This is a genomic window from Sphingopyxis sp. (genome assembly GCF_016793825.1).
Taxonomy (GTDB): domain Bacteria; phylum Pseudomonadota; class Alphaproteobacteria; order Sphingomonadales; family Sphingomonadaceae; genus Sphingopyxis.
Genome location: NZ_JAEULM010000048.1, coordinates 1 through 115,343 on the forward strand (window position 1 = coordinate 1; position 115,343 = coordinate 115,343).

Consider the following 115,343-nt stretch of genomic DNA (forward strand, 5'->3'; position numbering starts at 1 on the left):
CGGCACGACTTCGATCGACGCGACGAGCGCGCCGCGCGTGACGACGCCCTGGACCAAGCCATCGAGGTCGACTTCCTCGATATGCACCTTGCCGTTGTTGACGGTATCGACGACGTGCTGGCTGACGTCGACGCCGGTCACTTTGCTGCCCGAGCGCGCGATCAGCGCGGCGGTCGGCAGGCCGATATAGCCGAGGCCGAGAACGGTAACCGTCTGGTCGCTATCGATGGGCACGCGCTACAATCTCCGCAATTCTTGTTGCCGCGCGGCCGTCCCCGAAAGGATTATGCGCGCGAGCCATGGCACTATAGGCGCCTTCATCGTCCAAAAGGCTGAAAATTTCCGAAACGATGCGATTTTTGTCGGTGCCGACGAGCCGGGCGGTGCCGGCCTCGATGCCCTCAGGTCGCTCGGTCGTTTCGCGCATGACCAGTACCGGCTTGCCGAGCGATGGCGCTTCCTCCTGCACCCCGCCGCTGTCGGTAAGGACGAGCGTCGAGGCGCCGAGCAGGCGAACGAAGTGCGGATAGTCGAGCGGGTCGATCAGCGCGACATTGGCAAGGCTGCCCAGAATGGGCTCCATGGCGTTTCGCACATGCGGGTTCGGGTGGACAGGGAAGATCACCGCGACATCGGGGCGGGCGGCAATGCCGGCGATGGCATCGGCGATCGCCTTCATTCCGTCGCCGAAATTCTCCCGCCGGTGCGAGGTGACGGCGATAATCCGCTTGCCGACAAAACGGCCCAGTAGCGGATCGAGTGCGGCGGCCAGCGCCGGCTCTTCATCGATCCGCGCCTTGGTCGCGAGCAGCGCGTCGATGACGGTGTTGCCGGTGATGTGGATCCGGTCTGATGAGACATTCTCGGCGCGCAGTGCCGCGCCGGCGGTTTCGGTGGGGGCGAAATGCAGGTCGGCGACCGCGCCGGCCACCTTGCGATTCACCTCTTCCGGGGAACCTGAGGTCACGAGGCGGGCCGCTAGCAGAGCTTTTTGCGCGCTGCAATCGGATACAGTGTCGCCGGAGCCCATGCAAAGTCGGGCTCGGCACAAAATCGTCCGTGCGAAGGTCCGCGCGGATCGTTCGCACATGGAGGGCCGAAACGCCGACGATCGGCGGGCCGCGTCGGCGAGAACCCAGGATAACCGTCTGGTAACGGGATATCGCGTGGTGCCGACTGTCAGACTCGAACTGACGACCTACCGCTTACAAGGCGGTTGCTCTACCAACTGAGCTAAGCCGGCGCCCGGCCCCCCTAAGCATTTTTCGGCCGAATGGAAACATCTGACATCGCAAAATGCCGACGCCGCGAAATCCTATATGATGCCGAAGGTCCAGCTTTCGGTGACGGCCAGCGGGTCGGTAAGCGGCGCGGGCGCCCAGTGGGCATCGTCATCCGCGATCGCGCGCAGCCAGGCGGCGGTCAGCAGCGCGTCGCTGGCATGGTCGCTTACCGGCCCCTCGATGCCCGCGCGCGGCGACCCGAGTACGGCCAGCGCGGCGTCGAGCGCCTTGCCGTGGTGAATCTTGCTGCGGCCCGGCGCCATGCCCGCGGCGCGCGCGGCGAGGCTGGTGTAGATTTCGACGAGCAGCGGACCGTTTGCGGGGACGGGATCGAGCGGCCAAAGCGGGATGCAACCGCGCAGGCGGTGGAGCAGCCGCATGCCGGCGAGGCTGGCCTTGCCCACCTGCGCCGCGCCGACGAGGTTGAAGTTGCTGACGCTCGCCGCCTGTTTCGTCGCGCGCTGATGACGCTCGACGACGCGCAGCCGGCCCGAGCCGGGCTCGTACAGGTCGCCGGCCTCGCCCGGCCCCTCGCGCGAACGCCCGTGACGAAAATGGCGGCGCGCCTCGGGGTGGGCAAGGAACCCGCCGATTTCATAGTGCGGATCGTGCGCCGCCAGCCGTTCGACCAGCGCCCATAGCGCGACCATATCGGCCGGACTCTCCGTCCATTCGGGAAAATAGGCGCCGCGGTCGGCGAAGGCGAACGCGGAGGAAAAATCAAAGCCGATCAGCATGTCGGCGCCGGACGCCGCAACCGCTTCCAGCCACGCCAGGATTTCGGCGCGCGACCAGACATGGCCGGGGCGCACCAAGGCCGGCGCGGCGGCTCCGCTCGCCACCGCGAGCGTGATACCGCGCTGGCGAAGCCCGCGCGCGCCCGACCAGTCGAGGGCGGCGAAATGGGTGAAGCGGCGCATAGCGTCGCCCTAGCGCATGGCAATCATCTTGCACAAAGGCGCATTGCGTCCCACATGCGCCCCATGCTGATCGAAACCGAATCGACGCCCAATCCCGCGACGCTGAAATTCCTGCCCGGGCGGGCGGTGATGGAGGCCGGAACCCGCGATTTTGCAAGCCCTGAAGAGGCCGAGGCTTCGCCGCTCGCAACCGCGCTTTTTGCGCTGGGCGACGTGACCGGCGTTTTCTTCGGGCGCGACTTCGTGTCGGTGACGATCGCGCCGGGCGCCGAATGGGCGGACGCGAAGCCCGACGTACTCGGCATCGTGATGGATCATTTCCTGGCCGATATGCCGTTGTTCCATCCCGCCAGCGCTGCCGGCATTTCGGTGCCGGGCGACGATGAGGGCGGCTTCGCCGACGACCCCGCCGACGCGGACATTGTCGAACAGATCAAGGAACTGATCGAAACGCGCGTTCGCCCGGCGGTGGCGAACGACGGCGGCGACATTGTCTATCGCGGTTTCGACAAGGGGAATGTCTATCTCAAGATGCAGGGCGCCTGTTCCGGCTGCCCCTCCTCGACCGCGACGCTGAAGAATGGCATCGAGTCGCTGCTTAAACATTATGTTCCCGAAGTGACGGCCGTCCACGCCGTCTGACCTCTATTTTCAGGAGATATGCCGATGAGCGAGCCGCTTTCCGACAGCGCCCTCGACCAGCTCTTTCGCACAGCGCGCACGTACAACGGCTATCTCGATCAGCCGGTATCCGAGGCGCAGCTTCACGCGATCTGGGATCTGGTCAAATTTGGGCCGACCAGCGCCAACGCGCTGCCCGCGCGCATCATCTGGTGCGTTTCGGACGAATCGAAGCAAAAGCTCGCGGCGCTCGCGCTGCCCGCAAACGGGCAAAAGATCCTGAGTGCGCCGGTCACCGCGATCATCGGCATGGACACCGAATTTTTCGAACATCTGCCGGAATTTTTCCCGCACACCGATGCGCGGAGCTGGTTCAAGGGCAATGAGGCGCTGGCGCATGCGACGGCGTTCCGCAATTCCAGCCTGCAGGGCGCCTATTTCATCATGGCCGCGCGCGCTCTCGGTCTCGATACCGGACCGATGTCGGGTTTCAACAACGACGCGGTGGACGCTGCCTTTTTTGCCGATACCCCAGCCGTGAAGAGCAATTTCATTTCGACGCTCGGCTATGGCGATCCCGCGACCATTTTCGAACGCAGTCCGCGTCCGGGTTTCGAGCGTTTCAACCGCATTGTCTGAACGAACGCTCGTCATCGATAGCGCCAGCGAGGCCTGTTCGGTGGCGCTGGTCGACGACGGGGGCGTCGTCGATTTCCGGCACGAGGTGATTGGCCGTGGCCATGCCGAGCGGCTTGTTCCCCTGATCGCGGAGCTTGTCGGCGGCGGCCGTGCCGCGTCGATCGCGGTTGGTTGCGGGCCGGGAAGCTTTGCCGGCGTGCGCATCGGCGTCGCCGCAGCGCGGGCGCTGGCGCTCGGCTGGGGCATTCGCGCTTCGGGCTTTTCGACGCCGGCGCTCGTCGCGGCGGGCGCCGCGGAGGAGATCGTCGCCGCCGGCGGAGCGCTCGTGGTGATGGAAGGCGGGCACGGTCAGTGGTTCGTTCAACCCTTCGCGGCCGATCTCGCCCCCAGGGGCGACGTGCAATCGGCGTTTCCGGACGACGCGATCCGCGCCGATGATATCCTGATCATCGGCAACCGTGCGGACGATTTCGTCGCGCGGCGCGGTGGGGGCAGGGCGCTCTCCCGGCTTCCCGACGCGCGCGCCTTCGCGCGTCTGCCCGCCGCCGCGCTGTTCGGCGCGCCCCGCCCGATCTACGGGCGGGCGCCCGACGCCAAACCGATGGCGCCCGCATGACGGTCGGCGACGTTCGCCTTGCCACCGCGCGGATCGGTGACCTTTCGGCCATCATGCGCGTGATGGAGGCGGCTTTCGACCCCGCGTATGGCGAGGCGTGGAGTACCGCGCAGCTTTTGACCCTTTTTGCGCTGCCCTCGGCGCGCGTGTGCCTTGCGTGGGATGGCGACCGTCCTTGCGGCTTTTCCGCGGCCCGGATCGCGGGCCCGGAAAGCGAGCTGTTGTTGCTAGCGGTCGATCCCGTTCGTCGGGGATCGGGCGTCGGCGCCGCGCTGATGGACGATTGGCAGGCGTGGGCAAAGGCTGCGGGCGCCGAGGACTTTTTCCTTGAAATGCGGGCGGACAATGACGCGATTCACCTATATCGCAGCGTCGGATTTTCCGAATGCGGTCGCCGCCCGGCCTATTATCGCGGCGGCGATGGCGTGATTCGCGATGCGATTACGATGCGACGCTCAAACGCGGCCGTGAAAGAATAGGCATCAATTCAAGGAATGATCGCAAAATTGTTGCAAGAATACATCCGAAATGGCATTAATGGGTCCGGATCGCAGCAATCTCTTATATTTACCTCCGATGTTTCAATGCCAATCCCGTAAGGATCAATAGTATCATGGCCGAACAATCCGATACAAACGAGATGCTGGTTACGTTGACCGCCGATATTGTCGCGGCGCATGTCAGCAACAACAGCGTGGCGATTTCCGACCTCGCGATCCTGATCAACAACGTCCATGCGGCGCTGTCGAACCTCGGCGAAAAGCCGGTGGTGGAGGAAAAGCTGGTTCCCGCCGTGTCCATCCGCTCTTCGGTGAAGCCCGACTTCATCATCTGTCTGGAGGATGGCAAGAAGCTGAAGATGCTGCGCCGCCATCTGATGACGCATTACGGGATGACCCCTGACGACTATCGCGCGAAATGGGGTCTGCCGGCGGATTATCCGATGGTCGCGCCGAACTATGCCGAACGACGTCGCGCGTTGGCCAAGGAAATCGGCCTTGGCACGAAGGGGCGCGGCGGCGGCCGTAAGCGCCGCAAGCCTTAAATCCTCGGTTGGCATGCAGACCCGGGGCAACGCGAGGGCGGCGCCAGGCGGAGCCGCCCTTGTCCTCGGCGCGGGGCATGCCTATACAGTTTCAAGAACAAAGATATGACTGCGCTCAGCAGGAAAGGCCCGCATGTCCGGTTCCATCGACCTTGAAGCTTTGTGTCACGAAAAAGGGCTGCGCATTACCGAGCAGCGCCGCATCATCGCTCGTGTGATCTCGGATTCCGAGGATCATCCCGACGTCGAAACGCTCTATGAGCGGGCGTCGAAGGTTGACAGCGGCATCTCGATCGCGACCGTCTATCGCACCGTCCGCCTGTTCGAAGAGGCGGGGATTCTCGATCGCCACGACTTCGGCGACGGTCGCTCGCGATACGAGGCGGCGCCCGAGGCGCATCACGACCATCTGATCGACGTCGAAACCGGCAAGGTCATCGAGTTCGTCGATCCCGAACTCGAAGCGTTGCAGCGCGTGATTGCCGAACGGCTTGGCTTCCGCCTCGTCGATCATCGCATGGAGCTTTATGGCGTCCGGCTCGACCGCAAGGATTGACCCGGCCGCGCAGCGCGCGGCGATCGCCGCGGGGCATCCGGCACCGATTTCTCTGCGGGGGAAAGCGCGCATCCTGTGGCGGGTGCTGCTGCTGCTCCTGTTGCTCGTGGCTCTGGTGCCGCTCCACTATCTCTACCGTATCGTAAGCTATGGTTCGCCGTTTCCAAAACTGTTCCTGTTTCTGGCCGCGCGCATCGCGGGCGCGCGCGTCGTCCGCCACGGGACGCCGCTGCGCCGCGACGTCTTCTTCATCTCGAACCATATAAGCTGGGTCGATATCCTGTCGCTTGCGGGGGCCAGCGGCACGGCCTTCGTCGCCAAGGCCGAACTGGGGCGGGTGCCGGTGATCGGCTGGCTCTGCCGCCTCAACCGCACCGTCTTTGTCAGTCGCGAGGATCGCGGGGGCGTCGCCGACCAGATCAACCGGTTGCGCGAAGCGCTTGCCGACAATTGGTCGGTGACGGTCTTTCCGGAAGGCACGACGACCGACGGCCAGTCGCTACTGCCGTTCAAGACGTCGATGATGCAGGTGCTGGAGCCGCCGCCGCCCGCGGTCCTCGTCCAGCCGGTGATGCTCGATTATGGCGCGCTTGCCGAATGGATCGGCTGGGTCGGCGGGGAAGCGGGGATCGACAATGCCAAGCGAATTCTGGCGCGACCGGGCACGTTCAGGCTCGATATCCACTTCCTCGAACCTTTCCACCCGCGCGATTTTCCGGGGCGCAAGGCGATTACCGCCGAAGCGCGGCGACGGATCGAGGAGGCGCTGGTGGCGAGGCTCGGCAAGCCGCTCCGACCGTTCCCGCACACCGTGGCGCCGGTGCGGTACGAAGCGCAAGGCGATCAGACCGCCGCATGACCGGCCGAATCCCCTTCAAATCCGCCGCCACTTCGCCTAACGCGGCCGCATGTCCGTGACCCCTCCCGCCAAGACCTTCCACGTCAAATCCTTCGGCTGCCAGATGAACGTCTATGACGGCGAGCGCATGGCTGAAATGTTGGGCGCCGAGGGCTATGTCGCCGCCGCCGAGGGCGCCGATGCCGACCTCGTCGTGCTCAACACCTGCCATATCCGCGAAAAGGCGGCCGAGAAGGTCTATTCGGACATCGGTCGGTTGAAGCGCGACGATGGCAGCCGCCCGACGATCGCCGTCGCCGGCTGCGTGGCGCAGGCCGAGGGCGCGGAAATCGCGCGCCGGGCGCCGAGCGTCGATATCGTCGTCGGGCCGCAGGCCTATCACCGCTTGCCCGAACTGCTCGCCAGGGCCGCAACGGGCGAAAAGGCGGTCGATCTCGACATGCCGGTCGAAAGCAAGTTCGGGGCGCTGCCAAAACGGGCCGGCGGCCAGCGTCCGACCGCCTTCCTGACCGTGCAGGAAGGGTGCGACAAATTCTGCACCTATTGCGTCGTGCCCTATACGCGCGGGGCGGAGACAAGCCGGCCCTTCGCCGACCTGATCGCGGAGGCCCGTGCGCTGGTCGCGGGCGGGGTGCGCGAGATCACGCTGCTCGGCCAGAACGTCAACGCATGGGATGGCGAGGACGAACGCGGCCGCGCGGTCGGCCTCGACGGCCTGATCCGCGAACTGGCGAAAGAGGATGGGCTCGAACGCATCCGCTATACCACCAGCCATCCAAACGACATGACCGACGGGCTGATCGCGGCGCATGGCGAGATCGACAAGCTGATGCCGTTCCTCCACCTGCCGGTGCAGGCGGGCAGCGACCGCATCCTCGCCGCGATGAACCGCAGCCACAGCGTCGACAGCTATCTTCGGGTGATCGAACGGGTCCGCGCGGTGCGCCCCGATATCGCGATCTCGGGCGACTTCATCGTCGGTTTTCCGGGGGAGAGCGAGGCGGATTTCGAAGCGACCCTCGATATCGTGCGCCGCACCAACTATGCGATGGCGTACAGCTTCAAATATTCGCGTCGTCCGGGCACGCCCGCGGCATCGATGGCCGATCAGGTCGACGAAGCGGTGATGAACGCGCGCCTCCAGCGGCTGCAGGCCTTGCTCAACGAACAGCAGCAGGCGTTCAACGCGGCGACCGTCGGCCGGACGACCCGCCTGCTCCTCGAACGCAAGGGCAAGCTCGATGGTCAGTTGATCGGCAAGTCGCCCTGGCTTCAGTCGGTTCATGTCATTGCGCCGGGGCTCGCAATCGGCGACATGGTGGATGTCGACATCCTGTCGGCAGGTCCGAACAGTCTGGGCGCGACGGTGCGCCAATTGCAGGAGGCTTGATGTCCAAACGCCCGCTCGCAGCATCCCCCGCCGAACCCGGCGACCGCGTCCGACTGACCGCGGAATTTGAGCGAACGCAGCTTCTGGGCATCCTTTTCGGCGAGTTTGACCGCAACCTCGTGGCGATCGAGAATCGCCTCGGCGTCTATATTTCGGCGCGCGGCAACCGCGTGCAGATCGAGGGGGAAGCGGAATCCGCGGCGCGCGCGCGCGACGTTCTCACCGAACTCTACAACCGGATCGAACAGGGGCAGGAGGTCGATGCGGGGCTTGTCGATGGCGTGATCGCGATGTCGGCGCAGCCGACGCTCGCCGGCATCATCCGCCATGACAAGGACGAGGCGCCGCCGATCATGATCCGGACGCGCAAGAAGACGATCGTTCCCCGCGCGCCGTCGCAGATTCCCTATATGCAGGCGCTCGCGCGCGACGACGTCATTTTCGCGCTTGGCCCGGCGGGCACCGGCAAGACCTATCTTGCCGTGGCGCAGGCGGTCGCGCAGCTCATCACCGGCAGCGTCCAGCGCCTGATCCTGTCGCGCCCCGCGGTCGAGGCTGGGGAGAAGCTCGGCTTCCTTCCCGGCGACATGAAGGAAAAGGTCGATCCCTATCTGCGCCCGCTTTACGATGCCTTGCACGACTGCCTGCCCGCCGAGCAGGTCGAACGCCGCATCGCGTCGGGCGAGATCGAGATCGCCCCGCTCGCCTTCATGCGCGGACGGACCCTTGCCGATGCCTTCATTATCCTCGACGAGGCGCAGAATACGACGATCCCGCAAATGAAGATGTTCCTGACCCGTTTCGGCATGAACAGCCGCATGGTGATCTGTGGTGACCCCAAGCAGGTCGACCTGCCGATTCCCGCCACGTCGGGTCTCGCGGACGCGGTGGGCCGGCTCGAGGGGCTGGAGGGCATCAACGTCAGCTACTTCACGAGCGCCGACGTCGTCCGCCACCCGATCGTCGGACGCATCGTCGATGCCTATGAGGGGCCGGGCGCCTAGCACCCCGGGGGGAAGGTCGGCTGTAACATTGGCGCAACGTCGCGACATCTGCGCGCAAGAGTGAAGGGGCAGGCAAAGGCTGAAAAAATCAGCCGGAGACTGCCCCCATGTCCGACCAAGCTCTCACCCGCGACGATCACCGAGATGGCGGCTTTGCCGAAGATATGGAGGCGCTGGAGCGGCTGCGCCTTGGCCGACGCCGCGCGCTCGGACTGCTGTTCACCGCCGGCGGCGCCGCCCTGGTCGCGGGCTGCGGCGGCGGGAGCGAAGGCGACGCCGCCACGACGACGCCTGTGACCGTCACGCCGACGCCGTCGCCCACACCGACGCCGACACCCACGCCGACTCCGACGCCGACATCCACCTGCACCGCCTATGCCAGCGAGACCAACGGGCCCTATCCCGCCGATGGCACCAACACCTCATCGGGCGCGACCTCGAACGTCCTGACGGTTTCGGGCGTTACGCGCAGCGACATCCGGTCGAGCTTCATCGGTTCGACCACGACCGCACCAGGGGTGCCGGTGACATTTACCATCACCCTCGTCGATGCGAACAACGGCTGTGCCGCGCTTGCGGGCTATGCCATCTATCTCTGGCATTGCGATCGGGACGGTCGGTATTCGCTCTATGATCTTCCCGCCGAAAGCTATCTGCGCGGATTGCAAGTGACCGACGCCAACGGGCAGGTCACCTTCACGACGATTTTCCCGGGCTGCTATTCCGGTCGCTATCCGCACATCCATTTCGAGGTGTTCACCAACACCGCCAACGCGACGAGCGGGCGCTATGCGCGGCTCATCTCGCAGTTCGCGCTGCCGTCCGCCGCCTGCACGACGGTCTATGCCTCGACGGGCTATGCGACCAGCCAGAGCAATTTTCGCTCGACGTCGATCGCGAGCGACAATGTCTTCGGCGACAATAGTGCGGCGCAGATCTCGGTCATGACGATGGCGATGAGCGGCGATGTCACCAATGGCTACACCGCGACCGCTACGGTCGGCCTTGCGACCTGAAACGCTTCGGTTCGCCGTCCGCGAACGCTTCATTCCTGCCCGGCCTTCTGATAGGCGGGGTGGGAATGAAGCGAAAGGCGGCGGCAGCGTGGATCAGAAAACGCGCGTCCTTATTATCGACGACGACGCCGCGATCCGCTCGCTCATGGCCGATTTTCTGGCCGGCCATGGCATCGACGTCGCCACCGGATCTGGCGCGGCGCATCTTTACGCCGAGCTGAAACAGGGGCGGTTCGATGCGATCGTCCTCGACGTGATGATGGCGGGCGAAGACGGATTGACGGCCTTGTCAAAGCTCCCGATCGGCGACCGGCCGCCCGTGATCCTTGTTTCCGTTCTCGGCAACGACGTCGATCGCATCGTCGGCATCGAACTCGGTGCCGACGATTATCTTGCCAAGCCGTTCAATCCGCGCGAATTGCTCGCGCGCATCCGCGCCCTCGTCCGCCGCAGCAGGCTGCGCGAAGCGGGCACGGGCGATGGCCCCATCTGGCAGTTCGGCGATTGGCGGCTCGATGCCGCGCATTGGCAGCTCACGGCGCCCGACGGCGGCGACGTCGCGCTGACGCCCGGCGAGTTCCGCCTGCTTCTCGCCCTCGTCGAACAGCGCGGCCGGCTGGTCGATCGCGATCGCCTGCTCGCCGCGACGGGCGGCGAAGAGGCTGACGTGTTCGACCGTTCGATCGACGTGCTGCTCAGCCGCCTGCGCCGCAAACTGGCCGATCATGGCGGGCGCGATCTCATTCGCACAGTGCGCGGCGAAGGGTATCAGCTTGCGCTCGTGGCCCGGCCTGCCGACTGATGGCGCGCGCCGGACGGTCGATCCTGTTCCGCCTGTCGGGTCTCGTCCTCGCGGCGATCCTGATCATGGCGATCCTTTCGGTGATGGTCACTTTCTTCAGCCCGCCGCCGTTCCGCCCGCCGGTGCGCACGCCCGACCTGTTGGCCGCGTTCGACAATCCGGCCGCGCGGCAAGGGATGGGGATGCGCGACGTGCGTTTTGCAGATACCGCCAGCCTGCCGCCGCCAAATGCGGGGGAGCGTTGCGATGCCGCGCTTTCGGCCGCATTGGCGCAATCGCTTGGGCGCGACAAGGACGACGTCCGGCTTTGCGTTTCGGCGACGGCCTATGGGCCGGGCCGGGCCGCGGGCATTCCCCGCGACCTGCGCGACCGGTTTTCGCTTGCCGTCCGGCAGGGACAGGGATGGCGGGTGGCCACGCTGCCCCCGCCGCCGCTCATCACGCGCTGGCATATGACGACACTTGGCTGGCTGGTGCTGGCGGGGACGCTGTTGTTCGGGCTTTGCCTGCTCGTCGTCCGGTCGATCACGCAGCCGCTCCAGCAACTGGCCATCGATGCGCGCGAGGCCGGGATCGACGGGCTTGCTTTCCGGCCCGATGCCACCGCGCCCGCCGAGGTGCGCCAGCTCGCTGCGGCGATCGGCGGTATGCGCCGGCGCCACGCGGCGCTCGTCGTCAACCGTGCCGAACTCCTGGTCGGTATCGCGCATGATCTTGGCACCCCGCTCACCCGGCTTGCCTTTCGCATCGAGGGATTGCCCGACGCAGCGCGGGATCTCGCGCGCGCCGACATGGCGGAGATGCAAAAGCTCATCGCCGCCGCGCTGGAGTTCGCGCGGGGACGGGACCGCGAGGTGGAGCCGGTTGCGCTCGACATGCTGCTCGCCGACCGAGTCGCCGTGCTGGCGACCGATGCCGCGCCGGTTCATCTGGTTTCCGCACCGCCGCTGGTAGTCGTTGCCAACCTTGTCGACCTGATGCGGGTGATCGACAATTTGATCGTCAATGCGCAGCGCCATGGCGGGGGAGCCGAACTGTCACTCCGCCGGGCTGGCAACGTCGCGGAACTGACGGTGCACGACCGGGGGCCGGGGATCGATCCCGCGGCCGCGTCCCGGCTGTTCGATCCGCTCTATCGAGGGCAAGTGGAAGATGCCGACGGCCGTCCGGGAATCGGCTTTGGCCTGGGGCTGGCGATCGTTCAATCCAATGTCGAGGGCATCGGCGGCTCGGTCGACGTCGCAAACCATCCCGATGGCGGCGCGGTTTTCACGGTCCTCCTTCCGCTGTCCGCCTGAAACCGGTCGCTTGTCTCGCCATTGCACGCTACTCATTAAGGAGAATAATTCTCAATAGCAAAATTCTTGACCCTGCCACGGATGGCGCTTAATGCGCCGCTATTGCGAGTCAGTCGCAAATCTGCAGGGGAAGAATTTTGCCTATCCGATATTCGTCGTCGACCGTTCGCCTTGTCGCGGGCAGCGCGCTGGGCCTCGCCCTTGCCGCTGTGGCCCAGCCGGCCTTTGCGCAGGACAATGACGGCGACTATTGGCTGGCCCGCAAGAACCAGATCGTCGTCACCGCGACGCGCATCGCGACCAACGCGGCGGACGTGCCCGTGACCGTCACCGTCAAGACCGACGAACAGATCGCCGACGAACTGGTCACCGATATCCGCGATCTCGTCCGCTTCGAACCCGGTGTCAGCGTCCAGCGCCAGCCGGCGCGGTTTGGTGCGGCGCTCGGCGCGACCGGTCGCGCCGGCAACGACAGCTTCAACATTCGCGGCATCGGCGGCAATCGCGTCCTGATCCAGGTCGATGGCGTGCGCGTTCCCGACGGCTTCAGCTTTGGCGCGCAGGCGGCGGGTCGCGGCGACTATGTCGACCTCGGCCTCATCAAGTCGGTCGAAATCCTGCGCGGGCCGTCGTCGGCGCTCTACGGCAGCGACGGCCTCGCAGGGGCGGTCAGCTTCATCACCTCCGACCCGTCGGATTTCCTCGAACCGGGCAAGGCGATCGGCGGGCTCGTCCGTGCAAGCTACAGCAGTGCCGACGATGAGTTCAGCGAGACTGCGATTCTTGCGGGACGCAGCGGCGACTGGTCGGTGATGGCGGCCTATACCCGCCGCGACTGGAAGGAACTGGACAACAAGGGTGCCAATGCCGGGGTTGTCCTTCCGCTTCCGCTCACCGGCACGCTGACCTCCGGCCTTGTCCCCGGCACCGGTCCGCAGCGCACGCTTCCCAACCCGCAGGATGGCCGCTCGAACGCTGCGCTCGCGCGCATCGTCTATGATCCAGCGAACGGCCACAAACTGCGTCTGACCGGCGAATATCTCGATACCCACCTCTATACCAACGGCCTTACCGGCGTGACCGCGACGCGCAATGCGCTGGGCGTGGTCACGGCCAGCATCGACCGTCTCGAAGGCTTCGACAGCGGTGAACGCAAGCGGGTGTCGCTCGACTGGAGCTGGGAAGGCGAGGGGGCGATCGATTTCGCGCGCGTCGCGCTCTACTGGCAGGATGGCGATGACAATCAGTATACCGAGGAAGATCGCACCCCCGCCGCTGACCGCACGCGCCTCAACACCTTCGAAAACCGCGTGATCGGCGCGGCCGCTGATGCGCGCGCCGACTTTGCGACGGGTGCGATCAATCATCGCCTCGTCTTCGGCGGCGACATCAGCAAGACGCGCCAGCGCGGTCTTCGCGACGGGACGGTGCCGCCGTTCGGCGAAACCTTCCCGACGCGCGCCTTCCCGACCACCGACTTCACCCGCGCCGGTCTGTTCGTCGGCGATGAAATCTCGGTCGCCGACGGGCGGTTGCTGCTCTACCCGGCCCTGCGCTTCGATTGGTACGACCTGTCGCCCGATGACGATCCGTTGCTTCCGACCTTTGCCGGCGCAAAGCAGGATGGCTCGCGGCTCTCGCCGAAATTCGGCGCGGTGTTCAAGATCACCGACGACGTCCGGCTGTTCGCCAACTATGCGACCGGTTTCAAGGCGCCGGAGCCCGGTCAGGTCAACCAGTTCTTCTCCAACCTCGCGTCGGGCTATACGTCGATTCCCAATCCCGACCTCGGGCCGGAACGCAGCGAAAGCTTCGAGGGCGGGCTGCGCTTCACGAGCGACGCCATCAGCCTCGACCTCACCGCCTTCTCGGCGCGCTACAAGGATTTCATCAGCCAGGAACGGGTCAGCGGGAACTTCCTGCCGAATGATCCGGCCATCTTTCAATTCGTGAATCTCGATCGTGTCCGGGTCAAGGGGGCCGAGGCGCGTTTCGAGGGGCGAGCGTCGTCCGGCCTATATACGACGCTCGCCCTATCTTATGCGACGGGTACCCAGACGGGGCTCGGGCTCGAGCGGCTGCCGCTCCAGTCGATCGATCCGCTCAAGCTGGTGGCGGGGCTGGGCTATCGCGCGCCGGATGGGCGGTTCGGTGGCCAGGTCATCATGACGCACAGCGCGCGCAAGGAAGTTTCGCGTACGGTCGGCGTCGATGAGCTTGGGGCACCGACCACGGTGTGCAGCGGTTCGACCTGCTTCCGTCCCGAAGCCTTCACCATCCTCGACGCCACCGCCTATCTTCGGATCATCGACGGCCTGACACTGCGCGGCGGCGTCTTCAACATCCTCGACAAGAAATACAGCTGGTGGAGCGATGTTCGCGGCCTTGCGTCGAACTCTACCGTCACCGACGCCTACACCCAGCCCGGTCGCAACGCGAGTGTGTCGCTGAGCTATCGCTTTTAAAAAAACAGAGAAGGACTGCATCGATGAAGAAAACCTATCGCTCGCTCGCCGCCGGCCTGCTGCTTCTGTCGGCCGCGCTTCCCGTCGCGGCGTTCGCACATCCGCCGATCGCGGCCGAACAGGCTGCGGCCACGTTCGAACAGGATCGCGCCGACATCCTCGCGATGGCGGGCAACTACCGCGTCAGCTTCAACATGCAGGAATCGACGCGCTGGGACCCGGACTATGAGGTGCTCGAACCCAAGCGCTCGGGCGGCAACGAGGTCGTCCGCGTGATCGAGGACACCGGCCGCAAGATCGTGCTCCAGCACATGCTCGTCATCACCGGCGACGACGACAAGAGCATGATCATCAAGCATTGGCGTCAGGACTGGGAATATGAGCCCGCGAAGGTGCTCGTCTATTCGGACCGGGGCCAGTGGACCTGGGAAGACGTCCCGGAAAAGATGCGTACCGGCCGCTGGTCGCAGACCGTGTATCAGGTCGACGACAGCCCGCGCTACGGCGGCTGGGGCCAGTTCGAAACGCAGGCCGGGGTGCGCCGCTGGCGTTCGAACTGGACGTGGCGGCCGCTCGCGCGCCGCGATGCGGTGCGGAAACCCGTCTACGACCGCTATTATTCGATCAACCGCCACCAGCCCTCGCCCGACGGCTGGGTCCATTGGCAGGACAATACGAAGATGGGGATCAAGGACGGCAAGCTCGTCCCGATCGTCCAGGAATATGTCCTCAACACCTATATCAAATACGACCAGTATGACGTGAAGGCCGCCGACGACTATTGGGCCGCCACCAAGGATTATTGGGCGGCCGTCCGCGCCGAATGGGATCGCGTCGCAACCACCAAGGGCGGCATCGCGATTCAGGAAGAGGCGGAGACGGGAACCGTGATCAGCGGCCGCCTGCTCGAAATGGCCGACGAGGTGCAGGACAGGAAACTGACGACCGACAAGGCGATCGCCGAAGCGAAAAAGCTGATCGAAGCGAATACGCGCAAGCTCTGATCATCTTTGCCATGTGAAGCCCATGACTGGGGCGGTTCGGCACCGAGCCGCCCCATTTTTATGGATTCACTCGATCTTTGCCGAATACCGGATTAGGTTTTCCGTCCGGGCAGAAGCCATAGTCTGCAGCGTCAAAACGTCGAAAGCGCGATGGCCAACCGGGCAGGCATTCGAAATTTTCTCTATTCTCTCCATCGACGATGGCCAGCGAAAGCCCATGAATACGTGCTTCGCCGATAAGGCAGTTGAGCTTTGATCTCGGCGTCCCTTCAAGTTTGACGAATGCGGAGCCGCCATGATCTGGAATTGCCAGATCGAGCGTGAATTCGCCGATTCCGCAACGCCGAATCAAGCGCGCGCTGGTCGGGCCTTCTTCCGCCTTGAAGTCCGCGGCGAGCATTTCGTCGAAATTGTCGTCGGCGATCCGCAAATAGACGGGCTGGGCGCGATCCCTGACCCAGAGCGTGGCAAGCGCGGCGCTGCCCAGCGCTAATGCGGCGCCGAGAGCGGCGCCCCACAAAAATGATCGACGCACTGGTGCTACTTCCCCCGCGCTCCGTTGACGCTCCAGATGCCCGCACCGCGCGTAGCGATGAACAGGAAGATGAAGCAATAGAGCGCGATCGCTTCGCCGCCGTTGACGATCGGGAAGAAGCTCTTGCTCCCGTGGACTATCCAGTAACCGACCGCCGACATGCCGCTGGCGATGAAAGCCGCTGGGCGTGTGAACAGGCCGATCACGATCAGGCTGCCCGCGACCAGTTCGATCACCCCCGCCGCCTGCAGCATCGGATTGAGCGGCATCGGAAACGCGACTGGGAAATTGAAGAATTTCTGCACGCCATGTGCAAGGAACAACAGCCCCGCGACGATCCGCAGCAACGCATAGGCCTGTTCGGTGAAACCATCTAGAAACTTCATGACCGGACCCCCTCAACTGTTTGTCGATAACGCAGGCTAAAGGATTTTTCCGTCTGTGCGAATTTTTTCGCGCGCCATGTCACATCCGCGGCCCCTGTCTCGTCATGCTCGTACGACCCCATGAAGGAGCTATGACATGACCCGCGTGACCGACCCCTACACCGCCGCCCCGACGCTGATGAAACAGTGGACCGCGACCGGCTTCGCCGTCGAGAAGGGCCTCGACAAGACGCTCGTCGAACTGGTGAAGATCCGTTCGTCGATCCTCAATGGCTGCGCCAACTGCATCAATATGCACAGCGTCGATGCGCGCGCGCATGGCGAGACCGAACAGCGCATCTACCTTCTTGGCGCCTGGCACGAAGCGCCGGTGTATACCGATCGCGAACGGGCCGCGCTGGCCTGGACCGACGCCTTGACCCGCATCTCGGCAGGGCACACACAGCGGGCAGCAAAGGAAGCGCTCGAGGCGCATTTCACGCCGGAGGAACAGGTGAACCTCACGCTGCTGATCAACATCATCAATGGCTGGAACCGCATCGCGGTCGCTTTCGACCTCTGGTACGAAATCCCGCCGGCGAAAGCGGCCTGATGACGCCGGAAGGCTTTTCCGGCGAAGCGGATGCGGCGGCGGACGCGGCGGTGAGTTTCGACCCGCTGCGCCCGCTCCTCACCCGCGTCGCGTACCGCATGCTCGGGTCGGTCGCCGATGCTGAGGATGTGGTGCAGGACGCCTTCCTCCGCTGGCTCGGCACCGATCGCGTCGCGGTGCGGGAGCCCACCGCCTTCCTCCGCCGCACCGTTACGCGGCTCTGCCTCGACCAGATCAAGTCGGCGCGCCGCAACCGCGAGGTCTATGTCGGCCCCTGGCTTCCCGACCCGCTGGTCGAGGAGGAAGAGGCGGACGACGTGACGTTGCCGCTGATGCTGGCGCTCGAACGCCTCTCTCCGCTCGAACGCGCGGCCTTCCTGCTCCACGATGTCTTCGGGGTCGAGTTCGATGAGGTCGCGAGGACGATCGACCGCGACCCGGCCGCCACGCGCCAGCTCGCCGCGCGCGCTCGCACCCATGTCCGCGACGCCCGCCCGCGCTACAAGCTGGAAAAGGAGCGTGGCCTCGAAATCGCGGGCGCCTTCTTCGCGGCATCGCGCAGCGGCGACATGGGCGCGCTTGGCCAACTCCTCGCGGCCGATGTCGGCATGTGGTCCGACGGCGGCGGCAAGCGCCCCGCCGCGATGGTACCGGTGCTCGGCTTCAACACCGTGATGGCCCTGCACCGCAGCCTCGCGGTCCTTTATGGCAAGCACGGCTCGACGCTCGTCCACACCGGCACGATCAACGGCCTGCCGGGTTTCGTCACGCGCGAGGCCGACGGCGAGTTCCAGACCACGGCGCTGGAGGTCGAGGACGGCAGGATCGCCGGCATCTACGTGATGCGCAACCCCGACAAGCTGAAGCATATGCACTAGGGGCGGGGCCCCGGACGGTCAGGCGCGCTCCGCCAGCACATCGTAATGCCGTCCGATGCCGTATCGGGTGAAGCGTGCAAAGCCGGCGGCGCGCAGCCGCGCCTCGATCGCGTCGGCATCGGTCCAGCGCGCGTCGATTTCATAGAAGATCGCGCCGATCCGGTCGCGGTGCCCCGACGCCATCAGCGCCTCGACCACCGTTTCCTCATGGCCCTCGACATCGATCTTGACGATCAGCGGCAGCGCCCCCTCGATCAGCGTGTCGACGCCGGCGATGCCGAGGATGCGGATTTCTTCCCCCTCGGCGGGTGCCGCCTCGCGCAGGCTGGCGACACCGCTGTGCGCGGCGTCGGTCGCGATCCGCGCCATCCCCGAATGAAGCGACACGGCGGCATGGACCGGCCTGATCCGGGCGGTCGCCGCGTTGAGCGCGATATTGTCGCGCAGCAGCGCAAAGGTCGCGGCGACGGGCTCAAAGGCGACGACCGACGCGCAGTGGCGGTTGCGCGCCGCCAGCAGGCTGTAAAGCCCCTGGTTCGCCCCGATATCGACAAAGGCGAAAGGTCGCCTTTGCGCTGCGAGATAGCCTGACAAGGCTCGGCCATAGGTGGCATAGCGGCAATATTGGAACGTGCGGTCGGACCAGTTCGCGCGCATCCTGACGCCATAGCGCGAGGTCACGACCGGCTCCGACCGCGGCAGCGGCAGCGCGGCCAGACAATGCACCCACGCCTTGTGCAGCGTCTTCCTGACGCCATAGTCGAGGAAGCTTGCAAGCTGGGAGGGGGAAGCCGCGCTCATCGCCGCGCCATATAGTCTAGGATAGCCTCGGCGGCGCGCTCGGACGACGGTCGCGCCTCCAGGTCGAAGCTGTAATCGAACAGCGCCTCCTGCCGCTCGCGCATCGCGGGCGTCAGGCGCGGCACTTCGGCCAGCGCGGCATCGAGCTGGCTCAGGTCCTCGATCACATGACCGGCCCCCCAATGCGCGAAATCGGGATCGCCCCGCCAGGCCAGCCCGCGCGGGTTGAGGAAAAAGCACGGGCGCGGGCGGCGGATAAACTCATACACCTGACTGCTCGCATCGCCGAGATAGATGTCGGCGGTATCGGTGTAGGTCATGTCGAGCGAGGCGGGGCTGCCGGTGTCGATCAGCATATGGTCATGGTCGTAATGTTCGGCGCGCGGGCCGGCGTTCCAGCCGAGTGCAAAGGGGGACAGCGACGCGGTCAGGCGCTTCCTGAACAGCATCACATGCGGGGCAAAGATCAGATTGTATCGATCGCTCTTCGCGAACCAGTCGAGGATATGCGGCCCCATCCGGTACCAGGACGACAGGGCTGGCGAAGGGTGCGGATTGTACAGCACGGTCGGCCGATCCTTGGGGAACAGGCGCGGCGGTTTGGACGGCGGGATGTCGAACTTCGGGTATCCGACGATCGCGTGGCCGTCTTCCTTGAGCAGATCGGCCGCCGCCAGCCGGTCGCGGATCTTCTGTCCCGACAACAGGACCAGGTCGAATTTGCCGCTCGCCTTGTCGAATCCGATCGCACGGTCGCCCGCGCCATGGCGCGTGTGAACCAGCTTCAACGACCTGAGCCCGAACAGCGATTTCAGCATCAGCGAGGTTTTCTCCGGCACGACCAGTGCGTCGAGTCCGCGGAACCGGTCGAGGTTGCGATGGAGTGTCGAGACGATGTCGGCGGGGATCGACCGTCCGCTCGCGCGGTTGGCGGCGCGGGCGAATGCCGAGGGAGGGCGCAGCCGGACGATCTCGGGCGTGGGGCCGGGTCCGGCGGCCGCCATTCGCCGCACTTCGCCTTCGCACCCTTCGGAAACGAGCACGCTCACCCGCGCATTGGTGCCGCGGCGCAGCAGCGCCAGCGCGACGGGCAGCGCATGCGCGACCTGATGCCCGCCATGATGGTTGAAGAGAAAGCCGATGTGCATCGGATTCACCGGCGCCAGTCCAGCACCGGCCAGCCGCGCACACCGGCGATGGCCCGCAGCCTGGCCGACGGATTGACCGCGACCGCCTCGTCGGCGAGCTCGAACATCGGCAGGTCGGAGGCATGGTCCGAATAGAAGCGGATATGGGCGGCGTCGCGCGCGATCCCGGCGCGTTGCAGGAAGGCTTCGACCATGCGGCGCTTGTCGGCGCCATAGCAGTTCGTCGATGCGCTCGTCGGGATCAGATGGCCGTCCCGCCAGCTCGACGCCGTCGCGACCACATCGGCGATGCCCAGCCGCCGGGCCAGCGCGGCAGTATAGAAATGCGGGGCGGCGGTTGCGAGGACGACACGCCGTCCCTGCTGGCGCTCGGCTTCGATCAGCGCGATGCCCTCGGCATACAGCCCGCGTGCGATCAGGCGGCGGGCAAAGCGGTCGGCGAGCCGTGCGGCCTCGCGCTCGGGCAGCGCGCCGCCGATCGCGACACGGTGCATCGCCTGCTTCATCCGGCGGCGCGAAACCAGCTTGAGCGCATAGAGAATGGCGACCGGCAGCAGGAACGGGAGAAGGAGCAGGCGCCACGGCGCGCGGCTGCGCGCGGCGAAGAACAGGAAGGGGGTGTAGGTCGGCAGGATGGTGAGCGTGCGGTCGAGGTCGAAGACCGACAACATCGTCCGTTGCGGCGTGAGGGAGGGGGGCTGCGCAAACGCGCGTGCCGCATCGTTCGCCTGCCGCTGTACCTGTGCCATCGCCTGCTCCTTCGGGACAGGCAGTGGCAGCGCGATCTGACGCGGCGATGGGGCTTTCATTTGATTTTCGACATGTTCGCGCGGTGGCTGGCGATTTGGCGTGCCAGCCGGTAACGGGAATGCGATGCAAATCTTGGTGATCGAGGATGATGCGCGCGTTGCGGAGCATATCGGCAAAGGGCTGAAGGCCGCCGGGCATCTCGTGACGGTCGAGGATGACGGGCGGCGCGGGTTGTTGCGCGCCGCGTCCGAAACCTTCGACCTGATCGTCGTCGATCGCATGTTGCCGCATGTCGACGGGCTGACGATCGTCCAGACGATCCGCGCGACCGGCGATGCGACGCCGGTCCTCTTCCTCAGCGCGCTCGGCGAAGTCGATGAACGTGTCGCCGGCCTTCGCGCCGGCGGCGACGACTATCTGACCAAACCCTTTGCGATGTCCGAACTGCTCGCGCGGATCGACGTGCTTGCCCGGCGCGGTCCGGCGATCGTTGCCGAGACGAAGCTGGGCGTCGGCGATCTGGAGATCGACCTGCTCGGCCAGCAGGTGCGGCGGCGGGGACGCGCGATCGACCTGACGGCGCGCGAATTTCGCATTCTCGCCTATCTCGCGCGTAACGAGGGGCGCGTCGTCACCCGCTCGATGCTGCTCGAACATGTCTGGGACTATCATTTCGATCCACAGACCAACATCATCGACCAGCATGTCAGCCGCCTGCGTCAAAAGGTCGATCGCGGCCACGACATGTCGTTGATCCACACGGTTCGCGGAACCGGCTACGTCATGCGGGCGGGCGCTTGAGCGCGCCGCCGCGCCGCCGGCTGTGGCAGAGCCTGACCTTTCGGCTGGCGCTGATCTATGTCGCCCTGTTCCTGACGTCGACCGCCGCGATGTTCTGCGCGGCCTATTGGTTCGGCGTGTATCAGCCGATGCTGAAGGAAGCCGAGGTCGTCCAGCGCGAGGCGAAGGATCTTGCCGCGGTGGACCATGCCGATGGCCGCGCGGCGCTGCTTCGCGCGTTGCAGCTTCGGGAGCGGACGGGCCCCAGGCGGCCGTTTCATGCCGTGCTGGACCCGGGCGGCAAACCCCTGGCCGCCAACCTGCCAAGCTGGCCGGATGCGACAATCGTCGGCTGGAAGCTGCTCGATGCCGACGTGGCGTTTCTTGGCACCGAACAGGATTATACTGCGCTGTCGGTCGAGCGTCGGCTGGATGATGGCGCCCGGCTGATCGTCGGCCGCGATGTCGAGGATATTGATGACCGCGACGAGATATTCTCGGTCGCCGCGGCATGGCTGGTCGCGATCGCATCGGCGCTTGCCATCGGCGGCAGCATCGCGATGAGCCGGGCGATCGGGCGCCGCATCGATGCGGTTACCCAGACCGCCCGCCGCGTGATGGCGGGCCGCTTGACCGAACGGATTCCGCTGCGCGGCACTGGCGACGATTTCGACGAGCTGGGTCGCACGCTCAACGAAATGCTCGGGCGGATCGAGGAAGCGCTCGAATCGGTGCGCCGCGTGTCCGACAATGTCGCGCACGAATTGCGCACGCCGCTCGCCCGGCTGCACGCCGACCTCGACGACCTCCGGTCCGCCGGGGATGAGGGCGAACGCCAGCGGCTTGCCGAACAGGCGCTGGTCGAGGCCGTACGCCTCCAGTCGATCTTCGACGCGCTGCTGCGCATCGCGCGCATCGAAAGCGGGCGGCACGACGCGGGGTTTCGGAGTGTCGATCTCTCGACCCTGCTGGCCGACGCCGTGGAATTTCACCTGCCCGATGCGGAGGCACGGGGGCAGAAGGTGGAAAATCATATCACGGCGGGACTGACCCTCGACGCCGATCCCAATCTTTTGTTCCAGGCCGTATCGAACCTGCTCGACAATGCGATCAAATATGGCGGCGATGGCGGGGCGGTGACGGTCGGGGCGGAAAGGACGGACGCCGGCGTCACGATCGACATTTCCGATACGGGTCCGGGTATTCCGCCTGACTATCGTCAGAAGGTCACCGAACGTTTCTTCCGCTTGCCGGCGACTGCGGGCGAACCCGGAACGGGCCTTGGCTTGTCGCTCGTCAGTGCGATCGTTGCGCTGCACAAGGGCCAGCTTCACATCGGCGATGCTTCGCCGGGGACGCGGGTGCGGCTCGTCTTTCCCTGACCGCACGGCGATTTTTCGCTGTCCTATATTTGTGCGGCGTTCTAGGTCGGCGGCATGGCCTTCTCTCTCCCGACCGCGCGGCAAAGGCTGCGATTTGTGCGTAAAGTTGCGCAGTTTTCCGCGCATTTTCCTTTGCGCGACTTTCCATGCTGAGCGTCGAAACCCATGAAGCGGCGCCCTGGCCCGATGCGCTCGACTGGGAAGATCGGGCCGCCGCCGCCGCCGCCGCGGCACTGGCGTTGACGCCGTTCGCGTCGCTTGCCGATGCCGCGCCGCTTGTCGAGGTGGCGGTTCGCCTGACCGACGATGCCGAGGTTCACGCGCTCAACCGCAACTTTCGCGGCAAGGACAAGCCGACGAACGTCCTCTCTTTTCCGCAGGTGCAGGCGGATCTTCTCGAAACGATGGCGAACAGCGACGACGGCGAAATCCTGCTCGGCGACATCGTTCTGGCGCGCGAAACCTGCGTGCGCGAGGCGGGGGAGAAGGGCGTTTCGGTCGAGGATCATGCCACGCATCTGATCGTTCACGGCATGCTTCACCTCGTCGGATATGATCATATGGACGATGTCAGCGCCGCGGCAATGGAAGCGCTCGAGGTGAAAGCGCTTGCATCGCTGGGCATCGCCAATCCATATGATCATCAGGATTAACAGGGAAACAGCCAGCATCATGCCCGACGACCAGGGGTCTTCGAACCGATCGGAAGAGGACAGTAGATCCGGTCTCTGGACCGGCCTCAGAAACATGCTCTTTGGCGGCGAGAAAGAAGCATCGCTGCGGGAGCAGATCGAGGATGTCATTGACGAGGCCGAGGAAGAGGGCGAGGAACGGCGCGGCAGCAACATCGTCGGCGACCTTTCGCCGATCGAGCGCAAGATGCTCCGCAATCTCCTGCATTTCGGCGAACAGACCGTCGACGATGTTGCGGTGCCGCGCGGCGAGATCATCGCGATTTCGGAGAGCGCGAGTTTCGACGAACTGATCGCGCTGTTCGCCGATGCGGGGCACAGCCGGCTGCCGGTCTATCGCGAGACGCTCGATGAAGTCGTCGGCATGATCCACGTCAAGGATGTGTTCGCGGTGCTTGCCGCGAAAAAGCCGCCGCCGCCGCCGATCGACCTGATCCGCCAGCCGCTTTACGTCCCGCAGTCGATGGACGTCCTCGACCTGCTTGCCGACATGCGGGCGCAGCGGACGCATCTGGCGATCGTCATCGATGAATATTCGGGGACCGAGGGTCTCGTCACGATCGAGGATCTGGTCGAGGAAATCGTCGGGGAGATCGAGGACGAACATGACGACGAGCCGACCGCGCTTTTCGTCCCCGGCGAGGGTGGGTGCTGGGAAGCCGACGCACGCGCCGAACTCGATGATATCGGCGAAGCGATCGACCCGCGATTGGGCGAGATCGACGAAGATGTCGATACGCTGGGCGGCCTTGCCGCAGTCCTTGCGGGCCATGTGCCCGAGGTGGGCGAGATATTGCACCACCCCAGTGGCTGGCGGATCGAGGTGACGGAGGCCGACGAACGGCGCGTCCATCACCTGCGTCTGCATCCGCCGGTCGTCGTCGATCTGGAGGCGCCGGCCGAGCGTGAGGAGTTCTGACTCAATTGCCTTTGCGCGGCTAAGGGACTAGCGGAGGCCGGATGGAAGTTTCCGACCTTCGCATCGCTCTGTTCAGCGGCAATTACAATATGACGGTCGACGGCGCGAACAAGGCGCTCAACCGGCTTGTCGGCTATCTGCTCGCCCAGGGCGCCGCCGTCCGCGTCTATTCCCCGACCGTCGCCAATCCCGATTTCGCGCCGACGGGCGACCTTGTCAGCGTGCCCTCGATGGCGATCCCCAATCGTCCCGAATATCGCATTCCGCTGCATTTTTCGTCGCGCGTGCGCGAAGATATCGCCGCCTTTGCGCCCAACATCCTCCATATCTCCAGCCCCGACCGCGTTTCGCGGCAGGCGGCGGCGTGGGCGCGGCGGCGCAAGCTGCCCATCGCCTGTTCGGTCCACACGCGGTTCGAAACCTATTTCCGCTACTACAACCTCTCCTTTCTCGAACCGCTGGTCGTCGCCTGGCTGCGCAAGCTCTACCGTAAATGCGACGCGCTGATCGCACCGTCCGAAAGCTTCGCACAGGTCCTTCGCCAACAAAGGATGAACTACGACATAGGCATCTGGACTCGCGGGGTCGAACGCGATGTCTTCAATCCTGGCCGCCGCGATCTCGACTGGCGCAGGTCCTGGGGTATTGCGGACGACACGCCCGTCATCGCATTTCTTGGCCGGCTGGTGATGGAAAAGGGGCTCGACGTGTTTGCCGACACGGTCGATCAGCTTCAGCGACGCAAAGTCTCGCATCAGGTCGTCGTGATAGGCGAAGGGCCAGCGGGTGAATGGTTTGAGTCGCGACTGCCCGATGCGAAATTCGTCGGCTTTCAGGGGGGTGAGAATCTGGCCCGCGCCCTGGCGTCGTGCGACGTCTTCTTCAATCCGTCGATCACCGAGACGTTCGGCAATGTGACGCTTGAGGCGATGGCTTGCGGCCTTCCCGTGGTCGCAGCGCGGGCCACTGGCAGTGCCAGCATCGTCAAGCACGGCCAGACGGGCTATCTGGTCACCCCGGGAGCGATCGGTCTGTTCGCCGACGATCTCGAACGCTATTGCCGCGACCCTGAACTCCGTTCGGTGCATGGTACGGCGGCGCTCGCGGAAAGCGGCGCGTATCAATGGGACGCGATCAATCAGTCGGTCGCTGACACCTATATCCGGCTGATACGCCAGAAACAGCGGCGCGCGGGGTAGGACGATGGCCGGCGACCTGTTCGGTGGCGATGCGCCGTCCCCGCAGGACAACGGTGCCGACCGCCCGACGCCGCTCGCAGAAAGGATGCGGCCCGCGACGCTGGCCGACGTCGTCGGGCAGGAGCATCTGACTGGACCCGAAGGCGCGATCGGCCGGATGGTGGCGGCGGGGCAATTGTCGTCAATCATCCTTTGGGGACCTCCCGGGACTGGCAAGACGACGATCGCTCGCCTGCTCGCCGAGGCGGTAGGGCTGCGTTTTGCCCCGTTGTCGGCGGTATTCTCTGGCGTCGCCGACCTGAAGAAAGCGTTCGCCGATGCTGAAAAAATGGCGGCGGCGGGCAAGCGGACGCTTCTTTTCGTCGACGAAATTCACCGCTTCAACCGTGCCCAGCAGGACGGCTTTCTGCCTTTCGTCGAACGGGGAACGGTCGTGCTCGTCGGGGCAACGACCGAAAATCCCAGCTTCGCCCTGAATGCGGCTCTGCTGAGCCGCGCGCAGGTGCTTGTCCTCCACCGACTGGACGAGAGCGCTTTGGGGACGTTGATCGCGCGCGCCGAAGCCGAGGCGGGCCAGCGGCTTCCCGTGACCGATGAGGCGCGCATGGCGCTTGTTGCCAGCGCTGACGGCGACGGGCGTTTCCTGCTCAACCAGGTCGAAACGCTGTTTTCGGTGGCCATCAGCGAACCGCTCGCGCCTGCCGAACTGGCGCAATTTCTGCACCGTCGCATGCCCGTCTATGACAAGGATCGCGACGGTCACTACAATCTGATCTCGGCCCTGCACAAGGCGATGCGCGGATCCGACCCGCAGGCGTCGCTCTATTGGCTCGCGCGAATGCTCGTTGCGGGTGAGGAGCCGCTTTATACGCTGCGTCGTATCACCCGTTTTGCCAGCGAGGACATTGGCCTTGCCGACCCGCAGGCGCTGGTGCAATGCCTTGCTGCGAAGGACGCTTATCAATTTCTCGGGTCGCCCGAGGGCGAACTCGCGATCGTCCAGGCTTGTCTCTATTGCGCGACCGCTCCCAAATCGAACGCAGCCTATATGGCGCAAAAGGCCGCCTGGGCCGCTGCGCGCGAGACGGGCAGCCTCGCTCCTCCGGCCAATATTCTCAACGCTCCGACCAAGCTGATGAAAGACCTCGGCTACGGCGCGGGCTATGCCTATGATCACGACGCGCCCGAGGGGTTTTCGGGAGACAATTACTGGCCCGATGAAATGAGACCCATCGATTTCTATCGCCCCGTCGATCGCGGGTTTGAAAAGCGTATCGCCGAACGGCTCGCCTGGTGGGACGAGCGCCGGCGCGGCTCCGGGCGCGAATAGCGATGGGCCCGTTACGCTTCGAAAGCTGGGCCGATGTGGTCGCCTTTGCGTGCGCGTTGCCTGATGTCGAAATGCTGCCCTTCTATGGCACGCCCTGTCCCAAACTCAACGGCAAGGCGCTCGCGTCGCCGGGACGCGAGGCGGGCAGCTTCGCGGTGATGTGCAAGCCGGACGAAAAGGAGATTTTGCTTGAAACCGATCCCAGCACGTTCTGGCAAACTCCGCATTACGAAGGCTGGCATGCGATACTCGTCCGGTTCGGCTCAGCTGATCCTTGGCGCATCGCCGACCTTCTCCGCCGCGCCTGGTGGGATCGTGCCCGAAAGGCGCAGCGCGCTGCGTTCGGCGAGCGCCCATGACATGGTCGCAAGGCTGATTTTCGGCTTCGCGGCCGCCATGCTTGCGCTGCCCGCGCAGGCAGCCGACTCCAACCTGGGGATCGACCGCGCCTGGGCCGCGGGCTATCGAGCGGCCTTCACCTGCTCGGCGTTGTGGAACGGAGCCGGCAAGCCGCTCGACGCGATCGAACGCGACGAACTGACGGGCATCTATCCTGAGATCGAGGCCGATGTTCGCGCACTGACGGCCGACGTCGATCGTGCTGCCATGCGGGTTACCGTACGCTACAGCGAGGACATGCCGCCGCGCATCGCGCAGTGGGGCGGCCGCGAAGGCTGCGTGACCCTGCCCATCGGCGCCCAGCCGAAGCGAGTCGATTATCATTCGACCGCGAGGCGACCCGATCTCGATGCTCAGCCCTGGCCTCTGGGCGACAAGGGCGCGTCGTGGCCGCCGACGCGCGGTCTTGCCCGATTTGCCATGGCGACGTTGGACATCGAGCGCTTTGGCGGACGCACCAGTTCGCTGCTGGTCGTCAAGAACGGGAAAATCGCGCTGGAGCGCTATGAGGGCGGGCATGATATCCACACGGCGCAGCGCACCTTCTCGGTCGCCAAGTCGATGGCGGCAACCTTGATCGGTCAGGCTGCCTATCAGGGCTGGATCGACGTCACAAAGCCCGCGGGGATTGCCGAATGGCAGTCTGAGGGCGATCCGCGCGCCGCGATCACGACCGAGCAGTTGATGCGCATGGCAAGCGGATTGACCAGCGACAGTGCGGGCAACCGCAGCGATGCCATCTATATGGGTGGTGCTTCGGTGCGGCAGTGGACAACACAATGGCCGATCTTACACCCGCCCGGCACGCGGTATCGATACGCCAACAACGACACGATGCTCGCGGTGTTGTCGCTGAAGGCGGCGCAGCAGAGGGCGCAGGACGACATCAACCGGCGCGCGGCGGTCATCCGTTCCGATCGGCTGCTCGACCCCGACGCTTTCTTCGATCGCCTTGGCATGACGCGGACCTTTGCCGAACATGACAAGGATGGCGATTATATCCTGTCAAGCCAGGTGTGGACGACCGCCCGCGACCTCGCGCGGCTGGGCCTGCTTTATCAAAATGACGGGGTGTGGGAGGGCAAGCGCCTGCTGGGCGAAGACTGGCGGCGCTTTGTCACGACGCCAAGCGGGCCGCAGCCCGATGGCCCCTTCGGCTATGGCGCCGGATTCTGGCTGCTGAACAAGTCGGAAGGGGTCCCGTCCGATGCGTTCGGTGCCTTCGGCAATCGCGGCCAGTATCTGATCATGATCCCGTCGCGCCAGTTGATCATCGTACGACAAGGCTATGACGACGACAAACAGCGGCTCGACATCGCAAAACTCGTCGCTGCGATTGTCGAGGCTGACGCGGACTGATGCCGACCCCCCGGGCGGTCGCTAGGCCTCAATCCATTCCGGGGTAGCGATTGAACGCCGGCATCTCATTCAGCTTTTCCATCCAGCCTATCCGTTCGGCGATCTGGATCTGTGCGCCGGCCGGGATCAGGTCGGGGTCGTCCAGCGTCGCGGTCTGCACGTCGATCTGGCCGGGAAAGATCGCCTCGTTGGTATAGAAGAGCCCGGAACCGCAATCGGCACAGAAATGGCGGCGACCATGTTCGGACGAAGCATAGATTTTCGGCGTGCCGGTCATTTCGACATCGGACCGGTTCACCAACGCCCAGCCGACCATCGGCGCACCGGAATGGCGTCGGCAATCCTGACAATGGCAGAGCGCATGATGTTCGACCGCGGTGGGCATCGAATAGCGGATCGCACCGCAATGGCATTGGCCGCTGGCACGGGCGGGGGAATCGGTCATCGCTCTCTCCTTTTTCTTGAAAGGAGAACATATCATAAACATCGACGTGGACGCAACGACCCCGAAGATCGTCGATTCAATCGCCGATATCGCTGAGGTCGACTTGATGAGCCTTCGCCCAGTCGAGATACTGTCCCCGCGGATGGGGAGCGGGCTGCGCGAGGATCGCGCCCATGTCGGCCCGCAGTTGACCAAGGTCGAGCGACCGGATCATCGCCTTCACCGGTCCGACACCAGCGGGTGTGATCGAGAGCCGCTCGATCCCGACGCCGAGCAGTGCCATGGCTTCGAGGGGGCGTCCGCCCATTTCCCCGCAGACGCCCAGCGCCACCTTCGACCCGGCGACCGTCCTGACGACGCGCGCGAGATAGCGCATGACCGTTGGCGACAGCCAGTCGTAGCGCTCGGCAAGCCGGGGATGCGCGCGGTCGGCAGCAAAGAGGAACTGCGTCAGGTCATTGGTACCAACCGACAGGAAGTCGAGATGCGGCAACATCAGGTCGAGCGTCTCGAGCAACCCCGGCACTTCGAGCATCGCGCCATAGCGGATCGCGACGGGCAGCTTCTTGTTATGGCTGGCGAGCCAGGCGCGCTGTTTGATAAACAGGTCGCGCGCGGCCTCATACTCCCAAGGTTCGGACACCATCGGGAACATGACGTTCAGCGTCCGGCCGGCGGCAGCCTCCATCAGCGCGCGCGCCTGGACCTTCAGCAGACCTTCGCGTTCGAGCGCCAGGCGAAGCGCGCGCCACCCCATCGCCGGATTTTCCTCCAGCGCCGTGTCGGTGTTCATGTACGGCAACGCCTTGTCACCGCCGATATCGACGGTGCGAAAGATCACCGGCCGATCGCCTGCGGCATCAAGCACGTCGCGATAGAGACGCTGCTGCCGTTCCCGCGCCGGCAACGTCGCCGACACGAGGAACTGGAATTCGGTGCGGAACAGCCCGATTCCTCGCGCCCCGGTCAGGTCCAGCGCCGCGATATCTTCGCGAAGGCCCGCGTTGATCATCAACTCGATGGGTATGCCGTCCCTGGTGACCGCCGGCAGGTCACGAAGTGCCGCCAGATTGGCGCGGCGCTTTTGCGACAAGTCGAGCTTGGCGTCGAACGCATCCTGCACTGCCTGCGTCGGGCGAACCTGTACGGTTCCCGCGCCGGTATCGAGCAGCAGCAGGTCGCCTTCGCGGATCGAGGTGCGCACGTCGTTGACACGGCCGATCACCGGCACGCCCATCGCGCGCGCCACGATGATGACGTGTGCGGTCAGCGATCCTTCTTCGAGTACGACGCCTTTCAGACGGCGCCGATCATATTCCAGCAGTTCGGCTGGGCCGAGGTTGCGCGCGATCAGGATCGAATCGTGCCGGAGTCCGACCTGCGCGGCGGTGCCCATCTGCCCTGACACGATGCGAATCAGCCGGTTGGACAGATCCTCCAGGTCGTGCATGCGGTCGCGCAGCAATGGGTCGTCGATCTGGCGCATCCGCATGCGGGTCCGCTGTTGCACCCGCTCGATCGCCGCTTCGGCGGTCAGGCCGCTGTCGATCGCCTCGTTGATCCGTCGCGACCATCCCTCGTCATAGGCGAACATCTTGTAGGTCTCGATGACCTCTTCATGCTCGCCGCCGCCGCCGAATTCGGCCTGGCTTGCCATGCGGTCGATCTGCTCGCGCATCTTGTCGAACGCCGCGTAGACCCGGTGACGTTCGGCCTCGGTATCTTCGGCCACGGTATATTCGATAGTGATGCGGGGCTGATGAAAAACCGCAATCCCGGCACCCATGCCATCGACAAGCTTCTGACCCGACAGGCGCTGAGCCGACTGATCGGCGGCGGCCGCATCGGTGCGGGCGGCGGTGTCGACAAGGTCAGCGTTGGCGATCAGTTCGGAAAGGACCATCGCCACGGTCTGCAGCGTTTCGATCTCGATTTCTTCATAGCGGCGCGGGTCGGCGTGCTGGACGCAGAGGACGCCCACGGCCCGCTCGCGGCGAATGATTGGAACCCCGGCGAAGCTGTGGAACAGTTCCTCGCCGGTTTCGGGACGATAGGAGAAGTCGGGATGCGCCGCGGCCTCGTCGAGGTTCAGCGTCTCGATCTGATCGGCGATCGTGCCGACCAGGCCCTCGCCAAGACCAAGGCGCGTCACATGGACCGCCTCCTGCTTCAGACCGCGCGTCGCATAGAGTTCGAGCGCGCCGTCGCGCAGAAGATATATCGAGCAGACTTCGCTATCGAGGCATTCGCCGATGATTCCAACGACCTGGTTGAGCTTGCTCTGCGCGTTGGAGCGCGCCGCCATCACTTCGTGAAGACGGGTCAGGATTGTGCGTGCCGACTGCGCGGCGGTCGAGGGAGGGGGCGGGGCGTTCGTCATCGCCCGACCCTGCTAACAGATGCTTTGCGTCGTTGCTATGACCCCGGGCATTTTCATCGGTCGCCGCGGAACCTTGCGCCGCGCCCCAAAAATCCGAAGTCAGACGCCGCTCGGCGAAGCCGCGGGCTGGGCCGGCGTTGCGATGGGCGGCGGGGGCGCAGTCATGATCGCTGGCGGCGGCGCATATTTGGCGTCCCATGCCGCTGCGTCGAGCTGGTATCTGGCATAGGCTTCGTAGAAATCGATGAAAGGCTGGTCGAGCGTAGCGAGATGCGCGGGGGACTGCGCGACAACCTGAGCGGTGGGGGTCGACGAAACGAGCTGCGCGATTTCGTTGGCGCGCGTGCAGAAGGCTCGCTGCGCCGGCGGCTGCGCGAAATAGTTGAACAATTGCGTCGACAGGCGGTCGCGGGCCGCGATACCGTTGTTGCCATTTTCCTTGCCGAGCTGCGTGATCACGCTTTTCTCGGTCGACTTGATCACCTTGGCATGCGCCTTGATGATATTGTTGTACGCCGAAACGAGCGTTGCCTCCTCAAGCCCGCGACAACCGATGGCAGCAACATTGAGCCCGATCTTGAGCTGCCAGAAGGCGCGATCGCCCGATATGTTGCTGTTCGCGGTCACGAAGCGGCCATCGATACCGCGGCCGGGCAGGATTTGCGTCAGCGATGCATAGCCGGGAGGCAGCGGGCGCGGCGGAATGACGATGGCAACGGGCGCGGGTGGCGGCGGTGGCGGAGGAGCGACCGGTTTGGGGGCGCAGGCTGCAACGCTCGCGAGCAAACCGGCGACGATAATCTTACGCGACACATTCATGACCTTCTCCCCAACCGCGAAATCATGCGGTCTCAACCTCGTCCGCGCAACGCCGCTTCGGCCTGTTGCACCAAAGTTGCGATGATATCGGCGACACTCTCTTCCTGGGTTACCATACCGACAGATTGCCCTGCCATTAACGAACCGCCCTCGACGTCGCCGTCGATGACCGCGCGACGCAATGCACCCGCCCAGTAATGCTCGATCTGGAGCTGGGCTTCCATCATGTCGACCGTGCCCTCGTCGAGCAGGTTCGCAACTTCGCGCTGCTTCGCGGTGAAGGCTTCGGTGCTGAGGTTCTTGATCGCGCGTACGGGAATGACCGGCAAACGCGGATCGATCTGGACGCTTGCCACCGCATCGCGCGCCGAGGCGCGAATGAAGGCCTTCTTGAAATTGGGATGCGCGATGCTCTCGGTTGCGCACACGAAGCGCGTTCCAAGCTGGACGCCCGACGCCCCCATCTCCAGATAGCCTGCGATCGCTTCGCCGCGTCCGATGCCGCCGGCAACGAAGATCGGGACCTCCTCCGCGAGTGTCGGCAAGATTTCCTGCGCCAATACGCTCGTCGAGACGGGGCCGATATGCCCGCCCGCCTCCATGCCTTCGATGACCAGTGCGTCGACGCCGGAGCGGACGAGCTTTTTCGCCAGCGCCAGCGTCGGCGCAAAGCAGATCACTTTGGCGCCTGACGCCTTGATCGCCTCAAGGCTGCCCTTGGGCGGCAAACCGCCAGCCAGCACGACGTGGCCGACCCCATGTTTCGCGCATACGTCGATAAGGTCGAAAAGCTGCGGATGCATCGTGATCAGGTTGACGCCGAAGTTGCGCTTCGCGAGTTCACTGGTCGCCGCGATCTCGGCATCGAGAAGCTCGGGCGTCATCGCACCACATGCGATGACGCCGAAACCGCCGGCGTTACTGATCGCGCTTACCAGATTGCGCTCGGAGACCCAGCTCATCGCGCCGCAGAGGATGGCATGGTCACTGCCGAGAAGCTCGGTTCCGCGGGCCATCAGATCGTCAATTTTGCTCATCGGCTGGGCCTTTGCCAGCCTTGGCGGGCCGGCGCAATCACTTCGGCGACCAAACGCAACGACTTGTCCTGCGAGGGAATCCGTTCGGCGCGGCAACTTCACCTTTGGGCGCAGAAAGCAAAATAATCATTGTCTACTAAAAAGCTTGGGATAGTGTCCGCTTCGACTCATATCAAAGAAGGGCAGGACAATGAGCACTCCGAAAGAACAGCCAGGCGATGACGCCGGCATCACGTCGCGGGCCGTCCAGACTGTGCTCGACGCGCTGGAAAAGCTGAAGTTCGGCGCGATCCAGCTCACCGTTCACGAAGGCCGACTGGTGCAGGTCGATGTGACCGAGCGACACCGATATCCGAACTGAGTTCGACGACTCCCAAAGAGGATTCTCCTCTTCCTGCCGCAGACCGGACCGCCGGATGTGGCAATTTTCGTGCAACATCAAAGCAACAGGAAAATTGTCATGACCGCAAAATATCCATCCGTCCGCCGCCGCGTGGAGGCATCGTCGCTTACTCTCTCGCTTTTGCTTGCGCTCGGCGCAACGTCCGCCGGCGCAGCGGAAACGGTCGCCGCGGGTACGGCGAACGCAGTCGCCGGGAACAGCGCAACCATCACCGCAGTGGCTGCCGCAACGACTGCGGCCGCCGATCAAATCGACGACGACGTCAGTCGCGGCGACGTGATCATCGTTACCGCGCGTCGTCGCCAGGAGACGGCGCAGGAAGTGCCGGTGGCGATCTCGGTGATCCGCGGAGACTCGATCGAGGCCACCGGCAACTTCAACGTCGTGAAGCTTCAGCAGCTGGCACCGACGTTGCAGGTCTACACGTCGAACCCGCGCAATACCTCGGTCAACATCCGGGGACTTGGCGTGCCTTTCGGCCTGACGAGCGACGGTTTTGAACAGGGCGTCGGTATCTATGTCGACGACGTCTATAATTCGCGTGTCGCGGCCGCGACCTTTGATTTCCTCGATGTCGATCAGGTCGAAGTCCTGCGCGGACCGCAAGGGACGCTGTATGGCAAGAACACCACGGCCGGCGCGATCAATATCACGACCAACCAGCCCACCTTCGATTTCGAAGGCAGGGCGGAACTGAGCGTCGGCAACCTCAACTACCGGCAGGCCAAGGCTGCCGTTTCCGGCCCGCTGTCGGAAACTGTCGCCGCACGTATTGCAGTCGCCGCGACCAGTCGCCGCGGCACGCTGTTCAACGTCACGAGCAATCGCTGGATCAACGAACAGGACAATCTGGGTCTTCGGGGTCAGTTGCTGTTCAAGCCCAACGAGGATCTCAGCATCACGCTGTCGGGCGACTACAGCAAGCAGGATCCCGAAGGCTATGGCACGGCCTTTGTCCGTGTCGGAACCACGCAGCGCCCGATCAACCGCCAGTATGACGCGCTGATCGCGGCGCTCAACGCCGCCAATCCGGGACGGAACTACGCGGTGCCCAGCCGCAACGTTTATGACCGTCTGACCGACATCGACGCCAACCTCAACGCGGGCAACAAGATCGGCGGTGCGTCGGCGAAGGTGAAACGGGACGTTGGCCCCGGCACCTTCACCTCGATCACGGCGTGGCGCTTCTGGGACTGGCAGCCGGAGAACGACCGTGATTTCACCGGCGCGTCGATCGTTTCGAAGTCGCAGAACCCCTCGCAGCAAGACCAGTACAGTCAGGAATTCCGATACAATTATGAAGGCGATACTATCGACTTCGTCGCCGGCCTGTTCGGCTTCAAACAGAGGATCGACACGCAGGGGACGGAGCAGCAGGGCGTGAACGCCAGCCTTTGGAGCCTGACCGCCGCGCAGGGCGCAAACAATCCGGCTGTCCTGAACGGCTTAACCGCGACGAACACACAGTTCCTCAAGAGCACGAGCGGTGCGCTCTATGGTCAGCTCAGTTACAAGCTGACCCCCGAACTGACGATTCAGCCGGGTATCCGCGTCAATTATGACAAGAAATCCGGCTTCTATGAGCGCGTGGTGACCAACGGCGCGGGTCAGGTCATCAATTGCACCCCGCCGCTGGCGACGAATAGCGCTCTTGCGGCGCAGTGCGGCGTCTATCAGCCACAGAGCACGTCGCCGTCGGTCAGCGACTGGAACTTCAGCTACGACTTCAATGTGAATTACAAGGTCGCGCCTGATGTCCTTGCCTATGCGACCTATGCGAAAAGCTTCAAGACGGTCGGCATCAACCAGAACGGCCTGCCGCTCAACAGTGCGACCAACCTGCCCGATCTCTCCGCGAGCACGGTGAAACCGGAATCGGTCAATCACTTTGAGATCGGCCTTAAAACCCAGTTCCTGAACCGTCTGGCGACCTTCAACCTCACTGCCTATCGCACGGAGATCAAGAATTTCCAGGCGACGGTAAACGGCGGCCAGTTCGGCACCGTACGCGGCTACCTCGCCAACGCGGACAAGGTTGTGTCGCAGGGAATTGAGGCGGACTTCAAGATCCGCGCGAGCGACCGCTTTACCGCATATGCCAACGGCGCCTACACCGACGCGAAATACAAGAAGTTCCTCAACGCACCATGCCCGCCGGAACTGTCCGGTGGCACCTTCGTGACCGGCAACCAAGTGCCTGATGCCCCGGGCCAGGCCGGCAATACACCGACGCATCCTGCCGCCTCTCTGAGCCCCAGGCAGTGCGATATTTCGGGCCAGCGTCTGCCGGGCGTGTCGAAATATGCCTTCTCTTACGGCGCCGAGGCCAATGCGCCGCTTACCCTGCTGGCTAAGGACGGGCAGATCTATCTGGGCGTTGACGGCAATTACCGCTCGCACTGGAATTCGAACGCATCGCCTTCGATCTACACGGATGTGAAGGGCTATGCGCTGACCAACTTTCGTGTGGGTTTCCGTTCCGATGGCTTCGACATCTTCGGTTGGGTCCGCAACGCATTCGACGTGAACTATATCGAACTGCTGCAGGTCGCCCCCGGCAACACCGGCCTGATCGCCGGTACGCCCGGCGATGAGCGGACATGGGGCGGAACGGTGAAGTTCAACTTCTGAACTCCCTGTCTCGCGAGCCGGAAGGCAAAAGGAAAGGGTCGCCCCGCGGGGCGACCCTTTCTTTTTTCGGGAAAGCGCGTCAGCTCTGCCGACGGCGGACGGGGCTATCTTCCCGCTCCCGCTGTGATGGCATTCAATACCGTAGCGGTCGATCAACCCGCTTCCGAACAGCATATTGTATTCCCTTTGGCTGCCGTTCGGTGGGCCGTTTTCGTTTCGGGACCGGCTTGCCGGGGGCCGGCAACCGATTGGCGTGTGATCGGTTCATTCGATGACTATGTTCAGCTTATTCGGTTAGGTCGATTGAAGGATGCAGCTTATTCTTGTCCCGTCCGAACGAAAGGATGGCGCCATCGACTCGACGCCTGCCCGTGCCGACCATTTTCTGGCGACCGACAAGTCGGCCGCGGGTCATGCGCGCGTCACCGCATTCGATCATCATCAGCGGATACCAACCAAAAGAGGAGAGACTGCATGAACGCCCCAGAAAAAGGCTGCCCCTTCGGCAAAGATCGTTTTCGTTCGCTGCTCGGCCGGACGAACAAGGACTGGTGGCCCGACGCACTGCCGCTCGACATCCTGAACCAGGGCGGTGTCTCGCCCGATCCGATGGGGGAGGACTTCGACTATGCGAAGGCGTTCCGGTCGATCGACTATCAGGCTTTGAAGGATGATCTGACCGCGCTGATGACTGACAGCAAGGACTGGTGGCCGGCCGATTATGGCAATTACGGGCCCTTCTTCGTTCGCATGGCGTGGCACGCGGCGGGCACTTATCGCACCGCCGATGGCCGCGGTGGGGCCAACAGCGGACAACAGCGCTTCGCTCCGTTGAACAGCTGGCCGGACAATGGCAACCTCGACAAGGCGCGCCGCCTGCTGTGGCCCGTCAAACAGAAATATGGCAGTAAGATAAGCTGGGCCGACCTGTTCATCCTGGCGGGCAATGTCGCGATCGAGTCGATGGGCGGGCCGGTCTTCGGCTTCGGCGGCGGCCGCAAGGACGTCTATGAGGCCGAGCGTGACATTTATTGGGGCGCCGAGGATCTGTGGGTCAGCGAGGGCGTCCAGACGCGGATCGATCCCGACAAGGAACTCGACCTCGAAAACCCGCTCGCCGCGATCCAGATGGGCCTGATCTACGTCAATCCCGAAGGACCCGGCGGCAACCCCGACCCATTGCTGTCGGCGCGCGATATCAAGGTGACGTTCGAACGCATGGCGATGAGCCACGAGGAAACGGTGGCGCTGACCGCCGGCGGCCACACCTTTGGCAAGGCGCATGGGGCAGGGGACGCCAGCCTGGTCGGACAGGCTCCCGAGGCGGCGGATATCACGCTAATGGGCCTTGGCTGGTCGAGCAGTTTTGAAACCGGCGTCGGCGCGCACGCGATTACCAGCGGTATCGAGGGCGCGTGGGTCAACACGCCGACTGAGTGGTCGGAAAACTATTTCCGACTGCTGCTCGACTATGACTACGAACTGGTGCGCAGCCCGGCGGGCGCGCAGCAGTGGCAGCCGGTGGACCAGAAGGAAGAGGACATGGCGCCCGATGCCCATAATCCGGGGCGGCGGGTGCCGACGATGATGACCACCGCCGACATGGCGCTGAAAATCGATCCGGAATTCCGCGCGATCTCGGAAAAATTCCGGACTGACCATGAGGCGTTCAAGGACGCTTTTGCGCGCGCCTGGTTCAAGCTTTGCCACCGCGACATGGGGCCGAAGGCTCGATACCTTGGCCCCGAAGTCCCGGCGGAAGACCTGATCTGGCAGGATCCGGTCCCGGCAGGGAGCAAACCGTCCGATGGGGATGTATCGGCGTTCAAGACGGCGATCCTCGGATCGGGTCTCGGCGTCGGCGAACTCGTGAAGGCAGCATGGGCATCGGCCTCGACGTTCCGAAAGTCCGATTTCCGTGGCGGAGCAAATGGCGCGCGTGTCGCGCTGGCACCGCAAAAGGACTGGGCGGTGAACGATCCGGCTGAATTGTCGAAGATCCTGGCGAAGATCGATGCGCTGCGTGGCAATATGTCGCTGGCGGATGCGATCGTGCTGGCGGGTTCAGCGGCGGTTGAGAAGGCCGCGAAGGATGCCGGCTTCGACGTTGCCGTTCCCTTTATCGGCGGTCGCGGCGATGCGACGGCGGAATGGACCGATGCCGAGAGCTTCGAGGTGATGGAGCCGAAGGCCGATGCCTTCCGCAACTATCTTGCGGCCAAGCATAGGGTGAAGACCGAGGAGTTGATGCTCGAGCGCGCGTCGCTGCTGGGCCTGTCGGTTCCCGAAATGACCGTGCTGATCGGCGGCCTGCGAGTCCTTGGCGCCAATCAGGGCGGACGCAAGCACGGGGTGTTGACCAACCGCGTCGGTCAGCTCACCAACGACTTTTTCGTCAACCTGCTCGACATGGATACGCTTTGGGAAGTCGTCGATGCGAGCGGGGACGAGGAGTTCATCGGTTACGTCCGTGGTGGGCGCACCGAACGATGGCGCGCGACGCGCACGGACCTGATCTTCGGGTCCAACTCGCAGCTTCGCGCGACCGCGGAAGTCTATGCGGAGAGAGGGCATGAGGAGAAGTTCGTCCGCGACTTCGTCAGGGCCTGGACCAAGGTGATGAACGCCGATCGTTTCGACGTCGCGTAACGCGCCGCGGCCGGCACGGCAGATGTCTGCACGCCGGCCCCGGCCCCATCGCGACGGGTCGCAACCCGCCCCTGGCTCATAGCGCCGGGGGCGGGTCTTTTTTTGCCCCGCCGCCATGGGGTGCCGCTCTACGGCCTCCGCGCTGCCCAGGACTCAGTGCGCATCCGTCGGCACCGGGCCGCCGATTGGTGGCGGCTTGCAAAAGGGGACCATGATGAGGGCAGCCAGAAAGATGTATGACATCAGCCGGAAGACGTCGTCGAAAGCGAGCGTCTGCGCTTCGCGGCCAACGAGACGGCCGAGGGTGCCTTCGGCCATCTGCTGCGCGAGTGCCGGGTCGGAAACATAGCGGCCGATATGGCGGGCCAGTCCCGTCGCGGCTTCGTTTGCGGTGGTGGCTGAGCGGCCGAGCGCCTCGGAAAGGCGCAGCATGTGGATACGCAAATTGTCGCCGAGCCAGGTGTTGACGAGCGCAATTCCGATCGCCCCACCGAGGTTACGCATCAAGTTGAACAAGCCTGACGCATAGCGCAGTTCGGCGCCCTCGAAATTGCCGAGCGCGAGGCCGACCGACGGTACGATGCACAGCATGATCGCGAAACTGCGCACCACCTGCGGCCAGAAGAGCGCTGCGAAGCCCCATTCGGGGGTCATGAAACTGAACATCCACAGCCCCACCGCGAAGAGGCTGAGCCCGAAGGTGATGACGATGCGCTGATCGACGCGATGCGACAATGCAGCCGCGATCGGCACGCCAAGCAGTTGTGCCAGCCCGGAGACGAACACCGTGGTACCGATCTCGGCGGCATTATAACCCTGTACGCGGCCGAGGTAGATCGGGATCAGATAAGTGCTCGCATAGAGACCGAAGCCGATCACCAAATTAAAGACACAAGCGAAGACAAAGGTTGGCTTTCGGAAGGGCGACAGCTTCACGATCGGTCCGTCCGAGCGGAAGGATCGTTCGAGAAATAGTCCGAAGGCGACGAACGACAGCCAGGCGCCGATCGCGATCTCCGGTTCGCTGAACCAGTCGTGCTTCGGGCCTTCCTCGAGTACGAATTCCAGTCCCGCGAGGAACACCGCCATCGAGGCGAGGTGCACCCAGTCGATACGGCGGAGCATAGACAGGTCGGGCTTGTCGATGCGAACGAGTGCGAGGATCGCCAGCGTTACCGCCGCACCAGGTGCAACGTTGATGAAGAACACCCAGCGCCAGCCCAAGCTGTCGGTGATCCAGCCGCCGACCGTGGGGCCAAGCGTCGGCGCGAGCACCGACACCATGCCAAGGATCGCGGGGATCATCGCGCGCTGTTTCCCGCTGAACAGCATATAGCCCGTCGCGAACACCGTCGGGATCATCGCGCCGCCGACGAAGCCCTGGATGGCGCGGAACAGGATCATCGATTCGATGCTCCACGCGAGGCCGCACGCTATGCTTGCGAGTGTGAACAGCGCGGCCGAGGCCGCGAACAGCCAGCGCGTCGACAAAGCCTGCGCGAGAAAGGCCGAGAAGGGAATCATGACGAGTTCGGCCATCAGATAGGCAGTTTGTACCCAGCTTATTTCATCGGGTCCGGCACTGAGTCCTGCCTGTACCTCGTTCAGCGATGCCGCGACGATCTGGATATCGATCAGAGCCATGAACTGTCCGAAGGCCATCACCGCAAAGATCAGATATTTGCGCGCGTTGGACATCATTGCCGGATCGAAAGCCGCCTCGCGAGTACCGGCGGTAACGGGAATTTGCCTGGGGGAAAGCGGGATGGAGGCCATGGGTCTTGTATCCTGTCGTCATTATATTATATGCATCATATAAAAGGAGGCGACAAGTGCGCTATTCAAGTGGCCACAAGGCGGAGACGCGCGAGCGCGTCCTGAAGGAAGCGGCGAAGGAGATCCGCGCCAAGGGGCCGGACAATGTCGCGGTAGCGGGGGTCATGGCGCGCGCCGGACTGACGCACGGGGGCTTTTATGCGCATTTCCCGTCGAAGGATGCGTTGGTGAAAGAGGCGATCGGTACGATGTTCGCCGACGCGCGCGCGCGGTCGGAGGCGATCGACGCGAAGGGCGATCCGCGTGCGGTGCTCCGTGCCTATGTCGATTTCTATCTTTCGCCCGCCCACCGCGACCGGCGCGACCGGGGATGCCCGCTACCGACGTTGTCGGGCGATTTCGCCCGCTCAAAGACCGAGACCCGCGAGCGGTTCGGGGCGGGCGTGACCGGCATCGCAAGCCGTCTTGCAGCGCCGTTGGCGCGGCTTGGGCACGCCGACGCGGAGGCCGAGGCGCATGCGCTGCTGGCACAACTCGTTGGGGGCGTGGCGCTTGCCCGCGCGGTTGGTGACGCCCGGCTCTCCGACGCGCTGCTGGCTAACACCCACGCCAGTATCTTCGCCCGCTACGGATTGGAGGCGGCACAATGACGCTCGCGAAGGTGCAGGGACTGATCGCGTCGGGCGGTAAGCCGCCGATAGGACAGACGCTCGGCTTTCAGCTGGTTGAGGCGGGCGATGGCTGGGCGGCGTTCGAGGGCCTGCCGGGCCCCGAGCATTATAACCCCATGGGGACCGTCCATGGCGGCTATGCCGCGACATTGCTCGATTCCGCGTGCGGTATCGCGGTGGTGACGAAGCTTGCCGAAGATCAGGCAATGACGACGCTCGAACTCAAGACGTCGTATCTCAAGGCGATGACCGGGAAAACGGGTCGTGTGCGAGCCGAAGGGACCGTCCTTTCGATCGGCCGCCGCGTCGCCTACGTCGAGGCGAAGCTGACCGATGCCGAAGGGCGGCTCTATGCGACTGCGACCTCGACGCTGTTGGTACTCAGCCAGTGAATGCGCAGACCGTCATCGAAGCGGAAGCGCCGGCGCGGCGCCGCATAGCGATTCCGAAGCAAGCGTGGAAAGTCGGCCTGATCGCACTCGCCCTTGCCGCGATCGGCATGTGGTGGCTCACCGCACCGCGTACGGCAGAATCGACCGACAATGCATATCTGCAAGCCGATTCGAGCGAGGTTGCACCGCGTGTCGGCGGACTCGTCACGGCGGTGCTGGTCCGCGACAACCAGGTCGTCCGCGCGGGCGACCCGCTCGTGCGTATCGATGTGCGCGACTATGATTCGCGCGTGATGGCGGCCGAGGCGGCGGTCGCCGACGCCGACGCGCAGGTTGCGACGGCGCGCGCGACACTGGCCTCGCTTGGCGCCGAGCGGAAGCTTGCGGCGGCGCACATACGGTCGATGAACACGCAGATCGCGGCGGCCGACGCCGAATATGCGCGTGCAGCCTCCGATCGGAAACGCTATGATGCGCTTCTAGTTGATGGTTTCGTCCCCAAGCGCGACGCCGAGCAGGTTTCGGCCACGGCGATCAGCGCAGCCTCGGCAGCGCAGCGATCGCGTGCCGATCTGGGCGCGAGCCTTGAGGAGGCAGCGGTGACGCGCGCGAAGGGGCCGGTCCTTGCCGCGCAGGTGCAGGCAGCCGAGGCGGCAGCGGCGAAAGCGCGTGCGGCGCTCGCGCTGGCGAAACTCGATCGTGGCCATACGCTCGTGGTCGCACCGATCGACGGCGTCGTTGGCAACCGGCGCATCCAGGTCGGCGACTATGTGCAACCGGGATCGCGTTTGTTGACCGTCGTCCCGGTACGGTCGATTTACGTCACGGCCAATTTCAAGGAAACGCAGACGCGCGAAATGCGCCCCGGGCAGAAAGCCGAAGTCTATGTCGATGCGCTCGGCCAGACGCTGAACGGCACGGTCGAAAGCCTTGCGCCAGGATCGGGCAGTGAGTTCACTTTATTGCCGTTCGAGCCTGGGTCGGGCAATTTCACCAAGATCGTCCAGCGCGTCGGTGTGCGTATCCAGCTCGATCCGGGGCAAGCGGCGTTGGCGCGGCTTCGGCCCGGTCTGTCGGTAACGGCGAAGGTACGGCTCAGATAGATCCCCCATGATCTTCGGCGAGAGGGGAGGATGCCTTTCCTAGTCAGCGTCGAGGCCGTAGGCGGTGTGCAGCACACGCACCGCGAGCTCGGTTTCATCCTCGTCGATGAGGACGCTGACCTTGATCTCGCTGGTCGATATCGCCTGGATGTTGATCCCGCGATCAGCCAGCGCGCGGAACATCGTGCTGGCAACGCCCGCGTGGCTTTTCATGCCGACGCCGACCACGCTGATCTTGGCGACCTTGTCGTCGCTGATGATACGATTGAAGCCGATCTTGTCCCTTGCCGCTTCGAGCAGGTCGATCGAGCGGAGGAGGTCGGTGGCGGGGACGGTGAAGGTGACGTCGGTCTCGCCCTTCTCGCGGCCGACGTTCTGGATGATCATGTCGACGTTGATTCCATTCGCGGCCAGCGGGCCGAAGATGTTGGCGACCGCCCCCGGCTTGTCGGGCACGCGCGTGACGATGACCTTGGCTTCATTCTTGTCGTGGGCGATGCCGGTGATCAACTGGCGTTCCATCTGATGTTCCTCTATTTCCTCGTCGCTGACGATCATCGTGCCTCGGGCGGGAGCTTCGTCGCCCTCGACGAAGCTCGAGAGCACCTGAACGCGCACGCCCATCTTCATCGCCAGTCCGACCGAGCGGGTCTGCAGCACCTTGGCGCCGACGCTCGCGAGTTCGAGCATTTCCTCATAGGTGACATAATCGAGCTTGCGCGCGCGCGCGACGATGCGGGGGTCGGTGGTATAGACGCCATCGACATCGGTGTAGATGTCACAGCGGTCGGCCTTGACCGCGGCGGCGACGGCGACCGCGCTGGTGTCAGACCCGCCGCGACCGAGCGTTGCGATGCGGCCGTCGTCCATCATGCCCTGAAAGCCGGGGATCACCGCGACTTCGCCCTTGCTCATCGCGGCAAGGAGCGCGCCGGTGTCGATGTCGAGAATGCGGGCGCGGGCGTGCGCTTCCTCGGTTCGGATCGGAAGCTGCCAACCGAGCCAACTGCGCGCGGGCGTGCCCATCGCCTGCAAGGTCAGCGCAAGCAGGCCGGACGTGACCTGTTCGCCCGCGGCGACGACGACGTCATATTCGGCGGGGTCGTAGCGTGGGTTCGCCTCGCGGCAGAAATTGACGAGCCGGTCGGTTTCGCCTGCCATCGCGGACACGACGACCGCAACCTCGTTGCCGTTCGCGACTTCGCGCGCCACGAGTTTCGCGACGGTGCGAATCCGCTCGGTGCCCGCCATCGACGTGCCCCCGAATTTCATCACGATCCGCGCCATGTCGCCCCGCTTTCCTGATCTGGTTTCCGCTGCAGCTTTCCCTCGGGTTTCTGCGGCGTTCGCGCTGTTACGGAAGGGGGCGGGTGATGGCAAGGCCGGCTTCGTATGCGGCGGATAGATTTTCTTGCGCCGATGATGGCGCAGTGCCACATCGCACAGCATGAATGCCGCGACGATCAATCCGAACGAAGCCGCCCATTTCGGCGCGCTCGCAGCCGACTGGTGGGATCCGCACGGATCGTCGGCGATGTTGCACAAGCTGAACCCCGTGCGCCTGTCCTATATTCGCGATCGGATCGATGCGCATTGGTATGTCGATGCGCGCGAGCGCCGTCCGCTGACCGGCCGCACCGCGATCGACGTCGGCTGCGGGGCAGGACTGCTCGCCGAACCGCTTGCGCGGATGGGCGCGAAAGTGACAGGTGTGGATGCGGCGCCGGAAAATATCGCCGCTGCGAAAGGTCATGCGGCGGGGCAGGGGCTTTCGATCGACTATTTCGCTGGCGAGTTGGCTGCGCTTCCGGCGGCGATCTTCGACTTCGTCACCTCGATGGAGGTCGTCGAACACGTTGCCGACCCGGGGGCCTTTGTCGCTGAACTCGCAAGCCGGCTCGCGCCCGGCGGGTTGATGATCCTGTCGACCCCGAACCGCACGATGCTGTCGAAGCTGTTGCTGGTCGAGGCTGCCGAGCGCATTGGCGCGGTGCCGCGCGGGACGCACGACTGGGACCAGTTCCTGAAGCCCGAAGAACTGACGCAGTTGCTCGAAGGTGCGGGGCTCGAAGTGTTCGACCGCACCGGACTGTCGCCGTCGGCCGCCAAGGGCTTCAAGCTTGGCGGGAGCGAGGCGCTCAACTATCTGGTCGCGGCAAGGCGCGCGGGGTGAGCCGCGACCCGCGCGTCGACGATTATATCGCGAAGCGCCAGCCTTTCGCGCGGCCGATCCTGTCCCATCTGCGCGAATTGGTACACAAACATGCGCCTGGCGCCGAGGAAACGCTCAAATGGGGCGTGCCGCATTTCGTGCTGAACGACCAGAATCTGGCTGGCATGGCAGCGTTCAAAAGCCATGCGACCTTCGGTTTCTGGCGCGACGAGGAGGTCACCGGATCGCCGCGCGATACTGGCGCGATGGGAAGCATGGGACGGCTGGCGACGCTGGCGGACCTGCCGTCCGACGCGCAGATGGCGGGCTGGATCGCAAAGGCGGCGGCGCTTTGTGCCGGTGACAAGCCCAAACGGCCGCCACCCAAGCCCAAACCGGCGCTCGATCTGCCCGATGATCTGGGCATCGCACTTAGGGCCAATCCCGCGGCGCAGGGCCATTGGGGCGCCTTCTCGCCCGGCAAGCGGCGTGACTATATCGAATGGGTGCTTGAGGCTAAACGCGAGGAGACGCGGGCGAAGCGGATCGAAACGATCGTCGCGCAGGTCGCCGAAGGCAAGGACCGGAACTGGAAATATAAGGGCTGCTGAATTCAGTCGCGAGCAGGGGCTGGCGCTGGAGCTAGAGCGGCTCGTAGCTGTCCGTCCCGATAAGTTCCGTAGGCCATGCAAGCGAGGGCCGGTAACGACCAAAAGGCGCTGGTCGCGAATATGAGGAACGGGTTGAGTTCGCGGAACACAAGGATGCTTACTGACGATGCGACGCCAACGATCAGAAATCCAGCGAACCAGATCGGCCAGAATCGGTTCTGCGCTAACGCAAGGTAAAGTGCGTAGATCAAGATGGATGAGTCGATCGGAAGGATATATTGGAGATAAGCAGGAAAAGTATAATGGGTCTGGACCAAATGTGTCGCGATTGATGACGCAAGCAAATAGGCGCAAAATCTACGCTCGACATTTTCGCCGAATATCGATGTCATGGCGAGCGTAGATAGGAGGTAGAAATAGAACAGTATCTGTATCAATGTATCGCCATTATTGCTGAGCGGCTATCTTATCTGACGCTACCAGCGAAGCTTGACTGGGAAGGCCGCCAGGGCAACCAAAGCCGACCTCGCGCAGGTTGCTCTTGCGCTGAAGTTGCTGGAGTTCGGTAAGCGCCTTGATCAGTTCGGTTCGGCCGGCGACGACCTGCGACATGCTGTCGGTAACTGCTTGCAGAATACCTTGGGTCGCACCGGCGGGAAGGTCAGATGCAGTAGCCGCTTCGACGATGCTGGCTGCCATTCTCGCTTGGGCGAGATAGGTCGCGTCGACCGATCGCATCGTCATGCGAGTATCTGCTGCAACCACGCTTCCAACCCCTTGTTCGATCTTGTGCATCGCAAGCCTCCTTCATTGAACCGGCGCTGATGCTTCCAGAAAATTCTATCGGCTGAACAGTTCAACTACCCCCGCTATGGTTATTGTTATTGCGGAAAACGCCATTGTGGCTGCAATTGCGATCAGGCCGATATGCATGATCCGGCGAGCCGTCGTTTCGGCATTCGCGGCGCCGCCGAGCGGTGGCATCAGATATCCGCGCCCGAGCTTCCGTTCAGCCGATTGGTCGGCCTGATACTCCGTGCGGATTTTGTTATCCTGCCTGAAGATATCGGATTCTTTACAATCCTCAGAGTGTTCCGCGGCTTCGAGGATTCGAGCGGCGACGCCGCGTGAAGAGCAACCCAGCCTTTCGATCGCCGCGTTGAGATGATTGTCTATGGTCGACGGCGATAACGACAGAAAACGGGCAATTTCCTTGGAGGTTAGGCCCTCTTTTACCAGCAACAGGCATTCTCGCTGGCGCTCGCTCAGGCGTGCAACCAGGTCCGTGGCCTCGGATGGCGAAGGAAAATTCTGCTTCACATCGGATTCAATTACGGCCTCAAAACTGGGCCCCGATGTTTAGTGCCTATGATTAAAATCGCCTAGGTAGTTTGACCGGGCAATCGGTGCCAATAACGTTTGAAATTTTATTATGGCAGTTCGGTGCGCGCAACGGCGCGGCGGATTTGCCATAGCTCCGGAGGGTCATTGGATGCGGGGGCGTACCAATGGCTGCTTGCAGTCCAGTCGGGTGGCGCCGACTGCACCCGCCATAACCCGGTCGTTGAGGACATTAATGAACGAAAGGGAGAAGGAAACCGTATTAGAAATCGACATCCTCATAGTATTTCGGCGGCGTCACGATTTCCATCCGTTCCGCCAGCAGCGGGCGAAAGCTGGGGCGCGACTTCAGACCCGAGTACCAGCCTTTCGTCTGCTCGTGCCCCGTCCAGTCGATGCCGCCGAGATAGTCGGCGACCGAGATATGTGCCGCGGCGGCGAGATCGGCGAGGCTCATCGTGGCGCCGGCCAGCCAGGTCCGGTGATCGATCAGATAATCGATATAGTCGAGATGCTGGTTCGCGGCCTTCATCGCCTCGCGAAGCGCGCCACCGTCGGGCGGCTGGCGATGAACGATCCGCTTCTGCATCCGTTCGAACAGCAGCGGGCCGGTGACTTCGAAATAGAAATCATGATCGAACCAGGCGGTCAGCCGGCGGATCTCGGCGCGGTTGGCGGCCGTGCCGTTGATCATCGCCTTGCCCTCGACGGTCTCTTCGAAATATTCGGCGATCGCGCTGCTGTCGATCAAGACCTGACCGCGCGCCTGATCGACCATCACCGGCGTACGGCCCGCCGGATTGAGGTCGATGAATTCGTCGCGGCGTTCCCACGGCGATTCGCGGACCAGTTCATAACCGACGCCCTTTTCGCCCAACAAAAGCCGGATTTTGCGCGAAAAGGGACAAAGCGGAAATTGGTAAAGCTGCCACATGGGTCCGGCATAGCGGCAGGCGGGCGCTGCGCGCAACGCCCGATGCGGGACTTATCCCTAGTTTCGTCATCCCTGCGAACGCCGGAATCCTGCCCTTGTCGTCCGAGCCAACCGGCGAGGTCCCGGTCTTCGTCGGGACGACCGAGTGTCGGGGGCTCTAGCGGCGCGTAGCGGCGCGCTCTCGCTCCCACTGCGCCATCAGGTCGCGCGCCATGTCCTTGAGGACCGGAGCATAAGCCTGAAGCGCCGAGGCGGCGTGTCCCGCCATCCGCGCGGTGGCGCGGACATCGTCGCCTATGCGTTCGGCATCGCGTGGGTCGCGGCCCGCGATGTCGCCGACTGTCGCGTCGTGCGGGATATAGGCGGCGTCGGAATCGGGATCGACCTTCGCGACGGCTTCCGCAAGTGGACCGACCTTCATCTGCATCACCGCGCCGACAATGGTTGTGATCGTATCGGCCATGCGCTCCTGTAGTACCGGGTCATTGAGCGCGGCCACGGTCGCGTTCGTATCGGCCGCACTTGCGGGCATCGGTGCGGCAAGGGCAAGCAAGGGGAGGGCAACGAGGGAGAGGCGCATGGCGTCATCCTTTGGGATGCGGGAAATCAAGCTCGCGCCTTTATCCGGACGACGCTTTCGCTGCGCTGAACATGTTTGCGGTTTGCGACGAACTGGCTTTTCGTCGCGACAGACAATCCTCCCCATGCTGCCACAGGGAGGATCGGTTTCATTCCGCAGCGATGACTTCGGCCTGCTCGGCATTCAGCGGGTGCGTCAGGCGGGTGAGCATTTCTTTCGGGCACACCTGCCAGAACTGTCCCTGCCAGCGATCCCAGTCGGCCAGGATTTCGCCCGACCATTTGCTGCCCGTGGCGCGCGCATGTTCTTCGACCAGGTCGCGCAGCACGCCTTCCCAATGGCTGCTGGCGATCCGTTGCCAGACGATCGATTCGTCGTTGGCGCGCGCTTCGAAGCTGCCGTCGGTGTCGAGGATGAAGGCCATCCCACCGGTCATCCCTGCGCCGAAGTTCGATCCCACGGGGCCGAGGATCACCGCCGTGCCGCCGGTCATATATTCGCAGCCGTTCGCGCCGCAGCCCTCGACAACGACCTTCGCGCCCGAGTTGCGGACCGCGAAACGCTCACCCGCCTGACCCGCCGCGAGCAGCGTGCCGGCGGTCGCACCATAGAGGACGGTGTTGCCGACGATGCTGTTGTGCTGGCTGACGAGCGGGCTCGACACGGTCGGACGCACGACGATCCGGCCGCCTGACAGACCCTTGCCGACATAGTCGTTGGCGTCGCCGAACACTTCAAGGGTGATGCCGCTGCACAGGAAGGCACCGAGCGACTGGCCGGCGGTGCCGCGAAGGCGAACCTGCACATGGTCGTCGGCGAGCCCGTTCATGCCGAAACGCGCGGTGACTTCGGCCGAGAGGCGGGTACCGACGGCGCGGTGCGTGTTGCGCACATTGTATGTGAGTTGCATCCGCTCGCCACGGTCGAACAGCGGCTTCGCGTCGCTCAGTATCTGCGCGTCGAGACTGTCGGGCACCGCGTTGCGGAACGTCGGCCCCTGCGACCGCCGCTGATCGTCGGGTGCGTCGACCTTGGCCAGGATCGGGTTGAGGTCGAGATCGTCGAGATGCTCGGCGCCGCGGCTGACCTGACGTAGCAATTCGGTTCGACCGATCACTTCGTCGAGGCTGCGGCAGCCCAGCTTGGCAAGAATTTCGCGGACCTCTTCAGCGATGAAGGTCATCAGGTTGATCACCTTTTCCGGCGATCCGGTGAACTTCGCGCGCAGCTTTTCGTCCTGCGTGCAGACACCGACGGGACAGGTGTTGCTGTGGCACTGGCGCACCATGATGCAGCCCATCGCGACCAGGCTGAGCGTGCCGATGCCATATTCCTCGGCGCCGAGAATGGCGGCGATCACGATATCGCGCCCGGTTTTGAGCCCGCCGTCGGTGCGGAGGCGGATGCGGTGGCGCAGACCGTTGAGCGTCAGCACCTGGTTGACCTCGCTGAGGCCCATTTCCCACGGCGTGCCCGCATATTTGACACTCGTCTGGGGCGAGGCGCCGGTGCCGCCGGTATTGCCGGCGACGAGGATGACGTCTGCATGGGCTTTGGCGACGCCCGCCGCGACCGTGCCGATGCCCGCCGAGCTCACGAGCTTGACGCACACACGCGCCTTCGGGTTGATCTGCTTCAAATCGTAGATGAGTTGCGCCAGATCCTCGATCGAATAGATGTCGTGGTGCGGTGGCGGCGAGATCAGCATCACGCCCGGTGTCGAATGGCGCAGGCGTGCGATGAATTCGGTGACCTTGAACCCCGGAAGCTGGCCGCCTTCGCCGGGTTTGGCGCCCTGAGCGACCTTGATCTCGACCTCGTCGCAGGCGCCGAGATATTCGGCGGTGACGCCAAAGCGTCCCGAAGCGATCTGCTTGATGTTGCTGTTGGCGTTGTCGCCGTTGGCATAGGGCTGGTAGCGTTCGCTGGCTTCGCCGCCTTCGCCCGATACCGCCTTGGCGCCGATGCGGTTCATCGCGATCGCCAGCGTTTCATGCGCCTCGGGCGACAGCGCGCCCAGCGACATGCCGGGGGTGACGAAGCGTTTGCGGATCTCGGTGATCGCCTCGACGCTGTCGAGCGCGACGCCCTGCGCCGGATAGTTGAACTCCATCAGGTCGCGTAGATAGACGGGGGGCAGGTCGGCAACCCCGCGCGCGAATTGCAGATAGGTCGAGTAACTGTCGGTCGCGACGGCCGTTTGCAGCAGGTGCATGAGCTGCGCCGAATAGGCGTGGGTTTCGCCCCCCGCGCGCTGGCGATAGAAGCCGCCGATGGGTAGGGTGGTGACGCGGCTGTCGAACGCCGCCTCGTGCTTTTCGGTCGCGTTGATGAAGAGCGATTGATAGCCCTCGCCCGAAATCTTGGCCGGCATGCCGGGGAAGAGGTCGTTGACGAGCGCGCGCGACAGGCCGACCGCCTCGAAGTTGTAGCCGCCGCGATAGCTGGAGATCACCGCGATCCCCATCTTCGCCATGATCTTGAGCAGCCCGTCGTCGATCGCCTTGCGAAAGCGGCGGTGGCACTCGTTCAGCGACAATTCGCCGCCGAACAGCCCGCGCGTCCAGCGGTCGGCTATCGCTGCCTCGGCCAGATAGGCGTGGACGGTCGTCGCGCCGACGCCGATCAGGACGGCGAAGGCGTGGGTGTCGAGCACTTCGGCCGAACGGACGTTGATCGAGGCATAGCTGCGCAGCCCCTTGCGCACGAGGTGAGTGTGAACGGCGGCAGCGGCCAGCACCATGGCGACGCCGACGCGGCCCTCGCCGATATTCTGGTCGGAGAGGAACAGTTCGCTGCGCCCTGCGCGCACCGCGTCTTCGGCTTCGCGGCGGACCCGGGCAATCGCCTCGCGTAGGGCAGAGGCGTCGCCGCCGACCTCGAACGTACAGTCGATATCGGCGACCGCGTCGCCGAAATAGGCGCGCAGGCGGTCCCAGTCCTCACCGACGAGGACGGGCGAGTCGATCACGAGAACATGTGCGCTCTGCCCCTTTTCATCGAGGATGTTGGCGAGGTTCGAGAAGCGCGTCTTCAGGCTCATCACATGCCGTTCGCGCAGGGAGTCGATCGGCGGGTTGGTGACCTGGCTGAAATTCTGGCGGAAGAACTGCGCGACGTGGCGCGGCTTGTCGGAAATGACCGCCAGCGGCGTGTCGTCGCCCATCGATCCGATCGCTTCCTTTGCGTCTTCGACCATCGGCGACAGGATCAGTTCCATGTCCTCCATCGTCAGGCCGGCGGCGACCTGACGGCGGAGCAGCTCGGCGCGGTCGAAGGCTGGCAGCGTCGCCTTTCCGCCCTTCGGCAGATCGGCGAGGGTACGAAAGCCCCGGACACGCGCGCCATAGTCCTGCGTCCCTGCGATCTTGTCCTTGATCGCGGCATCTTCGTACAGCGTGCCGTCGTCGAGATCGACTGCGATCATCTGACCGGGGCCGAGCCGGCCCTTCTTGCGGATGCTGGCTTCGGGAAGGAGGACCATGCCGCTTTCCGATCCCACGACGAGCAGATTGTCGGCGGTAAGCGTATAGCGCAGCGGGCGCAGTGCATTGCGGTCCATCCCGGCGACCGCCCAGCGGCCGTCGGTCATCGCGAGCGCGGCGGGGCCGTCCCACGGCTCCATGACGCTGGCGAGATAGCTATACATCGACTTGTGCGCTTCGGGCATGTCGATGTCATTGTCCCATGCTTCGGGGACGAGGATGAGCTTTGCGGTCGGCGCGTCACGGCCGGCGCGGCACAGCGTTTCGAACACCGCGTCGAGCGCGGCGGTGTCCGACGCGCCGGCGGGGATCACCGGCTTGATGTCTTCGGAGTGTTCGCCGAAGGCGAGGCTCGCCATCTTGATCTCGTGGCTCTTCATCCAGTTCTTGTTGCCGCGGATCGTATTGATCTCGCCATTATGGGCGAGGCAGCGGAAGGGCTGGGCCAGCCACCATTGCGGAAAGGTGTTCGTCGAATAGCGCTGGTGAAAGATCGCGACGCGGCTTTCGAACAGCTTGTTCGTCAGATCGGGGTAGAAATCGGCGAGGCTCTCCGCAAGGAACAGCCCCTTGTAGATGATCGAGCGCGCCGAAAGGCTGCACACGTAAAAGTCGGCAATCTGGGCCGCGATGACTTTTTTCTCGATCCGGCGGCGGACAAGGTAGAGCTGTTTTTCGAACTCGGCGACCGATTGCTCGTCGGGCAGCGGCCCAGCGATCATGATCTGTTCGATCTCCGGGCGTGTGCGCTGCGCCTTGTCGCCGATCACCGACACGTCGACGGGCACCTGGCGCCAGCCATAGATGGTGAAACCCGCGTCGATGATCTCCGCCTCGACGATCGTGCGGCATTCCTCCTGCGCGCCCAGATCGGTGCGCGGCAGGAAGACCATGCCGACAGCAAGGCGGTTCGGGCGCACCTTGTGGCCCGACGCGGCGATCGCATCGTCGAAGAAGCGGACCGGAAGGTCGACGTGAATGCCCGCACCATCGCCGGTCTTGCCGTCGGCGTCGACCGCGCCGCGGTGCCAGACCGCGCGCAGCGCCTCGATCGCCGCCTCGACGACGCGGCGCGACGGCTTGCCGTCGGTCGCCGCGATCAATCCGACGCCGCAGGCATCGGATTCAAGGTCGGGGCGATACATGCCGTTTTCGGCAAGCCGGGCGTGATCGGGCGTGGGATAGTGGGTCATCTTACGATCCTGGTCTGCTTTTCCGACCGTCATCCCGGCGAAGGCCGGGATCTCTTCGGTGTGTCCTTGAATTGACCGGCGAGATCCCGGCTTTCGCCGGGATGACGACTGTCAGCTTACTTCTTCTTTTTCTTGCGGGCGTTGGCGATCGCAGTCTGTTCCGCATCATAGGCCGCGGACGACGCCTCGCTGGCGGCGGCCTCCAACTCCTCGACACGGGTGCGATCGGTCTCGGTCCAGTTTTCGCGATCGTAGGCAGGGTCCCAATCGCCACCCGCGGCGTCTGCCGCGTCCGCAGCGGCTTCAGCCGCGTCAGCCGCCGCGTCCGCCGCATCGACGGCAGCCGTCTCGGCGTCGTCGGTGGGGGTGGCCCACTGGTCGCGCTGTTCCTTCAGCACCTTGACGTCGACTTTCATCAGCTTCGCAAGCTTCGCGAGTTCGGCGTCGGTCAGGTCCGAAAGCTGCTTTTCCTTGGGCAGGTCCTTGAACTTGCCTTCGAGTTCCGGCCCACGGTCCATGAACTTGTTGATCATCGGCGGCACCGCCTTGATCATCGCCAGCATCACTTCGGGGTCCGCCTGCAGGGACATCCATTCGTCGGCATAGGCCTTGCCCGTCGGCGTCGCGAAAAAGGCATTCATGTCGCCGAGTTGCTGCGCATTGAACTTGCGGGCGTAGGCATAGGCCATGCCATTGCGCATCGGCCCCTCGAGGTCGCCGAGCGCCTCGGTGATCAGCGGCTTGATGACGTTCATGACGTGGTCTTCACGCTGCTGGCGATACGGGTCGAGCAGGTCGGCGATCGCGGCCTTGCTCTTGTCATCGAGCGCCTCGATCTTTTCGGTTTCGACGCCGGTCTTGATGGACAGCATCAGGTCGGACATGCCGCCGACTTCGCCAAGGATGCCCTTGAAGAGCTTGCCGTACATATTGTCGAGCATCTTCGCGAGGCTGCCCGGTGGGACGAGCGCGGTCGTCGTCTGCTGCGCCAGCGCGAGCTGTGCTGAGGGTACGGCCGGGAGTTTGTCGACGCCGAAAATCTTTTCGATCAGCTTGATCGCTTCGTCGATTTCCTTCTGCATCTTCGCCTTGGCATCGGCCATCGCGGCCTTGCTGGTCGCTTCGCTCTGCGCGTTCTGTTCATCCGCCGGCGCGACGACTTCGGCGAGCGGGGCTTCTTTCTTTGGTGCGGCGAAAGCGTGCGCGGGCACGATCGCGACGGCACCGGCGAGCAGCATATATTTCCAGTTTGTCATTGGAATGATCCTTCCCCTGTTGGTCATGCCGCCTTCTTTTCGCTTTCCGCCTTCACTTTCAACCACTTTGCCATCTGTTCGCTGACATCGCGGCCGTCGCGGATGCCCCAGACGACCAGGCTGGCGCCGCGGACGATGTCACCGGCGGCGAAAACGCCGGGCAGGCTGGTCATCATCGTCTGATGATCGACGCGCAGCGTGCCCCAGCGCGTGACGCTGAGGTCGGGCGAACCGAACAGGTTCGGCAGCTCTTCGGGGTCGAAGCCCAGCGCCTTGATCACCATGTCGGCGGGGAGGTCGAACTTGCGTTCCGGGTCGGGTTCGGGGCTGCGCCGTCCGCTCGCGTCGGGCGCGCCGAGACGCATTCCAGCGACCGCGACCTGCTTGACACTCTTGTCGGCGGCGAAGCTTTCGGGGGCCGATAGCCAAACGAACTCGACGCCTTCTTCCTCCGCGTTGGCGACCTCGCGCTGCGAGCCGGGCATATTCTCCCGGTCGCGGCGATACAGGCATTTCACGGATTTTGCGCCTTGCCGCACGGCGGTGCGGACGCAGTCCATCGCGGTGTCGCCGCCGCCGATCACGACGACATGCTTGCCCCGGGCATCAAGACTGCCGTCGTCGAAAGCAGGTACCGCATCGCCGAAGCTTTTGCGGTTCGATGCGATCAGATAGTCGAGCGCGGCGATGACACCCGTGGCGCCATTCCCTGGCACCTTGATCTCGCGCGCCTTGTAAACGCCTGTCGCGACGAGGATCGCGTCATGTTTTTGCCGGAGCTGGTCGAGCGTGGCATCCTTGCCGACCGCGAAGCCGAGATGAAAGTGAATGCCGCCGGCCTCCAGCCGATCGATGCGGCGCATCACGACATCCTTTTCCAGCTTGAAGCCCGGGATGCCATAAGTGAGGAGCCCGCCGGCGCGGTCGTGCCGGTCGTAGACGTGTACCTCATGGCCCTGGACGCGAAGATATTCGGCGGCGGTCAGGCCGGCGGGGCCGGCCCCGATGATGCCCACCGACTGGCCGGTCGGCTTGCCCACATGAACGGGTTCGACCCAGCCCTCGACCCAGGCGGTGTCGGTAATATATTTTTCGACACTGCCGATCGTGACCGCGCCATGGCCCGAAAATTCGATCACGCAATTGCCCTCGCACAGACGATCCTGCGGGCAAATGCGGCCGCAGATCTCGGGCATCGTCGAGGTCGCATTCGAAAGCTCATAGGCTTCGCGCAGGCGACCCTCCGCGGTCAGGCGGAGCCAGTCGGGAATATGATTGTGCAGCGGGCAATGTACCGAACAATAAGGGACGCCGCACTGCGAGCAGCGCGCCGCCTGTGCGTCGGCCTCGGGCGCAGCGTAGCGTTCGGCGATCTCGCGGAAGTCGCGTGCGCGCTCTTCGGCCGAACGCTTGTCCGGATAGGATTGTTCACGCCCCACAAACTGAAGCATGCGATCGGAAGCCATGCAGTATCCCCTTCGTTGAGGGCGCGATGACATGGCTTGAAAGGCGCTGTCACGAGCGAAATGCGATATAGGACAGTATTATTGACCTTAAATCGGGAAGCTCTGACTACGCAAATGAGGACTGCGCAACTATCTTTCGCAAATAGTATCTATTCGGCCCTATCTGGACGCGAGCCAGGCGAGCGCTGCGATGCCGACAATGATTCGATACCAGGCGAAGGGTGCGAAGCCATAACGAGTGACCACGGCGAGGAAGGCCTTGATGACTGCCCACGCCACGATGAACGACACGACCGCGCCGACAGCAATCAGCCCGATATCGCTTTTCGTGATCGCATCATGATGTTTTGCGAGCTGGAGGATCGTCGCGCCGGTCAATGTCGGCAGCGCCAGAAAGAAGCTGAATTCGGCGGCGGTCTTGCGATCGATTCCCAGCGCCATCGCGCCCATGATCGTCGCGCCCGACCGGCTGACGCCCGGGATCATCGCGATGCACTGGACCAGCCCGACGATGATCGACTGGCGCGTTGTCAGCGCGGCGACGCCGCCGCTCTCCTTCGGCCTGGCAAAGCGTTCGACAAGCAGGATGCCGATACCGCCGACGATCAGGGCCCAGGCGACGACGACGGCGTTTTCCAGCAGCGCCTCGATATAGTCGCCGAACGCGAGCCCGAGTACGACTGCCGGAAGGAAAGCGAGCAGCAGGTTGCGCACGAATGCGATGGCGACCGGATCGCGCCGGAAGAAGCCGGTGAACATCTCCCAGAACAGATGTCGGTAGAGGACGACAATCGCGAGGATCGCGCCCGGCTGGATCGCGATGTTGAACACCGCCCATCGGGACGCATCATAGCCCAGCAGCTCGGTTGCGAGGATCAGGTGGCCCGTCGAGGAAACGGGAAGAAATTCGGTCAGTCCTTCGACGATGCCGAGGATGATCGCGGTCAGCCAGATGCTCATGGGGTTCCAATATGCAGATCGTGAATAAGCGAAAGGGCGCCCGACCGATGCCGGACGCCCTTGTCCTGCGCGGAGCCTATCAGCCCGGCCGGCTTTTTCCAGCCGCTATTTGAACCGTGCGTCGCAGGCCTTGCGCCCGTTGACGGGCGGGCCGAGCCCGAGCGTCCGCGCGATCAGCTTCCCGCCAGACGAAATGGGCCATGGGGGGGCTTTTCGGGGATTGGCCAGAGGCGACCCAGAGGGTGAGGTCAGGCGGTCTGGGCGAAACGTCCGTTACGGCGATATTGGACGAGCCAACCTTCGGCGACCGCGCCGAGCGACGTCGGCGTGATGCCGAACTGGTCGAAGCCGGCCGCGCCGCCGGCGACGACATTGTCGCGCTGAAGCATCAGCCACTGGTCCTTGGTGATCGGCGCGCCCGGCGCCCAGCCGAAAGCGGTGGCGAGCACTGCGGAAACGGCGTCGGGCAATTCGACGAACAGCGGCTTGCGCCCGGTGGCTTCGGCGATCCACCGCTGCAGCTCTGCCATCGTGAGCACCTGCGGTCCGCCGAGTTCGAAAAGCTTTCCTGCCGCGTCATCGCCGAGCGCCGCGACCACCGCTTCGGCGACGTCACCAACATACGCCGGCTGGAATTTCGTCCCCGCCGCGATGACCGGAACGACCGGTGCAAGGCGGATGATCGCGGCGAAGCGGTTGATGAAATGATCTTCGCGTCCGAAGATGATCGAGGGGCGCAGGATCGCGGCATGGGGGAAGGCGCGGCGTACGGCGGCTTCGCCATCCCCCTTGCTGCGCGCATAGGCTGGCGCGCCATCGCTGTCGGCGCCGATGGCGGAGATGTGAACGAGCGTACGGGCGCCGGCAGATTTCGCGGCCGCGGCGACATGGCCCGCGCCATCGGCTTGCACGGCCTGCATGTCGTCGAATGCCCCGGCGAGATTGATGACCGCGTCGCTGCCGGCGACGGCGCGCGCGACGCTGGCCGGATCGCGGACGTCGGCGACGACGAATTGCGTCTGGCCAAGCCCGCCTAGCGGTTTCAGGAACACCGCCTTGCGCGGCTCGCGTTCGCCAACGCGCACCCGCGCGCCGCGTGCGAGCAGGCGCTGGACGACATATCGGCCCAGGAAACCGCCGCCGCCGATCACGGTGATCAATTGTCCGTCCAGCTTTTGCATGATGTCTTCCTGTATCCGATTCCCTGACGTGCGCATCGAGGCGCCGAACGGCTTCCCATGCCGCGAAGCGCCGGGCGGAGCAAGGGGCAGCGCAGCCGTGCCCGCTGGAAAAGCGGCTTCGCCAAATAAAATGTCCGGCGCCGCACGCGGCGTGGTTGACAAGCCGCCCGCTCCGCCGCTAAGCGCCCGCTCCTACCCCGTGCCCAGATGGCGGAATTGGTAGACGCACCAGCTTCAGGTGCTGGCGATCGCAAGGTCGTGGAGGTTCGAGTCCTCTTCTGGGCACCATTTACCCCTCTCTAGACATCCCAGAGCCATCGACAAAACGGCAGAAATCTGCCATTTTCTCCTTGGTCTTGTCTTTTGGTGTCCGAGGATATTTCACTCGATCTCACTCGAAATGGGGCCACCGGAATAGGCGATGGCCCCACGGCCATTTTCTGGTGGCCCCATCGCTGGCTTGAGATGACGCACCGGCTGAGACCTGCTTGCAGGAGTTGAGTCGATGTCCCTTACCGATGTTATGATCCGTTCGCTTAAGGCGGAGGACCGCCCCTACAAACGCGCGGACGCTGGAGGCCTCTATCTGGAGGTGCGCCCGACAGGCGCAAAGCTCTGGCGCTTCAAGTATCGGCATCTCGGAAAGGATAACCGCATCGCGCTCGGGGCTTATCCGGAAGTGCGCTTGGCCGAAGCTAGGCAATTGCGCGACGATGCCCGGCGTAAGCTGCGTGAAGGCGTCGACCCGCTTGCCGAGCGCAAGCGTCAGAAGCTGATCGCGCAGTTCAATGCCGGAAACACGTTCGGTGACATCGCCAAGGAGTATATCGACAAGTCGGTCGCCGAGGGGCGAGCCGATGCGACGACGGTGAAGGCGAACTGGCTCCTCGACCAGCTCAAGCCGATCGCGACCATGCCTGTCGCCGACCTCAAGCCCGTCGAGGTTCTGGCTGTGCTCAAGAGGATCGAGGCGCGCGGCAAATATGAAACGGCGCGTCGCGCCCGCTCCTTTGCCAGCAGGGTCTTCCGCTATGCGGTCGCGACTGGAAGAGGAGAGAGCGATCCTACTGCCGTGTTGCGGGGGGCGCTGATCGCTCCGCGGGTGACGCACCACGCTGCGCTCTTGGAACCGGAGGCAGTCGGTGCGTTGCTGCGGTCTATCGACGCATATACCGGAAACGCGATTACGCGGCTCGGGTGTCAGATCGCGCCTCATGTGATGGCTAGGCCTGGAGAGCTGCGTGAAGCCCTGTGGCCAGAGATCGATCTCGACAATGCGGTATGGAATATCCCTGCTGAGCGCATGAAGATGCGCCGACCTCATGCCGTACCGCTGTCGCGTCAGGTGTTGAGCTATTTGAGGGAGCTTCACGAGCTTACCGGACCAGAAGGGTTCGTCTTTCCTGCCTTTCACACGTTTCGCCGGCCAATGAGCGAGAACACACTCAATCAGGCGTTCCGCCGCATGGGGTACTCCACCGGGGAGGTAACAGCTCACGGCCTGCGGACCACCGCCTCTTCGCTCTTGAATGAAAGCGGCAAATGGCATCCCGATGCGATCGAGCGTTCACTGGCGCATGCGGACGCCAATGCCGTTCGCGGGACTTATAACCGAGGGCGCTATTGGGATGAACGGGTAGCGATGCATCAGTGGTGGAGCGATTATCTCGACGCCTTACGCGCGTCTGACGAAGCTCAGATCTCGGCCCTAACCGCAAAATGAGGTGCCTCCGCTTGCAAAATCCGGCGTTTGTTCCTATGAATGGAAATATAGATTTTCATTCTGGAGAATGTCATGGCGACGCGGCTGGCCTCGCAGGCGGATCAGGGACGAGTTCTCTCAGAAGCGGTCGTGCGCGTGGCGACGTGCTGGAAACTGACGAACGAGCAGTTGGGCTCGGTGGTCGGTATTTCCGCTGCTACGGCCTCGCGGCTTCGTTCCGGCAGTTATCAACTTCAGCGAGCCGAGAAGGCGTTCGAACTTGGGCAGTATCTCGTCCGGCTTTTTCGCAGCCTCGATGCGCTCATGGGAAGCGACGATATGGCGTCAACGTCTTGGCTGAAGTCGGAAAACTTGGATCTTGGCGGCAGACCCATCGATCTGATCCGCACGATCCGCGGTCTGAACGACGTGGCCGACTATGTCGATGATTACCGCGCCCGCGTTTGAGCGAACGCCGAAGCCGGAGCATCTTCGCGCCTACAGTGGGAAGCTGTGGCGGATCGTCGAAGCACAACATCGGATTTCGACCAACCGTTTGGCGGCGGGCGCCGGCGATCAAGCGTTGCTCGAGCAGCTTGTGGAAGAAGTGAAACCGAACTTGCCGGTAGCGGCGCGACATCTCCACTATCTGCTCGCGACGCCGTTTCGCTACGGGCATAAGAGTAGCTCGAGATTTCGCCGCGCCGGTGAGAAGCCCGGCATCTTCTATGCCGCAGAGGCGATTGGCGCTGCGATTGCCGAGACAGCCTATTGGCGGCTGCGTTTCTACTCCCGGTCGCCTGGGTTTCAGCCGCCGAGCACGACCGTGGAACACTCGGCAATCAGTGTCTCGGTAGCGATGGATCGTCTGCTCGACCTGTCTGCAGAACCATTTGTTGCGGGCGCGTCGCTGTGGATGGCGAAGGACGACTATTCCGCTTGCCAACAATTTGCGTCTGAAGCGCGAGAGATTGACGCGCAGGCTATTCGCTACGCGTCCGTTAGAGATCCTCAGCATCGCGCGAACGTGGCCCTGCTGGACCCATCGGTCTTTCGTGACCCAGCGCCCCGCAACGCTCAAACTTGGCATATTCGCTACGAGCAAGGCGAGTTGATCGCTCTTCGCGCTTTTCCGTCGGAGGAGCGGTTTAGGTTTCGGCCTTCAGACTTCGGCCTCTGACTAAGCTCTTTGCCAAGGGAGTTGGGTCGGACGATCAGCGATTGCGGCGCAGCTATTTTGTCTTGATGTAAACCCGAAGCTGGTCGCGCCTAATGTCGAAGGCGCCAGATTTTTCGATCAGCGAGACGAGCTTGGCGCACCCGTAGCTGCGTGGATCGAAATCGGGCATCTCTGCCAGAAGTCGGCTTCCAACCGCGCTTAGCGGGTACCAGCCATCCAGATCGTCGAGCTGGCCCAGCGCTGCTTGGATGAGCGGGATCGCCTCCGTCGGCTTCAGTTTGGCCGTTTCAGGTTCAGGCTCGGGGCTGCCGCCAATTGCCGTTATGCCTTCAGCTTCGTCGAGCGTAAGGTTCTCGGTGTAGATGAAGCGCTTGCACGCCTGACGGAAACTTTGCGGCGTTTTCTGTTCTCCGAAGCCATACACGGCGACGCCTTGTTCTCGTATTCGGGCGGCAAGGCGCGTGAAGTCGCTATCCGACGAGACGAGGCAAAAGGCATCGAACCGTCCCGAATGCAGAAGATCCATAGCATCGATCACGAGCGCGATGTCGGACGCGTTCTTCCCGATCGTGTTAGCGAAATTCTGGTGCGGCATGATGGCATGTGTGGCCAGAACCTCCGCCCAACCCTTGAGCCGCGTGCTCGAAAAATCGCCATAAATGCGCCGGACGCTCGCTTCGCCTATCGTGGCAATCTCTTTGAAAAGGCCTGCGGCTATCCGCGGCGACGCGTTATCGGCATCAATAAGAACTGCGAGCTTGGCAGGATGTTCGAGCGTCGTTGACATGGAACGACCATGCCAGACGGCAATAAAGAAACATTGAAAGCCGCCTACTCGATGATTTCGGCCTTGGCGCAATTCATCTCGAAGTCGAGCAGGGCGCGCCGCCACCGCTCGCGATTGGCGCCCGGAACGATACTGAAGAATAGAAGATTGGGAGCAACGCGCCCGCGAACAACCGGGAAGTCCGCCGGACTTCCTACCAGTGAGACGAGCTTGCTTCGAATATCAATCGCTCGCTGTACCGGGTCGCATTGGCGAGCGAACTGGATTGCAACGACAGACTTGCCCGCAGCCACATAGTCCGCGGCTTCGCTGAAGAGCGAATATTTGGGCCGGGTTCGCGCGGTCATCGAGGTCACCTCGAAGCCGTTATCCGGATCGAGGAAAATCAGGTCGGCCGGCTGCAATTCGGCGATCGCGTTCTGGTGCCAGCTTCCACGGTCATCCGCCGGAACGTGGGCCGCAAAGTAGCAAGTGTCGGGCGGTAGAATCTCCCACGCGGCCACGTTTGAAAGCTTGCGGTCAGCGACCGTATCGAACTTGCCGATCTTTTCGAAGAGCTCGGCGTCCGCATCACGCCAAACCCCGCCTTTGAGATGATGACGCTTCTCACCATCATTGTTGCCCGGGCGGTCAACCTGATCGGGCGTCGTGAGGTACCAGTTCACCCCGATCCGAAGCTCAAGAGTTTTGCTTAGATGCCGAAGCAGCGCATACTTCAAGAAGTCGTGAGAATCCCCGAGGTACCGCTCCTGCATAATTCTCTTTCTGTCAGTTGATCTTCTCAGGGTGCCGGATTCAGGCCTTGCCGCGTCAAGCGATAGGGCCATTTAGACATTAGCGTCGAGGACATTCCGGAAGCGCGAGGAGATTGTCGTTCCACTTTCCGTCGGCATAGGTACGAAGATACTTTCCGTTCGCCCCATTCACGACGCCGATGTCGCCGCGGTTGTTTCCGACAAGGGTGTAGAAGGTGTTGGTCTTCGCCTCGATCGAATCGATGACCTGCTGGCGCGTCCAGTGCCAGGTCGCTCCGCCGAGGTGGGTGATCCCTTCATAAGGATCGTTGCGCGGCTGCTTGTTGATGCACGTCACTTGCACGTCTGCCATGAGCTTTTCCTTTCCAATTCTGCTTAGTGGGCGTTGGGCCTCAGGCGGCCCGTTTTTGAAATATCGGCGCCTGCACGCGCTCGGCGGTCTCGAAGAAGAGCACTTCGTCCTGCGAAAGACGCAGAAGCTGTTTCGCACCGAGCGCGAAATATTCGCCTGCGCGGACCAGCCAGAGCTGGCGGTCGGTCGGAAGATTGGCCTTTGCGAGAAGCGAAGCCGTGTCGATCACCTCGGCGTCGATTGCCAGCAACTGCCCGTCGACGTCGACGATGTGGCGAAGTCCGATATCCCAGTAGGCCATGAGCGAATCTCCTTTCGTTCGATGAAAGCAGATTCGCACTTCAGCATGTCAGAAGCTGTCACCCCCATGCTCGCGAAGCAAACAAAGTGCATTTACGAGCATCATTTCCTCGACAGTTCGGCAGGGGGTTTCGAGAAGAAGGGGGCTTGCGAAGACGACCGCCGACGTCTGCGCGCGAGAGACGGCGACATTGATCCTGTTCAGCGAGAAGAGGAAGTCGATGTCGCGCGGCAGCTCCTCGCCGCTCGATGTCGTCATGGAGACAAGGCACACCGGTGCCTCCTGTCCTTGGAAGCGGTCGACCGTGCCGACACGGACAGCCGCAGGCAGCGCGGCGCGCAGCGCGTTCACCTGGGCATTATAGGGTGCGACCACCAGAATATCGGTGTGACCGATGACGCGCTCGCTGCCATCGCGCGCGCGATAGGTTGCGCCGGTCACAGCCTCGATCTGCGCGTTTATGGCATCGATCTCTTCGGGGCTGACCTGCGAGCGACCGAAATGCTCGATCGCGCGGACGCCCGCGCCGACAAGCGATCGCCCGTCGGTAGCGAACAATGATTGACTGCCGGCAGCATCGTCCGAATGCAGCTTGCCCTCATAGACGGCGACCGAGATATAGTCGCAGATCGCGGGATGCATCCGGCGGCTGACCGGCATGAAGATGCCGCGCTCGGCGGGGATGACCCGGTGTCCGTCAATCAGATATTCGAGGCAGGAGTCGCCGCTCCGTCCGGGGTGCGTACCTTGAAGCGGCTGCGGCAGTTGCATCGGATCGCCGACGAGGACGAGATTGCGGGCCGCGCGCGACATGGCGATGATATTGGCAAGCGAGACCTGTCCCGCTTCGTCAACGAAGAGATAGTCATAGGCTGGCGCTTCATATCGAGCGAAATGCCACGCCGTAGCGCCGACGACATCTGCGGTCCCGATTTCGGGCGCGTCATTCTCGCTCACAAGGACGATGCCGGGATGGGCATTCTCATCGTCATCGTCGGCAGCCTTCTGAACCACGCTGCATCGGACCCCATCGGTCGCGCTCCGGTCCGCGACCGCTTCAAGGAGATTGGTGATCGCCTTGTGGCTGTTCGACGAAACCGCAACGCGCTTGCCCGCCCGGACGAGGTCGATGATCGATAGCGCGCTGACATAGGTTTTGCCGGTGCCGGGCGGTCCCTGGATCGCCAGGGTCGTTTGATCCATGGCGGCAATTGCGGCGCTGGTGTGCGCCGACAGATCGCCTTCGGCGCCGATGATGCCCTCCGGCCGCGCCCCGTCGCGAAACGTCGGCGCCGCGCGCATAAGCAATTGCTCTATCGCTTTGGCCGAGCCGGGATTGTCGATGATGGCATCGGTCACGGCTGCGACGGCGGCGCGGAGCGTCGCGTTGCCGATCGGCTTTGCCGGAATGAGATCGAGCCGCTCGGGCAGCTCGCCCTTGGTCGTCGAGCGGCGCAGCACGAGCAGGTTTGCGTCATGATCGATCTCGCGCAGATCGACATCCTCGGGCATCGCGGCGGGTTTGACGCAAGGCTTGCGGCCCGCCCTCAATTTGGTCTCCTGCGGCGGGAAGCGATAGGTTCGCTCGAACGACCTTGCCGTTACTTTGACGGGATCGCCGACCGCCTCGAGGCCCTGGACGCATTCAAGATCATCGACGAGCTCCTCGCTCTCCTGCGCGAGTCGATCGAAGATCGCCCACCACGCGGGCTTGTCTTCGCGCTTGTGGAAGAAGTTGAGGTCGAGCAGCAGATCGGCGATGTCTTCGCCGAGCCGCTCGCGAACCGGAAGAAGCCGCGTGCGCAGCGCCGCCATCTCTTCATCCTCGGCCTCGACATTCGCGAGCGGACCCGCGTCGGAAACCTCGCCGGGTTTCGGCCAGGGCAAGCCTGCGGGGCGAACGTCACGGATCAACCAGTCGCGCAGCAGCTGCGTCGAGATACAGTCGGTGCGGTTATAGTCGTAGATCTTGTCGAGCAGATCGCCGTCCTGCGTTTCCCGCCAGCGTTCATAGAAGACCACGCTCGCGCCCGCGGTTGCGACGTCCGCCTCGCGCTTCTCCATGTAAAAGGCTTCGAGATCCTTTATCGAATAGCCTTTCTCGGAAGCGATCAGCGACCCCGATACGACGCGAAACAGGTCGACGAACCGTCGTTCACGCTGGAGCTGGTCCATGGCGGCCTCGCCGACGCGATGTTCCGCGGTCAGACGGCGCAGCGCCGCAATCTCGTAATTTGCATAATGATAGATATGCGCCTTCGGGTGGCGCTGGAGATGCGCCGTGAAGAATTGCAGCAGCTCCGCCACCGCCTTGCCCTCGGCGGCACGATCATGCGCCCAAAAGGCGCGGAAGCTCCATTCGCCCGCATCGCGAAACCAGATGCCGTGGAGATATTCGAGGCCGCCCTCATAGTAGGGATCGCCCTCGATGTCGTAGAAGAGGTCGCCGTCGTCGGCTTCGGGCAGCAATCCGAAACCCTTTCCGGGCTCATAGTCGCGAAGCGCAAATATCGGCGGACCGCCGGCGCGGCGCGCGGCCTGGAGCCGCGCCTGCGTCTGAAGCCGCTGCTGCGTCTCGGGAGCGAGCTTCGGGATGCGGTTGTCATGGACCGCGAGACCGCCGAGCGTTTCGATGCCTGCGGCCTCGATTTTGCCGCGTTGCGACCTTGTCATGCCGGCGACCAAAGCAAGGCTGTCGGCCTTGTCCCACTCGTCGCGGCAATGTTCCTTCCAGCGACAGAGGCCGCAGCTTGAAACAGGCTCGGGCCGCGTTTCCGGCCGGTCGGTCAGAAAGGTTTCGAACACCGCCCGTGCATGGCGTGCATAGGATGCCACGTCGGCGAGCCGCACGGTGAAACGCGAACCGTCGCCGAGTTGGAGATGCGCGGATTCGGGCCGGACGCCCTGAAGGTCGGCGATCAGGTCGGAATAGAGCGAGAGCTGGAGAATATGTTTGGGGTCGGGTTTCCGCTTCAGCTTGGTATCGACAACCTCATAGGAAAAGCCTCCGAGATCGGAGGGGCGTTCCACCCGTTCGAGAAAGTCGGAATAGCCGCCCCATGCGCCGCCGAGCAGGGCGCCCTGAAAAATGATGTCCGGGCCAGCCGCCATCGCTTCTCGTGTGAGCCGGACCGACTCTTCCAGCGTGATCCCGTCCTTGGGAATTTCGACGACATTTTTGCCCTGCGCCTTGAGCGCGTCGAGGAAGGCAAGTTCGTGGGCGTCGCCCTGCTTCTGAAGAAGTTCGGCTTCGTCGCCATCCTCGCACGGAGCGATATCGCGGGCCTCGATCAGCCGCAGATCGAGCGTCGTCGCGTGCCTGCACCCCTTGAACCGCATCAGGTCCGAGGCCGAAAGCCTGAGAGCGCCGTCGATCATCCGCATACACAATCCCCTTTATTCCGCTATGGCAGGTCGGGACGACAAAAGCTGTCATGGAGAATCGGATGTCGTTTGCAAAGGCCCAGGACCTTCTCAAGCTCGCGATGATGGCGACGCGCCGTAGCGGGGTGTCGCTCGAAGAGATTGTCGAGGAGTTCGGCTGTGTCCACCGATCGGCGCAGCGCATGACGGTCGCGCTTGAGGCGGCTTTTCCTCAGGCCGAGCCCGAAGATGGTGATGATCGCAAACGGCGATGGCGCATCCCCGCGCGCGCGATTGCACCCTTGTTGTTGCCGTCGGCCGAGGAACTAGCCGCGATGACGACGGCGATTCGCCAGCTCGACGCGGCCGGCATGGCCGCTGAGGCTGCAACGGTCCGCCAGATGGAACGGAAGGTGAGGGCGCTGATTCCCGCTCATGCGGGCACACGATTGGCTGTCGATGAGGAAGCCCTGCTCGAAGCACTGGGGCATGCCGCGCGTCCGGGGCCGCGACCGGCCGGGACGAGCGAGGTCGACAGCGCGATATCGGAGAGCCTGAAAGGGCCCTTCTTGCTCCGCATTTCGTATCGGCGCCGGACGCAGGACAAACCGACCGAGCGTGTGGTGGCACCGCACGGCCTCTTGCTGGGTGTGCGCCGCTATCTCGTCGCGCGGGACACGGCCAAGCCGGCGACGGTGCCGCTGCGCCATTACCGGGTCGAAGAAATCTACTCGGCCGAGGTGCTCGACACGAGCTTCGAGATCGATCCCGGCTTCAATATCCGCGAACATTCCGAAAAGGGCTTTGGGTCGTACGAAAATGCTGCCGAACATGGCGACGTCATTTGGCGCTTCTCGCCCGACGCGGCGCCCCATGCCCGGCGTTTCGTGTTCCATCCTACACAGAGTGTCGAGGAAGAGCCGGATGGCTCTTTGCTCGTGCGCTTCAAGGCCTCGGGACATCTCGAAATGTGCTGGCATCTCTATTCCTGGGGGAAGTCGGTCGAGGTGCTGCAGCCCGCTCGGCTTCGCGAGATGGTGCATGGACACCAGCGTGAGTTTGAAGCTTTGCCGTAAGGGGCGAGGGCCAATTTGACCTCAGGCTCAGCGGGTGACAGCTTTTGTCGTCCCATTCTCCTATTTTGGATGCTCGGCAACCAATGGGAGGACAACATGGGACTGACAAAGCATGCGAGGCAGCGCATCCAGCAGCGCGGAATTTCGAACGAAGCGGTGGATGCGATCCTCGCATACGGCGCGCGCCGTCGGCATCGAGGCGCCGACATTTATTATCTCGACAAAAAGGCACGGCGGCGGCTGGCTGGCGCATTCGGGCGCGAGCGCTATTCGAAACTCGAGCGCGCGCTCGACAGCTATGTCGTCGTCAGCGACGACGGGGCGATCGTTACCGCGGCGCACCGCCTGCACCGCCTGAAGTTCTGAACGGATGAGGTAAATCGCATTGACGTGCCCGGCGATTACTGGGACGCAGGGACGTTCCTTGGGGGAAGGGAAGTAGATGTTCTCGACTGGTGAACTTGTTCGCTTAAAAAATGACCCGTCAACTGTCGGGACGGTCGGGAGAGAGCCTGCGGAAGAAGTCCACGGGCGCACCTTTCTTTGGATCGACTTCCCGACGGGCCGCCGGAAAGTTCCGAGCGCGCAGCTCGAAGCGATCCTGGCCATCGCTGATCCGTTCGAAGATTTGAAGCGTGGGAAGCTGTCGGCACCTGGCGATCTCAGACGGGTTATCACGCATCTTCGGATGACCGGCCGCCTTGCGGACATGATTTACAGCCTGGGTGCGACCAACACGGAGTTTCACGCCTATCAGTTCAAGCCTGTATTGAAGCTCCTCAATTCGCCGTCCCGGGGCTTGCTCATCGCTGATGAGGTCGGTCTCGGAAAGACGATCGAAGCCGGGCTAGTGTGGACGGAGCTTGTCGCCCGCTTCGATTGTCGCCGTCTCCTGATCATCTGCCCCAAGCCGCTCTGCGAGAAGTGGCGCGACGAACTGCGCAGCAAGTTCAACGTCCTCGCACAGATCAAAGATGCCAAGGGGCTGCTTCAGACCCTCAAAGATGACAGCGAACATAGGGAGGGCTTTGCGGTCATTGCATCCATGCCGAGCCTGCGTCCGCCCAAAGGATGGAGCGATCCCGATGAAGATGTCAGTGGGCCGCGCGCCGACTTGGCAGAATATCTCGCGGAAGCGGGCGACGATCTATTCGACCTCGTTGTGATCGATGAGGCGCACCATCTGCGCAATACCGACACGATGAACCATCAACTCGGTCAGTTGGTCACCGACGTGACTGACTATAGCCTGTTTCTGTCGGCCACACCGATCAACCTCCGAGCCAATGACCTGCGCGCCCTGCTCAAGCTTATCGATCCCGATACCTTCGAACGCGAGTGGCTGTTTGACATGCTGCAGGAAGAAAACGCGCCCTATGTGGCTGCGTGGGAATCTGCGCGAAATCCAAAGGTTCCGATGGCAAGCGTCGCGGCCCTTGTCGCGGATTTGCCAGAAGGTCAGGTGCTCAAGACCGGAAGCCGCTTGGAGCGCTTGCGCGAAGAATTCGCCAAGGGAGTGGAGGATACGCCGGCAAACCGCATCAAGATCGCTGCACGTCTCGAAGAGATGTCCCTTCTCGGCTCGATAATCAATCGCACCCGCCGGCGTGATGTTGCCGAGTTCAAGGTTGAGCGGCGACCTCGAACGGCGCGATGGGAAATGACTGAGGCCGAACGGGACTTTTATGACGAAGCGACGGCTCGGATCGAGGCCTATGCTTACAGGCATGACATCAACGAGCGTTTTCTCCTCGCTCAGACCCAGCGCCTACTGGCCTCGAGTCTGCCTGCGGCATATCGCCATTGGGGCACGCGAAGCGGCCAGCTTACACTCGATGAGGAAGATGATGCCGGATCGAGTGGACCCATGCCCGGCCCCCTGACGGAAGCTCTGGGAGAGATTTGCGACGATCCTGTTCGCCTACGTGCGCTGGAAGCGAGTGACACTAAATTTGACCGTCTAGCCGAATGGCTAAGACACATTCGTGCGGAAACGCCCGACGAAAAGGTCATCATCTTCAGCAGCTTCCGCAAATCGATCGCTCACCTCGAACAGAAGCTGCGTGCCAAGGGTTTCGAGGTTCTCGAACTGCATGGGGGTGTGGCGGGGGATCGCCAGTCGATCGTGAACCTGTTCGGGGATGCGCCGGGCGGTACGATCCTTTTGACCTCCGAAGTAGGCGGTGAAGGTCTCGACCTTCAGTTTTGCCGTATCCTCTTCAACTGGGACTTGCCCTGGAATCCCATGAAGGTGGAGCAGCGGATTGGTCGTATCGATCGCATCGGACAGCAGTCGCAGTCGATCGACATCATCAATCTGATCTCGAAGGACACCATCGAAGAGCAGGTCTATGACCGGCTGTACGAGCGGTTGGGCATCATCCGGACGGCGCTCGGAGATTTCGAGCCTATTTTGGGCGATATCATTCGCGATATCGAGATTGCGCTCGTCAATCCCGAACTATCTGTCGAGCAACGCGCGATCGAGCTTGATAGGTCTGTGCTCGCGGCCGAACAGCGCAAGGCCCAAGCGGAGCAGCTTGAGCGCGAGGCGCCAGGGCTGGTTGCGCACGGTGACAGCATTTTGCAGCGCATCAACGATGCGCAGGCGCCGCACAAGCGCCTCACCGCAGCGGATCTGCGCGACTATGTCGCTGGTATCTTGGCCGGGTCCTATCGGGGAACCCGAATTGATCGGGCAGCCAATATGGAGATCGAGGCCTACGATATCCGGCTGTCCGCCGCCGCGGCCGCCGAATTCAACCAGTTTCGAAACAACAACGCCCGGCGCTATCCGACAAAGTTTGCACGCGAGAGCGTCGTCAGGAGCATTTTCGGTAGCAATCCGAACCCGTCGCGGTTTCGCGGTGTCGAAGCCATTCCGATGACCCATCCATTGTCGCGTTTCAGCGCTCAGATGCTCGACCGAAAGCAGGGAAGCTCCCTCGCGCGACCTGTCACTGCATTTCAGATTCCGGTGAGAGAAGAATGGGGCGTGCCTGCTGGACGCTACGCTATCGCCATCGAGCGATGGTCCGTTGAAGGCATAGTGCCGGTCGACAAGCTCGCCTTTGTAGGAGCTGCGCTCGGAGGACGGGTGGCGCTTTCCGAGGAGGTCGCCGAGCGGATTTTGCACGAAGCACTGTCGGAAGAGCCGCGGCTCAATCTTCTTCCGCCGGACGAGTGTCTTGCGGCGATGCCCACGGTCGAAGATCTGGCTCAATCGCTCAGGGAGGCACGCTCCGATTTTGAGAACGCCGAAGCAGCCCGGCATTATGATCTCGTCGACACGCAGCGGTCGTTGATCGAGGAACATGCACGGCGCGAGCAGGAACGGGCCGAGACCCAGATCAGGGAGCATCGCTTTTCCGGCAGCGCGAAACGCCAGCAACTCGTTTACGCCGTGCAGGGCAAGCTCGAGAAGCTGATGGCCCGGCTCAACCTGAAGCTCAACGAGATACAGCGGCGCGAAGAATCCTTCAGTTACGATGAGCCAAAGCTGGTCGGCCTCGCCATCGTTGATCTGTTGGAGAAGCCATGATGGCAAAGGATCGTCGCCCAACAAGCCTCGCAGACCAGCTGAGCGGGCTGCAAGCGGCCATGCGCGAAAATGCGCGGGCTCCGCGCAACGGTGCGGGGGCAGGCCGTCATCAGCCCGCTGGCAGTGCCTCTGAGAGCCGTGCTCCGATCGACGTTTCGGACATGGAGCAACAAATGCTCGCTAGACATGCCTTCAACGACGGTGGCTCCGAAGCCGGACGGACGCCGAGTGGATTGGAGCCTGGGAATGGCATAGTCGATCGGCGGGGCCGGGCGATCGAGGTGTCGAAGAAATCTCGCCCCCCAAAACGGGAGATCGATCCTTCCAAAGTTCCAGTTCGGCCATCACGCACGCCTCCAGCCCTGGTCGGGGACCTGACGCCTGCGGCACGGGCTAGGCTGCAACGCGATGAAGCCAGCTTGCCGCCGGTTCCCCCATCCTCTCCGGTGACCGACCATGCCGATGAGGCTTCCCGCAGCAATGTCTCGGCGCCGCAGTCTGCCGGAGCCCCCGTCGAAGTGCCCAAGAGCCGCAAGAGTCCGGTGGAGGAGGCGTTCGATCATATCCGGGATGTCGTAAAGAGGTCGACGCCGGCGATTGAAGCGCGAGCGATTTCGGTTCGCACTGCTGTTGCGCGGGAAATTAGCGATCATATCGCTACCGGGAGCCGTTTGCTCGCCGAGCGACCTGAGCGCGACGAGAGCGGCTACCTAGTGGGGTTTGACTTCGGCACTAGCTCGCTGAAGGTGGTTTTTCATCAGCCCTACGCCGCTGATGATCCGGTCGCGGCAATGAAGGTTCCGAAGGAGCTGCGATCGCGAGATCACCCTTATCTGTGGCAGACCGTGATCTGGTTTGATCCTGACAGTCAGGAGTTTTCGCTGGTCCCGTCGAACAACGCGACGCCGCTTGACGGTTTCAAGACGGGGATCATTGCCGGCTATGACGGTGAGCGTATCCGGCCGGAAGTTCCCGTAACCCGTGCCGATGCGGCCGTTGCCTTCATCGCGCTGCATATGGCGCATCTGACCGGCTGGTACGCCGAGACCCGACCGCTTGGCCCTGTCGGCGGATCGCACTTTCTTTCTTTCAATTTTGGCATCCCGACCGCAGCTCACGATGACGCCGCCTCATTCGGAATATTCCGGCGTATCCTGAGCGCCGCGCGCGTGGTTGCTGCCGATTGCACCAACCTTAGTTTGGACAAGGTGCGGCAGGCTTATCGCGCTTCATCCGGCGAGCTTCCGCCCGGCTATATCGTAGTTCCCGAGCTTTGCGCGGCTTTGGCCGGATATGCCAAATTGCCGACATCTTACCGCCGGTCGCATGTGCTGGTGGATGTTGGAGCCTCGACCCTCGATATCGTCGCGTTCAACCTCAATGACGATGATGAAGGTACCAACATTGCAGCCTTCTCGGCCGGCGTCGAACTATTGGGTGCGGCGGCGCTCGACACAGCGCGCGAAGCCGAGATCGACGATAAGGTTTTCCGGTCAGCCTGCGATCACCAGTTCAACCTCGTATACAAGCGAGCCTGCCTTCCGACGGTTGCTCCCGGTTGTTTCAGGCCGAGCTTGCGCCGCGAGCCGGTGCAGCTCGTGACGACTGGCGGGGGATGCGCCACCGAGGTTCACGCCGCCTTTGTCGACAGCATGCCGGGCCGAATTCTCGGAGATCGAAAAATCTACAGGCCGAAACCGCCGAAGCATATGACGCGCAAACGCTGTGATTCTGGGCGGCTGTTGCTGGCTTACGGCTTGGCGCAAGATGAGCCGGACATTTTGCGCATTAAATTACCGTCACAGATCGAACCGCTGCCGCTGGGGGATGATGGCTTTCCGTCGATGATCGGGAAAGACCAAGTGTAGGGGCCTCGCGGGCATCTCTCGCCTCTCGGCGCCTCCTCTACGCCCAACGACTTGTCATCGGTCGATTGCACCTCATCAAACGCCGAAACTTGAAGGAACGATATGTCCTATCTGGCCTGGATAGATTTTGACCCGGACGAGCGCCGGCGAGCGCAGACTCTTATTGATCTGTTCAAGCAGCCTGAGGCGCGGGATGAGCTCGGCCTAGGGACCGTTCGTGACGCGATAGCCGACTTGCTCTTCCCGGGTACGAGCACGATTCAAACCCGACTTCGCTATATGCTGTTCATCCCATGGATCTATCGCGAGGCACAACGTCAAAAGGGCACGCCTGCCGAGCGCGTCGCATTCGCACGCGACCTTGAATTTCAATTGAGCGAGGCGCTCTTGGCGGGTGGTGAGACGACCGGCGTCATTGGCCGCGACGCGGGCAGAAATCTTAAACGTCTTGCGTCCAGCGTCTATTGGGCCGGTCTTCATACACTTGGAATCCGGTCAATGGCTGGTACCCCGAACACCTTTCTTTCCTACGGACCTGAAAGTCTTCGGGATCATGACCTGCGGCTTTGGTCGTCAAATCTTCCAGAGCCGCCGGACGGCTTGTTCAAAAAGTGCGACTTTGACCTCGATGGCGAAGAGGCGGATTTTCTTAGGGACCGTTTCGCCATCAGCGCGAAGTCGAGCTTGCTCAATGAGCTCGCTGCCGACGGCGGAGAACGGAACGAACAATGGCCATGGCAGATTGTCGCGCGAAACATATCCGATGCGAACCGTGCAATACTCGATCATGCGGAGCGTTTCTCCGGCGTAATGTACGGTGCGAGCGTGCTCTACAATCTCCTTTTAGCGCGCCGCGCCGGAGACAATCCCAATGCGAGCAAGCACGCTGAGGCCGAAGAATTATGCGGCCGCTACACCGATGAGCTCGAGGATTGGCACAACGGCCTGCAACAGCTCAAATTAGATGATTGGGATGTGGATGGCCTTTTTGCACTTATCGGACGAACGAGTCATAATTTGCGGCCGCCGACGCGCTCGTTCATTCGAGAATGGATAGGTCTTGCGCGGGAGCAAGGCGTCGCGCTTCAGTCTGACAATCGTGCAATCGAGTTGCTCAAGCGCCGGGAGCACGGTTTGAAGCGCGGGAAGGCACGGTTGCTTCACGATGGGCCGCTTGAACGATGGTCGGGCGCATCGGGACATGCGCGACTGGATTTTCGCTGGGGAATTACCCGAAGCTATTTGACGGAACTGGTCGATGCAGCCTGATCCAGCTTTTGACCCAGAAAATCGAGAGCTCTACACGGCTATGATGCGTGCGCCCGATGGCTACCGCTTCGATCATGCCGTGGCGACCACTTATTCACTCGATTTTGAAACGGCGCTCGCAATTCCCATCGCCATTGTGTTTCGAGATGCCGAAAATCGCGACGAGATGCTTCGGAGTCCGTTGGCTTTGCTGCAAAGCGTCGAGCGGATGGCGGAGCGCATCGCAATCTACTGCGACCGCGGGCGGATCAAGTCCGCCAACCCCAACGCCGCGCGGCTTATGGCGCTATATGAGAAGAGCATAGTGGAAGTTTCGGCGCCCGGTGGCGGCGCCTTCCACCCGAAACTCTGGTGCCTCCGCTTTCAGCCCGAAAAGAGAGGCGAGCCGGTCCGCATGAGGCTGGCCATCTTGTCTCGTAACCTGACCAATGATCGGTGTTGGGACCTCGCGCTCTGCCTCGACGGCACGGTGGATTACGATGAGGAAAATGGCTCTAATGAACCGATTGCGAGGCTTCTTAGAGCGCTTCCAGGATTGGCTAATCGTTCGACCCGCCCGACCGAACCGGCGTTTCTTCGCTCGCTGGTCCGTGATCTTCAGCATTGCTGGTGGAGCGATTTGCCAGCCGGAGCGACCCGCATTAGCTTTGCAGTGAACGGCTTGGGTACAGAGCGATGGGAGCCTAAAAAGGGCGAGCGAATAGCCATTCTATCGCCTTTTGTAAGCAACGAGGCCCTGAAGTGGTTGGTCGACGGATATGCCGAACCTGGCGCCTCCCAGCTTATTGCGCGACCGGAGGAGCTGGACTGTTTGAACTCGAGCGTTCGATCGCTGTTTCAAGTCCAGACCCTTGATAGCCGCGCGACGGAATTTGAAGAAGGGGATGAGGAGGCCGCAGATACCGGCAATCTCGAAGGTCTTCATGCAAAGGCTTATGTCGTTGAGCGCGGTTCGCGTCTTCACATTCACCTTGGTTCAGCCAATGCAACAGTGGCGGCACTTGTCCCGACGAAGAGCGGGCGGACGCAGAATGTCGAGGTCATGGCTGAGCTCGATGGACCGAAAACCCGGATGGGAACCATTGAGCAGGCGCTCTTCTCAGAAGGCTTCAAGCGCCTGTTGATACCGTACGAACCGTCCGAGGCTCCAACCGAAGACGCGCGATTGGCGGCCGAAAAGCTTCTCGATCGCCTGCGGCGGGAAATTGCGGCCGTGCCTCTGGATCTCAATTGTAACGAGCTGGGTGATCTGGTCGGCCTCGAGGTTTCCGTTGCCGGAGCCGTGCCAGTCGTCGAACTCCCGGACGGCGTCGCCTGCTTCCTTCGTCCGATTACCGTTGCCAATCTGAGCGGGCATGATGCGGCGGCCTTGTTTCAGGCACGGGTTCCCCTCGCTGTTGGTCACTTGCCGTTGGGTGATGTCACCCGGTGGCTGGGGGTGCGCCTGCACCATCAGCCGACGAACATGGAATGCTCCTTTACGCTCGGTGCGCGCCTTGTCGACCTCCCTGAGGGCCGGGATGCTGCAGTGCTCAGCGCGCATATTGCGAACGCGGAGAATTTTTTTCGGTATCTTAGCCTTCTGCTGGGAAGCCTGGGCGAAGGCAGCTTCCTCGAAGGCGAAGCCGCCGGTGAAGGGCAGTGGCTACAGCGCTTCGGACAGGGCGGAAGCTCGTTGCTGGAGCCAATGGTCCGCGCGCTTAATATGGGCGGCGATGAGCTGAGGGAGATCGATGCGCTACTCAGGCGTCTGGATAGCCCCGAGGGCGATGGGAATATCGTTCCAGAGGAGTTCAGGGAACTATGGGCGAGCTTCGCGCCACTTCTCGGATCATCGAAGGCACGCCGATGACCTATAAAGCTGACCCTCATCTCGCCGTCCTGAAACCCTTTCAGCGTGCTACCGTAGACTATGTCTTTCGGCGATTGTTCTCGGAGCCATCGCCTACCGATCAGTTTTTGGTCGCCGATGAAGTCGGGCTCGGAAAGACGATGGTCGCGCGAGGTCTCATCGCGAAGACAATCGAGGAACTGACTGGCAAGGTTGACCGGATCGATATCGTTTATATCTGCTCCAATCAGGCGATAGCAGAGCAGAATATCAAGGCGCTCAACGTCGTCGGCTCCGATGCGAAGCCTCTGAATACACGGCTCACGCTTCTGCCCCTGGAGATTGAACGGCAAGGCGGCATTGCTTCAAGGCCGGTGAACCTGATTAGCCTGACACCGGGCACTGCGCTTGATTTGAAGTCGTCACTTGGAACAGCGACGGAGCGGGCACTGATCTTCGAGATGCTCAGAAAGCGTATCGGATTACGACATAGAGGCGTGCAGCGCATTTTTCGCGGCGGCGTGGCAGAAGAAAACTGGCCCGGTTGGATTGACTGGATTCGCGAGCAAGACATTTCGGCTGATATCACGCAGCTTTTCAATGCTGCTGTTGATGATGGCTTGATCGAGCGGATTCGGACGGCGGCGGAAATTGCCCGGAGCCGTCAAAATCCGCATTATTCGCCCGACCAGCGTCCGGCCGCTCTCATTGGAGAGCTTAGGCGCATACTTGCCCGAGTTTGCGTCAATGCGCTGACTCCTGATCTTATCATTCTGGATGAATTCCAGCGATTTGCCGAGCTTTTGCACGAGCATGATGCGGACTTAGCCCCTGAGAAGGCCGCTGCAGCTGAACTGGCGCGCGCGCTCTTTTCCTATCGCGGAGACGATGGCTCAAAGGCGCGCCTGTTGCTGCTTTCGGCGACGCCTTACCGGATGCTCACGATCAGCAGCGACGATGCCGAAGAGGGTGACCACTATAAGGACTTCCTCCGAACGATGCGGTTTCTGTTCGGCGATATCGACGGTGAACGCCGCGTGCGCGACCTTGAGGTGGAACTCGCTGACTTCCGGCGAGCGCTGCAGTCGATGCCGGCGACCAAGCAATTCGCGCGCGATAGGCGCGACAAGCTCCACTCCACGCTATCTCAGGTGATCGCCCGGACCGAGAGAGTTGACCGAACCGAAGATCGCAACGCGCTCGTGAGAGAATACCGGCCTAAGCTGTCGGTCGAAACGGGCGATCTTGAGGAGGTCAGAGAGGTGTCCAAGATCGCCGATCTGGTGGGTGCGCCTTCCGTGATCGAATATTGGAAATCGGCCCCATATCTCCTCAATTTCATGCGAGGGTATAAGCTACGCGACAAGCTTCAAGCCTTGAAGCTTCGGCCAGCCAAAGAGCTGCGGAGCGCCATTCGGAACGTCCAGGGCCACCTGATTACCAAGGAGCAGATCGAGGCATATGACGAGCTTCCGCTTCGCAATTCCCGGATGCGTGCCCTAGCGGGAACGGCTTTCGGGGAGGGACTCGACAAGGCACTCTGGATCCCGCCCTCGCGCCCTTCATTCGGCGAAGCCTCTGCTGCTACCAAGTCACTTGTGTTTTCAGACTGGTCGATGGTTCCCGACGCGATAGCGGCGCTCCTTTCTCATGAGGCAAGCCGACGCATGGGTATGTCTCCGGAGTCTGCCAGCCGGACTGGCCGGCCGATCGGCGTCGAAGAGCTTTTGCCGATGCTTTGCCCTTCGCCGGCGCTTGCCACTTTGGTCGATCCATTGGCGCTCGAGGCAAGGTTTGGCCGAGCGACTCATCGTGCCGAGTTGCTTGCCCAAACGCGACAAGTTCTCGCCGAGAAAATGGACGCTTCGATCCTCGAAAGAATGTCGGGTCGCTCTGACCGGCTGCTTCCTCTCCTTGTGGACATCGAATTGGGAAGTGCGGTCAATTGGGAGGACTTGGCGGCGTTCGAGCATGAAGGGCATGATGACCATGAAGCAATGGCTAGGACCATCACGGCCATAATCGACGCGCTCGGGAGTGAAGATCATCAGGGCGACGCCGACTCTCGACAATGTCTCGACATGCTTGCGGAGCTTGCCCTCGGTTCGCCTGCGACGTGCGCGCTCCGGGCGCTTGCGCGCGTGTGCCCGGAGCTTGATCCTGACGATCCCGAACTCCTGGGCGCTGCCATGGCGATCGCGCTCGGTTTTCGAAGTCTCTACAATCAGCCCGAAACCCGAGCGCTTCTCGAGGAAAACTCGCCGGTCAATTACTGGCGATTGATTTCGACGCATGCGTCGAGCCACGATTTGCAAGCCGTCCTTGATGAATATTTGCATCTGTTGGTCGAGGCCGAGCGCGCCGAGCAATATGCACCGGGCGAGCGAGCCCATCTCATTGCTTCGAAATTGATTGAGGTTGTCGCGCTGAGGCCCGCCCAGATCACGCTGGATCACTGGACTGCTGGGCGCTCGCGATTGCACGATGAGACGTTCGAGGTCAGAGCGCGCTTCGCGATGCGATTTGCGACACATGCAGAAGAAGAGAAGGGGATTCGGCGAACCGCGCTGGTGCAGGCAGCCTTTAAATCGCCATTTCGGCCATTTGTTCTTGCCTCGACTTCAATCGGACAAGAGGGTCTCGATTTTCATCCCTATTGCGCTCGAATTGTTCATTGGAACCTTCCGCGAAATCCGGTCGATATCGAGCAACGAGAGGGACGGGTGCATCGCTTCAAAAGCCATGCGGTGCGGCGCAATGTAGCGGCGGTCCAAGGCGGAACCGCGGAGTTATTGTCTACGCAGCGGTCGCATTGGACAGCGATGTTCTCCGCGGCTCAAGCCGATGAAATCGCTTCCGGTGGAGCCGGAGACATTATCCCGTACTGGATTTACCCTGGCGGCTCGAAGATCGAGCGCGTCGTCCTCATGCCGCCCTTCAGCCGCGAGGTCGAACGCTATGACAATCTGAAAAAGTCGCTGGCGACTTATCGTCTCGCCTTTGGTCAGCCAAGGCAGGACGAACTCATCGAACTATTCTCGGGGATGACCGAAGAAGAAATCGCCGAGCTATCTTCGCTCCAGCTATCCCTTCGTCCGCCCGAGGATGCGATAGGATAGGCGCTCGCACCGATTTGGGGGCAGACGGATCGACCTGTCGCCATCTCAAGGCTTAAATCATTGAATTATGGGGTCGATGGTGCCGCTTACAGGACTCGAACCTGTGACCCCATCATTACGAATGATGTGCTCTACCAACTGAGCTAAAGCGGCAACGAGGGGCGCCTCTACCAGCGTGCCGATGGTAAGACAAGCTCCTCGCGCAGAATCTGTTTTCGATCATACCGGCCGTGTTTGAGGGCCCCGCGTGGCTGCATTGGCCCGGCCGCATGGCATTTTCCTCTTTTAAAATGGGCTTCTGGCATCGGGCGCCCCTCCACACCCCATTTCAGGAGCTTATCAAACATGCCCACAATGTCGGCAGAACGGCCATCCCACATATCCGTCAATGACGAAGCGGAGACCGTCCTTCGGCCCAAATTGAAGCGTGGACCCAAGCCTAAGCCGATTGTCGAATTCCCCGAGCCGTCGGCCGAGGACTGGACCGATCCACCGACTTTTCCGGAAGCGCTCGCGCTGCACATGATGCGGCACGGCGACAGCTGCAATCATCTCCATCGCGCCATCATCCGTCCCGGCGACAAAACCGACCGCAAGACGATTCAGACGTGGGCTGTCGGTGCAAAATCTCCGGGGACCATAGAAAGCCTTGCTGTCCTCGAAAGAATCGAGCGCCGCTATCGCCTCCCGGCGGGCTATTTCCACGCGAAGCTGGACCGGACCGGCCGGGCCGCTGCGCGGCCTGCCATTGCGAAACTTACGATCGCCGAGCGTCGCCGGCTTGCTTGGCACCTTCCGAGCGATTTCTCGAAACGCCCCAAGCGCGAGCGCGAGGAGATATTGGCGTGGGTGCGGTCGGTGATCATCGAGGGCGCGACAGATTATCGGCGCTTCCAGCGCGAAGCGACGCAACAGCGCTTCTCGCTTCGTTTTCCGGGAATCATTGGCAAGGGTCGTGTTCGGCAGGGTGGCGGCTCCGGTAAGGCTGATCCGGACGAGGGAACGGAATTGGTCTGCCGGGATGCACCTTTGCATCTCCAGCAAGAAGTTGGTCGCCTCATCGCGTTCAAAACCTCGACCCTGGCTCCTTCCGGGCTTCTACGCCAAGGCATGTGGGGCGAGGAGACGGCGTCGCAGAAGCTGGAGCATCTCGGGTTGCTCTTCGGCGCGTTGCGGTCTCCGGCCGACGGCGAGATCAAGGGGCTCGGCGTTCCGATCGATCGGCTGTGCCTCGCCATGCTTCTCTTCCCGTCTCTTTGGGACTGGTATCTCCATTGGCGCGAAGATCGCCGCGGTTTCTACACGAGCTGGGAAATCAATATGCTCGACTTCGCGCTCTCGCTTGCGAGAGACAAGACGGGCTGGATGCGGCAGCACTCTGACCTCGCAGATGCGCTGCAGCCCGTTGAAGGTTTGATCTCAGCTGCGGATGTCGATGAGGCGCGGCGGGACTGGGATGCGGTCTGTGACCGCTTCACCATCTATGCGCTGAATCGAAAGAAGGACGTCCAGCGCGTCGCGAAGGTTCATCGCGATCCTTTCGAGCCCATATTGCCCATCCTCGAAGCGGAGAGCCCTGTCGGCGAATATCGCAAGATCACCGAGGAGATACTCGATCGGATGCCTAGTGCACGTCGGTATCCGAAAGCCGCGGCCGAGGCCTTGCGCGCTTTTCTGATGCTGCGTTTCGGACTGCACCTTGGCCTGCGGCAGAAGAATCTGCGCCAGCTTCGCCTCTGCGTCCGGGGCGGGCACCACAGCAGCGAGAAGCAGCTCGAAAGGCTGAAGTGCGGTGAGCTGCGATGGAATGATCTGTCGGGCGGATGGGAGGTCTTTATTCCGGCGGTTGCCTTCAAGAATGCGTCCTCATCCTTTTTCAGCCGCAAGCCTTATCGCCTGCTGCTGCCCGATCTCGGACGGCTCTATGAGTTCATCGATCTCTATCTGGAGCGGGATCGGCAAATCCTGCTTGGGGGCGCCGAGGATCCGAAGACCTTTTTCGTGAAGTCTGCCAAGCTGACCACCAAAAATGCTGCATATAGTCAGGTCGGTTTCTACGATGCCTGGCGCTTGGCGATCCAGCGTTATGGGATTTACAATCCTTATACCGGCCGTGGCGCGATCAAGGGCTTGCTTCCGCACGGTCCGCACAATGTGCGCGACGTTCTGGCTACCCACGTGCTCAAGAAGACCGGATCATACGAGCAGGCCGGCTACGCCATTCAGGACAGCCCGGAAATAGTCGCGAAGCACTACGGCCGATTCTTCCCGCACGATAAATCGGCGTTGGCAGCGGTTGTGCTTAATCAGGCTTGGGAGACCTGACGGGAATTGAATTCGTCAGTAGATGGAGCGCGGCCTCAAATGAGCGCGCACTGGCGGCGGCAGGCTGCCGCCAGAGGTCACACGTTTGCTTGGGTTGCCGCGCGGCGCTCTTGGCTCGCTGGTCTTGGCGGGGCGGCGGCAAAGCACATCTGCGCGCGCACGCCGCCCCGCCTGCGGCTCCGCCAAGGGCGCGTCTGTTCTCCGATGTTGACGCCGCGCTGACCGCACGGCGGCGTTGTCGTTGGCCGGCCACGGACAGCGTGGCAGTCGGCGCGCGGCTATGGGACCGCTCGGCCGGTGCGCAAGCCGCCGCTGCGCGTCGGCTCCTCCACTTCGTTTCGGCCCTGTGGGTGCGCGCCATCCTTTGGCGCGGTCCCGTCGCGTTTTCTCGCCGCCCGCCCCGCCGTCCGGGGCCGGGTGTGGTTGAAGAGAAGGAAGAAAGTCATGAAGCTGGATTTCATCGATCTGGGCAATCTGTCCATCGCAGCCGCCAACATGCGCGGGAAGGGGAAAGACCCCGACGTCGCAGACCTTATGCCGAGCATCCGCGCGCGGGGCGTGCTCGTTCCGCTGCTGGTGCGTCCGAACTGTGCGGACGGTCATTACGAGATCGTCGCGGGGCGTCGGCGTTTTACCGCCGTCGGCGCAGTGGCGCGTGAGGGTGGGACGGTACGGCCCATTCCCTGCGCCATTCTCGACGAGGGCGACGATGCCGACGCGCTCGAAGCCTCAATGCTCGAGAATCTCGCGCGGGTGCAGCCCGACGAGGTCAGTCAGTGGGAAGCGTTCGTCGCGCTGGTGAAGGCGGGAAGGTCGGTGGAGGAGGTCGCGGACAGCTTCGGGTTCGAACCGCGGGCGGTGAAGCGCATCCTTGCGCTCGGCAATCTGCTCCCCCGCATCCGCACCCTCTATCGCGGCGGCGAGATCGATGCGGGCACCGTTCGTCACCTGACCCTCGCATCGAAGAGCCAGCAGAAAGCATGGCTGGCGCTGTTCGACGATGAAGGCGCCTATTGTCCGACCGGCCATCAGCTGAAAGCGTGGCTGTTCGGCGGCACGGCCATTGCGGCGAAGCACGCGCTGTTCGATGTCGCGGAAGCGAAGCTCGCTGTCGTGTCCGACCTGTTCGGCGAGGACAGCTTCTTTGCCGACGGCGATGCCTTCTGGTCGGCGCAGATGGCGGCCATCGAGGCGTGCAAGGCCGCCTATCTCGAAGCGGGCTGGTCCGATGTCGTCGTCATGGCGCGCGGCGACTGGTTCCGGTCATGGGATTATGCCCATGCGGGCAAGCGCAAGGGCGGTCGTATTTATGTCGAGGTCCGCGAGAGCGGCGAGGTGACCTTCCATGAAGGCCTCGTCACCACCAAGGAAGCGAAACGCCTTTCGAGCGGCGGCGGGAGCGACGAGGGCGATGCCGTGATCGCCAAGGCCGTTCGTCCCGAAGTGTCGGGTCCGCTGAATGCCTATATCGACCTTCATCGCCATGCGGCGGTGCGCGCCGATCTTGCAGGGCATGGCGGCGTCGCGCTGCGGGCGATGCTCGCGCATGTCATCGCGGGCGCCGATCTTTGGCGCGTTGATGTCGAGAGCCAGCGCGCGCCGAAGGAGGATATTGCCGAGAGCGTCGAGACGTCTTCCGCCGAGACGGCCTTCGACCTCAAGCGCCGTGCGGTGCTGGCGGTACTGGGGTTCGACGAGGAGGCGCCAACTGTCACGGGAAGGCCGCTGAACCGTCCCCCTTTTGCACCGCTGTTTGCTCGGCTGCTGGACCTTCCCGATCCGGTGGTGCTGGAGATTGTGGCGATCGTCATGGGCGAGACGTTGCAGGCGGGCAGCGAGGCGGTGGAGATGATCGGGCTCCATCTCGGCACCGACATGCGCCAGCATTGGTCGGCGGACGCGGTCTTTTTCGACCAGCTTCGCGACCGCGAAGTCCTGCTCGCCATCGTAGGCGAGGTCGCGGGACCGGAGGTCGCGGCAGCGAACGCCGGTGAGAAGGGCAAAGCGCTGAAAGCGATCATCGCCGATTGCCTTGAAGGGGCGAACGGCCGAGCGAAGGCCGAGCTATGGGTGCCGCAGTGGATGGCGTTTCCGCCTTCGGCCTACACGACGCGGGGCGGGGTCGGCAGCGTCAAATCGGCGCGGCGGGTCGCGCACGAGCTTGCGGCTCCGGCAGCGTCCGAACCCGATGCGGAAGACGGACAGCCTTTGGCAGCATGAGAAGACGGCGGGCGGCTTTGGTCGCCCGCCATATTTTTCTGCGGGCGCAAAATGACGCGCCGACCTTGTGGGCCGGCGCGGCGTTCATGATTGGGGCGGGCCGCCGCCGCAAGCGGCGACGGCCCGCGGTTCAGCCAATGAAAGAGGCGGCGCGAAGTTGCCTTCGCGCCGCCCATACGAGGATGCTGCATCCTTCGCCCCACCATCCTGACTTGCCGGGGTCGCTAATCGCCAAGCCCGGACGGAAGTTGGCGAGCCCGATATTATCGGTTCTGACCCTAGGATTGTACGAAAACGCCAAATCGCATGCCTAGGGCGTGGTTTTCTTGCCGCCCGATTGAGCCGATGGGAGGGCGGACGGCCAACGCGAGCGCGGCCAATCTGATCGAAGCCACAGTCCGCGGTTAGATCGCTTTTTCACTCAAGTTCTGGCGTTTGATCGTTCACGCCGATAGCTCGGGATTGCTCCACCTGCTCTGCAAAACCATCCCGGCGACGGGCGATCTGACCTGCACCGGCGCGGCGTCCCGCGAAAGTGCGGCGGCGCGATTATTTCCCCGCGTGCTGCGCACGCTCCTCGCGGCCGCTTCGCTCCAAATAATCGCGCCGCCGCACTCCTCCGCTTTGCTGCGGCCCTTCGGGTTCGCGGCACGCCTTACGCGCCGGTCCCTGGTCCGCCCATGCCGCAGGGATGGTCCCGCGGTACTTCAAGGAGACGACCAATGGCAGCAATCGGCTTTGTGAACGGCACCATCGAAACGGGTTTCGTGGGCCAGCTGAAAACCCTCTCGATCCGCGCAGCGATCGAAATCCGGACCAACCGCTCGAAAGCGGGCGATGTCCAGCCCGACTACCGGGTCTATTCCGAAGGCGTCGAGATCGGTGCCGGCTGGATCCGCGTCGGACAGGTTTCGGGCGAACCCTATGTCTCGCTGAGCCTCGCCGCTCCCGAGTTCGGGCCGCGTCGGCTCTATGCGAACCTCGGCCGCGCCGCAGGGCAAGATGGCGAGGATGGCTACGCCCTCATCTGGAACCCCGCCGACTGAGGCGGACTTCCACCCGCGCCGCGGATGCGGCGCGGGGCTTTGCCGTGTCTGGCCTTCAGGCAGCGTCGCGATAGCGCTCAAGGTCGGCGAGCGTGAACGAGACCGGATTGCGGAGCCAGAGCTCGACTTCGCCGACGCGCCAGCCGCAGCAGCGCTCGGCGAGCTTGTGCTGCGGCGGGAAGGTGCCGGCGGCGATCTTGCGATACAGGGTGGCGCGGCTGAGCCCGGTGAGATCGAGGACTTCGGTAAGCCGCATGAGACGGAGGGGAGATTGATATGCCATGCGATTTTTCTCCATATGTCGGGGGATCATATTGCGACGGGAGATCATAGAAGGGGATCGGGGCTGCCTTCGTCAACACCGCAGAAACCCGCCCTTTTTGCTATCGCAAGATGGCGTAGGGCCGTGGGCATCCATGGGCGTCCGTGGAGGTTCGCGGGCTGTATTGGCGTAGCTCGAACTTTTTTTCTCACAGCGTCTCGCGGATGACACCGCCCAAGGGGAAATGAGGCCGTCGTTGACGGCCGCGCCCGAAATGACGCGCCATAACCGGCGCGGCGATGATCTGATTCGCGTGGGACGAGGGCGCCGCTGGCGCGCATTCGGTCGCCGCGTTGCGGCGGCGTAGATGTCCCGGCGCTGCGGGGACGGAGGTGGGCGTCACTCGCCTTAGCCCCACCCGGTCGGGCCGCAACCCTGCGGGTCCTCCTCTTCGTTTCGGTCCTTCGGATGCCGCCCGCCCGATGATGCGGGTCTGCCGGCTCCTTCCTGCCGCCCACCTCCGCCCCCTTCCGGGCCGGGGTGCGGTGGCTGGAAGGAGCAAGGATATGCGCAAGGAACGGATCGAGAGGGCGAGCCTCTATTCGGAGGTCACCAACCGGATCATCGTGGAGCTCGAAGAAGGGCGGCTGCCATGGGTGCAGCCTTGGGACAGCGCGGCATGTGGATGCACCATGCCGCAAAATGCCGGAACCGCGCGGCGCTATACCGGCATTAATGTCCTGATCCTGTGGGCCGAGGTTGTCGCCAAGGGCTATGCGTCGCAGCGCTGGCTAACTTACCGGCAGGCCGAAGCCGCAGGCGGCAATGTCCGGCGCGGCGAGAAGGGCACGGTCATCTGCTATGCCGATCGCTTCACGCCCAAGGCGGAAGCCGAAGCCGCGCGCGGCGACGAACGCGAGGCGCGGCAGGTGGCGTTCCTCAAGCGCTTCGTCGTGTTCAATGTTGATCAATGCGAGGGACTGCCCGAGGCCTATATCGCGCCGATGGTCAGTCCCGATCCGGTGATTGCCATCGGCGCGGCCGACGCGCTGATCGCCGCGAACGGCGCGCGCTTCCAGATTGGCGGCAGTGAAGCCTTTTACAGCCCGAGCCATGACTTTGTGGCTGTGCCGCCGCAGGCGGCGTTCCATGAACCGATCAACTGGTATCGGACGGCGCTGCATGAGCTTGGTCATTGGACGGGCCATGGCAGCAGGCTCGACCGCCACCAGAAGGGCGGGTTCGGATCGGACAGCTACGCGAAGGAGGAACTTGTCGCCTTATCTGGACAGTCTGCACCGTGCCTGACGCTTCATTGAAGGGTATCGTCCGGGCGCGACGCAGGGGGGCATCAGGCCGGATGAAGCGCTCCCAATAAGCTGGCGTAGTCCGGCCTGATGACCACCGTCCCGCAGGCGCGCAATGGGTGCGTTCTGGATTCGGGAGGGGGTTCGGGGGAGGGACTGGCAAGCTGTGGATATTTCAGAAGAACCGATCTCCATCCAGGAACGCCGTGAAGCAGATGGACTGGACGCCCACATTCCGATCATCCTGCGCGATGGTACGATCTATGATCCTGATCTCGATCGCTACTTCCTCGATCTGCCGCTCAACGGCGCGCGTTCGCGCCACTCGCTGCGGGCACACGGCTACGATGTCCTGGTCTGGTTGCGGTTTCTGGGTTCGGCTCGCCGCAAGACCGTCTGGCAAGCCGATACCGATGATGTCGGTGCGTATCATCGGGCACGCCGGCGTAGTGACGCCGAGTTCCGGATATCAGCCTCGTCGTGGAACCGGGCGGTTGCATCGCTGGACAAGCTCTATCGATGGGCCGAGCGCGAGGGCCTGGTCGAGCGTACGCCATTCACCCATCGGCAGATCTGGCGATGGGTGAATGGCGGTCGGCGCGCTGCCATCGCCGGGCATAACGAAGCTTATGAGCGGGCTGCGCGCCGGTCCGATGTGCGCTTCGTCGATCTTCCCGCCTACCATGTATTCCGAGACGTCGGCCTGCGCGGCCTGACCGTCGAGGGAGCTGAGCGCCCGGGAGCGCGCGACCGCAATGGTGCACGCAACGCGCTGTTCGCTGACCTGCTGGTCACCACCGGTTTGCGTCTCGAGGAAGCATCCTTCCTTCTCGCAGCGGAGATTCCCGGCGGCGATGTTCGTGTAGAGCGCCAACGCCGGGTAGAACTGCCGGCGGCCCTGACCAAGGGCGACCGGGGCCGGACCATGCTGCTACCGCGTCGCCTGCTGCCCGTATTCGATGCATACATTGCGGTCGAGCGCGCATCGGCGCTGGCCAAGTTCGCCTCACGTCGAGGTTGGGAGGCCATCGACCGCCCGATCTTCATACACCGCCCACCCACCGCACCGACCGCTTTGCACCTCGTGGGTGGCGGCATGATGGATATGGAAGTCGTCACACCGGATGAACGGGCCAGGCTCGTGATTTGTGCCGACGATGGCACGCCAGGTGAGGCGGCAGTCCTCTGGCTCACCGAGGTCGGGCAACCGGTGCTGCCCAACTCGTGGGAAGCGATCTTTGCCCGGGCGAGCCGTCGATGCACGGATGCCGGTATTTCCGTTCGCGTCAGCCCCCATCAGCTCAGGCATTCGTTCGCCGTGCACATGCTGGCGATGCTGATCCAGCGGCGCCTCGGCGAAGTTGCTGCACCGGCAGGCGCCATGGACGGCTATCGCCAGTTGCTCGGTGATCCGCTGCAGCAGGTGCAACGCCTGCTCGGCCATTCCAGCCTTGCCACCACGTCGATCTATCTCGATCACATTGCCACTCGTGCCGATACCGTCGATGCGGCGGTGGAAGAGTTGCTTGCGCGTGTGCCGGGCTATCTCCGGCCATGACCGCCGCTCCTCGTAAAGGTCGCAAGGTCGGGTTCGAGGGCCAGACCACAGAGCCCGAGCCCGACCCATGGCTGCAGATCAGCACGCTGCGCTTCACGATCGCCCCGCCGTATGGGGGCGAGGTTCTTGTCGATTTCACCAGACTGCACCCACGGGGACTGGCACTCGCCTTTGCCCGAGGCCTGTTCATGCTGGTCGCTCCACGCGGGCCCGTAACGGTTCGCTCCTCCATCAAGACATACATGACCCAGCTGCCGAGCTTCTTTGCCTATCTTGCTGGGACTGGTGATCGGATCTCCGGGCCGGCCGACCTGCGAGCCAGCCACATCGATGGATACGAAGCGTGGCTCGAAGCTCAGGGCAAGTCGCGGGGCCACGCGCCGACCTTTGTCGCCAAGGTCGTTTCCGTGCTTCGCCGGATCGCTTCCGATCAGCCTGATGTCATCGAGGCGGGCTTGAGTGAGCGGCTTCGCTACGTCAGCTCGCAACCTTACGCCCCGCCACGCCCACGCGACGCCTACAGCCCGTTCGTTGCCCGCCAGCTCCGCGACGCGGCCCGCATCGATCTGGTCGCGATCGAGGCCAGATTGCGGGCTGGCCCATGCTTTGGCGAGATTCGGGAGATCGAGGCAACTGCCCGCAAGGCGCACGCCGCGATAGAGGCGCGTGGGATCCTCAGGCATCGCGACCCTGAGTGGATGGCACTCTATGCCAGGCGTTGGAAGCGCGGCCTCTGGAACGCGGATTTCAGCATGACGCTGCACAGCGCTCATTACCTGACGTCCGTCGATATCGTGCCGCTGCTGGTCCTGCTTTCGCTGGAGACCGGGCTTGAGCTCGAGTGCTGCAAAACGCTGACCGTCGATTGTTTGCGCAACGCCTCGGGCGGTACGGTGGAGATCGCTTACACCAAGCTTCGCGCACATGGCGCCGAACACAAGACCATCAGGGTGCGAGACGGTGCCTCGTCGACGCCGGGAGGGCTGATCCGGCGCATCATCGCACTCTCGGCAAGCGCGCGGGCCCATAATTCCAGCGATTGCCTGTGGGTCTATTACCAGGCCGGTGAGATCGTCCACGGCATTCGCCATCCGCGCTCGACCATCGATGCATGGACCACGCGCCACGCCATTGCCGATGACGCGGGCAGACCGCTGTATCTGCGCCTGTCCCGGCTCCGTAAAACGCACAAGGCGCTCTGGTATCTCAAGACCGAAGGGCACATGGCACGGTTCGCCGTCGGCCACACGATCGAGATCGCAGCGCGGCACTATGCCGATGTTCCCTCGCTCAGACCCCTGCATGAGCAGACCGTCGCCGACGCCCTCGAGGAGGCAGTCGCCGGTCCCCGAGTCATTCCTCCCTCCGAGGAAGATCATCTGCGCAGTCGAGCCGCAAGCGCGGACCAGATTGCCGAAGCGCCATCGGTTGCCGTGCTCGACGGAGAACAGGACGTATGGCTGGCGAGCTGCGGCGGCTTCTACGCAAGCCCTTTTGCCGCAGCTGTCGGCTCTCCATGTCCCACGCCGTTCTGGGGCTGCCTCGATTGCAAAAACGCGGTGATCACTGCGCGCAAGTTGCCAGCGATCCTCGCGTTTCTCACCTTTGTCGATGAGCAGCGCGCAGGCATGAACACGAACGAGTGGGCGGCCAAGTTTGGTCACGCCCGTGAACGCATCGTCCGCCAGATCCTGCCTGCCTTTGGCGATGACGCGGTGGCTCAGGCTCGCGCGCGGCTCGCCGCCCAGCATCCCATTGTCTATCTGCCGCCCGAGGCCCGGGCATGACTGCCGTATCCTTGCCGGCCCATGACGACGGGGCGCGCGAGACGCTTCCCGTACTCATGTCGGTTCCGTTGCGGCCTGGCTACAACCGCGCCGATCTCTCGCGTTACGGCGATCAGACCTGGGACCTGTCACCGGGCGTCTTTCGCGATAACGCCAGGCGCTGCCATGTTACCGTGCATTTTGGCAGCATCGAAGACCCAGCCATTGCCGATGCCCTGCGCCAGTTTCTCCATGCGCGGCTCAATGTCGATCTGCCGGGCCATCGCCCCCGGCTTCAGCCGGCAGCGGTGCGGGGTGAGGCCAACCGGGCTCTGCTTTTCTTCAACTTCGTGAAGGCCGACCTTGGGCGCTTCGATCTTGAGCGGGTCGATCAGTCTCTGCTTGACCGCTTTGCCCGTTCGAAGCGCCGTGAGGGGCTACGCCCGGTTGCGGTCGCAGTATTGCTGCGCGTCATCTTTGACCTTCACGAGTTGCGCCGCCACCTTCCAACGGCTCGTCTTCGTATCGATCCGTGGCCCAGGCGCAGCCCGTTCTCGGTCGCCGGTGCCCGGTACATCCCTGGCGAGAACCGGACGCCGCGCATTCCCGAAGAGATCATGACGCCGCTGCTGGCATGGTCGCTGCGCTATGTGACCCACTTCGCGCCCGACATTTTCGCTGCGCGCCGGGAGCTTGAGCGTCTCGAAGCCAGGCGCAGCCGATTGATTGCGCACGAGGCTCATCTCGATCAGGCCGAACGCCGCGCGCGGCAACGGCAACGGCTGACCGCATACCTCACGGGCTTGCGGCGGCAGGGCCGCGGCGTTCCCATCTGGACCGGCTTGTACAACGCTGCTGTCCGCACCGATCCGTTGACCGGCGAGCAGCTGCCACCGATCAACTACCATCTCCTTCATCTCCACGCCGGCGTCGATGCGCAGGAAGAGCCCGCCATGCACCTCAGTCTGACGACCGGTGCACCAGACCTGATCGCTGCCGCCATCACGGAACTCGGCACCGAAGTCGGGGGGATGGATACACCGATTGCCGTGGATCCCGGGACCCTCCAACCCTGGCGCAGCCGGTTCGATGTCAAGGCATTGGCCCTGGAAGAGGTCATGCTACAGGCCGCCGCCTATATTGTTTGCGCCTATCTGTCGGGTATGCGCGACAGCGAGATCCAGGCAATGAAGCGTGGTTGCCTATCCATCGTCAGAGACGAAGACGGCGTTATATTGCGTCACCGCATCAAGTCGGTCGCGTACAAGGGCAAGCGCGGAGGCGGAGAACAAGCGGAGTGGGTTACGATCGCGCCCGTTGCCGACGCGGTCGCTGTGCTCGAGCAGTTGTCCGAGCGGGCCGGACGAGCGCGGGGCACTACGACGCTTTGGCCTGTGCTGTCACTTCGCGCCAACACCAAGACTCATGTCTCTGCCGAGATCGTCCGCCAGCTCAACCGATTTCGTGACCATCTCAACCAGCAGTTTGGATCGCCTGATGCGCCGGTGATTCCTCCACGACCCGATGGCACACCCTGGCGGCTGACCACTCGTCAGTTCCGCCGCACGATTGCCTGGCATATCGCCAACCGGCCCTTCGGGACGATCGCCGGCATGATTCAGTACAAGCACGCCAGTGTTGCCGCCTTCGAAGGCTATGCTGGAAGCAGCCGGTCGGGATTTCGCGGCGAGATTGAAGCCCAGCGTGCGCTCGGCCAAATCGATGACATCCTCGCCTATTTCGACGAGCGGCAAGGTGGTGCCCGCTTGGGTGGCCCTGCCGCGAACCGCGTCGGGACAGGGCTCGATGTCGTCGCAAGCGAGCTGGCGCCGCTGCCCGCCATGATCGCCGATCGGCAGCGCTTGCGCACCATGCTCGCCAGTCTCGCGCGAACACTGCATGTCGGCCCGCTGGCCGACTGCTTCTTCGATCCCGCAACGGCCCTGTGCCTCAACCGGATCACACAGCCCGGCCCGCCAGCACCGATGATTTCGATGTGCGAACCGCTCCGCTGCCCCAACGCCTGCCTCACCGCGCGGCATCGCGCGTCCTGGCAGCGCGGGGCCGACGAAGCGCGCATGCTGCTGCGCGAGAAGCGGCTTCCTGAGCCGCAGCGGGTCACGCTTCAGGCCGAAGTCGCAAGGATCGAGACAGTTCTCGCTCAGATCGTGCCCGGTACCGCCACACCGCCTGCCGGTGTGGCGGGAGAGGAAGAGGAGGCCGGTTTTCGGGTGACGGACTGAAGGAGCGGGAGAGAGTTTCCCTCCGACCGTCGTGGAGACCTGCCATGACCCGATCCTACCCAGCATCGGCGCGCGCCGACGTCTATTCACGCATCACCGCCGAGATCGTTGATGCCATCGAAGCCGGTGCCGGTGACTGGCGCATGCCGTGGCATCACGACGGCGCGGCCACCACCCGTCCGCAGAATGTCACCTCTCGTCGGCGCTATCGGGGCGTCAACGTGCTGGCGCTCTGGATTGCCGCCGAAGCGGCTGCTTATTCCAGCGGTCTGTGGGGCACCTACCGTCAGTGGGCGGCTCTCGGTGCGCAGGTTCGCAAAGGGGAACACGGCACCACGGTCGTATTCTGGAAGCAGGCTACATCGCGCGCCGACGATGATCATTGCGATGGCGAAGCGGGCCCCGGGCGCATGTTCGCCCGCGCGTTCACAGTGTTCAACCTCGCCCAGGTGGAAGGCTACGAGCCAGCGCCGGTCGCGGTCTTGCCCGAGAGCGAACGGTTCGCGCACGCCGAGGCGTTCGTTTCTGCATTGAAGATTCCGGTCACCGAGGGGGCATACGACGCGCATTACCGGATCGATCTCGACCAGATTTTCATGCCGACCTTTGCCACATTCCGCGACGCGTCGGCCCACATGGGCACATTGCTGCACGAATGTGGTCACGCCACTGGCGCAAAGCACCGGCTCGACCGCAACTTCGCCGAACGGTTCAAGCGCGACAGCCTCGCGATCGAGGAGATTTGCGCCGAACTTACCGCATCGTTCGTCCTCGCGGATCTCGGTATCGCCCATCACCCACGGCCCGATCACGCCGCCTACGTCGCGTCCTGGCTGCGCGTGTTCAAGGATGACCCACGTGCGATTTTCACAGCCGCCAGCAAGGCTCAGGCCGCAGCCGACTGGATGCATGCCCAGCAGCCTCAGGCCGAGGAGATGGCGGCGTGAAACAGGTTCGCAAAAATGGCGCAGGAATTCACATTATCGCTGGACTGTCAGGATATGTCGCGGAGATGGCGTCGGCGTTCAGCTGTGCGTCGCTCGGCATCGCGCCGACCGTTCGTCATTCCGACTACATCGCGTCATGGCTGTCGGTGCTGCGCGACGACGAAAAGGCAATCTTCCGTGCTGCCAGTCAGGCGAGCAGGGCGGCGGACTTCCTTTTGGCCTTTGCGAGAGCGGACCAATGAGCGCGCGCATGAACCGCGAGGACCGACTGCGTCTCTGGCGCGCTGAGCGCGCCGTCGACCGGATGGAGGAAATGGACCGCAAGGTCTTTCTCGCCATCCGGGTCGAGGAATTGAGCTATTCGGAAATCGCACAGCGCTTCGGCATCACCGTCGCCGATGTCGAATGGCATTTTGCCGGAAGCCTTCGCGTCCTCATGGTCGCAATGGACGAAAAGGATCCATGGTGGTGGCGTTTCCGGTTTTGAGGACGGCGCGAAGGCCGGATGGCGCTTGCCATCCGGCCTTCGCAATTACAGGGTGATAACAATGAGAACCGATCTCGATCATTTGCCCGCGAACAAACAGCGCGAACTCGAGCGCGTGAAGCAGATCATCTTCGAGGAATTTGCCGACAACATCGCGCTCGCGACAATGAGCTGGAAGAAGAAGGGCCGGATCGACAAGATCATCCTGTACGGCAGCTATGCGCGCGGCGGCTGGGTCGACGAGCCCCACACCGCCAAGGGCTATCGTTCGGACTTCGATCTGCTGATCATCGTCAGCGACAAGCGCCTCACCGACAAGGTCGAGTTTTGGCCCAAGATCGAGGATCGTTTGGACCGCGAGCTGGCGATCGACAAGACGCTGCACACGCCCGTCAACCTCATTATCCACACCATGCAGGAAGTGAACGACGGGCTCGCGCATGGCCGTTATTTCTTCATGGATATCGCGAGGGACGGCGTCGCGCTCTACGAATTCGATGACAAGGAACTGCACAAGCCCAAGCCAAAGACGCCCGATGAGGCGCTCGACATGGCGCAGGAGTATTTTGATGAGTGGATACCCGGCGCAGCGAGTTTCCTAAAAGGGTACCGCTTCTATTTGGAAGAACGAGACTGGAAGAAAGCGGCGTTTCTTCTACATCAGGGCACGGAGAGCCTCTATCACGGCGTTCTTCTGGTCTGCACCTTCTATACGCCGCATGTCCACAATCTGGGCTTTCTGCGTACCCAGGCAGAACGCCTTGATATGCGGCTCGTCGATGTTTGGCCGCGCGAACTGAAATCGGATCGCAGGCACTTCGAGAAGCTCAAGGAAGCCTATGTGAAGGCGCGCTACTCGAAGCACTACCGCATCACCGAAGAGGAATTGCGCTGGCTTGGGGCGCGCGTCGAAGAACTCGGGCGGGTCGTGCATGCCATTTGTTCGGAGCGGCTCGAACAGCTTCGCCGCACGGCTGGGCGACTGCCGCCAGAATAGCGCGGCATGATTTATTCCATTTGCGAGAACTACGTCATTTGTCCGAAAGGGAATGTGGCGCTAAGGGACAACCGAAGTGGTTAGACCTCGAAGGAAAACGCAAATGGAAGATGCCGAAACGCTGGTCACGCTGACCGCCGATATTGTCGCCGCCCACGTCAGCAACAACAGCGTCGCGATTTCGGACATCCCGCTTGTCATCCGGTCAGTGCATGAAGCGCTGTCCGGTCTGTCTTCCAAGGCTGAGCCCGAACCCGAGCCGCAGCAGCCTGCCGTGTCGGTCCGCGCGTCGATCAAACCCGATTATATTGTCTGTCTCGAAGACGGCAAAAAGCTCAAGATGATGCGCCGCCATTTGATGACGCATTATGGCATGACGCCTGAAGATTACCGCGCCAAATGGAACCTGCCGAAGGATTATCCGATGGTCGCGCCCAACTATGCCGAAACGCGCCGTGCACTTGCGAAGCAGATTGGTCTCGGCACCAAGGGGCGCGGCGGGGGCCGTAAGCCCGCAACGCACGGCCGCGCCAAAGCGAAATAGCGCTCGCTACTGCCCGCGATAGGGCTCGCACGCGATCCCGTCATTGTCTGCATCGAGGTCATCGCGATAGCCCGGCTCGCTCCGATAAATCGGTGCCGAGCCAGCTGCGCGCGCGTCGTCGCAGCGTCGCCAATAATCACCCTTTTTCGGTGCGCGCGCACGAGCCATCCCGGTCGCTACCGCCGCGTCACTCGCCGCCGACATTAATTGCGTGCGTCCTTCGGGGGTGGTCGCGGCGGAGCCTAGGCCGACGACCGCGCCGACCACCCCTGCGCCGACGAGAAAATTGACGGCCGAATTCTTCGGCCGGCGTCTCCCTTTATGCTGCTGCCATTGCCGTGCCATGCCCGGATCATGACAGCGGAAGGTAAATCTCCAGTAAGGGAGCCTTACAGGTCGGTCGCTGCTGCATCGAAGGCGCGCTGCCCGCGCCGTCGCCAGAGCAGCAATTGCTGCTCGCGCGCTTCGCTGCGTAGCGTTGCCGCTGCCTCGACGAGCAGGCCGAGCAGGACCGCGCGATCGTCACCGGTCAGCTCGACGAGGTCGGCCTTGGCGATGAGCCCGCCCAGCTCGATCAGCTGGCGCGTGCGCTCGCGGCGCTTCACCTGCCACGCCCGCGTGTCATGCCGCGTCCGCTTCGCCTGCAGGCGGTTGCGCGCTTGAACCGTCCGGCGATGCGCCGCCCGCGCTGCGGCCAGCTCCCTTGCGAGCGCGGGCGCTGTCGCCGCGAAAGAAGCTCGCGCCGCTCTTGCGCCACGTCTCCTTTCGCGTCGCGTCCGCGCCGACCGCGTCGAGCAGCGCGCCCGCGAGCAGCTCGATCGATAGGATGTCCGCGCCTGTCGAAATCACCAGCTCGCCGAGCTGGCTTTGCTTCTTCGTCTTGAGCGCCTTCGCCTTGTCGGTGAGGGCCTGGAGTTCGGCGTCAAAATCGCGGGGTTTGCGCATCGTCTGTCCTTCCATGTTCCTGGGGTCGGACGAACCAGCTATGCCGAGTCTCAATGTCGTTCAAGTAGCTGAAATCTTGTGAGAAGCTGTGATCCCGAGCGCGATAAAATCGTGTGAGGGCGCGCTTATACGTCGTGCCGACGTGCTCGTTTTGCTGTAAATGGATAGCCCTCATGGCGATCTATCATTTCTCGGCAAAAGTCATTTCCCGCGCGGTCGGCAGCAGCGCGGTCGCCGCCGCCGCCTATCGGTCGGCCGATCGGCTGCACGACGAGCGGCTCGGTCGCAGCCATGATTTTTCGAACAAGGCCGGCGTCGTTCACAGTGAGGTGATGCTGCCCGAAGGGGCGGACGAGGGCTGGAAGGATCGCGAGCAACTCTGGAACGATGTTGAGGCGGCCGAGCTTCGCAAGGACGCGCAGCTTGCCCGCGAGATCGAGTTCGCAATCCCGCGCGAAATGACGCAGGAACAGGGGATCGAGCTCGCTCGTGATTTTGTGCAAGCCGAGTTCGTCGATCGCGGCATGATCGCCGATCTCAATGTCCATTGGGACATCGGCGCCGATGGGCTTGCGCGGCCGCACGCGCACGTCATGTTGACGATGCGCGAGATCCGCATTGGCGAGGATGGCAGCGCCGAGTTCGGCGCCAAGGTGCGCGACTGGAACCGCACCGAGCTTCTGACCCATTGGCGCGAAGCTTGGGCAGACCATGTGAACGAGCGCCTCGCGTCGCTCGACATCGACGCACGCGTCGATCATCGCACGTTGGAAGCGCAGGGCATCGACCTCGAGCCGCAGCATAAGATCGGACCCGCGGCGTCGCGGATGGCGGCGGAAGGGTTGGAGGCCGAGCGGCTCGCCGAGCATATCGAGATCGCCCGGTCGAACGGTGATAAGATCATCGTCAATCCCGGCATCGCGCTCGACGCGATCACCCACCGGCAGGCGACGTTCACGAACCGCGACCTTGCGATGTTCGCGCACCGCCACAGCGACGGCAAGGAACAGTTCGACGCCGTCATGTCGGCGGTCAAATCCTCGCCCGACCTCGTTGCGATCGGACGCGACGGGCGCGGCGAGGACCGGTTCACCTCCCGATCGATGATCGAGACCGAGCAGCGGCTCGAACGCGCGATGGCGAAGCTGGAGGCGCGGCGTCATCATGGCGTTGCCGATCGTCATCGCGAACTTGCCTTGTCGCGCGCATTAGAGCGCGGCTTCGATCTCTCCGCCGAGCAGCGCGGCGCGCTTGAGCATGTCACATCGTCGCGGGGCGTCAGTAACGTCATTGGCTATGCCGGAACGGGGAAGAGCGCGATGCTGGGCGTTGCGCGCGAGGTATGGGAAGGCGCGGGTTATCAGGTGCAGGGCGCAGCGCTCTCGGGCATTGCCGCTGAGGGGCTTGAACATGGCTCGGGCATCGGCTCGCGGACGCTCGCGAGCTTGGAGCATCAATGGATCAATGATCGCGAACTGCTGACCGACAAACACATTCTCGTGATCGACGAGGCCGGCATGGTCGGGACGCGTCAGCTTGAACGGATCGTGACCGAAGCGGAGAAGCAGGGCGCCAAGGTCGTGTTGGTCGGGGACCCCGAGCAGCTGCAAGCGATCGAAGCCGGCGCCGCGTTCCGTGCCGCTGCCGAGCGCCATGGCGCCGTCGAAATCATGGACATCCGCCGCCAGCAGGAAGACTGGCAGCGCGAGGCGACGCGCGAGTTGGCGACGGGTCGGACCGGCGATGCGATCGGCCGATACGCCGACGCCGGTTTTGTTCACGTCGCCGAAACGCGCGAAACTGCCCGGACGGAACTCGTCGATGCATGGAATCGCGGTCGGCAGGCGCATCCTGATGCGAGCCGGATTATTCTCACCCATACCAATGATGAAGTGCGAGAGCTCAACGAAGAGGTTCGCGAGCGGCTGAAGGCGGGCGGCGCGCTTGGCAATGAAGTCGCGCTGACGGTCGAGCGGGGCGAGCGCAGCTTTGCGACCGGTGACCGCATCATGTTCCTGAAAAACGAGCGGGACCTTGGGGTCAAGAACGGCTCGCTCGGCACGGTGCAGAGCGCGAGCCCGATGCGCATGGCTGTGATGCTCGACGACGGGCGCAGCGTTGCGTTCGATGTGAAGGATTATGCGCATGTTGATCATGGCTATGCAGCTACGATCCACAAAGCGCAGGGCATGACCGTTGATCGGGTGGCTATGCTCGCGACGCCGGGGGTAGACAGACATTCGACTTACGTTGCGCTGTCCAGGCATCGCGAGCGGGTGGATCTATACTATGGCCGCGACGATTTTGCGAACCAGAACAAGCTCGTTCGCGCGGCGTCACGCGAGCGCGGAAAGGATATGGCAAGCGATTATCGGGCGCAGGATCCGGCTAAGGCGTCCGAGCCCAACCGCGGCATGTTCGACGGGCTGAAGCTCACCGCATCGCGAGAAGCGGTCAGCGAGCCGGCACCCGGGATCAAGCGGGCGGTCAGTCTGGACGAGGTCCATGTGAATGCCCGGGCACTCGATTCCTCGCCAGCGCGAGGCGAACTCGACAAGGCGGTCGAGCGATTTGCGCGGGCGACGAAGCAGATCGTCGATATCCGCCGCGCTGGCGGAAAGGAACTACCGCACGAGATTGACAGCTACCGCAGGGCGTTTCGCGAGCTCGATGCCCAGCGCCCCGGTGGCGCGAGCGATCTACGCGAGGCGTTCGGAAAGAGCTACAAGCTCGCAAGTGACGCGGCCGAAGGACGCACTGCGGGCTCGATCGCGGCGATGGATCGTCAGGACGCAGTCCGGGCCGCCGAGCGCGCGGCGGCCGACCGCGCGGCGCGCGAGCGGGCGCAGCAGGCGGCTGCTGCGAAGCGGCTCGCTGCCGAGGCTGAGAAACGCGCCGAGCTGTTTGTTAACACCTGGAAGAAGCAGAACGCACGGCTAAGAGCGGCGCCGACCTATGCCGCGCGCGACGCGGCGCGCGCCGACCTCAACGACATGGCGAAGAGCCTGCACCGCGACCCGCAGCTCGAGTCGCTGCTCCAGAACCGGCGCGCTCAGCTGGGATTGGACGCTGTGAGAGGAAAATCGCTGTCTCATGATCTCCAGCAATATCTCGGCCGTGGACGGGGTATGGGGATGTCGATGTAAGCTGCTCCCATGACCCGGAAACCTGCCATCACACCGCCGCCAACCGATGCCGCCGCAGCCTTTGAAACGCTCCGTCAGGAAATATCCTTGCAGCGAGCCGCAATCCAAGGACTGACAGCTGCCAAGGAGGCGCTCCCCGACTACTCGCTCACCCTGCGTGACATCGCGTCCCGTCTCGGCAAGGTGGAAGAGCAGATAGAAGGCATAGCGGAGAAGCCGGCGATGCGGCTCACGCCGCGGACGATCACTCTGGAAATACACGAAGCTTTGATGAGCTTCCGGGCCGATGACTCCAAAACGCTGGGGGAGGCTCGCGATACGTTGGCGCGCACGCTCGGGCACGTTGAGGGAATGATCAAGCAGCGCCGCTCGACCGACGAGCAGAACTGGTGGGTCACTTGGGCGGCGACCGGCGGGCTCCTGTGTGGGATGTTCCTGTCCCTCGTCGGCGTGACCCTTTGGGCGTAGGTCCAGCGCCGAACGCAGACGGGTGCGGCTGCTTCACGCCTCGCATTAGAGGTCCTCTTGGCCTCCAAACAGACCCCAAATCAGACTTTTGTTTCTGTCGGTGGCTCAACAGCGATGTCGGCATTGGACATTATTCGCGCACGGCGCTGCGACTAGAGGATTCTCGGGGCAAGCACTAACCTCGTTGATCCTCTTGAATCCACCTTTCATTGTTGCGCAAGACCCGACATATAATTTGTCGGGGGGCGTGCCTTCGCTAGGTCATTGATGCTGCAAAGGGCGATTCGTCGCCTTGAAGACGGCACACCAAGCGATTGGTAGACGTCTGGATTTAAGGGCGTGGCCAAGTGAATGTCTTCGATCTCGATACACATCTTATTAATCGTTACGAGAGCTTTGCCCGATCCTTTACCGATATTCGAAGTGTTGACCTAAAGACTCAGATCAACGCTATTTACGATAGCGGTGCCTTTTGGCCTGAGCCATTGGTCGGCCTCAACCCGCGCTATCGTTCCGGCGGGTCGGTGACGGAACTTGTGGATCATGGCGCTGCGGACGCGATGACCGCCGATGTTTTCTCATTGGGAAATCCGCGGAAGCCAATCACTCTCCATCGCCATCAAGAGCAGGCTTTCCATAAGGCGAAGCTCGCCAAGAATTATATCGTCACCACGGGTACGGGTTCCGGTAAGTCTCTGTGCTTCTTCGTGCCGATAGTAGACCGAATTCTGAGCGCGCGGCGGGCCGGCGAGCCTCGCCGCACCCGCGCGATCGTCATTTATCCCATGAACGCGCTTGCGAATTCTCAGCTGGAGGAACTCGAAAAGTTCATCGGCGAAAGCGATGTGCCCGATCACCTCAAGCCGACATTTGCCCGATACACGGGGCAGGAAAGTGATTCGGACCGGCGGCAGGTTGCCGACAATCCACCCGACATCATCCTTACCAATTTCATGATGCTAGAGCTGCTGATGACGCGGCAGGACAGCCTCGACCGGCAGGTCATTGCCAATATGGAGGGTCTCGAGTTTCTCGTACTAGACGAACTTCATACCTATCGAGGCCGGCAAGGGGCGGATGTCGCAATGCTTGTGCGTCGAGTGCGTGAGCGGATGGGCTCTGCACGAATGCTGTGCATCGGTACATCGGCCACTATGTCTTCGGGCGAAGCGGACAATGGCCGCGACACAGTCGCAAGAGTAGGCACCACGCTGTTTGGCAGCCCAGTGTCGCCCGACGATGTCATCACCGAAACGCTGGACCGCGCTACTGAATGGACTGGTGGCGATGCCGCTTTTGGCAAGGCGCTAGCCGACGCAATAGGCAACCCCGCTGTGTCGGATGACTGGCGTTCAGATGCGCTAGCCATTTGGATCGAACTAAACATCGGTCTCGAAGCTGGCGAGACGTTGAAGCGGCGTACACCTCGGACGCTAACCGACGCGACAGCGGAACTGGCGCGCGAAACCGGGATCGATGCCGAAGCTTGCGCTGCCGCTTTGCGTCAGCGGCTGATATCGATGAGCGCCGTCTCCGCCTCAGGTGGCAGCGCGTTTATGGCGTTTAAGCTTCATCGCTTTCTCGCTGGCGCGGGTCACGCGCACGCGACCCTTGAGCCCGCGGGCGCGCGTCGCGTCCAGCTTTCGGCAGAGCAGTTTGATCGAGAAAAACCTGAGGCAAGGCTCTATCCGCTCTTTTTCTGTCGCCAGTGCGGGCAAGAGGTGCACAGCGTATCAATCGAGCGGTCAGGCCAAGTCGTCGCGCGGTCGATCGACCTGACCGCGAAGGACGACGCTGATCATGACGGCACGATCCACGGGTTTCTCGTTCCTGATGCCGACGGCGACCTAGCTTTCAACGGCGATATTGATTGTTATCCCGATGATTGGACCGAGGAAGGTGCGAAGGGCAGTCGCCTCAAGAGCAGCCATCGCGGCAAGCATGAAGGCCAGCGGTTGGTGCTTGCCCCGGACGGGCAGGGCGCGGCGTCAGGTGTGACGGCTTGGTTCTTCCCCGGCCGGTTCCGCTTCTGTCCGCATTGCCGGTACCAACCGGCGGCGCAAGCGAGGGATATCAACAAGCTCGCCAGCCTGTCGGCCGAAGGGCGAAGCTCGGCAACTACGCTGATCACCACCGCAGCTCTCGATTGGATGGAGTTGGCTAAGACTCCGGAAGAGCGATACCGGCGCAAGCTGCTCGGTTTCACTGACAACCGACAGGACGCGGCGTTGCAATCCGGCCATTTCAACGATTTTGTATTCGTTACGCTGCTGCGTGCCGCCATGCTTCGCGCAATTCGTCAAGCTGGAGCGGAGGGGCTGAGCCACGAACAATTTGGCGACGCGTTGCGCCGCGCGCTCGGCTTCGATCCCGACATGGTTACGCGCCGAGAGGAATGGATGGCAAATCCCGAGGCGAAGGGATTTGCCGCCGTCGAAGAAGCGAAGCGGGCAATAAACCAAGTCCTCGCACATCGGCTATGGAATGATCTCAGGCGCGGATGGCGCTACACAAATCCCAACCTGGACCAGTTGGCGTTGATCGCTGTGCACTATCCCGGGGTCGAGTGGCTGGCCGCCGACGAAAGCGAGTGCGGGCGCGACCCAAATCTTGCTGGCGCTAGCCCCGAAAAGCGGGCGGAAATCTTCCGTTCCTTGTTCGACGCGATGCGACAAGGGTTGGCTATTCAGGTCGATGCTCTTGATCGCATCGCCCTTGAACAAGTCGCGCAAAGATCGCGCGATCATATCAAGGCACCTTGGTCGATCACGCGCGAAGAGGAAGAGCGCGATCTTGCCCGGCAAGGTACGCTCGTCGTCGGAAAACCGGATGGACGGGTCGATCCGGGTACGATCAAAGCGTCAGCGCAAAGCTCGATTGGTCGAGCTCTGGACAAGGCGATGGGCGGCGTGCCTGCAAAAGAGCGCGAGCCGCTTATCCAAGCGATGCTGGAGGCGGCTGAAGCGCACCAAATTGTGCGACGTGTCGGACAGGGCGGCTGGCGTTTGGCGCCGGGCTCGATCAGGCTTCACGCGGGCGATGGCCAAGCAAAGTCGGGCCAGGACAATCGTTTCTTCTCTGGCCTCTACGCAGATGTCGCCGAGCGGCTCAGCGAAAGCGGCCGGCTACCGTTCGCGTTCGAGGGCCGCGAGCACACGGCTCAGGTCGACGTGAAAACGCGCCAGTGGCGCGAGGATCGCTTCCGCTACGGAGAGCCGGACAAGAAGCGAATTGGTGAAGCACGAGACGAAATGCTTCAGCGCGGTGAACGTACAGATTTCTTGCCCATGCTGTTTTGTTCGCCGACGATGGAGCTGGGTGTCGATATCTCGCAGCTCAACCTCGTCTTTCTGCGCAACGCGCCTCCCACTCCAGCGAATTACGCACAGCGTGCGGGGCGAGCCGGACGGAGCGGGCAGGCAGCGCTGGTGGTCACTTACTGCGCAGCCCAAAGCCCGCACGACCAATATTATTTCCAGCGGCGAGAGGCGCTTGTGGCGGGTATTGTGAAGGCGCCCGCTATCGATCTCGTCAATTCAGATTTGCTCGCAAGCCATGTCCATGCCGAATGGCTGGCGAGCGTTAGCGAGCCGATCAGCGCTGCGATTCCGGACAATCTGCAAATGGATATCGAAGGCCATCCGGTCGCCGATCGCTTACGTCATGCGCTTGCCGTCGCACGAGAAGACGAGAAGGCGCGTGCGCGGGCGATTGCGGTGGTGCAATCCGCTCTTCCTGCCGAACCGCCCGAAGAGTTGGCTGATGCAGCCAGCTTCGTAGGAACACGCTGGTCGGGGGCGTTTGGTGCATTCGACGCGGCGTTCGCGCGGTGGCGCACGCTGTACCAATCTGCAGTCGCGGAACGTCAGGCGGCAAATGCGATTGCTCAACGTACCGGACTGTCGGCGAAGGATCGAGCGGACGCTCGTAGCCGTTATCTCGCGGCGGACAGACAGGTGCAGTTGCTCGAAACCGGGACCAGTTCGTCGGGATCCGATTTCTACACATACCGCTATCTCGCGACCGAGGGTTTCTTGCCGGGTTACAACTTCCCGCGGCTGCCGCTCTACGCGTTCATCGACCAGGAAAAGGCGTCGGCGGTACTTCAGCGGCCGCGTTTTCTAGCGATTGCCGAGTTCGGTCCGAATGCACTCGTCTATCATGAGGGTAAAGCCTATCGTTGCCATCGTGCAAAGTTGCCTGCTGGCTCACTTGACGAGCAGCAGAATCTGGCCACGCAGACCTTCAACTGCTGCCAATCCTGTGGCGGTGCACATGAGGAAATAACCCAAGAGAGGTGCATGGTGTGCCACGAGCCGCTGAGCAGCGAGGGCCGCATCAAGGATCTGTTCCGGATCGAAAATGTTGACGCGCGGCCCGGCGCGCGAATTACTGCCAACGACGAAGATCGCCAGCGCCGGGGGTTTGAGATTCGGACGGTATTTCGTTGGCGTGCGAGCAGAGAAGGTGAACAGCGACTGTCGCTGACCGCTGACGGGGCTCCGCTGATCGAGGTACGCTACGGCCCACAGACCCGTCTTTCCCGAGTTAATCTCGGTCTTCGTCGTCGCGCTGAGAAGGAAGCCATCGGCTTCGATATCGATACGGTTTCAGGACGTTGGCTTAAAAACGAGGCGAAGGGCGAAGAGGAGGGTGCCGATCCCGTGAAGGGAACACGCCGCCAGACGATCGTCCCCTTGGTCGAGGATACCAAGAATGCGCTGCTCCTGCGCTTCGATCCGAGTTTGGGCTTATCAAATGAGCAGATGGCGACCCTTCAGCACGCCATTGTTCGCGCTATCGAGGCGGAGCATGTGCTCGAGGCGGGCGAGTTGTTGGGCGAGCCCTTGCCGACGCGAGACGAGCGCAAGGCCCTGCTCTTGTATGAGGCATCGGAGGGCGGCGCAGGCGTTCTCAAGCGTTTGATGGAAGATGCCGGGCGATGGCGGCGGCTGGCGGAAGTCGCGCTCGATCTTATGCACCTGTACCGCTCGGAAGGGTCGCTTGCAGATGATCCCGGGGCCGAGCCGTGCGTAGCGGGCTGTTATCGTTGCCTGCTATCCTACTACAATCAGCCGGATCACCTGCTGATCGATCGGCGTGATGAGACTGTGCAAGGCATTCTGGACCAAATGAGCCGTTGCGCCGTGGTAGTCGGAGAATCGGGGACAGGCGAATCTTGGGCTGAGGCGCTTGCTAGTTGGAATGCACCGTCGCCTGAGGCCGAAACGATCGACGGGACGGTCTACCCGCTGTGCTGGCCGGATCGGATGCTAATGGCGGTGACGTTTCCGCCACCGCCGTCATTGATTGTGCGATGCAAGGATTGGGGACGCGACCTTATCGAGCTGCCCTCGTCGCCGGGCAGCACCATGCCAGCATCGCTGGCCACCGCCCTTGGAGTGACTTCATGAACCCGGCGCAGCTACAGACCGGCGATCTTGTTCGGGCACGAGGCCGCGAATGGATCGTTCTTGGGAAGCCAGCTGAGGGCTTGGTTCGGGTTCGTCCTCTGTCGGGTTCGGAAGAGGATGCCATTACTTTCGCGCCGACGCTGGAGACCAGCCCGATCACAAGCGCGGAGTTCGGGCATCCGACTGTAGACCAAGTTGACACGCAGGAAGCGGCTCAATTGCTAGCGGATGGACTACGGCTGTCATTGCGCCGCGGGGCAGGACCCTTCCGCAGCGCGGCGCATCTTGGCGTGGAGCCGCGCGCCTATCAGCTCGTGCCGCTTCTGATGGCGCTGCGCCAGGATGTAAAGCGGCTGCTGATTGCCGACGATGTCGGCATCGGAAAAACAATCGAAGCAGGAATGATTCTTCGCGAGATGATCGATCGCGGCGAAGTTGATCGCTTCACCGTTTTGTGTCCGCCCCATCTGGTCGAACAATGGGTTGAGGAGCTCGCGACCAAGTTCGACATCGATGCCGTCGCGGTAACTTCGGCTCGCGCAAGGTCGCTGGAGCGGGGGCTGGCAGTTTCGGAGAGTGTTTTTAACGCCTACCCGGCAACGGTCGTCAGTTTGGACTATATCAAGGCAGAAGGGCGCCGCGCGGAGTTTGTTCGGGCCTGTCCCAACTTCGTGATCGTCGATGAGGCGCATGCGTGCGTCGGCGGCGGGGAAGGGGGCACGCAGCAGCGTTACGCGGTGCTGCGCGAGCTGGCGCAGGATGCCGAGCGCCACCTGCTGCTGCTCACCGCGACCCCGCACAGTGGCGACCAAGAGGCGTTCCAGCGGCTGCTCGGCCTGCTCGACCCCCTGCTCGCCACGCCGGAACACAGCGAGACGTGGCGCCGTCGCCTCGCCCGGCATTTCGTGCAGCGCCGCCGTCCCGACATTCAGGACGCGTGGAACGAAAAGCGCGCCTTCGCCAAGGCTGAAACGGCCGAGCTGCCCTATCAGCTGGTCGGCCAGCATCTCACGTTTCAGGAAGACGTACTCGACTATTGCGTCGGCGTCGCCACGCGGGCGGATGGCGAGCGGGCGCGGCGGCTCGCCTTCTGGGGCACGCTGGCCCTGATGCGCTGCGTCGGGTCGTCGCCCGCGGCCGCCGCAAGCGCGCTGCGCAACCGGCTGGGCGGGATGGCGGAAGAAGCCGCACTCGAACCGGTCCTGATGGATGAGGACGAAGGCACGTTCAGCGACACTGATGTCGAGCCGGGCACCGCGCTCGACGGCGAGGAACGCGACGCGCTCGAAAAACTGATCGCCCAGGCCGATGCGCTGACCGACAAGCCGGACGAAGACCCCAAGCTGCGCGCGCTGATCCGCGAGCTCAAGAAGCTGATCGCCATGGGCGCGCGCCCGGTGGTGTTCTGCCGCTTCATCTCAACCGCCGAGGCGGTGGGCGAGGCGTTGCGCGCCGCGTTCAAAAAATATGATGTGCAGGTCGTCACCGGCCGTCTGACCCCGGAGGAACGCCGCGCACGCGTCGATGCGATGAGCGGCAGCGAGCACCGCATTCTGGTCGCCACCGATTGCCTGTCCGAAGGCATCAACCTGCAGATGCTGTTCAACGCGGTCGTCCATTACGACCTCAACTGGAACCCGACCCGACACCAGCAGCGCGAGGGACGCGTCGATCGGTTCGGTCAGCAATCGCCGACTGTATGGTCGCTGATGATGTTCGGCGAGAATTCGATGATCGACGGCGCGGTGATCGAAGTGATCACAAGCAAGGCCAAACGCATCCGCGAAGCGACCGGCGTCACCGTGCCGGTGCCCGAGGATAGCGCCAGCGTGACGAGCGCGCTGATGCAGGCGATGCTGCTGCGATCGAAATCGCCGCGGGCGCAGGGCGCATTCGATTTCGGCGGGGCGGCACCATCGGTCGAGACGGTGTGGCGCGACGCCGAGGAGAATATGAAGAAGAGCCGCGCGATCTATGCCCAGAACGCGCTGAACCCGGACGAGGTGCTGCCCGAATGGCGGCGGATGCGCGCGCTGAATGGCGGACCGGCGGAAGTCGAGCGCTTCACCCGCCGCGCGTTGAGCCGCATCGCGCAGGGCGGGATCGGCGCGCAGGAGCCGCATTGGCGCGTCAATTACGACCGCCTGCCGCAACGGCTGCGCGAACGGCTTGAGGCGCGCGGGCTGACTGGCAGCCGCCTGATCAGTTTCGAGGATATGCCTCCGCCCGACGTGGCGCATGTCGGGCGCGTCCACCCGCTGGTGGCGATGCTGGCCGAGTCGATGGCAGAGGGCGCGCTCGATCCGCGCGGGGTCGATGGCCCGGTGGCGCTGGGCCGCGCCGGGGCATGGCGCACGCGCGCGGTGAGCAAGCTGACGCACATCCTGTTGCTGCGGCTGCGCTTCACATTGGTGACGAGCGGGCGGCGCACGCTGCTGGCCGAGGAAGCCACCGCGATCGCGTTCGACGGCGCGGGCGAAGTGGCGAGCGGCGAGCCGGCGCTGGCGCTGCTGGAGGCGCAGGCGTCGGGCAATCTCGACCCCGCCATCATCGCACGACAGGTCGAGGCGGCGCGCGCTCGCATGGGCGAGCATGAGGGTGCGACCCGTGCCTATGCCACTTCACGCGCCACAACGCTCGGCGAAGACCATGATCGCGTGAAGGCGGCGACGGCGGGTGCGGGCAGCACCACACAAGTCGCGCCGGTCGGCACGGCGGACGTCATCGGCCTGTATGTCCTGGTCCCGGAGGCGAACTGATGGCGCGCGCCATCAAACGCGCCGCCGAACTCGGCCTAGAAGCGATCACCATCGAAGGCGGGCTGATCGCGCCCGAACAGGTCGCGGCGATCGCCGGCGCGACGCGCGACGCGAAGCTCGCCGCAAGTTACGACGTGCCCAAGGGCTTGACGCTGGCCGACGAAATCTCGCGCTACTTCCGCATCGGCCAGGGTATCTGGCGCGATTATGCGAAGATCGAGGTGCCGACGACGAGCCAGACCGCGGCGTTCGTGCGCGAGCTGCTGGCAGGCGCATTCGGGTTCGGCGACCTAACCGGGCCGGTCGATCGGCAGGACGGCACGCGCCGGTATCGCATCGCGCTGGAAGCCCGTGACGGGCGCGTGCCGATCATTGTCGCGCCGCCATCGTTCGAGGGAACGCGCTTCAACGGCTTCAACCGCGCGCTACCCGAATTCGGCGACGGCAATGAGGGCCGCGCGCGGCGGGCGCCGATCGTGCTGTTGCAGGACTGGCTCAACCATGCCGACCATGCGCTGTGGGGGCTGGTGTTCGCCGGCGACAAGGTGCGGTTGATGCGCGACAATGCCAGCCTGACGCGCGGGGCGTGGATCGAGGCCGATCTGGGCGCGATGTTCCGCGATGAGATGTTTGCAGACTTCACCGCCTGGTGGCTGCTCACCCATGCCAGCCGCTTTGGCAGTGCCGGCACGCTGTCGTCCGCCGCGCCGCTGGAACAGGCGCGGGAGGCGGGGCTGAAAGAGGGCACCGCCGCGCGCGACCGGCTGGGCCGAAATGTCGCGGAGGCGCTGCGCGAACTGGGCGCGGGTCTGATCGAGGCGAACCCGCAACTGCGCGACCAGATCGCCACCGATCCCGCCGCGACGATGCGGTTGTTCGAGGAGCTGTTGCGCACCGTCTATCGCCTGATCTTCCTGGCGGTGGCGGAGGAGCGCGACCTGCTCCACCCGCGCACCACCGGGCGCGACGCGCGCAACCTCTACGCCGACAGCTACAGCTTCGCATTCTGGCGCGCGCGCTCGGCCCGCCGCACGGCGTATGACGCGCACCATGATGCGTGGGAGGGGATGAAGGTCACGCTCGCCGCGCTGGAACAGGGGCAGTCGCTGCTCGGCCTCCCAGCGCTGGGCGGGCTGTTCGCGCGGGGCGGCACGCCGGTGCTGAATGCCGCCAGCATTCCCAATCGCCGCTTCCTTCGCGCGGTGTGGAATTTGGGCTTCGTGCTGATCGACAGCCGGCTGACGCGGATCAACTGGCGCGACATGCGCACCGAAGAGCTAGGCAGCGTCTATGAAGGGTTGCTGGAGCTGCGCCCGTCGCTGAGCATGGCGGGCGAGTTCGAGCTGGCGTCGGTCAAGGGCAATGACCGCAAGACCAGTGGCAGCTATTACACGCCCGACAGCCTGGTCGAAACGCTGCTCGACAGCGCGCTCGACCCGGTGCTGGAGCATGCCGAGGCCAATGGCGGCGCGGACGCCATTCTGAACCTGAAGGTCATCGATCCTGCCTGTGGATCGGGGCACTTTCTACTCGGCGCGGCGCGGCGCATGGCGGGGAAGGTTGCGGCGCTGCGCAACCCCGATGCGCCGGACGAGCAGGCCGCGCTGCGCGATGTCGTCAGCCGCTGCATCCACGGCGTCGATCGCAACCCCATGGCGGTCGAGCTGGCCAAGGTGGCGCTGTGGATCGAGAGTGTGTCGCCGGGGCAGCCGCTGGGCTTTCTCGACGCGAATATTCGCTGCGGCGACGCGCTGCTCGGCGTGTTCGACCTCGACGTGCTGGAGGACGGCGTGCCGGATGCGGCCTACAAGCCGCTGACCGGCGACGACAAGACGGCCGCCAAATATTATGCGCAGCAGAACAAGGCGGCGAAGAAGGGGCAGGGCCAGTTCGACTGGGCCGGCGGTACCGGCGCTATGCCGCCGCGCAAGCTGGCCGCCAACCTCTCCACCATCCGCCGGATGCCCGAGGATACGGTGGGGCAGGTCGAGAAGAAGCGCGAAGCCTATGAGGCGTGGCGGCGCGATCCGGCGCGCTATGCGACGCGCGTCGCGTGCGACCTGTATGTCGCGGCGTTCCTGTTGCCCAAGACCGAGGTGCCGCTCAACCACGGGCGCAACATGGTGCCGACCACGGCGGAGGTGCGGACCAAGTTGGGCGGCGGGCAGGTCTATGGCGCGCTGGAGGCGGCGGCCGTCGATTCCGCAGCGGCGGCGCGTGTCCTGCACTGGCCACTGGCGTTCCCCGATGTAATGTTCGAGCGCGGCGGTTTCGACGTGGTGCTGGGCAACCCGCCATGGGAGCGGATCAAGCTGCAGGAGCAGGAGTTCTTCGCCGGCACGGCGGTGGCCGATGCGCCCAATGCGGCGGCGCGCACGCGGATGATCGCGGAACTGGGCCGCGCCGAGCCGGGGACGCCCGACCGCGCGATGTTCGACGCGTTCCAGATCGCCAAGCGCGTGGCCGAGGCGACCAGCGCCTTTGCCCGCGTGTCGGGCGATGAGGGCGGGCGCTATGCCTATACTGGCACTGGCGACGTCAATACCTATGCGCTGTTCGCGGAGCATTTCTTGAACCTGACGCGCGAGGGCGGGCGGGCGGGGGTGATCGTGCCGACCGGTATCGCCACTGATGCCACGACCGCGCCGTTCTTCGGGCATCTGGTGAGCGATCGGCGGCTGGCCCGTCTGTCCGACTTCGAGAACAGCGGGCCGCTATTTCCCGGCGTCCATCGCAGCTTTAAATTCAGCCTGCTCACCATTTCGGGCGGGGGCGGGAGTGGGGTGCGCGAGGCGCAGTTCGCCTTCTTCCTCACCGATCCCGCGCAGTTGGAGGACGCCCGCCGTCACTTCACCCTGTCTCCGGGCGAGATCGCGCGGATCAATCCGAACAGTCGGACCGCTCCCGTATTTCGCTCGCAAGAGGATGCCCGCCTGACCACTGAGATCTACGGCCGCATGCCTGTGCTAACTGAAGACGGAAGCGGCGAAGGCGGCAATCCGTGGCGGTTCGAATACATGACCAAGATGTTCGATATGGCGGACAGCAGCGCGCTGTTTCGTGATGCCGAGCAGCTCGCTGCCGAGGGCTGGATGCGCGAGGGGAGCGATTGGATCAAATCCTTGCCGGCACGTCAGGATCGCTTTGTCCCACTCTACGAAGCCAAGATGATCGATCTGTTTGATCATCGAGCAGGAAGTTACGAGGGTAGAGCCGATGGTCGCGGATCGCGCGTTCTGCCCGATGTCACGTTGTCTCAACATGCTGATCCGGCGTATGAGGTGACACCCTACTACTGGATCAAATCGCAACTTTTGGAAGATCGGCTAAGCAATCGATCTTGGTCATACCCATTCCTGATTGGCTGGAAAGACGTTACGACGGCAACAACAGAGCGAACGACGATCATTTCTACAATACCACGCTGGGCGGTGGGCCATACGATTCGGATCATGTTTGTGGCCGCCTCTATTGCTCACCCCATCGTGCTGGTAGCGAACCTTTCATCGGTTGTTAGCGACTATGTTGTTCGTCAGAAGCTGAGCTACCTTCATCTGACGGTGGAGATCCTCAAGCAGATACCGGTCCTCCCCCCCACCGCCTACACTGAAGCCGACCTCGCCTTCATCGTGCCGCGCGTGCTGGAGCTGACCTATACCAGCCATGCCATGGCCCCCTTCGCGCTCGATCTTGGCTATGACGGCGCGCCCTTTGCGTGGGACGAGGATCGGCGTGCGCAGCTGCGCGCCGAGCTCGATGCCTGGTATGCGCTCGCTTATGGCCTGACCCGCGACGAGCTGCGCTATGTGCTCGATCCCAAGGACGTGATGGGCGCTGAATACCCATCCGAAACCTTCCGGGTCCTCCAGAAGAACGAGATTGCCAAATATGGCGAGTATCGCACGCAGCGCCTCGTCCTCGCCGCCTATGACGCGCAGGCTGCAGCCGCGCCCGATACGGCCTCGCTCGCAGATGGGCATTGGCAGTGCGCAATCAACGATGAGTTGGACGTGCGTTTGCTCCTTGCCGCTATCGTGAAGCGGATGCGACAGCCCCGTCCGCTTCGCGAGGTGAAGTTCGCATTTCTTTACGCAGCGCAGCCTCATCTGCTGATGCCCCATCTCACTTCCGTGGCAGCAGCGGAGTGGCGGCGGCTTGTCGGCGATGCCGCTGCGCTGCCCGTTTCGGCAAGTGTGCCGTCTTTCTCGGCTTCGCGGCTTGTGCTTTTCGTTCCCGCACAGGCGCAACTCGCGGCGCGGCGAGCATGGCGCTATGATGTCGAATCCGCGACCGTCGATCGGGGAGCCGCAATCTATGACAATCCGCTGCCGCCATGGGCGGAAGGCCGCGCTGACTTCGTTTGGCATGCGCTGCGTTCGATCGATCTCAATGCGGCAACTGCCACGTTGAGCCATATGGAGCAGACCTTCGTTGCCCAAGCCGCCGTTGCCTGATCTGTTCGCTCTGTCGCTCGACGGCTTTCAGCCGACCGGCGGCAATGGACCCCGTCTGTGGATCAGGCGGCTGGTAATCTGGAGCGCGATGAATGAGGCGCCGACCCAAGACATTCCGCTGCGCCCCGGCCTGAACATCGTCTGGTCCCCCGATGCTCAGGGGGAGGCTGGCCACATGGGGCATGGCGGGGGCAAGACCAGCTTCTGCCGCCTAATACGTTATTGTCTAGGTGAGGACAGCTATGGCACCGACGCTCAGCGCCAGCGAATTGCCAATGCGTTGCCTGACGCGCATGTCGGCGCTGAGATCATGCTTGATGGCGAATTGTGGAATGTCATTCGTCCGATAGGCGCTGGTGCCGGAAGCGGCAGGCATTATGCACAAATAGGCGGATCACTGGATCTCTTGGCGAAGGGAGAGATTCCCAACTCGACCGTCAGTCCGCTACGGCAGGCGATCGCGCGCGCAATAATGCCCTCGGCGGCACAACATATGCCAATCGGAAGCAGCCTTGATGACGCTTGGGAATTGGCGCTCGCTTGGCTGACGCGCGATCAGGAATGCCGCCTGCTCGATATCCTCGATTGGCGCGCACCAGAAACCCAGTCGCGCTCTCCCTCTCGAAATATGTCCAAGCCAGACCGCGTCCGGGTGATCCGGCTGCTGCTGAAAGCACTCCAGCAGGGCGAAATTGACGCATTGAGGCGGGCGCAGGGACACAAGCGCAATGCCGAGGAGGCTGCACGGCGTAAACAGCGGGTTGAATGGGTCCGAGATGACGTTGCTCAAAACCTGCAGGATATGTTTGGAGGGGACCCCGGAGAAAATGCCACATTTGACCTATGGGCTGGAAAGGCAACCGCAGCAGCTAGTGCCGAAATGCTGCGCGCCGACCCGCAGATTGACCAGAAGTTGCAGGAGGCGAATAAACTTGTTGAGGACAAGGAAAGTGAGCTCCGGATAATCGAAGACCGCCTCATCGAAATCGATGCTGCGTTGCCAGAGATCTCTTCCAGTATCCAAATGTTCGATGACAAGATGCCGCGGGCGGCATCGAGCGCTCAGGATGCCTCGGATCCTTTATGTCCGACTTGTGGTCAGTCTGTACCACCTGGAGCCCAAGATTTTATCGATCAGCAAAATGCGTTTCTGGAAATGCTTCGCGAAGAGCACGGGAAGGCAATTGAGCGGAAACAGGCGCTGGTCACTGAACAAAATGCGTTGAAACCGGATCGCGCGCTCGCAAATCAGAAGGTTGAACAGGCAAAAGCGGCGCTCAAGTCACTCGAACAGGCCGCCAAAGCGTCGAAGGAAGCGCTCGCTTCGGCGACCGGCTACGTTACGTTGACGAAGCGATATCCCCAATACCTCGCTGAAATCTCCAAGCACGAAGCAGATGCGCAAAGCGAAGCCGCTGCGGAGGCCGGCGAACGAAACTCGGCCGCAGCCATTCGTCAGGCTGCTCAAGGAATTGTGGATCGACTGTCGGTCTTATTCGGTATGACGATACGCTTCCTCGTACCCGAGGGCGCGCAAGGCAGTGTGCAGCTTAATGAAAATGGCATTCAGCCAATGGTTTCTCTGCATGGTGATTTGACAACCGCCGCCGTAGACTCGCTGAAAGTGGTCGCATTCGACTTGGCTGCCCTTTTGTTGACGCTGGAGGGCAAGACCGAATTGCCTGGCTTCTGGTTGCATGACAGCCCCCGCGAGGCAGACTTGGGCCTTGGCATCTACCATCGAATCTTCGAGCTGGCACTGTGGCTTGAGGGTCAGGCTGACAAGCCGCAGTTTCAATACATCCTCACCACCACGACAGCTCCACCTGAGAACCTGCAAGAGCGGCCTTGGACAGTGCTGAAGTTGAGCAGCGCACCACCGGACTCGCGCCTCTTCCGGCAGGATCTTTGAGGCGTGGTCTCGACCCAATCACGCATTCGCGTCATTCCGGCCGGACTCCGTTCCGAACTGAAGGAGGCTGCATTTAACCATGGCTATCGAAGTGAAAACGGTGAGGCTGATGGCTGGCTGTATTTCCGTTCAGATATAAGCGTCCCCGGGGAAATCGGACTGGCAGTAGCAGAGGGCGGCAATGTGTGGTTCCTTTCTGTAGGACATCCCGGCGTTGCTGCAGAATTGAACGCGCCAGCCACGGTGCCTTTCCCACAGGGAATGCGAGCGGCATTTGCATTCTCAGATCAGAGCGCACTTCGCGACGCGCTGCACCGTACTTATGTACTCTCCTCGACGCTTCCCACGCTACCGCTCCACGAGTTTGAAGCTGCGGTTGCGGGCTTGGGGGACACTGAGGCCGAACGCCTGACGCGAGTTCGCATAGGTCAGGATCATTTCCGCCGCGCTTTACTGGGCTATTGGAACTCGAGGTGCCCGCTAACCGGGATAAGTGAGCCAGAGCTTTTGAGAGCGAGCCATATCGTGCCTTGGGCCGTATGTGAGAGCGACGCGGAGCGGCTCGACGTGCACAACGGGCTACTGCTTGCAGCGCATTGGGATGCAGCGTTTGACGCCGGTTTAGTGAGTTTTTCTGAATCTGGTCAGGCTCTTTTCAAACCGCACTTAGGAGCGGAGGCTCTAATTGCGCTGCGACACCTTGATCTTACGGATGTTCCGCTAACAGCTGAGCACCGGCGTTATCTGTGTTGGCACCGGCGTCGGTATTCGTTTGACTGAACTACCCCGCGAGACGTCGCAGCCCGACAGTCTCGATGATTCCTCCTTCCATTTTTGATTACCCAGACCCACAATTCGAAGCATCGCATGCCGCCGGGGCTATTCTGTAAGCGTGGTCAGGAAACCGCCATCGATTAGCTGTCGCGGGATTTAGCGTCGGCGTAGGCGGCTTTTCCCTGCGCCCTTCGCTTGGCGAGCTTTGCCATGCGTGCGCTGATCTCGTCGGGGCTGATATCGGCGGGGTCGAAGGGTCGGCCATACCATTCGATCATGGATTTGCGTTCGGGATGACGCGGCTTGGACATGGCCTCAAGGAACTCTTCGAACCCTGGTGTGCCACCGACATCTTCGGGCGGGGCTCGCCGTTCGCCATCGACGAAGCGGGGGTAATTGGTGCCGGGAATGGTGGATGAGATCTCTTCGATCTCGATACGATGTCGCCAGTTGTCCCCGAAATCATAGGTGTAGGTGAAGCTGGTGATGCCG

General features: G+C 63.1%; 94 protein-coding genes, 3 tRNA genes and 1 pseudogene (1 of these 98 running past the window's edge). 62 read left to right on the forward strand and 36 right to left on the reverse strand.

Annotated features, from left to right (window positions below):
• From JNM03_RS16600 to JNM03_RS16615, 4 genes and pseudogenes are all read right to left on the reverse strand, one after another.
• Positions 1–234 (reverse strand): 3-hydroxyacyl-CoA dehydrogenase NAD-binding domain-containing protein (locus JNM03_RS16600; RefSeq protein WP_294038323.1); only part of this gene is annotated, 234 nt, incomplete at its 3' end.
• A pseudogene (gene wecB / locus JNM03_RS16605) lies at positions 221–952 on the reverse strand (non-hydrolyzing UDP-N-acetylglucosamine 2-epimerase); the annotation flags it as partial. The gene JNM03_RS16600 and the pseudogene wecB, both read right to left, overlap by 14 nt.
• Before the next feature lie 215 nt (positions 953–1,167).
• A tRNA-Thr gene (locus tag JNM03_RS16610) sits at positions 1,168–1,243 on the reverse strand.
• A 72-nt stretch (positions 1,244–1,315) separates the two neighbouring features.
• Positions 1,316–2,203: a hypothetical protein gene (locus JNM03_RS16615; protein ID WP_294038324.1), complete on the reverse strand. Its 888-nt coding sequence runs from the start codon at positions 2,201–2,203 to the stop codon at positions 1,316–1,318.
• 63 nt (positions 2,204–2,266) lie between these two features.
• On the opposite strand from JNM03_RS16615, the gene JNM03_RS16620 reads away from it, so the two are divergent.
• The 14 genes from JNM03_RS16620 to JNM03_RS16685 all read left to right on the forward strand — a co-directional run bounded on the left by JNM03_RS16620 (position 2,267) and on the right by JNM03_RS16685 (position 15,518).
• Positions 2,267–2,845 (forward strand): NifU family protein, encoded by a 579-nt coding sequence (locus JNM03_RS16620; RefSeq protein ID WP_294038325.1) that lies wholly within the window; start codon positions 2,267–2,269, stop codon positions 2,843–2,845.
• Between the two features lie 24 nt (positions 2,846–2,869).
• Positions 2,870–3,463: a malonic semialdehyde reductase gene (locus JNM03_RS16625; RefSeq protein WP_294038326.1), complete on the forward strand. Its 594-nt coding sequence runs from the start codon at positions 2,870–2,872 to the stop codon at positions 3,461–3,463.
• The gene (gene tsaB / locus JNM03_RS16630; protein WP_294038327.1) at positions 3,456–4,079 is read left to right on the forward strand and encodes a tRNA (adenosine(37)-N6)-threonylcarbamoyltransferase complex dimerization subunit type 1 TsaB; all 624 of its coding nucleotides are present in this window, start codon (positions 3,456–3,458) and stop codon (positions 4,077–4,079) included. Before JNM03_RS16625 ends, tsaB begins: the two co-directional genes overlap by 8 nt.
• Positions 4,076–4,558 (forward strand): GNAT family N-acetyltransferase, encoded by a 483-nt coding sequence (locus tag JNM03_RS16635; protein ID WP_294038328.1) that lies wholly within the window; start codon positions 4,076–4,078, stop codon positions 4,556–4,558. The genes tsaB and JNM03_RS16635 overlap by 4 nt, the downstream gene beginning before the upstream one ends.
• Before the next feature lie 134 nt (positions 4,559–4,692).
• A complete protein-coding gene (locus tag JNM03_RS16640) occupies positions 4,693–5,124 on the forward strand; it encodes a MucR family transcriptional regulator (protein WP_294038329.1) in 432 nt (143 codons plus the stop codon).
• 133 nt (positions 5,125–5,257) lie between these two features.
• Entirely contained in the window at positions 5,258–5,680 is a 423-nt protein-coding gene (locus JNM03_RS16645; RefSeq protein ID WP_294038330.1) for a Fur family transcriptional regulator, read from the forward strand.
• Positions 5,652–6,539 (forward strand): 1-acyl-sn-glycerol-3-phosphate acyltransferase, encoded by an 888-nt coding sequence (locus tag JNM03_RS16650; RefSeq protein WP_294038464.1) that lies wholly within the window; start codon positions 5,652–5,654, stop codon positions 6,537–6,539. Before JNM03_RS16645 ends, JNM03_RS16650 begins: the two co-directional genes overlap by 29 nt.
• A gap of 49 nt (positions 6,540–6,588) precedes the next feature.
• Positions 6,589–7,929: a tRNA (N6-isopentenyl adenosine(37)-C2)-methylthiotransferase MiaB gene (gene miaB, locus JNM03_RS16655; protein ID WP_294038331.1), complete on the forward strand. Its 1,341-nt coding sequence runs from the start codon at positions 6,589–6,591 to the stop codon at positions 7,927–7,929.
• On the forward strand, positions 7,929–8,933 hold the full coding sequence (locus JNM03_RS16660; RefSeq protein WP_294038332.1) for a PhoH family protein: 1,005 nt from the start codon (positions 7,929–7,931) through the stop codon (positions 8,931–8,933). Before miaB ends, JNM03_RS16660 begins: the two co-directional genes overlap by 1 nt.
• A 107-nt stretch (positions 8,934–9,040) precedes the next feature.
• The gene (locus tag JNM03_RS16665; RefSeq protein WP_294038333.1) at positions 9,041–9,949 is read left to right on the forward strand and encodes an intradiol ring-cleavage dioxygenase; all 909 of its coding nucleotides are present in this window, start codon (positions 9,041–9,043) and stop codon (positions 9,947–9,949) included.
• 88 nt (positions 9,950–10,037) lie between these two features.
• On the forward strand, positions 10,038–10,751 hold the full coding sequence (locus JNM03_RS16670) for a response regulator transcription factor (RefSeq protein WP_294038334.1): 714 nt from the start codon (positions 10,038–10,040) through the stop codon (positions 10,749–10,751).
• Complete coding sequence (locus JNM03_RS16675; RefSeq protein WP_294038335.1) at positions 10,751–12,049, forward strand: sensor histidine kinase KdpD; 1,299 nt, start codon at positions 10,751–10,753, stop codon at positions 12,047–12,049. Before JNM03_RS16670 ends, JNM03_RS16675 begins: the two co-directional genes overlap by 1 nt.
• Before the next feature lie 137 nt (positions 12,050–12,186).
• On the forward strand, positions 12,187–14,514 hold the full coding sequence (locus JNM03_RS16680; RefSeq protein ID WP_294038336.1) for a TonB-dependent hemoglobin/transferrin/lactoferrin family receptor: 2,328 nt from the start codon (positions 12,187–12,189) through the stop codon (positions 14,512–14,514).
• A 23-nt stretch (positions 14,515–14,537) separates the two neighbouring features.
• A complete protein-coding gene (locus JNM03_RS16685) occupies positions 14,538–15,518 on the forward strand; it encodes a DUF6607 family protein (protein WP_294038337.1) in 981 nt (326 codons plus the stop codon).
• 58 nt (positions 15,519–15,576) lie between these two features.
• On the opposite strand, the gene JNM03_RS16690 is transcribed toward JNM03_RS16685, so the two are convergent.
• Entirely contained in the window at positions 15,577–16,053 is a 477-nt protein-coding gene (locus JNM03_RS16690) for a hypothetical protein (protein ID WP_294038340.1), read from the reverse strand.
• Between the two features lie 5 nt (positions 16,054–16,058).
• The gene (locus tag JNM03_RS16695) at positions 16,059–16,439 is read right to left on the reverse strand and encodes a DoxX family protein (RefSeq protein WP_294038341.1); all 381 of its coding nucleotides are present in this window, start codon (positions 16,437–16,439) and stop codon (positions 16,059–16,061) included.
• A gap of 136 nt (positions 16,440–16,575) precedes the next feature.
• On the opposite strand from JNM03_RS16695, the gene JNM03_RS16700 reads away from it, so the two are divergent.
• Both JNM03_RS16700 and JNM03_RS16705 read left to right on the forward strand, forming a co-directional pair.
• Positions 16,576–17,031, forward strand: coding sequence for a carboxymuconolactone decarboxylase family protein (locus JNM03_RS16700; protein ID WP_294038342.1), 456 nt, complete (start codon positions 16,576–16,578; stop codon positions 17,029–17,031).
• Positions 17,031–17,909, forward strand: coding sequence for a sigma-70 family RNA polymerase sigma factor (locus JNM03_RS16705; protein ID WP_294038344.1), 879 nt, complete (start codon positions 17,031–17,033; stop codon positions 17,907–17,909). Before JNM03_RS16700 ends, JNM03_RS16705 begins: the two co-directional genes overlap by 1 nt.
• Positions 17,910–17,927: 18 nt before the next feature.
• Here JNM03_RS16705 and JNM03_RS16710 read toward each other — a convergent pair whose 3' ends face one another.
• The 3 genes from JNM03_RS16710 to JNM03_RS16720 are packed head-to-tail and all read right to left on the reverse strand — an operon-like array spanning position 17,928 to position 20,607.
• Positions 17,928–18,710: an FkbM family methyltransferase gene (locus tag JNM03_RS16710; RefSeq protein ID WP_294038346.1), complete on the reverse strand. Its 783-nt coding sequence runs from the start codon at positions 18,708–18,710 to the stop codon at positions 17,928–17,930.
• Positions 18,707–19,858 (reverse strand): hypothetical protein, encoded by a 1,152-nt coding sequence (locus tag JNM03_RS16715; protein ID WP_294038466.1) that lies wholly within the window; start codon positions 19,856–19,858, stop codon positions 18,707–18,709. The genes JNM03_RS16710 and JNM03_RS16715 overlap by 4 nt, the downstream gene beginning before the upstream one ends.
• Before the next feature lie 5 nt (positions 19,859–19,863).
• Positions 19,864–20,607, reverse strand: coding sequence for an HAD family phosphatase (locus JNM03_RS16720; RefSeq protein WP_294038347.1), 744 nt, complete (start codon positions 20,605–20,607; stop codon positions 19,864–19,866).
• 124 nt (positions 20,608–20,731) lie between these two features.
• On the opposite strand from JNM03_RS16720, the gene JNM03_RS16725 reads away from it, so the two are divergent.
• The 8 genes from JNM03_RS16725 to JNM03_RS16760 all read left to right on the forward strand — a co-directional run bounded on the left by JNM03_RS16725 (position 20,732) and on the right by JNM03_RS16760 (position 28,668).
• The gene (locus JNM03_RS16725; RefSeq protein WP_294038349.1) at positions 20,732–21,409 is read left to right on the forward strand and encodes a response regulator transcription factor; all 678 of its coding nucleotides are present in this window, start codon (positions 20,732–20,734) and stop codon (positions 21,407–21,409) included.
• Positions 21,406–22,770: a HAMP domain-containing sensor histidine kinase gene (locus JNM03_RS16730; protein WP_294038350.1), complete on the forward strand. Its 1,365-nt coding sequence runs from the start codon at positions 21,406–21,408 to the stop codon at positions 22,768–22,770. Before JNM03_RS16725 ends, JNM03_RS16730 begins: the two co-directional genes overlap by 4 nt.
• Before the next feature lie 146 nt (positions 22,771–22,916).
• Complete coding sequence (gene ybeY / locus JNM03_RS16735; RefSeq protein WP_294038351.1) at positions 22,917–23,423, forward strand: rRNA maturation RNase YbeY; 507 nt, start codon at positions 22,917–22,919, stop codon at positions 23,421–23,423.
• Positions 23,424–23,442: 19 nt separating this feature from the next.
• Positions 23,443–24,381, forward strand: a complete 939-nt coding sequence (locus tag JNM03_RS16740) for a hemolysin family protein (RefSeq protein ID WP_294038352.1) — start codon at positions 23,443–23,445, stop codon at positions 24,379–24,381.
• Positions 24,382–24,422: 41 nt separating this feature from the next.
• Positions 24,423–25,580 carry a glycosyltransferase family 1 protein gene (locus JNM03_RS16745; protein ID WP_294038353.1) on the forward strand — a complete coding sequence of 386 codons (1,158 nt, stop codon included), beginning with the start codon at positions 24,423–24,425 and terminating at the stop codon, positions 25,578–25,580.
• A gap of 4 nt (positions 25,581–25,584) precedes the next feature.
• Positions 25,585–26,910, forward strand: coding sequence for a replication-associated recombination protein A (locus JNM03_RS16750; RefSeq protein WP_294038354.1), 1,326 nt, complete (start codon positions 25,585–25,587; stop codon positions 26,908–26,910).
• Between the two features lie 2 nt (positions 26,911–26,912).
• On the forward strand, positions 26,913–27,269 hold the full coding sequence (locus tag JNM03_RS16755) for an MmcQ/YjbR family DNA-binding protein (protein WP_294038356.1): 357 nt from the start codon (positions 26,913–26,915) through the stop codon (positions 27,267–27,269).
• Position 27,270: 1 nt separating this feature from the next.
• Positions 27,271–28,668, forward strand: a complete 1,398-nt coding sequence (locus JNM03_RS16760; RefSeq protein ID WP_294038358.1) for a serine hydrolase — start codon at positions 27,271–27,273, stop codon at positions 28,666–28,668.
• Between the two features lie 28 nt (positions 28,669–28,696).
• On the opposite strand, the gene JNM03_RS16765 is transcribed toward JNM03_RS16760, so the two are convergent.
• From JNM03_RS16765 to JNM03_RS16780, 4 genes are all read right to left on the reverse strand, one after another.
• Positions 28,697–29,113, reverse strand: coding sequence for a GFA family protein (locus tag JNM03_RS16765; protein ID WP_294038363.1), 417 nt, complete (start codon positions 29,111–29,113; stop codon positions 28,697–28,699).
• Positions 29,114–29,189: 76 nt separating this feature from the next.
• The gene (gene ptsP / locus JNM03_RS16770) at positions 29,190–31,493 is read right to left on the reverse strand and encodes a phosphoenolpyruvate--protein phosphotransferase (RefSeq protein ID WP_294038365.1); all 2,304 of its coding nucleotides are present in this window, start codon (positions 31,491–31,493) and stop codon (positions 29,190–29,192) included.
• A 99-nt stretch (positions 31,494–31,592) separates the two neighbouring features.
• Positions 31,593–32,312 (reverse strand): hypothetical protein, encoded by a 720-nt coding sequence (locus JNM03_RS16775; protein WP_294038367.1) that lies wholly within the window; start codon positions 32,310–32,312, stop codon positions 31,593–31,595.
• A gap of 32 nt (positions 32,313–32,344) precedes the next feature.
• Positions 32,345–33,349, reverse strand: a complete 1,005-nt coding sequence (locus JNM03_RS16780; RefSeq protein WP_294038369.1) for a nitronate monooxygenase — start codon at positions 33,347–33,349, stop codon at positions 32,345–32,347.
• 190 nt (positions 33,350–33,539) lie between these two features.
• Between JNM03_RS16780 and JNM03_RS16785 the strand changes: the two genes are divergently transcribed.
• The 3 genes from JNM03_RS16785 to katG all read left to right on the forward strand — a co-directional run bounded on the left by JNM03_RS16785 (position 33,540) and on the right by katG (position 39,032).
• Positions 33,540–33,710, forward strand: a complete 171-nt coding sequence (locus JNM03_RS16785; RefSeq protein ID WP_294038371.1) for a YezD family protein — start codon at positions 33,540–33,542, stop codon at positions 33,708–33,710.
• A 99-nt stretch (positions 33,711–33,809) separates the two neighbouring features.
• Positions 33,810–36,383 carry a TonB-dependent receptor gene (locus JNM03_RS16790; protein ID WP_294038373.1) on the forward strand — a complete coding sequence of 858 codons (2,574 nt, stop codon included), beginning with the start codon at positions 33,810–33,812 and terminating at the stop codon, positions 36,381–36,383.
• 474 nt (positions 36,384–36,857) lie between these two features.
• Positions 36,858–39,032 (forward strand): catalase/peroxidase HPI, encoded by a 2,175-nt coding sequence (gene katG / locus JNM03_RS16795; protein WP_294038375.1) that lies wholly within the window; start codon positions 36,858–36,860, stop codon positions 39,030–39,032.
• A gap of 153 nt (positions 39,033–39,185) precedes the next feature.
• On the opposite strand, the gene JNM03_RS16800 is transcribed toward katG, so the two are convergent.
• Positions 39,186–40,808, reverse strand: a complete 1,623-nt coding sequence (locus JNM03_RS16800; RefSeq protein ID WP_294038376.1) for a DHA2 family efflux MFS transporter permease subunit — start codon at positions 40,806–40,808, stop codon at positions 39,186–39,188.
• A gap of 56 nt (positions 40,809–40,864) precedes the next feature.
• Between JNM03_RS16800 and JNM03_RS16805 the strand changes: the two genes are divergently transcribed.
• From JNM03_RS16805 to JNM03_RS16815, 3 genes are read left to right on the forward strand one after another with little or no spacing between them, the layout of a single operon-like run.
• A complete protein-coding gene (locus JNM03_RS16805) occupies positions 40,865–41,458 on the forward strand; it encodes a TetR/AcrR family transcriptional regulator (RefSeq protein ID WP_294038377.1) in 594 nt (197 codons plus the stop codon).
• Positions 41,455–41,871 carry a PaaI family thioesterase gene (locus tag JNM03_RS16810; RefSeq protein WP_294038378.1) on the forward strand — a complete coding sequence of 139 codons (417 nt, stop codon included), beginning with the start codon at positions 41,455–41,457 and terminating at the stop codon, positions 41,869–41,871. Before JNM03_RS16805 ends, JNM03_RS16810 begins: the two co-directional genes overlap by 4 nt.
• Complete coding sequence (locus JNM03_RS16815; RefSeq protein WP_294038379.1) at positions 41,868–42,974, forward strand: HlyD family secretion protein; 1,107 nt, start codon at positions 41,868–41,870, stop codon at positions 42,972–42,974. Before JNM03_RS16810 ends, JNM03_RS16815 begins: the two co-directional genes overlap by 4 nt.
• A gap of 39 nt (positions 42,975–43,013) precedes the next feature.
• On the opposite strand, the gene JNM03_RS16820 is transcribed toward JNM03_RS16815, so the two are convergent.
• Positions 43,014–44,261 carry an aspartate kinase gene (locus tag JNM03_RS16820; protein WP_294038380.1) on the reverse strand — a complete coding sequence of 416 codons (1,248 nt, stop codon included), beginning with the start codon at positions 44,259–44,261 and terminating at the stop codon, positions 43,014–43,016.
• Between the two features lie 160 nt (positions 44,262–44,421).
• Here JNM03_RS16820 and ubiG point away from each other — a divergent pair, with 160 nt between their 5' ends.
• Both ubiG and JNM03_RS16830 read left to right on the forward strand, forming a co-directional pair.
• Positions 44,422–45,147: a bifunctional 2-polyprenyl-6-hydroxyphenol methylase/3-demethylubiquinol 3-O-methyltransferase UbiG gene (gene ubiG, locus JNM03_RS16825; protein ID WP_294038381.1), complete on the forward strand. Its 726-nt coding sequence runs from the start codon at positions 44,422–44,424 to the stop codon at positions 45,145–45,147.
• Positions 45,144–45,737, forward strand: coding sequence for a YdeI family protein (locus tag JNM03_RS16830; protein WP_294038382.1), 594 nt, complete (start codon positions 45,144–45,146; stop codon positions 45,735–45,737). Before ubiG ends, JNM03_RS16830 begins: the two co-directional genes overlap by 4 nt.
• Positions 45,738–46,184: 447 nt before the next feature.
• Here the strand turns inward: JNM03_RS16830 and JNM03_RS16835 are convergent, their stop codons facing one another.
• The 9 genes from JNM03_RS16835 to JNM03_RS16875 all read right to left on the reverse strand — a co-directional run bounded on the left by JNM03_RS16835 (position 46,185) and on the right by JNM03_RS16875 (position 58,133).
• Complete coding sequence (locus JNM03_RS16835; RefSeq protein ID WP_294038383.1) at positions 46,185–46,532, reverse strand: hypothetical protein; 348 nt, start codon at positions 46,530–46,532, stop codon at positions 46,185–46,187.
• Positions 46,533–46,577: 45 nt separating this feature from the next.
• Positions 46,578–47,057, reverse strand: coding sequence for a helix-turn-helix transcriptional regulator (locus JNM03_RS16840; RefSeq protein WP_294038384.1), 480 nt, complete (start codon positions 47,055–47,057; stop codon positions 46,578–46,580).
• 283 nt (positions 47,058–47,340) lie between these two features.
• Entirely contained in the window at positions 47,341–48,012 is a 672-nt protein-coding gene (locus JNM03_RS16845; protein WP_294038385.1) for a glutathione S-transferase family protein, read from the reverse strand.
• 157 nt (positions 48,013–48,169) lie between these two features.
• Entirely contained in the window at positions 48,170–48,592 is a 423-nt protein-coding gene (locus JNM03_RS16850; protein WP_294038387.1) for a hypothetical protein, read from the reverse strand.
• Positions 48,593–48,740: 148 nt separating this feature from the next.
• Positions 48,741–53,270, reverse strand: coding sequence for a glutamate synthase large subunit (gltB, locus tag JNM03_RS16855; RefSeq protein WP_294038388.1), 4,530 nt, complete (start codon positions 53,268–53,270; stop codon positions 48,741–48,743).
• A gap of 116 nt (positions 53,271–53,386) precedes the next feature.
• Positions 53,387–54,526 (reverse strand): DUF2059 domain-containing protein, encoded by a 1,140-nt coding sequence (locus tag JNM03_RS16860; protein WP_294038390.1) that lies wholly within the window; start codon positions 54,524–54,526, stop codon positions 53,387–53,389.
• A gap of 23 nt (positions 54,527–54,549) precedes the next feature.
• Complete coding sequence (locus JNM03_RS16865; RefSeq protein WP_294038392.1) at positions 54,550–55,992, reverse strand: NAD(P)-dependent oxidoreductase; 1,443 nt, start codon at positions 55,990–55,992, stop codon at positions 54,550–54,552.
• Between the two features lie 159 nt (positions 55,993–56,151).
• Positions 56,152–56,952 carry an undecaprenyl-diphosphate phosphatase gene (locus tag JNM03_RS16870; RefSeq protein ID WP_294038394.1) on the reverse strand — a complete coding sequence of 267 codons (801 nt, stop codon included), beginning with the start codon at positions 56,950–56,952 and terminating at the stop codon, positions 56,152–56,154.
• 248 nt (positions 56,953–57,200) lie between these two features.
• Positions 57,201–58,133 (reverse strand): complex I NDUFA9 subunit family protein, encoded by a 933-nt coding sequence (locus JNM03_RS16875; RefSeq protein WP_294038396.1) that lies wholly within the window; start codon positions 58,131–58,133, stop codon positions 57,201–57,203.
• Positions 58,134–58,334: 201 nt separating this feature from the next.
• Between JNM03_RS16875 and JNM03_RS16880 the strand changes: the two genes are divergently transcribed.
• The 4 genes from JNM03_RS16880 (at position 58,335) to JNM03_RS16895 (ending at position 61,015) form a co-directional block, all read left to right on the forward strand.
• Positions 58,335–58,421 (forward strand) — tRNA-Leu (locus JNM03_RS16880).
• Between the two features lie 217 nt (positions 58,422–58,638).
• Positions 58,639–59,856, forward strand: coding sequence for an integrase arm-type DNA-binding domain-containing protein (locus JNM03_RS16885; protein ID WP_294038398.1), 1,218 nt, complete (start codon positions 58,639–58,641; stop codon positions 59,854–59,856).
• A gap of 72 nt (positions 59,857–59,928) precedes the next feature.
• Complete coding sequence (locus tag JNM03_RS16890) at positions 59,929–60,303, forward strand: MbcA/ParS/Xre antitoxin family protein (RefSeq protein WP_294038400.1); 375 nt, start codon at positions 59,929–59,931, stop codon at positions 60,301–60,303.
• Positions 60,275–61,015 carry an RES family NAD+ phosphorylase gene (locus tag JNM03_RS16895; protein ID WP_294038402.1) on the forward strand — a complete coding sequence of 247 codons (741 nt, stop codon included), beginning with the start codon at positions 60,275–60,277 and terminating at the stop codon, positions 61,013–61,015. The genes JNM03_RS16890 and JNM03_RS16895 overlap by 29 nt, the downstream gene beginning before the upstream one ends.
• Positions 61,016–61,067: 52 nt before the next feature.
• Here JNM03_RS16895 and JNM03_RS16900 read toward each other — a convergent pair whose 3' ends face one another.
• From JNM03_RS16900 to JNM03_RS16920, 5 genes are all read right to left on the reverse strand, one after another.
• The gene (locus JNM03_RS16900) at positions 61,068–61,802 is read right to left on the reverse strand and encodes an NYN domain-containing protein (protein WP_294038404.1); all 735 of its coding nucleotides are present in this window, start codon (positions 61,800–61,802) and stop codon (positions 61,068–61,070) included.
• A gap of 44 nt (positions 61,803–61,846) precedes the next feature.
• Positions 61,847–62,521: a hypothetical protein gene (locus JNM03_RS16905; protein ID WP_294038406.1), complete on the reverse strand. Its 675-nt coding sequence runs from the start codon at positions 62,519–62,521 to the stop codon at positions 61,847–61,849.
• A gap of 115 nt (positions 62,522–62,636) precedes the next feature.
• A complete protein-coding gene (locus tag JNM03_RS16910; protein WP_294038408.1) occupies positions 62,637–62,909 on the reverse strand; it encodes a DUF3892 domain-containing protein in 273 nt (90 codons plus the stop codon).
• A 40-nt stretch (positions 62,910–62,949) separates the two neighbouring features.
• The gene (locus JNM03_RS16915; RefSeq protein ID WP_294038410.1) at positions 62,950–63,210 is read right to left on the reverse strand and encodes a hypothetical protein; all 261 of its coding nucleotides are present in this window, start codon (positions 63,208–63,210) and stop codon (positions 62,950–62,952) included.
• A gap of 48 nt (positions 63,211–63,258) precedes the next feature.
• Positions 63,259–66,594 (reverse strand): TM0106 family RecB-like putative nuclease, encoded by a 3,336-nt coding sequence (locus tag JNM03_RS16920; protein ID WP_294038411.1) that lies wholly within the window; start codon positions 66,592–66,594, stop codon positions 63,259–63,261.
• A gap of 62 nt (positions 66,595–66,656) precedes the next feature.
• Here JNM03_RS16920 and JNM03_RS16925 point away from each other — a divergent pair, with 62 nt between their 5' ends.
• From JNM03_RS16925 to JNM03_RS16955, 7 genes are all read left to right on the forward strand, one after another.
• Positions 66,657–67,649 carry a YafY family protein gene (locus JNM03_RS16925; RefSeq protein WP_294038413.1) on the forward strand — a complete coding sequence of 331 codons (993 nt, stop codon included), beginning with the start codon at positions 66,657–66,659 and terminating at the stop codon, positions 67,647–67,649.
• Positions 67,650–67,745: 96 nt separating this feature from the next.
• Positions 67,746–68,015: a DUF4258 domain-containing protein gene (locus tag JNM03_RS16930; RefSeq protein ID WP_294038416.1), complete on the forward strand. Its 270-nt coding sequence runs from the start codon at positions 67,746–67,748 to the stop codon at positions 68,013–68,015.
• 76 nt (positions 68,016–68,091) lie between these two features.
• Positions 68,092–71,190: an SNF2-related protein gene (locus JNM03_RS16935; RefSeq protein WP_294038418.1), complete on the forward strand. Its 3,099-nt coding sequence runs from the start codon at positions 68,092–68,094 to the stop codon at positions 71,188–71,190.
• A gap of 446 nt (positions 71,191–71,636) precedes the next feature.
• Entirely contained in the window at positions 71,637–73,058 is a 1,422-nt protein-coding gene (locus JNM03_RS16940) for an S-layer homology domain-containing protein (RefSeq protein WP_294038420.1), read from the forward strand.
• A gap of 102 nt (positions 73,059–73,160) precedes the next feature.
• Complete coding sequence (locus tag JNM03_RS16945) at positions 73,161–74,327, forward strand: DUF6361 family protein (RefSeq protein ID WP_294038422.1); 1,167 nt, start codon at positions 73,161–73,163, stop codon at positions 74,325–74,327.
• Positions 74,317–76,179 carry a phospholipase D family protein gene (locus JNM03_RS16950; protein ID WP_294038424.1) on the forward strand — a complete coding sequence of 621 codons (1,863 nt, stop codon included), beginning with the start codon at positions 74,317–74,319 and terminating at the stop codon, positions 76,177–76,179. Before JNM03_RS16945 ends, JNM03_RS16950 begins: the two co-directional genes overlap by 11 nt.
• Entirely contained in the window at positions 76,131–79,277 is a 3,147-nt protein-coding gene (locus JNM03_RS16955; protein WP_294038426.1) for a helicase-related protein, read from the forward strand. The genes JNM03_RS16950 and JNM03_RS16955 overlap by 49 nt, the downstream gene beginning before the upstream one ends.
• 77 nt (positions 79,278–79,354) lie before the next feature.
• On the opposite strand, the gene JNM03_RS16960 is transcribed toward JNM03_RS16955, so the two are convergent.
• A tRNA-Thr gene (locus JNM03_RS16960) sits at positions 79,355–79,430 on the reverse strand.
• Between the two features lie 192 nt (positions 79,431–79,622).
• On the opposite strand from JNM03_RS16960, the gene JNM03_RS16965 reads away from it, so the two are divergent.
• The 3 genes from JNM03_RS16965 (at position 79,623) to JNM03_RS16975 (ending at position 84,868) form a co-directional block, all read left to right on the forward strand.
• Positions 79,623–81,602, forward strand: a complete 1,980-nt coding sequence (locus JNM03_RS16965; RefSeq protein WP_294038428.1) for a hypothetical protein — start codon at positions 79,623–79,625, stop codon at positions 81,600–81,602.
• 444 nt (positions 81,603–82,046) lie between these two features.
• The gene (locus tag JNM03_RS16970) at positions 82,047–83,822 is read left to right on the forward strand and encodes a ParB/RepB/Spo0J family partition protein (protein ID WP_294038430.1); all 1,776 of its coding nucleotides are present in this window, start codon (positions 82,047–82,049) and stop codon (positions 83,820–83,822) included.
• Between the two features lie 722 nt (positions 83,823–84,544).
• On the forward strand, positions 84,545–84,868 hold the full coding sequence (locus JNM03_RS16975; protein ID WP_054731593.1) for a DUF736 family protein: 324 nt from the start codon (positions 84,545–84,547) through the stop codon (positions 84,866–84,868).
• 55 nt (positions 84,869–84,923) lie between these two features.
• Here the strand turns inward: JNM03_RS16975 and JNM03_RS16980 are convergent, their stop codons facing one another.
• Entirely contained in the window at positions 84,924–85,151 is a 228-nt protein-coding gene (locus JNM03_RS16980) for an AlpA family transcriptional regulator (RefSeq protein WP_257549186.1), read from the reverse strand.
• 545 nt (positions 85,152–85,696) lie between these two features.
• On the opposite strand from JNM03_RS16980, the gene JNM03_RS16985 reads away from it, so the two are divergent.
• From JNM03_RS16985 to JNM03_RS16995, 3 genes are all read left to right on the forward strand, one after another.
• Positions 85,697–86,449, forward strand: a complete 753-nt coding sequence (locus JNM03_RS16985) for an ArdC family protein (RefSeq protein ID WP_294038436.1) — start codon at positions 85,697–85,699, stop codon at positions 86,447–86,449.
• A gap of 103 nt (positions 86,450–86,552) precedes the next feature.
• Positions 86,553–87,995: a site-specific integrase gene (locus JNM03_RS16990; protein ID WP_294038437.1), complete on the forward strand. Its 1,443-nt coding sequence runs from the start codon at positions 86,553–86,555 to the stop codon at positions 87,993–87,995.
• Positions 87,992–89,782 (forward strand): hypothetical protein, encoded by a 1,791-nt coding sequence (locus tag JNM03_RS16995; RefSeq protein ID WP_294038438.1) that lies wholly within the window; start codon positions 87,992–87,994, stop codon positions 89,780–89,782. The genes JNM03_RS16990 and JNM03_RS16995 overlap by 4 nt, the downstream gene beginning before the upstream one ends.
• A 128-nt stretch (positions 89,783–89,910) precedes the next feature.
• Here JNM03_RS16995 and JNM03_RS17000 read toward each other — a convergent pair whose 3' ends face one another.
• Positions 89,911–90,045 carry a hypothetical protein gene (locus JNM03_RS17000; RefSeq protein WP_294038470.1) on the reverse strand — a complete coding sequence of 45 codons (135 nt, stop codon included), beginning with the start codon at positions 90,043–90,045 and terminating at the stop codon, positions 89,911–89,913.
• Positions 90,046–90,222: 177 nt separating this feature from the next.
• Here JNM03_RS17000 and JNM03_RS17005 point away from each other — a divergent pair, with 177 nt between their 5' ends.
• The 6 genes from JNM03_RS17005 (at position 90,223) to JNM03_RS17030 (ending at position 94,979) form a co-directional block, all read left to right on the forward strand.
• Complete coding sequence (locus JNM03_RS17005) at positions 90,223–92,004, forward strand: integrase (protein WP_367236013.1); 1,782 nt, start codon at positions 90,223–90,225, stop codon at positions 92,002–92,004.
• Between the two features lie 44 nt (positions 92,005–92,048).
• Positions 92,049–92,951, forward strand: coding sequence for a zincin-like metallopeptidase domain-containing protein (locus tag JNM03_RS17010; protein WP_294038440.1), 903 nt, complete (start codon positions 92,049–92,051; stop codon positions 92,949–92,951).
• Positions 92,948–93,193 (forward strand): zincin-like metallopeptidase domain-containing protein, encoded by a 246-nt coding sequence (locus JNM03_RS17015; protein WP_294038442.1) that lies wholly within the window; start codon positions 92,948–92,950, stop codon positions 93,191–93,193. The genes JNM03_RS17010 and JNM03_RS17015 overlap by 4 nt, the downstream gene beginning before the upstream one ends.
• 8 nt (positions 93,194–93,201) lie before the next feature.
• A complete protein-coding gene (locus JNM03_RS17020; protein ID WP_294038444.1) occupies positions 93,202–93,438 on the forward strand; it encodes a sigma factor-like helix-turn-helix DNA-binding protein in 237 nt (78 codons plus the stop codon).
• Between the two features lie 61 nt (positions 93,439–93,499).
• Complete coding sequence (locus JNM03_RS17025; protein WP_137889265.1) at positions 93,500–94,435, forward strand: HEPN domain-containing protein; 936 nt, start codon at positions 93,500–93,502, stop codon at positions 94,433–94,435.
• A gap of 103 nt (positions 94,436–94,538) precedes the next feature.
• On the forward strand, positions 94,539–94,979 hold the full coding sequence (locus JNM03_RS17030; RefSeq protein ID WP_294038445.1) for a MucR family transcriptional regulator: 441 nt from the start codon (positions 94,539–94,541) through the stop codon (positions 94,977–94,979).
• A gap of 6 nt (positions 94,980–94,985) precedes the next feature.
• Here JNM03_RS17030 and JNM03_RS17035 read toward each other — a convergent pair whose 3' ends face one another.
• The 3 genes from JNM03_RS17035 to JNM03_RS17045 are packed head-to-tail and all read right to left on the reverse strand — an operon-like array spanning position 94,986 to position 95,924.
• Positions 94,986–95,324 (reverse strand): excalibur calcium-binding domain-containing protein, encoded by a 339-nt coding sequence (locus tag JNM03_RS17035; protein WP_294038446.1) that lies wholly within the window; start codon positions 95,322–95,324, stop codon positions 94,986–94,988.
• 44 nt (positions 95,325–95,368) lie between these two features.
• The gene (locus tag JNM03_RS17040) at positions 95,369–95,584 is read right to left on the reverse strand and encodes a conjugal transfer protein TraD (protein WP_058802007.1); all 216 of its coding nucleotides are present in this window, start codon (positions 95,582–95,584) and stop codon (positions 95,369–95,371) included.
• A gap of 16 nt (positions 95,585–95,600) precedes the next feature.
• Positions 95,601–95,924, reverse strand: coding sequence for a conjugal transfer protein TraD (locus JNM03_RS17045; RefSeq protein ID WP_152998625.1), 324 nt, complete (start codon positions 95,922–95,924; stop codon positions 95,601–95,603).
• 173 nt (positions 95,925–96,097) lie between these two features.
• Here JNM03_RS17045 and traA point away from each other — a divergent pair, with 173 nt between their 5' ends.
• The 7 genes from traA to JNM03_RS17080 all read left to right on the forward strand — a co-directional run bounded on the left by traA (position 96,098) and on the right by JNM03_RS17080 (position 114,857).
• Positions 96,098–99,070, forward strand: a complete 2,973-nt coding sequence (traA, locus tag JNM03_RS17050) for a Ti-type conjugative transfer relaxase TraA (RefSeq protein WP_294038450.1) — start codon at positions 96,098–96,100, stop codon at positions 99,068–99,070.
• A gap of 9 nt (positions 99,071–99,079) precedes the next feature.
• Complete coding sequence (locus tag JNM03_RS17055; protein ID WP_294038452.1) at positions 99,080–99,538, forward strand: DUF6118 family protein; 459 nt, start codon at positions 99,080–99,082, stop codon at positions 99,536–99,538.
• A gap of 347 nt (positions 99,539–99,885) precedes the next feature.
• Entirely contained in the window at positions 99,886–104,952 is a 5,067-nt protein-coding gene (locus JNM03_RS17060) for a DEAD/DEAH box helicase (protein WP_294038454.1), read from the forward strand.
• A gap of 245 nt (positions 104,953–105,197) precedes the next feature.
• A complete protein-coding gene (locus JNM03_RS17065; protein ID WP_294038455.1) occupies positions 105,198–107,711 on the forward strand; it encodes a DEAD/DEAH box helicase in 2,514 nt (837 codons plus the stop codon).
• Positions 107,711–112,165, forward strand: a complete 4,455-nt coding sequence (locus JNM03_RS17070; RefSeq protein ID WP_294038456.1) for an N-6 DNA methylase — start codon at positions 107,711–107,713, stop codon at positions 112,163–112,165. Before JNM03_RS17065 ends, JNM03_RS17070 begins: the two co-directional genes overlap by 1 nt.
• Positions 112,143–114,077, forward strand: a complete 1,935-nt coding sequence (locus tag JNM03_RS17075) for a hypothetical protein (protein ID WP_294038458.1) — start codon at positions 112,143–112,145, stop codon at positions 114,075–114,077. Before JNM03_RS17070 ends, JNM03_RS17075 begins: the two co-directional genes overlap by 23 nt.
• 3 nt (positions 114,078–114,080) lie before the next feature.
• Positions 114,081–114,857, forward strand: coding sequence for an HNH endonuclease (locus JNM03_RS17080; protein WP_294038460.1), 777 nt, complete (start codon positions 114,081–114,083; stop codon positions 114,855–114,857).
• Positions 114,858–114,991: 134 nt separating this feature from the next.
• On the opposite strand, the gene JNM03_RS17085 is transcribed toward JNM03_RS17080, so the two are convergent.
• Positions 114,992–115,343: part of a plasmid pRiA4b ORF-3 family protein coding region (locus JNM03_RS17085; RefSeq protein WP_294038462.1), annotated on the reverse strand (this coding region is incomplete at its 5' end). 194 nt of the annotated region lie beyond the right edge of the window; the window shows 352 of its 546 annotated nt.

Bases quoted from the DNA above. Each gene is read 5' to 3' on its own strand.
- JNM03_RS16885 (WP_294038398.1), top strand. From the start codon at position 58,639: ATGTCCCTTACCGATGTTATGATCCGTTCGCTTAAGGCGGAGGACCGC.
- JNM03_RS17020 (WP_294038444.1), top strand. From the start codon at position 93,202: ATGAACCGCGAGGACCGACTGCGTCTCTGGCGCGCTGAGCGCGCCGTC.
- JNM03_RS16995 (WP_294038438.1), top strand. From the start codon at position 87,992: ATGACCGCCGCTCCTCGTAAAGGTCGCAAGGTCGGGTTCGAGGGCCAG.
- JNM03_RS16800 (WP_294038376.1), bottom strand. From the start codon at position 40,808: ATGGCCTCCATCCCGCTTTCCCCCAGGCAAATTCCCGTTACCGCCGGT.
- JNM03_RS17055 (WP_294038452.1), top strand. From the start codon at position 99,080: ATGACCCGGAAACCTGCCATCACACCGCCGCCAACCGATGCCGCCGCA.
- JNM03_RS16700 (WP_294038342.1), top strand. From the start codon at position 16,576: ATGACCCGCGTGACCGACCCCTACACCGCCGCCCCGACGCTGATGAAA.
- JNM03_RS17045 (WP_152998625.1), bottom strand. From the start codon at position 95,924: ATGCGCAAACCCCGCGATTTTGACGCCGAACTCCAGGCCCTCACCGAC.
- JNM03_RS16950 (WP_294038424.1), top strand. From the start codon at position 74,317: ATGCAGCCTGATCCAGCTTTTGACCCAGAAAATCGAGAGCTCTACACG.
- JNM03_RS16850 (WP_294038387.1), bottom strand. From the start codon at position 48,592: ATGCGCCTCTCCCTCGTTGCCCTCCCCTTGCTTGCCCTTGCCGCACCG.
- JNM03_RS16915 (WP_294038410.1), bottom strand. From the start codon at position 63,210: ATGGCCTACTGGGATATCGGACTTCGCCACATCGTCGACGTCGACGGG.
- JNM03_RS16775 (WP_294038367.1), bottom strand. From the start codon at position 32,312: ATGAATGTGTCGCGTAAGATTATCGTCGCCGGTTTGCTCGCGAGCGTT.
- JNM03_RS16965 (WP_294038428.1), top strand. From the start codon at position 79,623: ATGCCCACAATGTCGGCAGAACGGCCATCCCACATATCCGTCAATGAC.
- miaB (WP_294038331.1), top strand. From the start codon at position 6,589: ATGTCCGTGACCCCTCCCGCCAAGACCTTCCACGTCAAATCCTTCGGC.
- JNM03_RS16660 (WP_294038332.1), top strand. From the start codon at position 7,929: ATGTCCAAACGCCCGCTCGCAGCATCCCCCGCCGAACCCGGCGACCGC.
- JNM03_RS16820 (WP_294038380.1), bottom strand. From the start codon at position 44,261: ATGGCGCGGATCGTGATGAAATTCGGGGGCACGTCGATGGCGGGCACC.
- JNM03_RS16870 (WP_294038394.1), bottom strand. From the start codon at position 56,952: ATGAGCATCTGGCTGACCGCGATCATCCTCGGCATCGTCGAAGGACTG.
- gltB (WP_294038388.1), bottom strand. From the start codon at position 53,270: ATGACCCACTATCCCACGCCCGATCACGCCCGGCTTGCCGAAAACGGC.
- JNM03_RS17010 (WP_294038440.1), top strand. From the start codon at position 92,049: ATGACCCGATCCTACCCAGCATCGGCGCGCGCCGACGTCTATTCACGC.
- JNM03_RS16980 (WP_257549186.1), bottom strand. From the start codon at position 85,151: ATGGCATATCAATCTCCCCTCCGTCTCATGCGGCTTACCGAAGTCCTC.
- JNM03_RS16925 (WP_294038413.1), top strand. From the start codon at position 66,657: ATGTCGTTTGCAAAGGCCCAGGACCTTCTCAAGCTCGCGATGATGGCG.
- JNM03_RS16750 (WP_294038354.1), top strand. From the start codon at position 25,585: ATGGCCGGCGACCTGTTCGGTGGCGATGCGCCGTCCCCGCAGGACAAC.
- JNM03_RS16920 (WP_294038411.1), bottom strand. From the start codon at position 66,594: ATGCGGATGATCGACGGCGCTCTCAGGCTTTCGGCCTCGGACCTGATG.
- JNM03_RS16970 (WP_294038430.1), top strand. From the start codon at position 82,047: ATGAAGCTGGATTTCATCGATCTGGGCAATCTGTCCATCGCAGCCGCC.
- JNM03_RS16990 (WP_294038437.1), top strand. From the start codon at position 86,553: ATGGGTGCGTTCTGGATTCGGGAGGGGGTTCGGGGGAGGGACTGGCAA.
- JNM03_RS16620 (WP_294038325.1), top strand. From the start codon at position 2,267: ATGCTGATCGAAACCGAATCGACGCCCAATCCCGCGACGCTGAAATTC.
- JNM03_RS16875 (WP_294038396.1), bottom strand. From the start codon at position 58,133: ATGCAAAAGCTGGACGGACAATTGATCACCGTGATCGGCGGCGGCGGT.
- JNM03_RS16650 (WP_294038464.1), top strand. From the start codon at position 5,652: ATGGCGTCCGGCTCGACCGCAAGGATTGACCCGGCCGCGCAGCGCGCG.
- ybeY (WP_294038351.1), top strand. From the start codon at position 22,917: ATGCTGAGCGTCGAAACCCATGAAGCGGCGCCCTGGCCCGATGCGCTC.
- JNM03_RS16955 (WP_294038426.1), top strand. From the start codon at position 76,131: ATGGGCGAGCTTCGCGCCACTTCTCGGATCATCGAAGGCACGCCGATG.
- JNM03_RS16810 (WP_294038378.1), top strand. From the start codon at position 41,455: ATGACGCTCGCGAAGGTGCAGGGACTGATCGCGTCGGGCGGTAAGCCG.
- traA (WP_294038450.1), top strand. From the start codon at position 96,098: ATGGCGATCTATCATTTCTCGGCAAAAGTCATTTCCCGCGCGGTCGGC.
- JNM03_RS16745 (WP_294038353.1), top strand. From the start codon at position 24,423: ATGGAAGTTTCCGACCTTCGCATCGCTCTGTTCAGCGGCAATTACAAT.
- JNM03_RS16675 (WP_294038335.1), top strand. From the start codon at position 10,751: ATGGCGCGCGCCGGACGGTCGATCCTGTTCCGCCTGTCGGGTCTCGTC.
- JNM03_RS16625 (WP_294038326.1), top strand. From the start codon at position 2,870: ATGAGCGAGCCGCTTTCCGACAGCGCCCTCGACCAGCTCTTTCGCACA.
- JNM03_RS16975 (WP_054731593.1), top strand. From the start codon at position 84,545: ATGGCAGCAATCGGCTTTGTGAACGGCACCATCGAAACGGGTTTCGTG.
- JNM03_RS16755 (WP_294038356.1), top strand. From the start codon at position 26,913: ATGGGCCCGTTACGCTTCGAAAGCTGGGCCGATGTGGTCGCCTTTGCG.
- JNM03_RS16685 (WP_294038337.1), top strand. From the start codon at position 14,538: ATGAAGAAAACCTATCGCTCGCTCGCCGCCGGCCTGCTGCTTCTGTCG.
- JNM03_RS16635 (WP_294038328.1), top strand. From the start codon at position 4,076: ATGACGGTCGGCGACGTTCGCCTTGCCACCGCGCGGATCGGTGACCTT.
- JNM03_RS17025 (WP_137889265.1), top strand. From the start codon at position 93,500: ATGAGAACCGATCTCGATCATTTGCCCGCGAACAAACAGCGCGAACTC.
- ubiG (WP_294038381.1), top strand. From the start codon at position 44,422: ATGAATGCCGCGACGATCAATCCGAACGAAGCCGCCCATTTCGGCGCG.
- JNM03_RS16900 (WP_294038404.1), bottom strand. From the start codon at position 61,802: ATGTCAACGACGCTCGAACATCCTGCCAAGCTCGCAGTTCTTATTGAT.
- JNM03_RS16725 (WP_294038349.1), top strand. From the start codon at position 20,732: ATGCAAATCTTGGTGATCGAGGATGATGCGCGCGTTGCGGAGCATATC.
- JNM03_RS17000 (WP_294038470.1), bottom strand. From the start codon at position 90,045: ATGGCCCGGCAGATCGACATTGAGCCGCGCATGGAGAAACTGGCGCAG.
- JNM03_RS17030 (WP_294038445.1), top strand. From the start codon at position 94,539: ATGGAAGATGCCGAAACGCTGGTCACGCTGACCGCCGATATTGTCGCC.
- JNM03_RS16860 (WP_294038390.1), bottom strand. From the start codon at position 54,526: ATGACAAACTGGAAATATATGCTGCTCGCCGGTGCCGTCGCGATCGTG.
- JNM03_RS16935 (WP_294038418.1), top strand. From the start codon at position 68,092: ATGTTCTCGACTGGTGAACTTGTTCGCTTAAAAAATGACCCGTCAACT.
- JNM03_RS16910 (WP_294038408.1), bottom strand. From the start codon at position 62,909: ATGGCAGACGTGCAAGTGACGTGCATCAACAAGCAGCCGCGCAACGAT.
- ptsP (WP_294038365.1), bottom strand. From the start codon at position 31,493: ATGACGAACGCCCCGCCCCCTCCCTCGACCGCCGCGCAGTCGGCACGC.
- JNM03_RS16640 (WP_294038329.1), top strand. From the start codon at position 4,693: ATGGCCGAACAATCCGATACAAACGAGATGCTGGTTACGTTGACCGCC.
- JNM03_RS17035 (WP_294038446.1), bottom strand. From the start codon at position 95,324: ATGGCACGGCAATGGCAGCAGCATAAAGGGAGACGCCGGCCGAAGAAT.
- JNM03_RS16790 (WP_294038373.1), top strand. From the start codon at position 33,810: ATGACCGCAAAATATCCATCCGTCCGCCGCCGCGTGGAGGCATCGTCG.
- JNM03_RS16945 (WP_294038422.1), top strand. From the start codon at position 73,161: ATGTCCTATCTGGCCTGGATAGATTTTGACCCGGACGAGCGCCGGCGA.
- JNM03_RS16780 (WP_294038369.1), bottom strand. From the start codon at position 33,349: ATGAGCAAAATTGACGATCTGATGGCCCGCGGAACCGAGCTTCTCGGC.
- JNM03_RS16890 (WP_294038400.1), top strand. From the start codon at position 59,929: ATGGCGACGCGGCTGGCCTCGCAGGCGGATCAGGGACGAGTTCTCTCA.
- JNM03_RS16760 (WP_294038358.1), top strand. From the start codon at position 27,271: ATGGTCGCAAGGCTGATTTTCGGCTTCGCGGCCGCCATGCTTGCGCTG.
- JNM03_RS16985 (WP_294038436.1), top strand. From the start codon at position 85,697: ATGCGCAAGGAACGGATCGAGAGGGCGAGCCTCTATTCGGAGGTCACC.
- JNM03_RS16895 (WP_294038402.1), top strand. From the start codon at position 60,275: ATGTCGATGATTACCGCGCCCGCGTTTGAGCGAACGCCGAAGCCGGAG.
- JNM03_RS16865 (WP_294038392.1), bottom strand. From the start codon at position 55,992: ATGGCTTCCGATCGCATGCTTCAGTTTGTGGGGCGTGAACAATCCTAT.
- JNM03_RS16695 (WP_294038341.1), bottom strand. From the start codon at position 16,439: ATGAAGTTTCTAGATGGTTTCACCGAACAGGCCTATGCGTTGCTGCGG.
- JNM03_RS16740 (WP_294038352.1), top strand. From the start codon at position 23,443: ATGCCCGACGACCAGGGGTCTTCGAACCGATCGGAAGAGGACAGTAGA.
- JNM03_RS16785 (WP_294038371.1), top strand. From the start codon at position 33,540: ATGAGCACTCCGAAAGAACAGCCAGGCGATGACGCCGGCATCACGTCG.
- JNM03_RS16835 (WP_294038383.1), bottom strand. From the start codon at position 46,532: ATGCACAAGATCGAACAAGGGGTTGGAAGCGTGGTTGCAGCAGATACT.
- JNM03_RS16715 (WP_294038466.1), bottom strand. From the start codon at position 19,858: ATGCACATCGGCTTTCTCTTCAACCATCATGGCGGGCATCAGGTCGCG.
- JNM03_RS17070 (WP_294038456.1), top strand. From the start codon at position 107,711: ATGGCGCGCGCCATCAAACGCGCCGCCGAACTCGGCCTAGAAGCGATC.
- JNM03_RS16710 (WP_294038346.1), bottom strand. From the start codon at position 18,710: ATGAGCGCGGCTTCCCCCTCCCAGCTTGCAAGCTTCCTCGACTATGGC.
- katG (WP_294038375.1), top strand. From the start codon at position 36,858: ATGAACGCCCCAGAAAAAGGCTGCCCCTTCGGCAAAGATCGTTTTCGT.
- JNM03_RS16705 (WP_294038344.1), top strand. From the start codon at position 17,031: ATGACGCCGGAAGGCTTTTCCGGCGAAGCGGATGCGGCGGCGGACGCG.
- JNM03_RS16765 (WP_294038363.1), bottom strand. From the start codon at position 29,113: ATGACCGATTCCCCCGCCCGTGCCAGCGGCCAATGCCATTGCGGTGCG.
- JNM03_RS16645 (WP_294038330.1), top strand. From the start codon at position 5,258: ATGTCCGGTTCCATCGACCTTGAAGCTTTGTGTCACGAAAAAGGGCTG.
- JNM03_RS16665 (WP_294038333.1), top strand. From the start codon at position 9,041: ATGTCCGACCAAGCTCTCACCCGCGACGATCACCGAGATGGCGGCTTT.
- JNM03_RS16930 (WP_294038416.1), top strand. From the start codon at position 67,746: ATGGGACTGACAAAGCATGCGAGGCAGCGCATCCAGCAGCGCGGAATT.
- JNM03_RS16720 (WP_294038347.1), bottom strand. From the start codon at position 20,607: ATGGCACAGGTACAGCGGCAGGCGAACGATGCGGCACGCGCGTTTGCG.
- JNM03_RS16845 (WP_294038385.1), bottom strand. From the start codon at position 48,012: ATGTGGCAGCTTTACCAATTTCCGCTTTGTCCCTTTTCGCGCAAAATC.
- JNM03_RS16615 (WP_294038324.1), bottom strand. From the start codon at position 2,203: ATGCGCCGCTTCACCCATTTCGCCGCCCTCGACTGGTCGGGCGCGCGC.